The 115,343-nt window shown below is 54.8% G+C and carries 101 protein-coding genes, 1 tRNA gene, 2 pseudogenes and 2 riboswitches (1 of these 106 running past the window's edge); of the genes and pseudogenes, 61 read left to right on the top strand and 43 right to left on the bottom strand.

The window, feature by feature from the left end; translation table 11 throughout:
• The 5 genes and pseudogenes from ACILP4_RS00005 to ACILP4_RS00025 form a co-directional block, all read left to right on the top strand.
• Nucleotides 1-494, top strand: a pseudogene (locus ACILP4_RS00005) (hypothetical protein); the annotation flags it as partial.
• A 68-nt stretch (nucleotides 495-562) separates the two neighbouring features.
• Complete coding sequence (locus ACILP4_RS00010) at nucleotides 563-1,444, top strand: LysR family transcriptional regulator (RefSeq protein WP_395618709.1); 882 nt, start codon at nucleotides 563-565, stop codon at nucleotides 1,442-1,444.
• A gap of 111 nt (nucleotides 1,445-1,555) precedes the next feature.
• On the top strand, nucleotides 1,556-2,800 hold the full coding sequence (locus ACILP4_RS00015) for an FAD-dependent oxidoreductase (protein ID WP_395618710.1): 1,245 nt from the start codon (nucleotides 1,556-1,558) through the stop codon (nucleotides 2,798-2,800).
• Entirely contained in the window at nucleotides 2,800-4,551 is a 1,752-nt protein-coding gene (ggt, locus tag ACILP4_RS00020; protein ID WP_395618711.1) for a gamma-glutamyltransferase, read from the top strand. The genes ACILP4_RS00015 and ggt overlap by 1 nt, the downstream gene beginning before the upstream one ends.
• Nucleotides 4,552-4,738: 187 nt before the next feature.
• Complete coding sequence (locus tag ACILP4_RS00025) at nucleotides 4,739-5,611, top strand: response regulator (protein ID WP_395618712.1); 873 nt, start codon at nucleotides 4,739-4,741, stop codon at nucleotides 5,609-5,611.
• A 41-nt stretch (nucleotides 5,612-5,652) separates the two neighbouring features.
• Here the strand turns inward: ACILP4_RS00025 and ACILP4_RS00030 are convergent, their stop codons facing one another.
• The 6 genes from ACILP4_RS00030 to ACILP4_RS00055 all read right to left on the bottom strand — a co-directional run bounded on the left by ACILP4_RS00030 (nucleotide 5,653) and on the right by ACILP4_RS00055 (nucleotide 11,570).
• Nucleotides 5,653-7,218 carry an ATP-binding protein gene (locus tag ACILP4_RS00030; protein ID WP_395618713.1) on the bottom strand — a complete coding sequence of 522 codons (1,566 nt, stop codon included), beginning with the start codon at nucleotides 7,216-7,218 and terminating at the stop codon, nucleotides 5,653-5,655.
• A gap of 3 nt (nucleotides 7,219-7,221) precedes the next feature.
• Nucleotides 7,222-7,758: a heme NO-binding domain-containing protein gene (locus ACILP4_RS00035; RefSeq protein WP_395618714.1), complete on the bottom strand. Its 537-nt coding sequence runs from the start codon at nucleotides 7,756-7,758 to the stop codon at nucleotides 7,222-7,224.
• Nucleotides 7,759-7,779: 21 nt separating this feature from the next.
• Complete coding sequence (locus ACILP4_RS00040) at nucleotides 7,780-8,016, bottom strand: hypothetical protein (RefSeq protein WP_395618715.1); 237 nt, start codon at nucleotides 8,014-8,016, stop codon at nucleotides 7,780-7,782.
• A 20-nt stretch (nucleotides 8,017-8,036) separates the two neighbouring features.
• Nucleotides 8,037-9,155: an acyl-CoA dehydrogenase family protein gene (locus ACILP4_RS00045; RefSeq protein WP_395618716.1), complete on the bottom strand. Its 1,119-nt coding sequence runs from the start codon at nucleotides 9,153-9,155 to the stop codon at nucleotides 8,037-8,039.
• Between the two features lie 89 nt (nucleotides 9,156-9,244).
• On the bottom strand, nucleotides 9,245-10,870 hold the full coding sequence (locus ACILP4_RS00050) for an alkaline phosphatase D family protein (RefSeq protein WP_395618717.1): 1,626 nt from the start codon (nucleotides 10,868-10,870) through the stop codon (nucleotides 9,245-9,247).
• Nucleotides 10,871-10,973: 103 nt separating this feature from the next.
• The gene (locus tag ACILP4_RS00055) at nucleotides 10,974-11,570 is read right to left on the bottom strand and encodes a TetR family transcriptional regulator C-terminal domain-containing protein (RefSeq protein WP_395618718.1); all 597 of its coding nucleotides are present in this window, start codon (nucleotides 11,568-11,570) and stop codon (nucleotides 10,974-10,976) included.
• A 36-nt stretch (nucleotides 11,571-11,606) separates the two neighbouring features.
• On the opposite strand from ACILP4_RS00055, the gene ACILP4_RS00060 reads away from it, so the two are divergent.
• Entirely contained in the window at nucleotides 11,607-12,782 is a 1,176-nt protein-coding gene (locus ACILP4_RS00060) for an aromatic ring-hydroxylating dioxygenase subunit alpha (RefSeq protein ID WP_395618719.1), read from the top strand.
• Nucleotides 12,779-14,398 carry a phytoene desaturase family protein gene (locus tag ACILP4_RS00065; protein WP_395618720.1) on the top strand — a complete coding sequence of 540 codons (1,620 nt, stop codon included), beginning with the start codon at nucleotides 12,779-12,781 and terminating at the stop codon, nucleotides 14,396-14,398. The genes ACILP4_RS00060 and ACILP4_RS00065 overlap by 4 nt, the downstream gene beginning before the upstream one ends.
• Before the next feature lie 167 nt (nucleotides 14,399-14,565).
• On the opposite strand, the gene ACILP4_RS00070 is transcribed toward ACILP4_RS00065, so the two are convergent.
• The 4 genes from ACILP4_RS00070 to ACILP4_RS00085 form a co-directional block, all read right to left on the bottom strand.
• Complete coding sequence (locus ACILP4_RS00070; RefSeq protein ID WP_395618859.1) at nucleotides 14,566-16,953, bottom strand: TonB-dependent receptor; 2,388 nt, start codon at nucleotides 16,951-16,953, stop codon at nucleotides 14,566-14,568.
• A gap of 159 nt (nucleotides 16,954-17,112) precedes the next feature.
• Nucleotides 17,113-18,720, bottom strand: a complete 1,608-nt coding sequence (locus ACILP4_RS00075) for a sulfotransferase (RefSeq protein WP_395618721.1) — start codon at nucleotides 18,718-18,720, stop codon at nucleotides 17,113-17,115.
• Nucleotides 18,717-19,310 (bottom strand): nucleotidyltransferase family protein, encoded by a 594-nt coding sequence (locus ACILP4_RS00080; protein ID WP_395618722.1) that lies wholly within the window; start codon nucleotides 19,308-19,310, stop codon nucleotides 18,717-18,719. Before ACILP4_RS00080 ends, ACILP4_RS00075 begins: the two co-directional genes overlap by 4 nt.
• Nucleotides 19,310-20,248, bottom strand: coding sequence for an XdhC family protein (locus ACILP4_RS00085; protein ID WP_395618723.1), 939 nt, complete (start codon nucleotides 20,246-20,248; stop codon nucleotides 19,310-19,312). Before ACILP4_RS00085 ends, ACILP4_RS00080 begins: the two co-directional genes overlap by 1 nt.
• A 69-nt stretch (nucleotides 20,249-20,317) precedes the next feature.
• Between ACILP4_RS00085 and ACILP4_RS00090 the strand changes: the two genes are divergently transcribed.
• From ACILP4_RS00090 to ACILP4_RS00125, 8 genes are all read left to right on the top strand, one after another.
• Nucleotides 20,318-20,800, top strand: coding sequence for a (2Fe-2S)-binding protein (locus ACILP4_RS00090; protein ID WP_395618724.1), 483 nt, complete (start codon nucleotides 20,318-20,320; stop codon nucleotides 20,798-20,800).
• Entirely contained in the window at nucleotides 20,800-23,043 is a 2,244-nt protein-coding gene (locus ACILP4_RS00095) for a molybdopterin cofactor-binding domain-containing protein (protein ID WP_395618725.1), read from the top strand. Before ACILP4_RS00090 ends, ACILP4_RS00095 begins: the two co-directional genes overlap by 1 nt.
• Nucleotides 23,044-23,045: 2 nt before the next feature.
• Entirely contained in the window at nucleotides 23,046-23,642 is a 597-nt protein-coding gene (locus ACILP4_RS00100) for a GNAT family N-acetyltransferase (RefSeq protein WP_395618726.1), read from the top strand.
• 45 nt (nucleotides 23,643-23,687) lie between these two features.
• Nucleotides 23,688-23,887, top strand: a riboswitch (cobalamin riboswitch).
• A gap of 83 nt (nucleotides 23,888-23,970) precedes the next feature.
• Nucleotides 23,971-25,818, top strand: a complete 1,848-nt coding sequence (locus ACILP4_RS00105; protein ID WP_395618727.1) for a TonB-dependent receptor plug domain-containing protein — start codon at nucleotides 23,971-23,973, stop codon at nucleotides 25,816-25,818.
• Entirely contained in the window at nucleotides 25,818-26,654 is an 837-nt protein-coding gene (locus ACILP4_RS00110; RefSeq protein ID WP_395618728.1) for an ABC transporter substrate-binding protein, read from the top strand. Before ACILP4_RS00105 ends, ACILP4_RS00110 begins: the two co-directional genes overlap by 1 nt.
• Nucleotides 26,651-27,616 carry a FecCD family ABC transporter permease gene (locus tag ACILP4_RS00115; RefSeq protein WP_395618729.1) on the top strand — a complete coding sequence of 322 codons (966 nt, stop codon included), beginning with the start codon at nucleotides 26,651-26,653 and terminating at the stop codon, nucleotides 27,614-27,616. The genes ACILP4_RS00110 and ACILP4_RS00115 overlap by 4 nt, the downstream gene beginning before the upstream one ends.
• Nucleotides 27,613-28,389, top strand: coding sequence for an ABC transporter ATP-binding protein (locus tag ACILP4_RS00120; protein ID WP_395618730.1), 777 nt, complete (start codon nucleotides 27,613-27,615; stop codon nucleotides 28,387-28,389). The genes ACILP4_RS00115 and ACILP4_RS00120 overlap by 4 nt, the downstream gene beginning before the upstream one ends.
• On the top strand, nucleotides 28,386-29,543 hold the full coding sequence (locus ACILP4_RS00125) for an alkaline phosphatase D family protein (RefSeq protein ID WP_395618731.1): 1,158 nt from the start codon (nucleotides 28,386-28,388) through the stop codon (nucleotides 29,541-29,543). The genes ACILP4_RS00120 and ACILP4_RS00125 overlap by 4 nt, the downstream gene beginning before the upstream one ends.
• Here ACILP4_RS00125 and ACILP4_RS00130 read toward each other — a convergent pair.
• The 4 genes from ACILP4_RS00130 to ACILP4_RS00145 form a co-directional block, all read right to left on the bottom strand.
• Nucleotides 29,527-31,068 carry a PH domain-containing protein gene (locus ACILP4_RS00130; protein ID WP_395618732.1) on the bottom strand — a complete coding sequence of 514 codons (1,542 nt, stop codon included), beginning with the start codon at nucleotides 31,066-31,068 and terminating at the stop codon, nucleotides 29,527-29,529. The two genes, ACILP4_RS00125 and ACILP4_RS00130, sit on opposite strands and share 17 nt — an antisense overlap.
• A complete protein-coding gene (locus ACILP4_RS00135) occupies nucleotides 31,065-31,538 on the bottom strand; it encodes a PH domain-containing protein (protein WP_395618733.1) in 474 nt (157 codons plus the stop codon). The genes ACILP4_RS00130 and ACILP4_RS00135 overlap by 4 nt, the downstream gene beginning before the upstream one ends.
• A 72-nt stretch (nucleotides 31,539-31,610) precedes the next feature.
• Nucleotides 31,611-32,609, bottom strand: coding sequence for an NAD(P)H-dependent flavin oxidoreductase (locus ACILP4_RS00140; RefSeq protein WP_395618734.1), 999 nt, complete (start codon nucleotides 32,607-32,609; stop codon nucleotides 31,611-31,613).
• A gap of 20 nt (nucleotides 32,610-32,629) precedes the next feature.
• Nucleotides 32,630-33,886 (bottom strand): aspartate kinase, encoded by a 1,257-nt coding sequence (locus tag ACILP4_RS00145; protein ID WP_395618735.1) that lies wholly within the window; start codon nucleotides 33,884-33,886, stop codon nucleotides 32,630-32,632.
• A gap of 54 nt (nucleotides 33,887-33,940) precedes the next feature.
• Between ACILP4_RS00145 and ubiG the strand changes: the two genes are divergently transcribed.
• Nucleotides 33,941-34,678, top strand: a complete 738-nt coding sequence (gene ubiG / locus ACILP4_RS00150; RefSeq protein WP_395618736.1) for a bifunctional 2-polyprenyl-6-hydroxyphenol methylase/3-demethylubiquinol 3-O-methyltransferase UbiG — start codon at nucleotides 33,941-33,943, stop codon at nucleotides 34,676-34,678.
• A 174-nt stretch (nucleotides 34,679-34,852) separates the two neighbouring features.
• Here the strand turns inward: ubiG and ACILP4_RS00155 are convergent, their stop codons facing one another.
• Entirely contained in the window at nucleotides 34,853-36,337 is a 1,485-nt protein-coding gene (locus ACILP4_RS00155; protein ID WP_395618737.1) for a replicative DNA helicase, read from the bottom strand.
• Nucleotides 36,338-36,484: 147 nt separating this feature from the next.
• On the opposite strand from ACILP4_RS00155, the gene ACILP4_RS00160 reads away from it, so the two are divergent.
• From ACILP4_RS00160 to ACILP4_RS00185, 6 genes are all read left to right on the top strand, one after another.
• Nucleotides 36,485-36,967 carry a UPF0262 family protein gene (locus tag ACILP4_RS00160; protein WP_395618738.1) on the top strand — a complete coding sequence of 161 codons (483 nt, stop codon included), beginning with the start codon at nucleotides 36,485-36,487 and terminating at the stop codon, nucleotides 36,965-36,967.
• Between the two features lie 108 nt (nucleotides 36,968-37,075).
• On the top strand, nucleotides 37,076-37,741 hold the full coding sequence (locus ACILP4_RS00165) for a glycoside hydrolase family 25 protein (protein ID WP_395618739.1): 666 nt from the start codon (nucleotides 37,076-37,078) through the stop codon (nucleotides 37,739-37,741).
• Nucleotides 37,738-38,169 (top strand): cytidine deaminase, encoded by a 432-nt coding sequence (locus ACILP4_RS00170; protein ID WP_395618740.1) that lies wholly within the window; start codon nucleotides 37,738-37,740, stop codon nucleotides 38,167-38,169. Before ACILP4_RS00165 ends, ACILP4_RS00170 begins: the two co-directional genes overlap by 4 nt.
• Before the next feature lie 101 nt (nucleotides 38,170-38,270).
• Entirely contained in the window at nucleotides 38,271-38,825 is a 555-nt protein-coding gene (dcd, locus tag ACILP4_RS00175; RefSeq protein ID WP_333566736.1) for a dCTP deaminase, read from the top strand.
• A 128-nt stretch (nucleotides 38,826-38,953) separates the two neighbouring features.
• Nucleotides 38,954-40,117, top strand: a complete 1,164-nt coding sequence (locus ACILP4_RS00180; RefSeq protein ID WP_395618741.1) for a saccharopine dehydrogenase family protein — start codon at nucleotides 38,954-38,956, stop codon at nucleotides 40,115-40,117.
• A 42-nt stretch (nucleotides 40,118-40,159) separates the two neighbouring features.
• On the top strand, nucleotides 40,160-41,485 hold the full coding sequence (locus tag ACILP4_RS00185; protein WP_395618742.1) for a M20/M25/M40 family metallo-hydrolase: 1,326 nt from the start codon (nucleotides 40,160-40,162) through the stop codon (nucleotides 41,483-41,485).
• Between the two features lie 48 nt (nucleotides 41,486-41,533).
• Here ACILP4_RS00185 and ctrA read toward each other — a convergent pair whose 3' ends face one another.
• Nucleotides 41,534-42,235, bottom strand: coding sequence for a response regulator transcription factor CtrA (gene ctrA / locus ACILP4_RS00190; protein ID WP_395618743.1), 702 nt, complete (start codon nucleotides 42,233-42,235; stop codon nucleotides 41,534-41,536).
• A gap of 418 nt (nucleotides 42,236-42,653) precedes the next feature.
• On the opposite strand from ctrA, the gene ACILP4_RS00195 reads away from it, so the two are divergent.
• The 3 genes from ACILP4_RS00195 (at nucleotide 42,654) to ACILP4_RS00205 (ending at nucleotide 44,333) form a co-directional block, all read left to right on the top strand.
• On the top strand, nucleotides 42,654-43,367 hold the full coding sequence (locus tag ACILP4_RS00195) for a pirin family protein (RefSeq protein WP_395618744.1): 714 nt from the start codon (nucleotides 42,654-42,656) through the stop codon (nucleotides 43,365-43,367).
• Between the two features lie 69 nt (nucleotides 43,368-43,436).
• Nucleotides 43,437-43,838 (top strand): alternative ribosome rescue aminoacyl-tRNA hydrolase ArfB, encoded by a 402-nt coding sequence (gene arfB, locus ACILP4_RS00200; protein ID WP_395618860.1) that lies wholly within the window; start codon nucleotides 43,437-43,439, stop codon nucleotides 43,836-43,838.
• A 12-nt stretch (nucleotides 43,839-43,850) separates the two neighbouring features.
• Nucleotides 43,851-44,333: a GAF domain-containing protein gene (locus ACILP4_RS00205; protein WP_395618745.1), complete on the top strand. Its 483-nt coding sequence runs from the start codon at nucleotides 43,851-43,853 to the stop codon at nucleotides 44,331-44,333.
• 18 nt (nucleotides 44,334-44,351) lie between these two features.
• Here ACILP4_RS00205 and ACILP4_RS00210 read toward each other — a convergent pair whose 3' ends face one another.
• Both ACILP4_RS00210 and ACILP4_RS00215 read right to left on the bottom strand, forming a co-directional pair.
• Nucleotides 44,352-45,101 (bottom strand): arginyltransferase, encoded by a 750-nt coding sequence (locus tag ACILP4_RS00210; RefSeq protein ID WP_395618746.1) that lies wholly within the window; start codon nucleotides 45,099-45,101, stop codon nucleotides 44,352-44,354.
• Nucleotides 45,102-45,207: 106 nt separating this feature from the next.
• A complete protein-coding gene (locus ACILP4_RS00215) occupies nucleotides 45,208-46,428 on the bottom strand; it encodes a threonine ammonia-lyase (protein WP_395618747.1) in 1,221 nt (406 codons plus the stop codon).
• Nucleotides 46,429-46,484: 56 nt separating this feature from the next.
• Here ACILP4_RS00215 and ACILP4_RS00220 point away from each other — a divergent pair, with 56 nt between their 5' ends.
• From ACILP4_RS00220 to ACILP4_RS00235, 4 genes are all read left to right on the top strand, one after another.
• Nucleotides 46,485-47,354 carry an NAD(P)-dependent oxidoreductase gene (locus ACILP4_RS00220; RefSeq protein WP_395618748.1) on the top strand — a complete coding sequence of 290 codons (870 nt, stop codon included), beginning with the start codon at nucleotides 46,485-46,487 and terminating at the stop codon, nucleotides 47,352-47,354.
• Nucleotides 47,355-47,416: 62 nt separating this feature from the next.
• Complete coding sequence (locus tag ACILP4_RS00225) at nucleotides 47,417-49,126, top strand: amidohydrolase (protein ID WP_395618861.1); 1,710 nt, start codon at nucleotides 47,417-47,419, stop codon at nucleotides 49,124-49,126.
• Nucleotides 49,126-50,142 (top strand): NADP-dependent oxidoreductase, encoded by a 1,017-nt coding sequence (locus tag ACILP4_RS00230; protein ID WP_395618749.1) that lies wholly within the window; start codon nucleotides 49,126-49,128, stop codon nucleotides 50,140-50,142. The genes ACILP4_RS00225 and ACILP4_RS00230 overlap by 1 nt, the downstream gene beginning before the upstream one ends.
• Nucleotides 50,143-50,342: 200 nt before the next feature.
• On the top strand, nucleotides 50,343-53,087 hold the full coding sequence (locus ACILP4_RS00235) for a TonB-dependent receptor (RefSeq protein ID WP_395618750.1): 2,745 nt from the start codon (nucleotides 50,343-50,345) through the stop codon (nucleotides 53,085-53,087).
• A gap of 241 nt (nucleotides 53,088-53,328) precedes the next feature.
• Here ACILP4_RS00235 and ACILP4_RS00240 read toward each other — a convergent pair whose 3' ends face one another.
• Both ACILP4_RS00240 and ACILP4_RS00245 read right to left on the bottom strand, forming a co-directional pair.
• Entirely contained in the window at nucleotides 53,329-54,717 is a 1,389-nt protein-coding gene (locus ACILP4_RS00240; protein WP_395618751.1) for a DEAD/DEAH box helicase, read from the bottom strand.
• Between the two features lie 116 nt (nucleotides 54,718-54,833).
• Nucleotides 54,834-55,337 carry a hypothetical protein gene (locus ACILP4_RS00245; RefSeq protein WP_395618752.1) on the bottom strand — a complete coding sequence of 168 codons (504 nt, stop codon included), beginning with the start codon at nucleotides 55,335-55,337 and terminating at the stop codon, nucleotides 54,834-54,836.
• 90 nt (nucleotides 55,338-55,427) lie between these two features.
• Between ACILP4_RS00245 and ACILP4_RS00250 the strand changes: the two genes are divergently transcribed.
• Complete coding sequence (locus ACILP4_RS00250) at nucleotides 55,428-56,867, top strand: FAD-binding oxidoreductase (RefSeq protein WP_395618753.1); 1,440 nt, start codon at nucleotides 55,428-55,430, stop codon at nucleotides 56,865-56,867.
• 66 nt (nucleotides 56,868-56,933) lie between these two features.
• Nucleotides 56,934-57,713 (top strand): SapC family protein, encoded by a 780-nt coding sequence (locus tag ACILP4_RS00255; RefSeq protein ID WP_395618754.1) that lies wholly within the window; start codon nucleotides 56,934-56,936, stop codon nucleotides 57,711-57,713.
• A 294-nt stretch (nucleotides 57,714-58,007) separates the two neighbouring features.
• Here the strand turns inward: ACILP4_RS00255 and ACILP4_RS00260 are convergent, their stop codons facing one another.
• Complete coding sequence (locus tag ACILP4_RS00260) at nucleotides 58,008-58,877, bottom strand: N-formylglutamate amidohydrolase (protein WP_395618755.1); 870 nt, start codon at nucleotides 58,875-58,877, stop codon at nucleotides 58,008-58,010.
• A 303-nt stretch (nucleotides 58,878-59,180) separates the two neighbouring features.
• On the opposite strand from ACILP4_RS00260, the gene ACILP4_RS00265 reads away from it, so the two are divergent.
• Nucleotides 59,181-59,255 (top strand) — tRNA-Val (locus tag ACILP4_RS00265).
• A 99-nt stretch (nucleotides 59,256-59,354) separates the two neighbouring features.
• Entirely contained in the window at nucleotides 59,355-60,128 is a 774-nt protein-coding gene (locus ACILP4_RS00270) for a thioesterase family protein (RefSeq protein ID WP_395618756.1), read from the top strand.
• Here the strand turns inward: ACILP4_RS00270 and ACILP4_RS00275 are convergent.
• The 4 genes from ACILP4_RS00275 to ACILP4_RS00290 all read right to left on the bottom strand — a co-directional run bounded on the left by ACILP4_RS00275 (nucleotide 60,125) and on the right by ACILP4_RS00290 (nucleotide 63,873).
• Nucleotides 60,125-60,706, bottom strand: a complete 582-nt coding sequence (locus tag ACILP4_RS00275; RefSeq protein ID WP_395618757.1) for a septation protein IspZ — start codon at nucleotides 60,704-60,706, stop codon at nucleotides 60,125-60,127. The genes ACILP4_RS00270 and ACILP4_RS00275 overlap by 4 nt on opposite strands.
• A 3-nt stretch (nucleotides 60,707-60,709) precedes the next feature.
• Complete coding sequence (gene rlmN, locus ACILP4_RS00280; RefSeq protein ID WP_395618758.1) at nucleotides 60,710-61,981, bottom strand: 23S rRNA (adenine(2503)-C(2))-methyltransferase RlmN; 1,272 nt, start codon at nucleotides 61,979-61,981, stop codon at nucleotides 60,710-60,712.
• Nucleotides 61,982-62,050: 69 nt separating this feature from the next.
• Entirely contained in the window at nucleotides 62,051-62,938 is an 888-nt protein-coding gene (locus tag ACILP4_RS00285) for a sensor histidine kinase (protein WP_395618759.1), read from the bottom strand.
• A gap of 287 nt (nucleotides 62,939-63,225) precedes the next feature.
• Nucleotides 63,226-63,873 (bottom strand): histidine phosphatase family protein, encoded by a 648-nt coding sequence (locus tag ACILP4_RS00290; RefSeq protein ID WP_395618760.1) that lies wholly within the window; start codon nucleotides 63,871-63,873, stop codon nucleotides 63,226-63,228.
• A gap of 142 nt (nucleotides 63,874-64,015) precedes the next feature.
• On the opposite strand from ACILP4_RS00290, the gene dnaN reads away from it, so the two are divergent.
• Complete coding sequence (gene dnaN / locus ACILP4_RS00295; protein ID WP_395618761.1) at nucleotides 64,016-65,131, top strand: DNA polymerase III subunit beta; 1,116 nt, start codon at nucleotides 64,016-64,018, stop codon at nucleotides 65,129-65,131.
• 148 nt (nucleotides 65,132-65,279) lie between these two features.
• On the opposite strand, the gene ACILP4_RS00300 is transcribed toward dnaN, so the two are convergent.
• From ACILP4_RS00300 to ACILP4_RS00310, 3 genes are all read right to left on the bottom strand, one after another.
• Complete coding sequence (locus ACILP4_RS00300) at nucleotides 65,280-67,022, bottom strand: amidohydrolase family protein (RefSeq protein WP_395618762.1); 1,743 nt, start codon at nucleotides 67,020-67,022, stop codon at nucleotides 65,280-65,282.
• 121 nt (nucleotides 67,023-67,143) lie between these two features.
• Nucleotides 67,144-68,361: an argininosuccinate synthase gene (locus tag ACILP4_RS00305; RefSeq protein ID WP_395618763.1), complete on the bottom strand. Its 1,218-nt coding sequence runs from the start codon at nucleotides 68,359-68,361 to the stop codon at nucleotides 67,144-67,146.
• A 46-nt stretch (nucleotides 68,362-68,407) separates the two neighbouring features.
• Nucleotides 68,408-68,977 (bottom strand): TMEM165/GDT1 family protein, encoded by a 570-nt coding sequence (locus ACILP4_RS00310; RefSeq protein WP_395618764.1) that lies wholly within the window; start codon nucleotides 68,975-68,977, stop codon nucleotides 68,408-68,410.
• Between the two features lie 93 nt (nucleotides 68,978-69,070).
• A riboswitch (yybP-ykoY riboswitch) is annotated at nucleotides 69,071-69,186 on the bottom strand.
• Between the two features lie 212 nt (nucleotides 69,187-69,398).
• Between ACILP4_RS00310 and ACILP4_RS00315 the strand changes: the two genes are divergently transcribed.
• On the top strand, nucleotides 69,399-71,471 hold the full coding sequence (locus tag ACILP4_RS00315) for a malate synthase G (RefSeq protein ID WP_395618765.1): 2,073 nt from the start codon (nucleotides 69,399-69,401) through the stop codon (nucleotides 71,469-71,471).
• Nucleotides 71,472-71,477: 6 nt separating this feature from the next.
• On the opposite strand, the gene trxB is transcribed toward ACILP4_RS00315, so the two are convergent.
• The gene (gene trxB / locus ACILP4_RS00320) at nucleotides 71,478-72,431 is read right to left on the bottom strand and encodes a thioredoxin-disulfide reductase (RefSeq protein WP_395618766.1); all 954 of its coding nucleotides are present in this window, start codon (nucleotides 72,429-72,431) and stop codon (nucleotides 71,478-71,480) included.
• Between the two features lie 154 nt (nucleotides 72,432-72,585).
• Between trxB and ACILP4_RS00325 the strand changes: the two genes are divergently transcribed.
• Nucleotides 72,586-72,903: a 2Fe-2S iron-sulfur cluster-binding protein gene (locus ACILP4_RS00325; RefSeq protein ID WP_395618767.1), complete on the top strand. Its 318-nt coding sequence runs from the start codon at nucleotides 72,586-72,588 to the stop codon at nucleotides 72,901-72,903.
• 44 nt (nucleotides 72,904-72,947) lie between these two features.
• Here the strand turns inward: ACILP4_RS00325 and ACILP4_RS00330 are convergent, their stop codons facing one another.
• Entirely contained in the window at nucleotides 72,948-73,754 is an 807-nt protein-coding gene (locus ACILP4_RS00330) for an NUDIX hydrolase (protein WP_395618768.1), read from the bottom strand.
• A gap of 213 nt (nucleotides 73,755-73,967) precedes the next feature.
• Here ACILP4_RS00330 and uvrA point away from each other — a divergent pair, with 213 nt between their 5' ends.
• The 5 genes from uvrA to ACILP4_RS00355 all read left to right on the top strand — a co-directional run bounded on the left by uvrA (nucleotide 73,968) and on the right by ACILP4_RS00355 (nucleotide 82,045).
• Nucleotides 73,968-76,943, top strand: a complete 2,976-nt coding sequence (uvrA, locus tag ACILP4_RS00335) for an excinuclease ABC subunit UvrA (RefSeq protein ID WP_395618769.1) — start codon at nucleotides 73,968-73,970, stop codon at nucleotides 76,941-76,943.
• A 1,246-nt stretch (nucleotides 76,944-78,189) separates the two neighbouring features.
• Nucleotides 78,190-79,716: an alkaline phosphatase gene (locus ACILP4_RS00340; RefSeq protein ID WP_395618770.1), complete on the top strand. Its 1,527-nt coding sequence runs from the start codon at nucleotides 78,190-78,192 to the stop codon at nucleotides 79,714-79,716.
• A 69-nt stretch (nucleotides 79,717-79,785) separates the two neighbouring features.
• Nucleotides 79,786-80,103 carry a hypothetical protein gene (locus tag ACILP4_RS00345; protein WP_395618771.1) on the top strand — a complete coding sequence of 106 codons (318 nt, stop codon included), beginning with the start codon at nucleotides 79,786-79,788 and terminating at the stop codon, nucleotides 80,101-80,103.
• A 157-nt stretch (nucleotides 80,104-80,260) separates the two neighbouring features.
• Nucleotides 80,261-81,145, top strand: coding sequence for a peptide chain release factor N(5)-glutamine methyltransferase (prmC, locus tag ACILP4_RS00350; RefSeq protein WP_395618772.1), 885 nt, complete (start codon nucleotides 80,261-80,263; stop codon nucleotides 81,143-81,145).
• Nucleotides 81,146-81,325: 180 nt separating this feature from the next.
• The gene (locus ACILP4_RS00355; protein WP_395618773.1) at nucleotides 81,326-82,045 is read left to right on the top strand and encodes a DUF4167 domain-containing protein; all 720 of its coding nucleotides are present in this window, start codon (nucleotides 81,326-81,328) and stop codon (nucleotides 82,043-82,045) included.
• Nucleotides 82,046-82,076: 31 nt separating this feature from the next.
• On the opposite strand, the gene ACILP4_RS00360 is transcribed toward ACILP4_RS00355, so the two are convergent.
• The 4 genes from ACILP4_RS00360 to ACILP4_RS00375 form a co-directional block, all read right to left on the bottom strand.
• Nucleotides 82,077-82,472 (bottom strand): acyl-CoA thioesterase, encoded by a 396-nt coding sequence (locus ACILP4_RS00360; RefSeq protein ID WP_395618774.1) that lies wholly within the window; start codon nucleotides 82,470-82,472, stop codon nucleotides 82,077-82,079.
• A complete protein-coding gene (locus ACILP4_RS00365; RefSeq protein ID WP_395618775.1) occupies nucleotides 82,469-82,762 on the bottom strand; it encodes a hypothetical protein in 294 nt (97 codons plus the stop codon). Before ACILP4_RS00365 ends, ACILP4_RS00360 begins: the two co-directional genes overlap by 4 nt.
• Nucleotides 82,763-83,000: 238 nt before the next feature.
• The gene (locus ACILP4_RS00370) at nucleotides 83,001-83,705 is read right to left on the bottom strand and encodes a hypothetical protein (protein ID WP_395618776.1); all 705 of its coding nucleotides are present in this window, start codon (nucleotides 83,703-83,705) and stop codon (nucleotides 83,001-83,003) included.
• Nucleotides 83,706-83,848: 143 nt separating this feature from the next.
• Nucleotides 83,849-84,592, bottom strand: a complete 744-nt coding sequence (locus ACILP4_RS00375) for a Bax inhibitor-1 family protein (RefSeq protein ID WP_395618777.1) — start codon at nucleotides 84,590-84,592, stop codon at nucleotides 83,849-83,851.
• A gap of 276 nt (nucleotides 84,593-84,868) precedes the next feature.
• On the opposite strand from ACILP4_RS00375, the gene ACILP4_RS00380 reads away from it, so the two are divergent.
• From ACILP4_RS00380 to ACILP4_RS00390, 3 genes are all read left to right on the top strand, one after another.
• Nucleotides 84,869-86,482: a spinster family MFS transporter gene (locus ACILP4_RS00380; protein WP_395618862.1), complete on the top strand. Its 1,614-nt coding sequence runs from the start codon at nucleotides 84,869-84,871 to the stop codon at nucleotides 86,480-86,482.
• A 91-nt stretch (nucleotides 86,483-86,573) separates the two neighbouring features.
• Nucleotides 86,574-87,728: an acyl-CoA dehydrogenase family protein gene (locus tag ACILP4_RS00385; RefSeq protein ID WP_395618778.1), complete on the top strand. Its 1,155-nt coding sequence runs from the start codon at nucleotides 86,574-86,576 to the stop codon at nucleotides 87,726-87,728.
• 102 nt (nucleotides 87,729-87,830) lie between these two features.
• The gene (locus tag ACILP4_RS00390) at nucleotides 87,831-88,265 is read left to right on the top strand and encodes an acyl-CoA thioesterase (protein WP_395618779.1); all 435 of its coding nucleotides are present in this window, start codon (nucleotides 87,831-87,833) and stop codon (nucleotides 88,263-88,265) included.
• Here ACILP4_RS00390 and ACILP4_RS00395 read toward each other — a convergent pair.
• From ACILP4_RS00395 to ACILP4_RS00405, 3 genes are read right to left on the bottom strand one after another with little or no spacing between them, the layout of a single operon-like run.
• The gene (locus tag ACILP4_RS00395; protein ID WP_395618780.1) at nucleotides 88,262-89,059 is read right to left on the bottom strand and encodes a crotonase/enoyl-CoA hydratase family protein; all 798 of its coding nucleotides are present in this window, start codon (nucleotides 89,057-89,059) and stop codon (nucleotides 88,262-88,264) included. The two genes, ACILP4_RS00390 and ACILP4_RS00395, sit on opposite strands and share 4 nt — an antisense overlap.
• Nucleotides 89,056-89,526, bottom strand: coding sequence for a VOC family protein (locus ACILP4_RS00400; protein WP_395618781.1), 471 nt, complete (start codon nucleotides 89,524-89,526; stop codon nucleotides 89,056-89,058). Before ACILP4_RS00400 ends, ACILP4_RS00395 begins: the two co-directional genes overlap by 4 nt.
• Nucleotides 89,527-89,528: 2 nt before the next feature.
• On the bottom strand, nucleotides 89,529-90,146 hold the full coding sequence (locus ACILP4_RS00405; RefSeq protein WP_395618782.1) for a 2-hydroxychromene-2-carboxylate isomerase: 618 nt from the start codon (nucleotides 90,144-90,146) through the stop codon (nucleotides 89,529-89,531).
• 236 nt (nucleotides 90,147-90,382) lie between these two features.
• Between ACILP4_RS00405 and ACILP4_RS00410 the strand changes: the two genes are divergently transcribed.
• The 3 genes from ACILP4_RS00410 to ACILP4_RS00420 are packed head-to-tail and all read left to right on the top strand — an operon-like array spanning nucleotide 90,383 to nucleotide 93,638.
• Nucleotides 90,383-91,972 carry a M23 family metallopeptidase gene (locus ACILP4_RS00410; RefSeq protein ID WP_395618783.1) on the top strand — a complete coding sequence of 530 codons (1,590 nt, stop codon included), beginning with the start codon at nucleotides 90,383-90,385 and terminating at the stop codon, nucleotides 91,970-91,972.
• Between the two features lie 53 nt (nucleotides 91,973-92,025).
• Complete coding sequence (gene hemB / locus ACILP4_RS00415; protein WP_395618784.1) at nucleotides 92,026-93,027, top strand: porphobilinogen synthase; 1,002 nt, start codon at nucleotides 92,026-92,028, stop codon at nucleotides 93,025-93,027.
• Nucleotides 93,028-93,074: 47 nt separating this feature from the next.
• A complete protein-coding gene (locus tag ACILP4_RS00420; RefSeq protein WP_395618785.1) occupies nucleotides 93,075-93,638 on the top strand; it encodes a gamma carbonic anhydrase family protein in 564 nt (187 codons plus the stop codon).
• Here the strand turns inward: ACILP4_RS00420 and ACILP4_RS00425 are convergent.
• Complete coding sequence (locus ACILP4_RS00425) at nucleotides 93,635-95,737, bottom strand: TonB-dependent receptor (RefSeq protein ID WP_395618786.1); 2,103 nt, start codon at nucleotides 95,735-95,737, stop codon at nucleotides 93,635-93,637. The genes ACILP4_RS00420 and ACILP4_RS00425 overlap by 4 nt on opposite strands.
• A gap of 159 nt (nucleotides 95,738-95,896) precedes the next feature.
• Between ACILP4_RS00425 and arsC the strand changes: the two genes are divergently transcribed.
• Nucleotides 95,897-96,244, top strand: a complete 348-nt coding sequence (gene arsC / locus ACILP4_RS00430) for an arsenate reductase (glutaredoxin) (RefSeq protein WP_395618787.1) — start codon at nucleotides 95,897-95,899, stop codon at nucleotides 96,242-96,244.
• 6 nt (nucleotides 96,245-96,250) lie between these two features.
• Here the strand turns inward: arsC and ACILP4_RS00435 are convergent, their stop codons facing one another.
• Nucleotides 96,251-97,978, bottom strand: coding sequence for a fatty acyl-AMP ligase (locus tag ACILP4_RS00435; RefSeq protein ID WP_395618788.1), 1,728 nt, complete (start codon nucleotides 97,976-97,978; stop codon nucleotides 96,251-96,253).
• A gap of 110 nt (nucleotides 97,979-98,088) precedes the next feature.
• Here ACILP4_RS00435 and ACILP4_RS00440 point away from each other — a divergent pair, with 110 nt between their 5' ends.
• Nucleotides 98,089-98,622 (top strand): regulatory protein RecX, encoded by a 534-nt coding sequence (locus ACILP4_RS00440; protein WP_395618789.1) that lies wholly within the window; start codon nucleotides 98,089-98,091, stop codon nucleotides 98,620-98,622.
• 1 nt (nucleotide 98,623) lies between these two features.
• Here the strand turns inward: ACILP4_RS00440 and ACILP4_RS00445 are convergent, their stop codons facing one another.
• The gene (locus ACILP4_RS00445) at nucleotides 98,624-100,717 is read right to left on the bottom strand and encodes a RelA/SpoT family protein (protein WP_395618790.1); all 2,094 of its coding nucleotides are present in this window, start codon (nucleotides 100,715-100,717) and stop codon (nucleotides 98,624-98,626) included.
• A 213-nt stretch (nucleotides 100,718-100,930) separates the two neighbouring features.
• The gene (locus tag ACILP4_RS00450) at nucleotides 100,931-101,287 is read right to left on the bottom strand and encodes a CC_3452 family protein (protein ID WP_395618791.1); all 357 of its coding nucleotides are present in this window, start codon (nucleotides 101,285-101,287) and stop codon (nucleotides 100,931-100,933) included.
• A 194-nt stretch (nucleotides 101,288-101,481) separates the two neighbouring features.
• Here ACILP4_RS00450 and ACILP4_RS00455 point away from each other — a divergent pair, with 194 nt between their 5' ends.
• From ACILP4_RS00455 to ACILP4_RS00490, 8 genes and pseudogenes are all read left to right on the top strand, one after another.
• Complete coding sequence (locus ACILP4_RS00455; protein ID WP_395618792.1) at nucleotides 101,482-101,997, top strand: winged helix-turn-helix transcriptional regulator; 516 nt, start codon at nucleotides 101,482-101,484, stop codon at nucleotides 101,995-101,997.
• Nucleotides 101,998-102,209: 212 nt separating this feature from the next.
• Nucleotides 102,210-102,737: a CarD family transcriptional regulator gene (locus ACILP4_RS00460; protein WP_125230776.1), complete on the top strand. Its 528-nt coding sequence runs from the start codon at nucleotides 102,210-102,212 to the stop codon at nucleotides 102,735-102,737.
• Between the two features lie 115 nt (nucleotides 102,738-102,852).
• Nucleotides 102,853-103,197 carry a thiol-disulfide oxidoreductase DCC family protein gene (locus tag ACILP4_RS00465; RefSeq protein ID WP_395618793.1) on the top strand — a complete coding sequence of 115 codons (345 nt, stop codon included), beginning with the start codon at nucleotides 102,853-102,855 and terminating at the stop codon, nucleotides 103,195-103,197.
• 2 nt (nucleotides 103,198-103,199) lie between these two features.
• Nucleotides 103,200-104,399 (top strand): FAD-binding domain-containing protein, encoded by a 1,200-nt coding sequence (locus ACILP4_RS00470; protein WP_395618794.1) that lies wholly within the window; start codon nucleotides 103,200-103,202, stop codon nucleotides 104,397-104,399.
• A gap of 144 nt (nucleotides 104,400-104,543) precedes the next feature.
• Nucleotides 104,544-105,194, top strand: coding sequence for a class I SAM-dependent methyltransferase (locus tag ACILP4_RS00475; protein WP_395618795.1), 651 nt, complete (start codon nucleotides 104,544-104,546; stop codon nucleotides 105,192-105,194).
• A gap of 43 nt (nucleotides 105,195-105,237) precedes the next feature.
• Entirely contained in the window at nucleotides 105,238-105,750 is a 513-nt protein-coding gene (locus tag ACILP4_RS00480; protein WP_395618796.1) for a DUF192 domain-containing protein, read from the top strand.
• A gap of 40 nt (nucleotides 105,751-105,790) precedes the next feature.
• Entirely contained in the window at nucleotides 105,791-106,177 is a 387-nt protein-coding gene (locus ACILP4_RS00485) for an NADH:ubiquinone oxidoreductase subunit NDUFA12 (RefSeq protein ID WP_395618797.1), read from the top strand.
• Nucleotides 106,178-106,332: 155 nt separating this feature from the next.
• Nucleotides 106,333-106,584 (top strand): annotated as a pseudogene (locus ACILP4_RS00490) (DUF2155 domain-containing protein); the annotation flags it as partial.
• 35 nt (nucleotides 106,585-106,619) lie between these two features.
• On the opposite strand, the gene aat reads toward ACILP4_RS00490, so the two are convergent.
• Nucleotides 106,620-107,381, bottom strand: coding sequence for a leucyl/phenylalanyl-tRNA--protein transferase (gene aat / locus ACILP4_RS00495; protein ID WP_395618798.1), 762 nt, complete (start codon nucleotides 107,379-107,381; stop codon nucleotides 106,620-106,622).
• 154 nt (nucleotides 107,382-107,535) lie between these two features.
• On the opposite strand from aat, the gene purC reads away from it, so the two are divergent.
• Both purC and ACILP4_RS00505 read left to right on the top strand, forming a co-directional pair.
• Nucleotides 107,536-108,315, top strand: a complete 780-nt coding sequence (gene purC, locus ACILP4_RS00500; RefSeq protein WP_125230782.1) for a phosphoribosylaminoimidazolesuccinocarboxamide synthase — start codon at nucleotides 107,536-107,538, stop codon at nucleotides 108,313-108,315.
• A 62-nt stretch (nucleotides 108,316-108,377) separates the two neighbouring features.
• Nucleotides 108,378-111,242 carry a M16 family metallopeptidase gene (locus tag ACILP4_RS00505; RefSeq protein ID WP_395618799.1) on the top strand — a complete coding sequence of 955 codons (2,865 nt, stop codon included), beginning with the start codon at nucleotides 108,378-108,380 and terminating at the stop codon, nucleotides 111,240-111,242.
• Nucleotides 111,243-111,275: 33 nt separating this feature from the next.
• Here the strand turns inward: ACILP4_RS00505 and ACILP4_RS00510 are convergent, their stop codons facing one another.
• Complete coding sequence (locus ACILP4_RS00510; protein ID WP_395618800.1) at nucleotides 111,276-113,618, bottom strand: transketolase; 2,343 nt, start codon at nucleotides 113,616-113,618, stop codon at nucleotides 111,276-111,278.
• 128 nt (nucleotides 113,619-113,746) lie between these two features.
• Here ACILP4_RS00510 and ACILP4_RS00515 point away from each other — a divergent pair, with 128 nt between their 5' ends.
• Both ACILP4_RS00515 and ACILP4_RS00520 read left to right on the top strand, forming a co-directional pair.
• Nucleotides 113,747-114,229: an Lrp/AsnC family transcriptional regulator gene (locus ACILP4_RS00515; protein WP_395618801.1), complete on the top strand. Its 483-nt coding sequence runs from the start codon at nucleotides 113,747-113,749 to the stop codon at nucleotides 114,227-114,229.
• Between the two features lie 120 nt (nucleotides 114,230-114,349).
• A protein-coding gene (locus ACILP4_RS00520) for an aspartate aminotransferase family protein (RefSeq protein WP_395618802.1) crosses the window boundary here: on the top strand, nucleotides 114,350-115,343 show its 5' portion. It continues 323 nt past the right edge of the window; the window shows 994 of its 1,317 coding nt (coding positions 1-994); it begins with the start codon at nucleotides 114,350-114,352; the stop codon falls past the right edge of the window.

A 115,343-nucleotide genomic window follows, 5' to 3' on the forward strand; every position in this document is an offset into this window, starting at 1 on the left:
TGGGCAGCTTCAACATCGACCTCAATGCGTCGAAACTGCTTACCTATGAACAGTCCGCGTCGGAATTGCAGGCGCAACTGATCGCCGCAAACGCCGCGGGCACATTAGGAACAGGCGTGACGATTACCCAAGCTGGAAGCCAGATAAAAGCCAACGGCAACCCTGAGTGGCGCATGAGCGGAAACCTGACGTGGAAATCAGGCCCCATGAGTGCGGGCGTCTTGGTCAATTATGTCGGCGCTGTTTTTGACACCGGTACGAATATGGTAGCCAATCAGTTTTTCAAGTTGCCCAGCGTCACAACGGTAAACACCTATGTGCAGTATCGCGCGGGTAAAGATCAGGGTGCATTTTCGGGTACACGGTTCCGCGTAGGTGCGCGTAACTTGTTCGATAAGCAGCCACCGCTGGCATCGACGAACTATGGCTTCCTCGGTTCAATGCACGATGCCGTTGGCCGGTTTGTCTATTTCGAACTGTCGAAAGAGTTTTGATAAAGCGGTCTAACCTAAATACCGCTTTGCATGTAGCGGCGCAGCAAATGCGCCGCTAACTTGCCCCAATGAGACTGAGGCAAATCGAAGTTTTTCACGCCGTTTATGCAAACGGTTCAATCAGTGCAGCTGCGCGCGGGTTGAATGTGTCGCAGCCAGCGGTCAGCAAGGTATTGCGGCATACCGAATCGCAACTTGGTATCAGCCTGTTCAATTTGGTGCGTGGGCGCTTGGTTCCGACCGACGAAGCGCACGCGTTGTTCCGGGAAGTGGATGAGGTCTTCAGCCGCATCTCCTCGTTGCAGGTCACCGCGAACAATTTGCGCAATACCGGCACGGGTCATTTACGGATTGGCGTAGCGCCATCGCTGGGACTTGAAGTCGCACCGCGTGCCATAGCGGAATTTCGCACGAAATATCCCAACGTCACTTTCGATATTAAAACCGTACATCATAACGATATATCGCGCGCATTGTATGAACGCGAATGCGATCTTTCTATTGGCTATGATCCGCCAGAACATCCTAGGCTGAGACTTGAGAAGCTATCGGCGGCGCGCCTCTATCTGATCTGCCGACCGGGAAAGTTTCCATCCGGAAAAACGACCCTGAAAATCAGCGAATTGAGCGGCCTAGACATGATCAGCGTCAACGGCAGTGGCCCGATTGGCGATCTTGTGGAAGCCAATTTGGATAAAGCGCAAATTGATGTGCGCAAGATCATCTCGGTGAGCACATATTATATCGCCGCGGCGTTAGTGCGTTTCGGGTCGGGCATCGCGATTGTTGATCAGTTTACGGCACGATCCATGATGAGCGACGGGCTGGAAGCACTCTCAATTTCACCTGAAATGCAGTTCGGGGTTCATGCAATCTGGCTCGAAGATAGACCGCCGTCGAGATTGGGGCTGCAATTTGTTGCCGAGGTGAAAAAGGCATTACAGCCATAATGTGCGTACCTGCGCAACGGCCCTAAATACTTAACCCAAAGTTATGGTAGGGACGTATTTTTGTTCGACAATGAAGCTTGCTCTTGTCGAACGCATCTTTAGCTAGACCGGATGATTGGCGCCAAAAATTCGAGCGAAAACTTGCTGCCCCGCCGCGCGATTGTCTTAGGCGCAGGCGTAGTGGGTGTAGCCACGGCATATGCTCTGGCACGGCGTGGTGTTCAAGTCACCATCATCGATCGGGCGGACATTGCAGGAAGCGGGGCTTCTTTCGCAAATGGCGCGCAACTCAGCTACATCTATACCGATGCCTTGGCGAGTAGCGCATTGCTTAAACAACTACCTATGCTTGCCTTGGGCCGCGATTCCGCCTTTCGCCTGAGGCCGAGTTTGGACCCAGGCCAGATTGCCTGGCTCATGCGTTTCATCCGCAATTGCACGCGTCAACGGTACCTTGAAAACAGTCTCGAGGGTTTGCAATTGGGCTTGGAATCACAATTGGCAATGCGTGCCCTGCTCGAAAATCACAATATTGAATTCGGGCATCAATCTCCAGGCAAGATGTTAGTCTATGACGATGCTGCAGCATTCAAATCTGCGTGCGAGATGGTCTCCGTACGACAAAGCCATGGCGCCACACAGGAGATTTTGACACCCAAAGAAGCCATCCACAAAGAAGCCGCTCTTGCGGAACGCGCGGGCAGTTTTGTCGGCGCTGTTTATTCGCCGCAAGAGGAGCTGGGCGATCCGCACAAATTCTGTAATGCTCTGTTATCACAATTGGTCACGGGATATGGTGTGCAAGTGCGCATGGCGACGGACGTTCAAAGTTGGAAAGCCGACAAGGACATGACCGTGGTTTTGACCAAGGCCGGTGAAGCAATCGCATGCGATCAGCTGGTGATTTGCGCCGGAATGGACGCGGCCACTTTGCTGAAAAAACATGGCCTAGGCTCCTCCCTGATGCCGATGAAGGGCTATTCCTTTACCGCTGCTCCGGGTCCAGCATCACCAAAGATGAGCATTACCGATATCTCCAGAAAAACCGTCTTGTGTCCTCTGGATGGCGCTATTCGTGTTGCAGGGATCGCAGAATTGGGCGCTAGGAGCACAAAGATTGACCCACACCAACTTGCGAGTTTGGTATCCACCGCAGCTGGCGTCTTGCCGCTCGCCGCGGATTATGCGGGGTCATACCAAAGCTGGGCGGGTATACGCCCCATGACGGCAAACGCGCTTCCGATTATCAGGAAGGTTGCGCCAAGGGTTACAATCAACATAGGACATGGCATGTTGGGTTGGACATATGCGATGGGATCGGCCGAACGGGCTGCACGATTGATGGGAGAAGTTTGATGGTCAAGATTATCGGAAAATGGTCACGTGCGGGCATCCTATTACTGTCCATGGTCACGTTTGCGGCATCCCCCGTCATTGCTCAGAAAAAGCAACTGCTCGAATATCCCAGCATCCATTCGCCGGTTGTTGGCGAACAAGGCATGGTGGTGTCGCAAAATGCAATGGCGTCAGAAGTGGGCTCGGACATATTGCGGCGCGGCGGCAATGCCGTGGACGCGGCTGTCGCCATTGGCTTTGCCTTGGCTGTCACACTCCCCCGGGCGGGTAACATCGGTGGCGATGGTTTCATGCTGGTGCATGACGCCAAGAGCGGAGAGCAAGTTTTTCTCGATTTCCGTTCAGTCGCACCAAAGGCGGCGACCCTTGCCATGTTTGTCGATAATCAGGGGCAGGAATCCCAAATCGCCAGCCGCGGTTATCTCGCGCCATCGGTCCCCGGAACCGTTGCAGGCCTCCATATGGCGCATAAAAAGTTCGGCAAGCTGCGCTGGTCACAGGTCGTTGCACCCGCAATAGCGCTTGCCCGCGACGGCGTGATCCTGACCCCAGACGAAGCCTTTGTTTTTGGTTGGGGCAAAGAACGCTTGTCGACTAGCGCGGCCGCCAAAGCGGCTTATTATAAGCCCGATGGCGCGCTCTATCGTGCAGGGGAAAGGCTGAAACAGCCAGACCTTGCATGGACACTCACCCAAATCGCAAAGCACGGGGCGGATGGCTTTTACAAAGGTCCGGTAGCGGAACGTTTCGTCGCCGACATGAAAGCCAATGGCGGGTTGATTACCATGGATGATTTGGCCGCCTATCGCGCGGTTGAACGTAAGCCATTGCGCGGAACATATCGCGGCCTTGATATTGTAACGGCACCACCGGCAAGTGCGGGCGGCGCGACATTGCTCAACATGCTGAACATCGTTGAAAATTTTGATCTAAAACGGAACGGCGCTGGTTCGGCAAAGTCTCTTCACATCATGGCCGAAGCTATGAAGCTGGGATATTCTGATCGCTACGCCCTGTTGGGAGATACCGATTTCGTAACCGCACCGATCCAAGGCTTTATTTCAAAAGCTTATGCGCGCGCACGTGCTGAACGTATCGATCCAGATAAGGCCAAGCCAGTCGCACAAATGGGTGTGGGGGACCCATTTAAATTTGAAAGCCCATCTACTACCCATTTCTCGGTGGCGGACGCGCAGGGCAATGTGGTGTCAACGACCTACACTTTGGGCGCCGATTTCGGTTCAGGTGTGATGATCGCTGGAACTGGGGTGTTGCTCAACAATCAGATGAATAACTTCTCGCACGCACAAGCGGCAAAAGCCCTGCGTGACGGCTTGCCACCACCCCCCAATGCGATGGCTCCGGGGAAACGGATGCTATCGACAATGATGCCGACAATTGTGATGAAAAATGGAAAGCCTTGGGTCGTAACCGGCACGCCGGGCGGCAGCACGATCATCAATACGGTCATGCAAGTGATCGTCAACGTCGTCGATTTCAATCTCAATGTCGAAGAAGCCACTCATCAGCCCCGCATTTATCAGGACACCAGCGATAAATTGCGCGTTGAGCCAAACTTCAATCCCGATACGGTCAACATCCTTAAATCCATGGGGCACAGCATCACCTCCGACGAAACGATGGGCAGCGCGCAATCTATCATGATCGAAAACGGTCTTTTCTTAGGTGCCGCAGACCCTCGCCGGCCCGGTGCGCAGGCCATTCCGCCCGAACGGAACCAACCGCGCTGAAACCATCGGGCCATGCCCCGCATGGCGCCGCTACGGACAGTCATATTTGGTCCATAAATATGTGCTAATTTGTAAAAATGGCGTTAATCATCAATTGGTTGACGCCAGAGGCAAAATGACAGACAAAGCATAATAACAGGCGCTGTCAGCAGTAGCCTGAAATCAATTTCAGGCGTCAGGAAATGTGATGCACGTCAACAGCTCGGACCGTGAAATAGCGCGTAGCAAGGCATCCATGACCTGCACCGTCCTAGTGGTCGATGATGATCCAGCCTGTCGCGATGAATATTGCGATGCCTTAGAAAATTTGGGTTACACCGCCAAATCCGCCGCCAGCGCGCCCGACGCATTGCAACAAATCGTGGAGTCGCCAGACATCGGCATTGTGATTACGGACCTTGAAATGCCGACTATGGATGGCATGTCCTTATTGTCCGAGATTTCCCAACGCTTCTCGCCAAATAGACCTATAGTTACCTTAGTCTTAACGGGGCATTCGAGTTTGCAGGTTGCGACCAAGGCGATGCAGGCGCAAGCGTCAGATTTGCTTAGTAAGCCCGTGTCGGCGGAGCAACTGGCCGACGCATTACGCCGGGCATCCGCACATTATTTTGCGACGGCCTACCGCTTCCAGATCACGACCCTCACGACGCGGATTGATCCGCCAGCCTCGCGCGACCGCGCCTCAAATCAGGGCAGTAGGCCAACGGAAGAAGATCTTCAGGCATTCACCAGCATGCTGTTAAAATTCCAGCATAACAAATATAAATTTTTTGACCCGGCAGTGCTAATGGGGCCGTCGTGGGAAATATTGCTGGATATTACCGATGCCACTTTACGCGGCGAAGCGGTGCCGGCGTCCAGCGCATCGGCCTCCACACATGTACCACTCAGCACGGCGTTGCGTCATATCAATAATCTAGTGGAAGCGGGCCTCGTCCGGCGATGGACCGACCCCAACGACAAGCGCCGCAAATTGCTAAAGCTTGAACCCCACACCGCTATTGCGATGCAGCGTTATTTGGAAACGGCTTGGAAATTGCAGCCACAAATCGGATAAATGGCATGCTGCACATCTGCAAATCTGCAAATCTTGGCGTGTCATGCGGAAATGAGTTTAAGCAATTTGGCACTCTCCATGGGTTTGTGCAAAAATAACCACCCCGGCTGGAACGCAGCCGAATCCGGCACATAGCCGCTCATCAAAATGACCTTGATAGACGGTTGAGCGATGCAGGCATCCCGCGCAACCTCGGTGCCATTTTGCCCGGGCATAACGACATCGGTTAGCAAGACATCATATGCATCTTGCCCTAAAGCGATCAACGCCTCTTCACCCGATGCACAGGGTGTCACGGCGTAGCCCTCCGCCTCCAACATTTCGACCAGCGCCTCAAGTGCATAAGGTTCATCTTCGACTAGCAATATCCTTTGCTTGCCAAGTGCATCCGGCATGCCCGCATGCGCAGGCCCGGAATCTGCTGCAACCAACGGAGCAACTGTCCTTACAACGGGCAGATGCAGATAGGCCGTAGTTCCTTTACCCTCGACAGACTCCAACCAGACATCACCGCCCATTTCGAGGGCAAAATTGCGTACCGAGGCAAGGCCAAGGCCCGTCCCATTCGGCTTTGACGAAAATTGCGGTTCAAAGGCACGCGATAGCAAGGCATCACTCATGCCAGCACCCGTATCCGCTATGTGAATGGCGACATAGGAACCGGACTGCACCATGTCCGCATCAGTGTCGCCGTCGCCTTTGATAAGACCAACCCCGACTGAGCTAGACAATGCAATTTGTCCGCCCATAGGCATGGCTTCACGCGCATTAATCAACAGATTGATAAGGGCATTAAGAAAGTCACTGTAACTGACAACACATTTGCGGTCACCGGCATCGAGATTGAGCTTCAATGTGATATTTGGCCCCACCACACTGTCCAACACCCCCATGTTCTCCGTAATCACTTGATCTACCGATAAGGGTTGCCGCGTATCGGTACGCTGAAGCGACAGGGTCATCAGCGATTGTGTTATCTCTGACCCACGAGCGGCCATTTCCTGAATGATTTCGGCAAGCTTCCCAATTTTTTCGTTCTTGCCGAACTGACGCGACAGACGATCCGTATTCAAACGGATTACAGACAGGAGATTGTTGAAATCATGCGCCATATATCCCGCGACCCGGCTCGTGCGCTCCAACAGGTCGGTGCTGCGTTGGCGTTCATGCGCAAGCTCAATCGCGTTGGCTTGCGATTCTTCCAACATGGCCCGCTGCAGGACAATCAACATGGTGCTGAGGATAACCGGATCAGCATGACCAAAGTCGCTAAGGTCCATCGAACTATCGGCAAACATTTCCTCAGTTATGGCAAATCGAACCGCAAGCAAGCATCCCGCTTCATGGAAAATGGCGGCACCGCTTAAATGCACATCACTGTCCCGCGCAATCAAGCTAACCGGTTGGACGTTCACGCCCTCCTGAAAAAACTGCGCGGTGTCGTAGTTCACGATGTTAAAGGCTTCAGCGCAAGGCATTCCAATACGGACATGCGGCAAGTGCCGCATTATGCCTGGCCCCATGGCTGATATATTCAACTGCTGATCAATATGCAGGAACGCAGGTATCAAAGCGCCAATTTGCTTTTCGGAAAAGCTTAATAGCATGGTTCAGTCTTTATCCTGATATCGAATATCGAAAAGGATAGACTTCTCTCCCCGATGCACGACGTCAATTTCGCCGCAGGCATCAAAGCGATCCATTAACCCTTGAAGCAATCCCTTCACAAACGGCTCCATACCCACGCGATCCGAACGATATTCCATGACAAGATGGCCGGGCGCGCTCTCCAGCGTAGCAAAGGCAGGTAGCCGGGCGCCTGGCATAGCAGAGCCCACAGCAAGGTGTAGACGATCAAGATTGGCAATGAAACTTGCCAGATTTTGGCCCGTAAAATTCATGATGGAGGATAAGGATCCTTGTCCGGCAAAGCGCACCCAATATTGGCCGAATGCCTCCAGAGTTTGGTCTACCGAAAGGTTTAACCTGGCCGCCGCTTCAGCAACAATTTCCAGCGTAAGTGCATCGTCATAGACCATGCCGGTCAGTAACTCGGTGGGGCCTATTTCTAATTTTTGTTCAAGCGCAAGCCAAGCTTCCTCGCCTAACTCCTCCTGCACCATTTGCCGCATGGCGCGATGGATCATGCCGTACATGCAAATGTCCCGTTAGACGTCTTCAACTGATGTACCATCTTCATTGCGCGTCTTCAGATCCTGCAAAAGCTCAGTAGCACGGACCACTTGCTCCTCTATACGCATCAGCTTCGCGATCAGATATTCTGCATCTTCAGCCGAATAGCCAGCCATGCGGGCGCGAATATTCCCACAGGAAAGCCGGATGATATTCAAGGGCTGCATAATCTCATGCAACGCCTTGGCATCAAGCTCCTGCAGTCCGCTCATGAGAATATCCTAACGCCCATTCACCCGAGCAGCAAAGGGGCAAGCTTTGCGCGTTGCCATGCCGCATCACCAAATTGTGACGCATGAAAAATCGCGGCGCGGCGATGAAGGCCAGCGTCGCAATCATGGGTAAAGCCAAAGCCGCCATGAAATTGAATGGCCCGGTCCGCGGCAAAGCTATAGGTTGCGTCCGCCGCCGCCTTCGCCATGCGGACGGCGATTTCGCCAATGCCTTGGTCACTGAAACTGTTGGCAGCGCTATATAAATGCGACCGCGCCTTTTCATATTCGACATAAGCGTCGACCGTCGGATGCTTCAGTGCCTGATATTCGCCGATGAGCTTACCAAACTGCTTGCGCGTTTGCAGATAGCTGACGGTATAATCGATCACGCTTTGCGACCCACCGCACATTTCTGCACTTTGCAGCAGGTTGGCGACCTGTTCGATATGCGCCAAGGTGGATGTCGCACGATCGACCTCTAGCAATGCGGCGCGCGAAACGGCCAAGCCATCCAGCGACAATGCAAAACTGCGCTTGGTTTCGTCTATAATCGCTTCGCGGCGTAAGCGTCCTTTGACATCTTCGGCGGTCAACAAGACCAAGGCTGGCTTGCCATCCAACTGCACCGACGCAATGACAATATCGGCGCTCTCGGCCCATAAGGCAAAAAGCTTTTCACCAGACAGATGCACCGTGTCACCCTCGTGCTTTGCCGTCGCTGTAATATTCTGCAGATCCCAGTCGCCATGCGCTTCGGACAAAGCCAGTGTGCCGATTGCACCCTCGGCAAGCTTGGGCAACCAAGCGGACTTTTGCTGCGCATTGCCCCCCATGATCAGCGCCTGCGCCGCCAAGGTCGACGATATTAAGGGCGATGCCATCAAGTGCCGGCCCATTTGTTCTACCACCGGCACAACCTCCGCGAGCGTCAAGCCAACGCCGCCATGCGCCTCGGGTATCGATATTGCGGTCCAACCTAAAGCCGCCATTTCGGCCCAGACATCGGCGTCATAGCCCAAATCGCTGTCCATCAACTTGCGCACGCGGTCGATAGGGGATTTATCGCGGCAAAAGCTCGTGGCTACATCCAGCAGCTCGATCTGTTCTTCGCTATATCCAAGCCCGGCCATTTGCATGTCATTCTCTCCTCACGCCATTACCTTATCTATGGCGTGAGGGATGGCAAGAAATCAAGGCGATTTAACTGATCGGTTAAAAGCAAAGCTTATGCTTGCTCCAATATATTCCGACCCGGGCGCACTTTCATTTTATGGCCCGTCTTGGTGGCGAGCGACACATCCTTGACCGTTTGCATAAACACCCATTCATTGGTTGCCGCCTGCGGGGTCAGCGACAAATGCATGTAACCGCGGTTGGAGGTATCGACCCAGCGCAATTCTTGTTTGCTGGTGCCAAGCAAGCTGCGTGCGACATCGGCCGGCGCAGTGAACGGAATTGCGCTTTCAAAGCCAGGTGACGAGACGCTGTGACCGCCAAATTCCACGCCGGCCGGCTTTCCGCCTTCGGGCAAGTCATAGGCCCAGCCATTGTGGCTATCACCCGTTACAACGACCAGGTTTGCGTCCGCACGTTGCGCCGCCGCTAGCAAACGCGACCGTGCCGCTGGGTAACCGCCCCAATTGTCGAGATTATAAGGCAAGCCTGCCTTTGTCGCAGCGATGCCCTGCCGCACATAGTTTTTAGTACGTTCAGGCGCAAATTGGGGGACCCAATCCATCCCGCTCTCCGGCGTATAGTTATAGCCCATATTGGTGGCGGAACCCAGCACCGCCCATGTAGCATTGTTGCGGCCAATCGCGCGCGACAACCAAGCCTCTTGTTCGCTACCCAACATCGTCATGGACGGATCGCGCCATGCGCTATCGCGATATTCGGAAAGTACCTTTGCAGGATCGCCTGAACGCAGCAGGTCACCATAAGCATAAGGCTTGGATCGGGCGACCGCGCGCGTGTCTGTGCGGTAATATGTCGCAAGGTCGCCAATCGGATATTCCTTCCACGGCTGCTCACCGACGGGCAACCATTCGCGCCATACTTGCATCGCGGCATTGCGCCGGGAACTCCAATCACCTTCATCCACGCTATGGTTTTGTGCGCCGCCTTCCCAGCTGTCATTGGCGCTTTCATGATCGTCGGTATTGGCGATCATCGGGAAATTGGCGTGCAGCGCCTGCAACTGCTTATCCGAACGATAGCTGGCATAGCGCAAACGGTAATCCGCCAGCGTCAGGATTTCATCGGCGGGGAAAATACGCGCGGCAAATTTCGCGCCGCCATCATAGCCGCCACGGCCATATTCATAGATATAATCACCCATGTGCAGGACAAGATCAATGTCATTGCGCGCGGCAGCATGGCCATAAGCGTTGAACTCACCGAAGCCCAGATTAGAGCAGGAGAATATCGCGATGTTAAACTTGGCTGCTTTGCCCACGGGCAAGGTCTTAGTGCGGCCAATAGGCGAGATGCTGCCATCAGGCGCGATGAAACGGAACCAGTGCCATTTACCGGGCGCTAGCTTGTCCACGGTGATTTTGACCGTATGGTCGCGCCATGGTCCAGTGACCATTTCGCCGCCGCCCGCAATCTTGGTAAAGTCCTGACTTTCGGAAATCTCGACGCGCACTTTTGAAGCGCCGCCAGTCGGGTTTACATAACGTGTCCACAATAGCACCGAGTCCGGCCCCGGCTCACCGCTGGCAACATTGTGGGTAAATCCGGTGAGCCCAAGCAATGTCTGCGCCATGGCCGCGCCACCCGGAAGCATCAGCCCGCCAATACCAAATCCCGCGGTCGCCATCAGTTGACGGCGATTGACTATAAATGACATGACCGGTTTCCCCTTTTGCGTTTCCAGCAATCCCTGTGCCGCATCGTAACAACGCTGCGCAATATGCGCTAATCAAATGCTGTTGCAGCGCTGTGACAGGCGCCTAAATAAAACTATCCAGCCACTTTTCGGCCAAAGCCTCAGCCTCATCGACGCTGAAAGGTGCATTGCCCAAGCTCAATTCAAGCCACAGACCGTCGACTAAAGCGGTCAGCGCCACGGCAGCTAACCGCGCATCAACTGGCGCGTTTGGACAGGCGAGGATCAGGCGTTCCATATCCTGCCGGTTTTCCGCATAAATCTCATCATGGATTGCGCCTATGGCAGGCACGGTGCGCGACAGGCTCCAAAACGCCAGCCATGTCGCGAGCAGCTCCGGATCGGCAATCGGCGCGCGGAAACTTGCGGTGACAAAGGCGAGCAACCGACCACGCGGGTTATCGGCGGGCACGGCATCCACCGCCGCATGTAACGCGGCTGCGACCCGCGCGCCGGTTGCACGATAGGTTGCGGCCACCAGCGCATCAATGCCGTCGAAATAATGCCGCAGCAAACCCGCCGAAACCCCCGCCTCCACGCAAATGGCGCGCACTGACGTCCCCTGCGCACCGCGCGTAGATAGGCAACGCGCCGTCGCCGCAATCAACGCATCGCGGCGCGTGTCGGCGCTTTCTCGGGTGAAGACTTGTCGCAATTGCATGACCTTGTTATACACTCGTATAACAAGGGGAGCAAGATGTCCGAATCAGGCTTAGATACATCGCATGATCAATTGGAAGGTTGGAGCCTGCCGGCTTGGACCTATGATGATCCCGAATTCGCCGCGCTTGAGGTAGACCGCATCTTCCGCCCATCCTGGCAAGTGGTGTGCCATGTCAGCGATGTTCCCAATGTGGGCGACTGGCACAGCCTCGATTATATCAATGAAAGCGTCATTGTCGTGCGCGGAACAGACCAAGTGCTGCGCGCGTTCACCAATGTCTGCCGCCACCGGGGCAGCCGCTTGGTCGATGGTTCCGGCGGCTGCGCCAAGAAATTGGTCTGCCCCTATCACGCATGGACCTATGATCTCGATGGCCGTTTAACCGGCGTTCCCGACAGCGCCTCTTACCCAACGCTCGACAAGGATAAGGCTGGCCTTGTGCCCGTCGACATGGAAATCTGGCGCGGGTTTATCTTCGTCCGTCTGGAAAGCGGCGAGCCTTCGGTCGCAGAAATGATGACACCTTATGAGGCGCAAGTCGCGCCCTATCGGTTTGAAGAATTGCAGGCGCTTGGCCGCGTCACCATGCGCCCACGCGCGGTGAATTGGAAAAATGTTGGCGACAATTATTCCGATGGCTTGCACATTCCCGTCGCGCATCCCGGCCTCACGCGCTTGTTCGGCAAAAGCTATGGCGTTGAGGCGGAACCGCATGTTGACCGCATGTGGGGCGACCTTGTCGATCGGCCATCGGCCAATTGGTCTGAACGCGCCTATCAAAACCTGCTGCCACCTGTACCGCATTTGCCCGCCGCCAATCAGAAACGCTGGCTCTATTTCAAGCTATGGCCCTCGGTCGCCTTTGACATTTATCCTGACCAAGTGGATTTCATGCAATGGTTGCCCACGGGGCCCGACAGCTGCGTCATCCGGGAAATCAGCTATGTCCTGCCTGACGCACCTGATTATGAATGGCGCCGTGAAATGCGCGCCGCGCGTTACCTCAACTGGCGGATCAACCGGCAAGTCAATGCCGAGGACACCGTCCTCATCACCCGCGTGCAGCAAGGCATGGCGAGCCGCAGCTTCTCTATGGGGCCGCTGTCCGACAAGGAAGTATGCCTGAAAAGCTTCTGCCGCCAAATCCGCAACATCATTCCCGAGGCCCGCCTCGAACAACGCCCGGCATCGGGTTGGAGCAAAAAATGACACAAAAATATGACGCCCTCATCATTGGCGCTGGCCATAATGGCCTTGTCTGCGCCTTTTATCTGGCCCGCGCGGGCCTGAAGGTCCGCATCGTCGAGCGCCGCGATGTCGTCGGCGGCGCGGCGGTGACCGAAGAATTCCACCCCGGTTTCCGCAATTCGGTCGCCAGCTACACCGTCAGCCTGCTTCAGCCCAAGGTGATTGCTGATATGAAGCTGGTGGACCATGGCTACCGCGTCATTGAACGGCCCATCTCCAATTTTCTGCCGCAAGAAGATGGCGGTTATCTGAAACTCGGCGGCGGGTTAGAGCGCACGCAGGCCGAATTTGCGCGCTTTTCAAAGCATGATGCGGCGGTTTTGCCGCAATATTATGACATGTTGGAAGGTGTCGCCGACGTCTTGCGCGATCTTGCGTTGCGTTCGCCGCCCAATGTCGGCGATGGCCTAAAAACGCTCATTGATGCCGCCGTGCAGGGCCGCGGGCTGATGAAGCTCAACCTGTCGCAACAACGTGATGTGCTCGAACTGTTCACCAAATCGGCGCGCAGCTTCTTGGATAGCTGGTTCGAAAGCGAAGCGGTCAAGGCTGCCTTCGGTTTCGATGCGGTTGTGGGCAATTATGCCAGCCCCGATACGCCCGGTAGCGCTTATGTGTTGCTGCACCATGTCTTTGGCGAAGTGAATGGCAATAAGGGCGCTTGGGGCCACAGCATAGGTGGCATGGGCGCCATCACGCAGATCATGGCCAAGGTATGCCGCGATTTGGGCGTCGAAATCAGCTTGGAAGCGCCCGTATCGCGCGTGTTGGTTGATGGCGAAAAAGTTGCGGGCGTCCGCTTGGAAAGCGGCGAGGAAATCGTCGCCGACCGCGTGATTTCCAACGTCGGGCCAAAGCTCCTCTACGAACGCCTATTTGACGATGCCGACCTGAAACCCGAGTTCAAACGCCGCGTGAAGGGCTTTAAGGCGGGTAGCGGCACGTTCCGGATGAACGTGGCTTTGTCCGAACTGCCCAAATTCTCCTGTTTGCCCGAAGCTGGCGAGCACCACCAATCGGGCATCATCATCGCGCCAACATTGGATTATATGGACCGCGCCTTTTTGGATGCGAAGCGTGATGGCTGGTCGCAAAAGCCCATCGTCGAAATCCTCATCCCGTCCACCGTCGATGACAGCCTCGCGCCCACAGGGCAGCATGTCGCCAGCCTGTTCTGCCAGCAATTTGCGCCTGAACTGCCGAACAACGCCGATGGCTCGCCCCGCGATTGGGACGCCGAAGAAGACAAGGCCGCCGACGATATCATCAGCACAGTGGAGGCCTATGCCCCTGGCTTCCGCGCGTCTGTTTTGGGCCGTCAAATCCTCAGCCCCAAAGGGCTAGAGCGGAAATTCGGATTGGTCAGCGGCGACATCATGCATGGTAATATGAGCCTTGACCAATTATGGTCGGCACGGCCGATCTTGGGCCATGGCGCCTATCGCGGGCCGTTAAAGGGCCTGTATATGTGCGGCGCAGGCAGCCATCCCGGCGGCGGCGTGACTGGCGCTCCGGGGCATAATTGCGCGGCAGAAGTCCTCGCCGACCGCAGCCTGTTCAAACGGATATTCGCTTAAGGGTAACGAAAAAGCCGGACCTTTTCAGATCCGGCTTCCTCCCCCTGTCGCCTTTGGCGACAAACTGTTTCTATCGCCTTTGGCGACAAACTATGTGTCACGCGCTTCGTGACGATATTTCACTTTTCTTACTACAAATTTTCTCTGCGAAGAAAAGTGAACAATCGTTAAAAATCGCGCGAGAACTTCAGACCGATGACGCGTGGTTTGATGACCATATCATAAAACGCGCCGCCAGTTGGCGTTGACGCCGTGACACCCGTGCCGCAGACCGTTTCGACGCACTGGACACCCGTGTTCACCACACCGCGTGTATCGAACAAGTTTGTAGCAAATGCCTCAATCGCCCATATGTCGCTCTTCACGCCAATGGAGAAGTCAGCCGTGGTATATGCATCTAGATTGCCCTTGATGGCATTCTGCGCTGGTCGCAAATCGCTGCGGCGACCACCCGTGTGATTGACCGCAAACTGCACATGGCCATCCCAATCAGCGACCGGGAATTCGTAACGTGCAATTGCATTGCCCTTAAATTTGGCAATCACAGGAAGGCGAGACCCAGCCGCCGCGAACAACTCATTTCCGGCTGTCGTGCAATCAAAAGTTGCATTGGCGATCTTACAAAAATCTCGCCGAATTTCGCCATCAGTATAACTAAATCCAGCGTTCAAGGTGAAACCACCAGCGCGGTAACCAGTATCCATCTCGATACCTCGAATTCGGGCCACACCAGCATTGCGGATTTCAGTCAGGCCGTTGGCGCCAAGGAATGATAGTTGAATATTATTCCAATCCTTCTGGAAGATGGCACCATTCCAACGGAACGCACCAAATGTCGTTTTCCAGCCCAATTCATAGTTGTCGAGCTTGTCCGAACCATAAGGTGGCAAGGTACCGCGACGGTTGATCCCGCCTGGACGGAAACCGCGTGACCATGTCGCATAAACGAGCGCGTCATCGGAGAGTTTATAAGTTGCGTTCAACTTATGGATAAATCCAGTTTCCGAAGTCGATTTGTCGACATTGGTGCAAGGGCTGCCATCAACAATGATTGGCACAGGCGTTCCCGCCGGATTGGCGCGCCGCGTTGTGCCGTTGGTGTTGAGGCAGGCAGCTTCACCAGTTTTGCTAGAATAGCCGTTAGAAAATCCGAAGAATCCCTGCAATGAGTTGTCGAACTTATAATAACGCAAACCACCGGTCAGTGAGAGCTTCTCGGTCAAATCATATGTCAGTTCACCAAAGGCCGCATAATCGCGGTCAACGCGTAACTGCTTGGTCAACCAGATATTGCTGTCGGTTCCCGTCACGGTGATGGAATCGGCAATATTATCGATGATGTAATTTTGTTCGATATTGTGCGACTGGCGCTGTGCAAACAGACCACCGATGAAGCGCAAAGGTGCGTCGGCAGGGCTTGCAACCCGCAATTCACCAAAGCTTCTCTTATAGCGGTCAATGCCTTGAATATATTGGTTCGGGTTCACAAGATTGTCGGCATTATCGTAAAAATAGGCACCGTAACCGGACAGCGCATCATAGAAATACGCATAATCCGAATAATCGGACTGCGTTTCTGTCTTACGGCGCAAATGGCCACCGGTCGCAGTCACATCCCAATTACCAATCGTGCCTTCAACCGTCAGCGCCGCCTGGATCCATTTATCACGGCTGCCTTCTGGGTTGTACTGAACGGTCTGCAGATCCTTCTTGGTCTGCCCCGAACGTTCTTGCGAGTAGCTTCCTTGCGTATTCTGGACTTGCCCCATCACTGTGGACTTAATCGTCCAATTGTCATCAAGGTCAATGCCCAGCGCCAAACGCGCACCATAGGTTTCGGCGTCATTATAGTTTTCTTCGACCAACGCCGCGTTGCTTTGGCGAATGCCTGATGAGGCATATGTACGGCTACCCGCAATATTGTCGATATAACCGCCATCGTCGCGATACCAGCCAACCAGACGCGCGGCCGCACCTTCGGCGATCGGCACGTTGACAAAGCCTTCGTAAATCGATCCGAAATCACCATGCGCCACAGTGTTTAGCTCGACGCCAGCGCTACCGTAGAAACCCGAAGGATCAGGTGCGTTGGTAACCAGCTTCAATGTGCCGGCCATCGAGCTTGCACCATATAAAGTACCCTGTGGTCCAGCAAGCGCCTCAACGCGTGCAAGGTCATAGGCATGCAGATCGAGCGCACCTTGAATGGTCGTGATCGGCATTTCGTCAAGATAGGTGCCGACCGTGGGCAGCGAAGCCGAGTGGTTGGCATTCTCACCCGAGGCTACACCGCGGAAGTACACCTGCGCGAAGCCGGGTCCGCCTTGCTGAATAGTCACCGATGGCAGGAATTTTATGATATCCTGCAATTCGCTGACCTGCAATTGGTCCAGCTTTTCATTGCCGATGGCGTTGATCGCGATTGGCACGTCTTGCAAATTCTGTTCGCGCTTTTGCGCGGTCACAACGATGACGTCGCTGTCCGTGTCAGCTGCATCCTGCGCCATTGCAGGAACGGCAACGCCAAAAGCAGTTGATGTCAGCAATGCGGCCATAGCCGTGCGGACTTTGGTCCGATGATTTAGTTTACGCACAATTACCCCCTCTTGGTTAATTTGATACAAATAGGCTCCTAAACGCGCAGGCACGCAATGTCTAATCGCCCTATAGTCTGATTACGCATTATTTTAGTTCATACTGTTGCATCGCGGCAACTATGATATGGCAGGATATGTCTCCCACAACCCGCCTAATGCGCGCTTCAATGGCTCCAGATGCGCCGCATAAGGCTTCCATTGATCCACGCCATCGCGGTTGATGGGACGACGCACTTGCTCGCTAGACGCCGTCCGAACCGCGCGTGTGTTTTGATGGAAATTCAAACAATTATCTTCAAACGGAAGGCCCAAATAATCTAATAGCCCGCGAATTTCGCGTTCTGGATTCTCCAGTAATTGTTCATGAATGACGCGATAGACATGCCCCGGCGCAACGGCGTCGACATGCGCCATTAAGCGTACATAATCGGCATAATATTGCCCCATATGGAAAAGGTCATAACTAAACGCCTGCCCCTTTGCGAAATGCTGCCGATAATTGGAAAAACAGCAATCGAGCGGGTGCCGCCGCGCATCGATTATTTTGGCATTGGGCAGGATGAGCCGGATGAAAGCGACGTAATTCCAGTTGTTAGGCAATTTGTCGATGAAGAACGGCTTATCGGTTTTGCGCTGGATGCGGGTGCGTTCGATAAATTCAGCACCCAGCCGCTCGGCGTCCTGCGCGCTAAATCCGCGCAACGCGTCAACCCAGCCCGTGTCGCGGCCTTCGCGTATCGCCATTGCCGGAATATCCGGCAACTCCATGGTGCCTTCTACCATCGAATGGCTGGCAAGGATTTGTTCAATCAACGTGGAACCCGCGCGCGGCATGCCAATGATGAAAATCGGGTCGGGCGCATCATGTCCCTGCCCGGCGCGGGCGCGCCAAAATTCCGGCGTGGTTGTCGCGATGACATTATCGACCTGCGTGCGCACCGACTGCGGATCATATTCTAGCTCGGCATTGCGCAGCGCGTTCGCCTTGGCATAATGCGCGAATGCCGCATCATGGTCGGCGCGATCCTCCATCGCTTTGCCCAGTGCGAAATGAAGATGATATGCATCCTCCTTGCCAAGCCCTGGCGTCGTCAAAGCCCTGTCCATATCGGCGACGTCATCCTCAGAGAAGCTGACCGTTTTTAAATTGGCGAGGCTCCAATAGACTTCACCCAAAGTAGGCTCCACCGCCAGAGCGCGCCGATAGGCCGCAATGCACTCGTCCTGCTTGCCCACCGTCTTGAGCATATGGCCATAGCTCATCCATAATTTCGCATGCTCGGGGAAACGCGCGGTTAGCTCCTGATACAGCGCGACAGCCTCTTCATAGCCACCAATCCGACCAAGCGCTGCGGCTTTTAGATTTTGTTGGACGGGATTGTCACCGCCTTCGGCCAAAACGGCGTTGAGATGCTCCAGCGCTTCTGGAAAGCGGTTTTGTTTATAGAGCACTGTCGCCAAATTGGCCCGCGCCGCGCCGAAATCCGGCGTCAGTTCCAATGCGCGGCGCAACAAAGCCTCGCTATCTTTTAACCGGCCAACGCGCGCGGCCAGTTCGGCCATCATGCGGATCGCCGCCACATCCGTTGGCGCATCGCGCAAATGCCCGCGCAATAACGGTTCGGCATCTTCCAACCGGTTTTCCGACAACGCCACAGCGGCCGTCATCAGATTGGGGTTGCGCAAGGCGGCTTCAATCGCGGGGCGAGCGGAATGTTGGTTCATAATGCGTGGTCTATGCCAAGCGGCAGCGATTTTGAAGCGGCCAAATCATCTGGCGTGTCTATATCGCGCAAACTGCCGATGGGCGCGGCCAAATTGCGGGCCTGAGACAAGATGATCCGCGCGCCAGCATCGCCCTTTGTGTCCAAGAGCAACGGCCAAGTGGACCGCGGAAAAATCGCGGGCGGCATCGATTGGCCGCCGTCCACCGACGCAATGATGTCATAGTCGCACGCCGCGATCAGCGCGTCGATATGCGATGCGACAAGGAACGGCATATCGGCCAGCACAATCAGCAAGGCTTGCGCCTTCGTCTTCGCAGCCGCCCCGACCGCGAGATGGAGTGAAGCCGACAGGCCTAGATCGGCATTGGGATTTTCAACGATATCATAGCCCAAATCTGCATAATGCGGCGCTATCGCTGCCCCCGGCTGACACACCGCAAAATGCGCTGCCGCGTCGATGCCGGCCAAATTGCGCGCGGCGCGTATCCCGAGCGGCGCACCGTCCAAATCCGCCATCAGTTTATCCGAACCAAAACGCCGCGCATGTCCGGCGGCAAGGATGATGATTGCGACCTGCTTGGCCTCCATCAGCGCAGGCCGTGATTAAACGCGCGGATCATCCCGCCCGCAATCGAGAGCGCGATTTCCGGCGCGCTGATCGCGTTAATCGCAACGCCCGCTGGCCCCTCTATCCGCGCGCATTGTTCCGCGCTGACACCCGCCGCAGTCAACCGCGATAGCCGCGCTTGATGCGACCGGACAGAACCCAAGGCCGCCACATAGGCCGCAGGACTTGCCAACGCCGCAATCAAAGCGGGGTCATCAATCTTCGGATCATGGCTCAAGGTTACAATCGCGCTGCGGCTATCGGGCGCGAAGGACTTCACTGCTTCGTCCGGCCAGCGGTCATCCAGGCGCACGCCGGGGAAACGATCCGCGGTCAAAAACCGCCCGCGCGGGTCGCATAAGGTGACGTCTATGCCTTGCGACACCGCAATCGCCGATAATGCCGCCGCAATCTCCACCGCGCCGACAATCAACAAACGGCGGGGCGGATAATAGACATTTACAAATCCTTCCGCCGCCGCATCCTGTGATACGGCGCTGCGGCCCGTGGCAAGGTCGGTCACAACGGCCAATGTCGCCCCCTTGGCCCGCGCGCTGACGATGTCCGCAAACAGGCTTTCGGGGAAGCCTTCCGCTGAAACCGGCTGCACCAACACCACAATATCGCCGCCGCAAGGCAGGCCAACATCCCATGCGGCATCATCGGCAACGCCATACCGCCTGAGCATCGCTGGTGCGCCAGCTAACACCATTTGCGCGCGCTCCAGAACATCCGCCTCAACACAGCCGCCCGAGACCGAACCCACGAACCGCCCGTCGGCACGGACCAGCATATGGGTACCCGTCGGGCAAGGCGCAGATTTCCAAGTTTCGACCACCGTCGCAATCGCCATTGGCGCGCCCGCCCAATCAAGCGCGGCGGCAAGAATGCGATCATGATTGGCACTGCCCGTTTGCATGGCTACCCGCTAGCAAAGTGACAGGAGCGTTGCTATATGAAACGCAACTAAGGACAGGAGCTTCTTCGCATGGCAATTCAAACGTCAATCAACGGCAAAGCAGTCGCGCTGTCCGCCGAACCAGATACCCCATTATTGTGGGTCATTCGGGAAGAACTTGGCCTGACCGGCACAAAATTCGGTTGCGGCGTCGCGGCGTGCGGCGCGTGCACCGTGCATGTCGATGGCGAACCCACCCGTTCGTGCAGCGTTCCGGTGAGCGAGGTTGCAGGCAAATCCATTACCACGATTGAAGGGTTAAAATCCGCCGATGGCACGCTGCATGCGGTGCAACAGGCTTGGATAGCGGCGCAAGTGCCGCAATGCGGCTATTGTCAGTCCGGACAAATCATGGCCGCCGTCGCGCTGATCGAAAAAACCGGCCGCCCCAGCGATGCGCAAATTGACGCAGCGATGACCAACCTTTGCCGCTGCGGCACCTATCCGCGCATCCGCAAGGCCATTCGCGCCGCCACCGGACAGGCCGCGCAAGCCGTTGAAGGAGCCGTCTAATGGCCGATAACTCCGCAATCGATAGCGCACCCGAAGCGCCCCTCAAGCGCAAGGGCGTCAAGCGCCGTGCCTTTCTGATCGGCGGTATCGCCGTCGTCGGCGCTGGCCTGTTCGGCATTGCAATCGCCGATAGCAACGCAGCTAAAGACGCCAAGGCGCGCATCATTGGCGAAGGTGAGCATAGTTTTGCGACTTGGCTGAAAATCAGCGAAGACGACGTCATCACCATTTATTCGCCGCACACCGACATTGGTCAGGGGTCCAACACCGGCCTTGCGCAAATGCTGGCTGAAGAGCTGGACGCGGCATGGGAACAAGTGCGTGTCGTGTCGGCGCCTGCCGAACCCGCCTTTGCCAATGTGGGCTTGGGTCGCGGATTCCTCGCCGACATGACTGGCAAGCCAGCGATCATCAACGGCATCCCGCAATCCTTTTTGTCGTTCCTTGCGCGGCAAATGAACCTGCAGATGACCGGTGGTTCCACCGCCTTGCGGTTCACAGGCCAAGTAACCTTTCAAAAGGTTGGCGCAGCCACGCGCCTTGCGTTGATGGAAACCGCAGCCAAGCGGCTAAATGTACCCGTCGGCGAACTGACGACGCAGGACAGCCGTGTCATTCACGCAAAATCAAGCCAGTCTTTGCGTTATGGGGAGCTTGCAGCAGAAGCAGCGACCTTGTCATTGGACAACGAACCAAAGCTGAAAGACCCCACGCAATATCGCCTGATGCGGCAATCGATGCAGCGGCTTGATATTCCTTTTAAGGTCGACGGCAGCGCGCAATATGGCATGGATTTTGCGATTCCCAACATGCGCGTCGCCACCATTCAAGCAGCGCCCGTACGTGGCGGCAAGCTGACATCTGTCGACACCGCGCCTGCCTTGGCGATCAAGGGCGTGGAGAAGGTCATCAAACTCGACAATGCCGTGGCCGTTGTCGCCAAAGGATATTGGCCAGCCATTTCCGGCCTGCGCGCTTTGGCACCCAGCTTTAGCGACGGTGGCCATGCCGATGTCTCTACCGCTTCGATATTCCAGGCGCATGACGCGATTATCGCCAAGGGCGAGGCCGACGGCGAAGCGGGCGAAGGTGATGTGCAAGCAGGGCTTGGCGCAAAGCCGATAGAAGCCAAATATCAAGTGCCGTTCCTGCACCATGCGATGATGGAGCCCTTCGCGCTCACCGCGCAATATAAGGACGGCAAGCTCGACATTTGGGGCGGGATGCAGGATCCGCTGGCCACCAAAATGTTGGCCGTCGAGGTATCCGGCCTTGATGCCGATAATGTCACTTTCCACCCCATGATCATCGGCGGCAGCTTTGGCCGCCGCTTGCCCATGTATATGGAAATTGTTGAACAAGTAACGCAGCTTGCGATGCAATTGCCTTATCCGGTGAAGCTGATCTGGAGCCGGGAGGAAGAAGTCGCACAAGGCGCATATCGCCCGCAAAGCTCAGCGGTTTTGACAGCGGCACTAACCGACAAAAAACGCATCGCGGCCTATCGCAATGATTATGCCCAGCCCGAAAGCGCCGAGAGCGAGACCGTATTTCCGTACAGTCTGCCTGCCGTATCACGTCGGCATTTTGCACATGTTTCGAACCAGAATACGGGCGCATGGCGCTCCGTCAATTCGACGCAACAAGGCTTTTACAATGAAAGCTTCATGGACGAATTGGCGCATGCCGCGGGCGAAGATCCCGTCACTTTCCGTCGCAATCACCTGACCGCAGGTTCACGGCATTTGCGCGTCTTGGATGAAGCCGCCGCGCGCAGTGGATGGGGCACGCCCTTGCCGGCCGGACACGGACGCGGCGTCGCTTTGGTTGAAAGCTTCAAAACCATCGTCGCCCAAGTCATTGAGGCTTCGGTTGGCGCAGATGGCATGCCCAATGTGCATAAGGTCACCACCGTCGTCGATGCAGGCAGCATCGTAAATCCCGACGCCGCTATGGCGCAGATTGAGGGCGGCACGATCATGGGTCTGTCCGCGGCGATTGGCGAGGCGATCACGCTGGAAAAAGGCGCAGTGCAGCAAAGCAATCTCAGCGATTATCCGATGATGACCATGGCGCAATCACCGCTATTACAGGATATCCATTTCCTGAACAGCGGCGCGCCTATGGGCGGCATTGGTGAACCTGGCGTTCCGCCTGCCGCGCCCGCCTTGGCCAATGCCTTGTTCGCAGCAACGGGCAAACGCGTCCGCAACCTGCCGATCATGACGCAGGCAAAGGGATAATCTTGCCGCACGCGAAGCTACTTAAGCCCACCGACAATCTGGAAATCGCCGAGACTTTGGCGCGCGCGTTCCAGAATGAGTCCGGTTGGAGTTATGTGATACCCGATCCGGCATTGCGTGCGCGGCGGTTGGTGGGAGCATTTCATCTGTTCCTGCGTGATGAACATCGCAAAGGCGCGGTGTTTGGCACCGATGGGATTGAAGCCGTCACCTTATGGCGTGGTCCCGGCCAAGCGCGCGATTCCTTATGGGACACCGCGCGGCTGTTCATCCCCTTTGTGCAGCAACTGCGCTTCTCGATTTTGCGCGGGTTGGAGATTTCCGACCTGATTGACAAGCATCTGCCGAAAGAACCTGTCTGGTATTTGCATTTTGCCGGTTGCGATCCCGCTTTTCAGGGCAAAGGATTTGGCGGCGCGGCGATCCGCGCAGGGTTGGATCGCGCGGATCAGGATGGCCTGCCCGCCTATCTGGAAACCGCCGACGAACATAATATCCCTTTGTACCAAAGCTTTGGCTTTGCCATCAAACATAGTTGGCAAGTGCCCGAAGGCCCCCAATTTTGGGGCATGCAGCGCCCGGGCAAAACGCGGCATTAAGCGTGCCATCGCGCCGCCCCTTGACCTATATCCAAAAGCCGCCTAACCTCGCCACACGCACCAGGTCTGCGCGAGAGCGTGGATAATAGGGAAGCCGGCGGAAATCCGGCGCTGTTCCCGCAACTGTAACCGGCGAGCTTTTGCTCCATATGCCACTGGAAAAACGGGTGACCGTGAAACTGGGAAGGCGGGGCAAGAGCATTGACCCGGGAGCCAGGAGACCTGCCTGAATGCGGTTTGTCCTTTGTGCTTGCGGGACACTGGCGCAATCGGGGTTTTCCTCCGCGTGACGACATATTGTTGGACGTCATGCGAAGGAGATATATCCGTGACCCTGTTAAAAACTGCGGCAGCCGCGCTTGCGATGCTGCCGTTCACGGCCTTTGCGCAAACGGCAGAGGATGAAATTGTCGTCACTGCCAGCGGCTTTGCCCAGCCGCGCTCTGAAACCGGACAAGCCATCGACATTGTCGACCGCGACCGGCTCGACCAATTACAGAGCGCCACAATCGCAGAGGCGCTAAAGACCGTGCCAGGCGTCAGCATCGCGACGCGCGGCGGGCTGGGTAGCCAGAGCAGTGCCTTCATCCGCGGGGGGAGCAGCGCGCAGACATTGGTTCTCATCGACGGCGTCCGGATTAACGATCTTTCCAGCCCCAATGGCGCTTTCGACTTTGGCGCGTTGATGACGGGCAATATCGGCCGCGTCGAAATCTTGCGCGGGCCAAACTCCGTCATTTGGGGCAGCCAAGCGATTGGCGGCGTTGTGAATGTCCAATCCATTGCGCCGGTGGCTGGCCTTGAAGCCCGCATGGGGGCGGAATATGGAAGTTACGATACCCAAAGGGTGAACGCCAATATTGCCGGCAGCAGCGGCGTTTTGGAAGGCAGCGTCGGCGGTTCTTTCGTCACCAGCGACGGCATTTCGGCGCTGGCCGGTGGCACCGAACGCGATGGTTATGACAATCTGACGGGCAACGCGCGGCTAAAGGTGAACATCCATGATGGCTTCAGCCTTGATTTCCGCAGCTATTACAACCGCGCCACGGTTGCGTATGACACGGCCTTTGGTGTTGGCGCCAATGGCTTACCCGTATCGCGCAACCGCCAATTTGTCGGCTATGTTGGCGCGAATTTCGACTTGCTCGATGGTCGCCTACAAAACCGGATTGCTTATGCGCGCACCGATATAAAACGAATTGGCACCGATCCGGTGGTATTCAGTTTCAACAATTTCAACGTGCGCGGGGCAATTGACCGCGCCGAATATCATGCGGCGTTTGACCTGAACGATGCGCTGACCTTGGTCGCGGGCGCAGAATATGAACGCAGCTTCGCCAGCACCTCGTTCGAAGGTGCAGCGCCCGATATCGCCCGCAACCATCTGGGCAGCGGCTTTAGCCAAATGATCCTGCGTCCACTGACTGGCCTGACGCTGACGGCGGGCGTGCGACATGATATTTATGATGATTATGGCGGGCAAACGACCTTTGGCGGCAATGCGGCCTTTACCCCCAATGATGGGCGGACAATATTCCGCGCGACTTATGGTGAGGGGTTTCGCGCCCCCACCTTGACCGAAGGGCAGCCGCCTTATGGCAATACTGACCTCAAGCCAGAAACCGCGCGCAATTTCGATCTGGGCGTGGAACATCAATTTTTGGGCGACAACGTCCAAATCTTCGCGACCTATTTCAACCGCCGCAGCAACGACCTGATCGCGTTTTCATCGGTCACTGGCCAATCGGAAAATATCGATAAGGTGACGTCGAAGGGACTTGAGGCTGGCCTGAACCTGACGCCCATCGAGAACTTTCACATACAAGCAAGCTACACGCTGGTGGATGCCATCAACCGCACGGCAGGCGCAAATGTCGGCAAAAAGCAGACATTACGCCCGCAGCATAATGCCAGCCTGACCGCCGATTGGCAGACGCCCTTTGGCCTTTCTGTCGGCAGCAGCATATACTGGGTCGGCGACAGCTTCGACGATGTCGCGAACAATGTGCGCCTCAACGGCTATGCCTTATTCGGGCTTCGGGCGTCGATGCCGGTGACCGACGCGCTGGAGCTGTATAGCCGCATCGATAATTTGCTTAATGCCGACTATACGGTGGTCGCGGGCTATAACAGCTTTGGCCGGAACGCGACGATGGGCGTGCGGGCCAAATTCTGATGCGCTTGGGTTGGTGCCTTTTTGCCGCTTTTGCCTTGGCCAGCTGCGCCCGCCCGCCGGTCATCGCGCCGCATGGTGTTGTGTCCAACAATCCTTGCATTGATGCCGTTCTGGCCGAAATCGCATTGCCGGGCCAAGTCAGCGCGGTCAGCATCTATTCGCATGACGCCGATAGCGCATCCGCACCTTTGGCATGGGCACGGCAATTGCCCGCCATGGGCATGAGCGCGGAGGAATTATTATTGGCGCGGCCTAAATTGGTGTTGACGGGCAACCTTGCATCATCCGGAGCCAATGCGGTCCTCGCGCGCGCTGGCATTAAAACGATCGCGCTGGGCGTCGCGCCAACGATCGCCGACGACGTGCAACAGATCCGAACCATCGCCGCCGCACTCGACAGGACAGATGCTGGAGAAGCGCTGATTTCCGACATTCTGGAATCGCTACCCAGCACCCAATTTTCCGGACCATTTGTCTCGGCGATTATCTGGCAAAATGGCGGATTTGTGGCGGGTAAAGGCACGTTGCAGGACGAATTGCTGGCGCGCCACGGCTTTCGCAACGCCAGCGCGCAATATGGCCTATCCTCATGGGGTGTGCTGCCGTTAGAAACGCTGATGCGTAACCCGCCAATGGTGATCTTCATGCCCACCAATGCCCGCGATTCCGACGCCCGTGAAACGCGCGCACGGCAGGAATTACTCAGCCATTTGGGCGGACGCACCCGCATTGTCGACTTCCCCGACAGGCTGTTATTCTGCGGTGGTCCGACGATTATCAAAGTGTCGGCGATACTAAAGAAAACCCGCGCGTCCTTTGGTAAGGATAGGCCATGAATAACCGCGCCTTAACATCGCTCCTCTTGCTCCTCACGCTCGCTGCTTTTCTGCTGTCCTTGATGGCGGGCAAGGTTTGGATTTGGCCAATGTCTTGGGCGGCGGACAATGCCGATGGCTGGATATTCGTAGAATTGCGCCTGCCCCGCGCGGTGCTCGGGCTTTGCATTGGCGCAGTGCTTGGGCTTTCGGGCGCGGTATTACAGGGCTATCTGCGCAATCCGCTGGCGGACCCGACGGTGCTGGGCGTGTCGGCCAGCGCGGCATTGGGCGGCGTCGGTGCGATTTACCTTGGGCTCAACCTGCTGCCCTTCGGCCTTTTTGCTTGCGCAATGCTGGGTGCAGGGGCGAGTATTTTATTATTGCGCGCCATATCGCGCGGCGGTGGACCGATTGGCTTCATTCTGGGCGGCATGGTGCTGTCGACCTTGGCGGGCGCACTCACCGCCTTTGTCATCAGCATCGCGCCCAACCCGTTTGCTGCCAGTGAAATCATCAACTGGCTGATGGGCGCGCTGACTGATCGGTTGATGGCTGATGTCTGGACCGCCTTGCCGTTCATGGCGCTGGGTGTCGCTTTATTGCTCTCCACTGGCCGCGCCTTGGATGCGCTGACCTTGGGCGAAAATGGCGCAAAAAGCCTTGGCATCAATCTGTTACGCCTACAGTGGGTAATAGTGCTAGGCGTGGGTCTTGCCGTTGGCGCATCGGTCGCGGTGTCGGGTGTGGTCGGCTTTGTCGGGCTCATCGTCCCGCATCTCATCCGCGCTGTCTATGGCGAGCAGCCATCGAAAATATTGCTGCCCTCCGCCTTGGGCGGCGCAATCCTGACGCTGACTGCGGATAGCCTTGTCCGTTTGGTTCCTGGCCCGGGCGAAGTGCGGTTGGGCATTGCCATGGCGGTGCTGGGCGCGCCGTTTTTCTTGTTGCTGTTGCTGCGTTATCGCAAGGGTGCCGTATGACTTTGACCGTCCGCAACCTTGGTTTTGCTCATGTACATCAGCCCATTTTGGAAGGGATTGACGCGACGTTTGACGTCGGAAAGTTCACCGTCATTCTGGGGCCCAATGGCGCAGGCAAATCGACCTTGCTCGCATGTCTCGCTGGCCTTTTGAAACCGCAAACCGGCACCGTCAGCCTGCATGATGCAGGCATCACCGAAATGCCTCCAACCACCCGCGCCCGCCAAATCGGCCTTTTGCCGCAAGGCGCAGAAACGCATTGGGCGATACCGTCAGAGGCTTTGGTTGCCCTTGGCCGCATTCCCCATATGCGCGGCGCGGGGCTATCCGCAAACGACCGCAGGGCGATATCGGCAGCGATGTCGGCGACCGCCACCGAAGGCTTCGCCGATCGTCCAGTCACGCAGCTATCGGGTGGCGAACGCGCCCGTGTTCTTCTGGCGCGCGTGCTCGCAGGTGAACCCGAATGGATATTGGCGGATGAACCACTCGCGAACCTTGATCCCGGCTTTCAGCTCGACATTTTGAGTTTGCTGCAACGGCAGGCGGAAGCCGGAAAAGGCGTCGTCGCGGTGCTGCATGATCTGCAATATGCGGTGCGCTTTGCCGACCATCTGGTGTTGCTGCATGCCGGCCGTTTATTCGCGCAGGGCAGCGTCGATGATGTCATCACGCCTGCAAACTTGGCGCATGTTTACGGGATTGACGCGAATCTCTTCAACGACGAGGAAGGGACCGTCCAGCTATTCATCAAAGGCAAGGTCAGACCATGAAATATGCCCTCCCGATTATCCCCCTTTTGCTCTCTGGCTGCGCCATCAGCGTGACGTCGACCTCTAATATGCCCCCAGTTGCTCCACAGAGCGCCCAGGAGGCACTTCGACCTTATTACGCTACCTTGGACACCAAATTACCAAAGGCAGCCTCTAACCCCTCTCTAGCGGCCGATACGGTGATCACGCGTTTCGCCTTTGGCAGTTGCGTCAACGAAAATCGCGACATGAAGTTTTGGGACGTCATCGCCGCGCAAAATCCGCAGGCTTTTCTGCTGATTGGCGACAATGTCTATGGCGACACAAGGCCTACCAATGGCGCCGATATCCCGACGCTGGCCGCAAGCTATAAAAAGCTTAGCAGCCGCGCGGAGTTCGACCGTTTCCGCCGCAGCGTGCCGATGATGACCGCGTGGGACGATCATGATTATGGCGCCAATGACGCTGGCGGCGCATTTGCGTTCAAGGAATGGGCAGAGAAAGCCTATGAAACCTATTGGGGCTCCTCCGACGAGGTAAAATCCCGCCCCGGCGTTTATGAAAGCCGCATATTGGGGCCGAAGGGCAAACGCGTGCAGTTCATCATACTCGATGGCCGCTTTTTCCGATCAGACCTTGCCTCCATGACCTATCGCGACCCCGGCCCGACGCTGGGTTGGTACATTCCCAACATGGATCCCAACGCGACAATATTGGGCCAAGCGCAATGGAATTGGTTGGCGCAGGAACTCGAAAAACCTGCCGAATTGCGCTTCATCATTTCATCGACTCAGGTGATTACCGACGCGCATAATTTCGAAGGCTGGACCAATTTTCCCAAAGAACGCGATCGCTTATATGCGTTGCTCGGTCAAAAGGGCGTGAACAACGCCATTTTCCTGACCGGCGACCGGCATAGCGGTGGTTTTTACAAGACCAATGCCCCCGGCCTGTCCAAGCCATTATGGGATTTTACATCCAGCTCGCTCAATTTCGCCTTTGGCAAAGGAGATGGCAGCGAACGGGAACCCGACCCACGCCGGACAGGCGGATTTTGGGGCATCCCGAACTTCGGGCAAATCGACATTGATTGGGCAACAAAAAAGGTGACGATGACGCTGCGCAAGGATGATGGCAGCGTGATTGAAACGCAGGTGGCTAACGCGATTGATTGATCGCTGAATAATCGACCTCTACGACCTTTTCCATAACCGCCTCGCGGATTGCCTGTGCCGTCGACAGCGGCAAGGCAACCATTTCGAGCGTGCCACCTGCGATCCCAAATTTGAGCGAGGCCAGCCCGCAGCGCCGTGCCAATGGCCCTTGCGCAATCTCTATGCTTTGCACCTTCACTTGTGGCGCAAGCGTCAATTGCTGCTGCCACCAGCCGCGCCGCAGGTATAATTGCTGATTATCCAGCCCGAACCGATATTTGCGCCAGTCACACCAAAACAGGCATGCGGTAATGACCAACAGCAACGACAAAAACAGCGTCGGCGCCAAGGGCCTGTCTGCGAATATGAGCAGTGTCGCCATCGCAATCAATAACGGCGGTACAAGCAGGGCCAGCTGGATTAACCAGTGCAGTTTTGCTCCTTTGCGCAGCCGTTCGTCGCCATCCGGCGCGTCAATCCCCGCGGCCTGCGCAATGCGCCATACCTCACCCAACGTGGCCAATGGCGCGGCGACATAATTGCTTTCCTCCTTGCTATCCTGGGCAAGGCTCACAAATTTCAGGCTGTGCCAACCACGCCGTTTTCGGATTGGTCCAGTCTGTACAACCGCCGCCTGCACTCGGTGCGTGGGCATCACGACATCGGTTAGGGTGAAAAGACCGCGCCGCCGCCGGAAACCCTTTGACGATTGGGTCAGGCGAAACCCATGTTCGCGTAAGAAAGTGCGCCCAACACCCGTGGCCAAACCAATGAAAATCAGGCTGCTGAAAGCCCCAAAGGCCAAGATCAATTGTCCCGCCATACCTACGCCATTAATAGTGCTGACGCCCACGCCGCTGTCTTCAGCAAGACCAGCCCAGCGTTTCAAATCCCAAAAATCAAACGGCAGCAGAAAATCAAACTGCTGGGCAAAGCCGCCTAGAACCGCAAATATAACGAGTGAAAAGGAATAGAGGCCAAGGATAAAGACGCGTTTACCGTCCATCTCGAAAAGAGTTTCCGTATCCTCGGACTCGACCATCCCTGGAACCTCTTGCGCCACCGCTACGCCCGCCTTGCGTGAACGTACCAATGCGCGCAACCGGTTCGCTTCGTCCAAAGTAACGAAACTTAGCTTAGCATCATCACCATCCCCACCACCGGTTTCAAACTTAACCTCACTCAGCCCCATGATACGCGCCAGCGGCCTTTGCTGAATGCTCACATCCTGAATGCGTTCATAAGGAATGGAGCGGGCCGTGCGGTTCAATATGCCTTTTTCAATGCGGATATCATCGTCACCGACATGATAGCGAAAACGCAGCCATGTTAGCCAGCGGAAGAATAAACTGAGCGCCAGAACAGCCGCGACCATGATGGGGATCAGCGCAGGATTGTCTGATTTTCGCGCGCCAAAAACGGCAGCAAGCAATGGGAACAGCAATTGAGGCAGACCCGAAACAAAAGCGACGAACAGGCCGCTGATATGCAGCCGCTCGCCTTCCTGCAAGGTTACGTCAATTGGGCCGTCTATGGCTTGGTTCACAAAAGTTCTTGCCGAATGGCGGCGCGAATGGCCTCACGCATCGCCAGCGCATCGGCATGCGCCAAGCCCGGCAATGTCACGGTGCTGTTGTGATTACCCGCCGTGTGGACCGTCAGCTTGGCAAGGCCATAGCGCCGGTCGATCGGGCCTTGGTCCACATCAATATGCTGAATCCGCCCAAAGGGGACAAAGGTGTCGCGATAAAACATATAACCACGCACGACGCGCAACCGGCCCATGCCCATATCATAGCCCCAATGACGATATTTGCGGGCAGGCACCGTAAAGGCAACGAACGCGTAGACCAAAAGCATGGGTACGAGAAAGGTGCCGGGGGGCAGCAACTTTGCAAACTCCAACACCCCCGCCCCAAAAACAAATGGCAGCAAGCCAATTGCGGTGGCTATCCGGTTTGTCGTTATGAATGCGGGATCAAGTGGCGTCAGTTCCGGCAGGGCATCATCGGTCATGTCGCAAATATGCGCACACTGTGTTGTATTGGCAAGACGGTTTATCTGTCCTCTCGCAGGCGGGCGGGGATTTTATCGTGCCAAAGCGACGTTGGCCTCATCAACCAACTTGGCGATGATATCCACGACAGGTCGTTCAACATGGACCATGCCAACCGACTGCCCGGCCATCACGGAACCATATTCGACATCGCCGTCAATCACCGCGCGGCGAAGCGCCCCTGCCCAATATTTCTCAATCTCCAACTGCGCCGTTTCCATATCAATTTCGCCGCGATCGAGCATGGCCGCAATTTCAACTTGTTTCTTGGTGAACTCTTCTGTGCCCTTGTTCTTCAACGCCCGCACCGGGATGACGGGCAAGCGCGGGTCAATTTGCACACTGGCGATAGCATCGCGGGCATTGGCGCGCAGGAACGCCGCTTTGAAATTAGGGTGCGCTATGCTTTCATGGGCGCAGACAAAGCGTGTGCCCAGCTGCACACCCGCCGCCCCCATTTCCAGATAGCTTGCTATTGCGCCACCACGGGCAATGCCGCCCGCAACGAAAATCGGCAATTGATCTCCGAGCTCCGGCAAGATTTCCTGTGCCAACACGGATGTTGCGACTGGCCCGATATGGCCGCCCGCCTCGCTGCCCTCAATCACCAGCGCATCCACGCCGGAGCGCGCAAATTTCTTAGCAAGCGTTAAAGCGGGCGCAAAGCAAATAACCTTCGCACCAAAATCCTTAATGGCCTCAATACTGCCCTTGGGCGGCAGTCCCCCAGCCAACACCACATGGCTCACCTGATGGCGCGCGCAGATCGCAATCAGGTCCATGATCTGCGGATGCATGGTGATCAGGTTTACGCCGAATGGCTTGGCCGTAAGCGCTTTCGTCGCCGCAATTTCTGCATCCAATAACTCGGGTGTCATGGCGCCACAGGCAATCACGCCAAAGCCGCCCGCATTGGAGATTGCCGCAACAAGATTGCGCTCCGACACCCAAGACATGGCCCCGCACATAATCGCGACTTCGCAGCCCAAAAAGTCTGCGCCGCGCTGCATGAGATGTTGGAGTTTAGTCATATGTTAGCACCAATTTTTGTTTACTCTGCATCCAACCCATAAGCGGTATGCAGTACGCGAACGGCCAGTTCGGTTTCATCCTCATCGATTAGAACGCTAACCTTAATTTCGGACGTTGATATTGCCTGAATGTTGATTTTGCGGTCGGCGAGGCTGCTGAACATGGTCGAGGCAACGCCAGCATGGCTTTTCATACCCACGCCCACCACCGAGATTTTCGCGACCTTGGTGTCCGGAATAAGTCGATTATAACCAATGGCATCGCGGCGATTTTCGAGAATGTCGGTGCAACGCGCAAGGTCGGCTTGCGGGCATGTGAAGGTCACATCGGTCTCGCCCTTATCGCGGCCCACATTTTGAATGATCATATCGACGTTGATGTTGGCATCAGCCAGAGGCGTAAAAATATTGGCCACCGCGCCCGGACGGTCGGGGACGCGGGTGAGCGTAATTTTCGCTTCATTCTTGTCATGCGCGATGCCGGTGATCAGTTGGCGTTCCACTTGGCTATTCTCCAATTCTGCGTCGGTCACGATCATCGTGCCGGGAATGCTGTCGGCGTCGGGTGCACTGTCGTCAACGAAGGAGGACAGCACTTGAATCCGCACGCCTTCCTTCATCGCAAGGCCGACGGAGCGGGTTTGCAATACTTTTGAACCGACCGAAGCCAGCTCAAGCATTTCTTCATAGGTGACGGCCTTTAGCTTGCGCGCACGCGCAACTATGCGCGGGTCGGTGGTGTAGACGCCGTCAACATCGGTATAAATATCGCAGCGGTCGGCCTTTAGCGCGGCGGCCACGGCAACCGCAGATGTGTCCGATCCGCCGCGACCCAATGTTGTGATGCGGTTGTCATCGGTCAGGCCCTGAAACCCTGGAATGACGGCGATATTGCCTGCCTGCATCGACGCAAGCAAATCGTCAGTATCAATCGACCCAATGCGCGCCTTGGCATGGGCATCATCGGTATGGATCGGCATTTGCCAGCCCAACCAACTGCGCGCTTCGCAGCCAAGGGCTTGCAGGGTTATCGCCAGCAGGCCAGCCGTAATCTGTTCACCCGCTGCCACAACCACATCATATTCGGCTGGATCATAAAGCGCATTTGCTTCGCGACAGAAATTTACAAGTCGGTCCGTGTCGCCCGCCATGGCGGAAACGACGACAGCCACCTCGTCACCACGTTCAGACTGACGTTTGACCAATTGGGCAACACGGCGGATGCGTTCGGTACCGGCCATCGACGTGCCGCCAAATTTCATTACAATGCGCGCCATGAAAACCTTCAATAATCGCTATATTACAATCGCAGGCCCTGATAGGGACAGGATATGACAAACGCAAGCTTACCTAAGACAATCAACGCTGCGGAAGCCGCGCATTTTGGAGCCCTCGCCGCGGAATGGTGGGACCCGAAGGGCAGCTCCGCGATGCTGCATAAGCTGAACCCAGTGCGGTTGCGCTTCATCCGGTCTGCAATCGATGCGCATTTTGGCAGTGATGCCAAGTCGCGATATCCGCTGTCTGGCAAAGCCGCGCTAGACGTCGGTTGCGGCGCTGGTTTGCTTTGCGAACCACTCGCGCGGCTTGGCGGGGCCGTAACGGGCGTGGATGCCGCGCCTGAAAACATTGATGCGGCAAAGGCGCATGCGGCTTTGTCCGGCCTACCCATAAACTACCGCGCTGGCGAAATTGCCGCACAGGGCCTTGGTCAGTTTGACGTCGTGACCTGTATGGAGGTCATTGAACATGTCATGGACCCGGGGGGCTTTGTGGCGGAATTGGTCCGTCACCTCAGGCCCGATGGGCTGATGCTACTTTCAACGCCCAACCGCACAGCGGCGGCGCGTCTATTTCTGGTCGAGGCCGCCGAACGGCTTGGTCAGGTCCCACGCGGCACGCATGATTGGGACAAGTTCCTGACGCCTGAAGAATTGACAGATTTGCTTGCGGATGCGGGTCTCGAAGTGGTTGACATGCAGGGCATCGCCTTTTCACCGATGTCGGGCCTGCATTTAAGCGACAATTTGGCACTGAATTATATATTGAGTGCAAGGTTGCGTGGGTAGCCCCCTAGTTCGTTACCCTGAACGCATTACTTCGTCACCCTGAACTTGTTTCAGGGTCTATTTATCAGCTGCAACCGCCGGTCGTTTGGCACGATGGACCCTGAACCAAGTTCAGGGTGACGTTTTTGGCAAAGTGACGTTTTTTTCAAATGAAACGTCGTTCCAAACCCCGCCTCAATCATATCCCGCATTGGCATATTGATCGTCGGCCAAGTCGCTAAACCGCGTGATCTTCGCTTCGAACTTCATCCGCACGCGTCCGGTCGAACCATGGCGTTGTTTGGAGATGATCAATTCCGCGATACCGTGAATCCTCTCCATTTTTTCGTTCCAAGCCTCGAATGCAGGCGTGCCCTCATCGGGTTTCTTCATCAGCTCATAATAATCTTCGCGGTAGACGAACCACACCATATCGGCGTCCTGCTCGATTGAACCCGATTCACGCAAATCGGACAACATCGGTGTCTTATCTTCGCGCTGTTCGACCGCACGACTAAGCTGCGACAGTGCAACCACAGGTATGCTCAATTCTTTCGCCAGTGTCTTCAGACCTCGGCTGATTTCCGAAATTTCGTTGACGCGGTTGTCGCTAGCACGGCTTGAGCCCTGGAGTAGCTGCAGATAGTCAACAACGATAAGTCCGATCCCATGCCGGCGCTGTAACCGCCGAGCACGGGTGCGCAATGCTGCGATCGTCAGTGCAGGTGTGTCATCAATGAAAAGCGGCAATTCCTGCAACTCGCGCGACGCGCGCGAAAGCTCCCGGAAATCATCACGGGAAATTTTACCCATACGCAGCAATTCAGAACTAATCCCCGATTGCTCGGCCAAGATACGTGTCGCCAATTGGTCCGCGGACATTTCAAGGCTGAAAAACGCGACTTTCGCACCGGACCCCTTGGATTCTTCGATGCCGTCTTCACGCTCCTGAACCCAACGCCGCGCGGCGTTAAACGCGATATTGGTGGCCAGCGATGTCTTGCCCATGCCTGGACGTCCGGCCAAAATCACAAGGTCGGAATTGTGCAACCCGCCGCATTTGGAATTGATGCTGCTAAGGCCGGTCGTGATACCCGAAAGGCTACCACCCGAGTTAAGGGCCTTCTCGACATTGCGGATGGCCTCGGTAGACGCCTGCAAAAAGCTCTTCATTGAGCCGGTTTCACCCTCGCCCTCGGCAACCTTGTACAATGCGCTTTCGGCGGCTTCAATCTGTCCTTTGGGGTCTACGCTCTCACTGGTGTCGAGTGCATTGTCGACCAGAGTTCGGCCCACCGTCACCAGCTCCCGCAGCAATGCCAGATCGTAAATCTGCTGGGCAAAGTCGCGCGCGCCGATCAAACCTGCGCCATCGGCGGTGAGCTTAATGAGATACCCAGGCCCGCCAAGCTCCCGCATCGCCTCATCAGCTTCGAAAAATGGCTTCAGCGTAACCGGCGTGACCAACATGTTTCTGTCCATGAGGCGCTGGATTTGTTCAAAAATGCGCCCATGCAATGGCTCAAAAAAATGGTCCGGCTGCAAATTGATCGAGACATCCTCAATGATGCGGTTATCGATGAGGATGGCGCCCAAAAACGCAGCCTCCGCCTCAATATTGCGCGGTAAGCGTTGGGGGTCAGCTTCATTCGCTGCAGCAAGTCTGATCAATTCGGCCATAACTCCCTATCCTTTACCAAGTCCTGCGCTGCAAGGGGGCAGAAAAAGAAGTGCGGGGATATGGCTGTGGACAATTTTATGTACAACCCAGTTGCCCGTATCTCGTTAACCCCTTGCCCCAAAAATATCTCAAGCTAACACAGCATCATGGCGGACCCACGCATCATCAAAGTTGAACTGGACGAAGCAACGATCTTGCGGCGTAACGCCGATATTGAACAGGAACGCCGTGTCGCCATTTTCGACCTGATTGAAGATAATTTCTTCAAGCCGCTGCGTGACATGGGCGATGGCTATGCGGGACCGTATCATTTGTGCATCAGCGTCGCAGAGGGCCGCCTCATCCTCGATATCCGCCGTGAAGATGGGGCGCCGCACGAAACCTTGGTGCTCGGACTCGGGCGCTTTCGGCGTACGGTGAAGGATTATTTCGCTATCTGCGACAGCTATTATCAAGCCATCCGCAAGGCTAGCGCAGCGGAAATTGAGACTATCGATATGGCAAGGCGCGGAGTGCATAATGAGGCGGCTGAGCTGTTAATGGAGCGACTGGACGGTAAAGTGGAAGTGGATTTTGCCACCGCCCGCCGGCTGTTTACACTCATTTGCGTGTTGCACATTAAGGCGTAGCCGCCCGGCTTCCCATAACGCCTCTCGACTTCTTAAGGCCGGAGCGCCTATTAATAATGTCGAATCAAAGGGTTTAAACGGGGTTGCATGCTAAGGCGAAATCGCAAATTGATCCGCTGGGTCGTGCTCCTAATTGGTGTAGCTGCTATGGGCTATGCGGCGTGGAACTATATCACCGGATGGGCCCCGTCGCGCGATAGCTATCCCGTGCAGGGCATCGTTGCGAATGAAAGCAACGGGCAACCTAGATGGTCGGAATTGGGCGCAACGGGCGTCGATTTCGCGTACATCACCGCCGTCGAGGGCGCACGCGGCCGCGATCCGCAGTTTCAGGCCAATCTGTCGGCTGTGCAGGAGGCGGGCATTCGCTTTGGCGCTCTGCATCATTATGACCTGTGCCGTTCGGCATCCGAACAGGCGACGATTTTCATCACCAGCGTACCCCGTAACGACCGGGCGCTGCCGCCTGCGGTGCAAATGGATTTTTCAGAAGGCTGCAAGAGCCGCCCGAACCGCGCCTTGATTTTGGCAGAATTGGCGACTTTCTTGAACCAGATTGAGGCGCATAGCGGGACCCCAGCAATCCTGTTACTAACGCCAAACTTCGAGGAGGAGTATCAAGTGAGCAAGTCGATTGACCGCAACATCTGGCTCGAAGGCAACGGTTTTTCTCCCGATTATTCGGCGCGCCCTTGGGTGATGTGGACCGCCAATAGCCAGCGCCGCGTGCGCGGCATTGACGGTGCGGTGCGCTGGGTCGTGGTGCGCAAATGAGCGCGGTTACAAAACGCTTGGTCGAAGCCGCAATAGACGCCGCAAAGACCGCTTATGCGCCTTATTCCAATTTCCATGTGGGCGCAGCGTTGTTGCTCGACAATGGTCAGATTGTGACCGGCAGCAACTTTGAAAATGCAAGCTACGGCATGACATTATGCGCCGAAACCGTCGCCATTTCTAAAGCTAATAGTGATGGCCAATTGCAGGCGATCCGCGAGATTGCGGTCGCTGGCGGCCTGGCCGGACATGTTGGCAAAGGGGCGGAACCCATTACCCCATGCGGTCGTTGCCGTCAGATTATTAAGGAAGTGGCGGACCTTACCGAAACCGACATTCCCGTGCACTGCGCCCATGCGACGGGCTATGCTACATTCCGTTTGTCGGAATTGCTGCCGCACGGATTTGGCCCTGCAAACTTAAAATAGTTCGGGTATCTGGTCGTCAAGATACGCACAATTTTTTCATCCCCGCCACTTGCACGCGCATCGCAAATTGGCAAAAGTGGTTCGAATAACAGGGAGTGATTATGTCCATTTTGTCTGACATCTGGATCCGCGAACAAGCGCAAGCCACCGGCATGATTGAACCTTTTGTGGAGGCTCAACGCCGCGATGGCTGCATCAGCTATGGCTTGTCCTCTTATGGCTATGACGCGCGCGTGGCGGACGAGTTCAAGATTTTCACCAATGTCGATAGCTCCATCGTCGACCCCAAGGATTTTGACCCAAAAAGCTTCGTCGATCGCAAGACCGATGTCTGCATCATCCCGCCCAACAGCTTTGCCTTGGCCCGCACGGTTGAATATTTCCGCGTACCCCGCGATGTGCTGGTCATCTGCCTTGGCAAGAGCACTTATGCCCGCTGCGGCATTATCGTCAACGTCACACCACTGGAACCCGGTTGGGAAGGCCATGTGACGCTGGAGTTCAGCAACACGACGCCGCTGCCCGCCAAAATCTACGCCAATGAAGGCGCGTGCCAGTTCCTGTTCCTAAAAGGCGAACAGCCCTGCGAAACCAGCTACGCCGACCGCGCGGGCAAATATATGGGCCAGCGCGGGGTGACTTTGCCGAAGCTTTAGGCTGCCTGCCAACGGCCTTGTGGTCAATAGATTGAACTAAGGCATTTTGTATTTGCCGATTCGATTTTGGTCGACACATCGCGCGTTTTTGCGCATCGATTATTCAACCAATTTTTCGGGAGAGAAACATGCCAGCTGAAAACCGCGAATTCGATATCATTGTCTATGGCGCGACGGGCTATACTGGTCGTTTAGTCGCCGAATATCTGAAAGACAAAAATGGCCTGAAATGGGCCATGGCGGGACGCAGCGCGGATAAGCTGGCGCAAGTACGTGACCTGATTGGTGCAGCGGCAGACACGCCATTGATTGTGGCCGATGCGTCTGACCCCGATACGCTAAATGCAATGGTTAAGCGGACCAAAGTCGTTTTGACGACGGTTGGCCCTTATCAGCTATATGGCAATGAACTTGTGGCCGCCTGCGTGGCCAATGGCACCGATTATACAGATTTATGCGGTGAGCCTGCATGGATGCGCCAGAAAATCGACCAGCATGATACCGCCGCAAAGGCGTCAGGCGCGCGCATCGTATTTTCCGCTGGCTTTGATTCCATTCCCTTCGACTTGGGCGTGTTGATGCTGCAAAAGCATTGCGTTGCAACATTTGGTACGCCTGCGCCGCGGGTGAAGGGCCGTGTACGCGCGATGAAAGGCACCTTTTCAGGCGGTACCGCAGCCAGCTTAAAAGCGACCATGGCTGCAGCTGCCAAGGATCCTGCAGTCATCGGCTATTTGACCAACCCGTTCAGCCTCTCTGCCGATTTTGCTGGCCCGCCGCAGCCTGCGGGCAACAAGCCTGAATATGATGTAAGCTTAGGCAGCTGGGCGACCAATTTCGTCATGGCCCCGATCAACACCAAAAATGTCCACCGCACCAACCATTTGCTCGGCCATGCTTATGGCGCCGATTTTGTCTATGATGAAATGATGCTAACGGGCCCCGGCGAACAGGGTGAAGCCATTGCCAAGCATGTCGCATCCACCCCGATGATGGGCGGCGCGGATGATCCCAAGCCCGGCGAAGGCCCATCCAAGGAAGAACGCGAAACCGGCTTTTATGACGTGCTGTTCGTTGCAGAATATCCTGATGGCCGCACGGCGCGTTTCAGCGTGAAGGGCGACCGTGACCCTGGCTATGGCTCGACCAGCAAGATGATTAGCGAAACCGCAATTGCTTTGTGCGCGCATGACGGTTCTGGCGGCGTGACGACACCGGGTGCTGCTTTGGGCGAGCAGCTTGTGGACCGGTTGCAGAAAAATGCCGGACTGACGTTCGCTGTTGAAGGCTAAATAGGTTCATACTGCGCCGGACGGAATGGGACAGGAACGATAATGAAAAAATTACACGCACTGGCAGGCATAATCGCCATTGGTTTAGCTTCTCCGGCAATTGCGCACACCCATTCCCAAGGAAAGCCGCAGCAAGAGCGCCTGAAAGCTGACGTTGAAAAACTCGTCAGCTTTGGCACGCGCCATACTTTGTCATCGGCAACGGACCCGAAACGCGGCATCGGCGCCGCCCGCAAATGGGCGCAAAGCGAGTTTATGAAAATCGCCAAGGCCTGCAACGGATGCCTGCAAACCGAATTACTTGAACGTAACATGTCCGGTCCGCGCATTCCAAACGGGGTCAATATTGTTGATGTGCTCGCAATTAAGCCCGGCAAAATGGGCTGGGACCATGTTATCATTATCGCCGGACATATCGACAGCCGCGTTTCCGATGTGATGGATTTCTCCAAGGATGCACCGGGCGCGAATGACGACGGTTCGGGCAGCGCATTGGTGATTGAGGCTGCACGCATCATGTCGCAGCAGCCGCAGAATGAGGCGACGATTGTCTTTGCTCTACTGTCGGGCGAAGAACAGGGCCTGATGGGTGGGCGGCTGCTCGCTGAAACCGCAAAGGAACGTGGTTGGAAAGTCAGCGCCATGTTGAACAATGATATTGTCGGCGGCACGCTTGGCACCGACGGACGCAAGGTTGAAAATGTCGTACGGGTCTTTAGCGAAGGCATTCGTGCCTCCGAAGATTTGGCAGGGCAGATGGCCCGGCGCAACAGTGGCGGCGAAGACGATGGCCCAAGTCGTTCTCTGATGCGTTACGCTGACAAGGTTGCGGCTGAGGCTTATCCTGACGTGACACTGGATGTCTTTGGCGTTCGCCGTCCTGACCGCTTTGCGCGCGGCGGCGATCATTTGCCCGCGCTCGAGCTTGGCTTTCCGGCAATCCGCTACACCGTCGGCGTGGAGAATTATCATCACCAGCACCAGGATGTGCGTACCGAAAATGGCATCGAATATGGCGACACCGTCGACAAGATGGACTTCGACTATTTGACCAAGGTGACCATGTTAAATATCCTGACGGCCACGGCATTGGCCGATGCACCGCCAGCGCCTGCGTCTGCGATGTTGGGCGGCGCGGTCACATCCAACACCACTGTCAAATGGGACGCAAGCCCGGGCGCGCAACGCTATCGCATTTATCAGCGCCGCGCAGACGCGCAGGATTGGACCTTTGTCCGCGACGTGCTTGGGACCGAAACGGTACTGGAAGGCGTAATCGTTGATGATCATTTTGTGGGCGTCAGTGCGTTAAGTCCGAAAGGCGCTGAAAGCACGATCACTTTCGCTGGCCTACCGCCGCGCCGTTGAGCCACACATAGCAATGGGTGCAGCCATCGGCTGTTAAGCGAAGCCGCTTCAGGCGACGAGTGGCTGTTCCACATTATCCAGATCACGCAGTGCATAACCGCGGCCCCACACCGTTTCGATGTAGTTTTCGCCGTCACAGGCGAGCGCCAATTTCTTGCGCAGCTTGCAGATGAAGACGTCGATGATTTTCAATTCAGGCTCGTCCATGCCACCATATAAATGGTTTAGGAACATTTCCTTGGTAAGTGTCGTGCCTTTTCGTAGGCTCAACAATTCAATCATCGCATATTCCTTGCCTGTAAGATGTATGCGACTGCCATCGACTTCAACGGTTTTGCTGTCGAGGTTCACGGACAATTTGCCGGTGCGGATGACGGACTGCGAATGGCCTTTGGAGCGGCGCACAACCGCGTGGATACGCGCGACCAGTTCGGCGCGATGAAATGGCTTCGTGACATAATCATCAGCCCCAAAGCCGAAGGAGCGAATTTTACTGTCCATCTCACCAATGCCTGAAATAACAAGCACTGGCGTTTGCACTTTGGAAGCACGCAGCTTTTTCAAGACGTCATAACCGTGCATGTCGGGCAAATTCAAATCGAGCAATATGAGGTCATAATCATAGAGCATGCCCAGATCGAGCCCCTCCTCACCCAAGTCGGTCGTGTAGACGGCGAACCCGTCCGCCACGAGCATTATTTCAATGGCCTTCGCCGTGTTAGGTTCATCTTCAATCAAAAGAACACGCATGGGCAAACCCCTTTTTCAAACCCCCAAATTCGCGCGAATTAATCCAGCAGTGCTTCGAACTTTATTAACCATAAGGGGGCTCAACTTAAAAGGTAAATTTTGCATTAATACTTTGATTTTTATGAGTTATGATATTTTTGTAACAAAAAATGACTATTTTCCAAGGGTAACAGATTTTACAGAAATGTAAATTTTTATGAATGATTTGTAACATTTCTGGAAACTAGCCTCGGAAACCCAAGAAACATATTTGCGACAGCGAAAACTTAACAGAAGTTAAGATAATCACCGACACAGTTGGGCGGACAGGAAATCGGCAATAAGGCGCACAGTATGTTTCTTAACGTTTCTATTTAAATACCAATATCGTGAACTATCTTGGACACATCAAAAACATCCTGCTGATGGAGTGCGCGACATGACCGACGCAAAAACTAAAATTGAAATTCGTCCTTTTGAAACGCTGGGCGCGGCGAACCATGGCTGGCTTGAAGCACATCACCATTTTTCATTTGGCAGCTATCACGATGCTGCTCGGATGAGCTGGGGCGCTATCCGTGTCTGGAATGACGACGTGATTGCGCCGCAGTCGGGCTTTCCACCCCATCCCCATGCCGACATGGAAATTATCACCTATGTTCGCACTGGCGCCATCACGCACAAGGACAGCCTAGGCAATGAAGGCCGCACGGCAGCTGGCGATGTTCAAGTTATGAGCGCAGGCAGCGGCATTCGCCATGCGGAGTATAATCTGGAGAATGAACCAACAACCTTGTTCCAAATCTGGATCATGCCAAATCAGACCGGCGGCACCCCCAGTTGGGGCGCAAAGCCATTCCCCAAGGGCGACCGTTCCGGCGCGTGGCAAATTCTCGCCAGCGGCTTTGACGAAGATAGTGACGCCCTGCCCATCCGCACCGACGCACGCGTCCTTGGCGCGACCATTAAAGCGGGTGGAAGCCTCGAATATGCCATTGGCGCAAATCGACATGCCTATATGGTGCCAGCCAGTGGCGCGATTGAAATTGATGGTCAGCGTGCACATGCCCGCGATGGCGTGGCCATCGGCGAAGGGACGGTCACCATAAACGCAATCGAGGACGCCGAAATCGTTCTGGTGGACTCGCGGTAACCCACCTCAGCGTTAGCGGAGCGGTTGTGACATTGGCAAAATGTGACGTTGGCTGTTACAACTATCATTATGGCCTTTGACCTTCCCGAAGATTTGCTTGAAGAAACCTTCTTGGCCTCAACCGGGCCGGGTGGGCAGAATGTCAACAAGGTTGCAACCGCCTGCCAATTGCGTGTCGATGTTTATGCACTGGGTCTGCAACCTTATGCCTTTCGCCAGTTGAAAGTACTGGCGGGCAGCAAAATGACGATTTCAGGCGAGCTTATTGTCACGGCACGCAGCCATCGAACGCGGGAGGCCAATCGGCAGGACGCGCGCGCGCGGGTGATAGAGCTGATCGACCGCGCACATATCCGCCAACCCCGCCGCGTAGCCACAAAGCCAAGCAAGGCTGCCAAGGCACGGCGGGTTGATGCCAAAAAAGGCAGATCCACGGTCAAGAAAAACCGTGGCAAGGTCAGTTTCGATTGATAAGGCAGGACGATGTACACATTTAAAATTGATGCTTCAGCACCTAAAGCCGACCTATACACCGAATTGGTGCGAGCTGCCGATGCGCTCACCAGTGCTGAGCCCGATGCTGTTGCCAATATGGCGAACATCGCGGCCTTGCTTTGGGAATATCTACCGGACGTAAACTGGACGGGATTCTACCGCGTGGTCGATGGCGAACTGGTTTTAGGGCCTTTTCAAGGCAAGGCAGCCTGTATCCGCATTCCATTTGGCGAAGGTGTTTGCGGGACCGCCGCGCAATCGGGCAAGACGCAGTTGGTGGCAGATGTGCATGCCTTCCCAGGCCATATTGCCTGCGATACCAATAGCGCGTCCGAACTGGTTGTGCCTGTGCTGCGCAATGGCATGGTTATCGCGGTCATTGACCTCGATAGCCCAACACTGAACCGCTTTGATACCGAAGACGCAAAGGGCATCAAGCTACTCGCCGAGAGTATCGCTGACAGAATTTGAATGACCTAGAGGCCCATTCTAGACCGCCTCAGCGTCAGGATCGAAGCATTCCCATCCGTCAGGCCCAAGGCGCTCCAACGGCCTGTAACGTGTCTTATATTGCATCCGTGCCGCACCATTCACCCAATAGCCCAAATAGACATAAGGAAGGCCTGCAGCTTTGGCGCGCATGATGTGGTCCATGATGATAAAATTGCCGAGACCAGAACGCCCCTCAATCTCCGTATCGTAAAAGCTGTAGATCATCGACATGCCGTCGCTCTGCTGATCGGTCAGGCACGCGCCAACTAATTCCCCAATCTGGCCGAAACGCGGCGGAGTTCGGTATTCAATGACTTGGCTGCGCACAGGTGATTGTTCGACCATATCGGCATAATCCATGTCATCCATATTCACCATACCACCATCAGGATGGCGTGAGGTAAGATAACGGCTTAGCAGGTCATATTGCTCGGCCGTTGACCAAGGGCGGCAAGCGCTCACAACCAAATCAGCATTGCGCCGCAAAATTCGGCGCTGGGTGGCATTAGGACGGAATTCAGCGGTTTGCACGCGCACCGAAACACATGCCTTACAGTCCAAGCAACTTGGTCGGTAAGCCACATTCTGGCTACGGCGAAAACCAATACGACCAAGTGCTTCGTTAAGTTCATCGGCATGATCGCCGTTGAGTTCGGTAAAGACTTTCCGTTCAATTTTGCCCGGCAAGTAAGGACAAGGGCCAGGGCTGGTTACAAAAAATCGCGGAAAACGGATTGGTGCACTCATATTCTCTCCGCTGGGCTACGTAGGCCTATGATCCATTAATAACCTAATGATGCACAGCTCATCTTATGCTCAATAGCCCATTTACGATCTTGCTCGGGATGCCTGCTTATTTGTTAAGCTCAACTCGTTCCACCTTGTAGCCAGCATCATTCAAACCATCAACAAGTCCTTGTAATTGATTGGCATCACGCGCTTCGCATTCAATATCGGTGATCAATCCCTTGGCTGGCAAGGTCGTAAAAATCCGCTGATGATAAATTTCAATGATGTTGACATTATGCTCGTTGAACAAACGCATCACTTTATACAGCGCGCCGGGGCGGTCCTGCAGTGTCAAACGCAGGCGCGCCAAGCGACCCGATCGCGCAAGGTCCCGCAAAAGGACGTTCGCCAGCAACCGCGTATCGATGTTACCACCGCATAAGACGACACCGACATTCTTACCTGCGAATTTCTCAGGATGGGCCATCACCGCAGCAAGACCCGCCGCACCTGCGCCTTCGACAACCGTCTTTTCAATCTGTAGCAACAGGCTGACGGCAGTTTCCAATTGCGCTTCACTCACCAAGACAATTTCGTCGACCAGTTCGCGGATTACTTCGCTAGTGAATGTGCCGGGCATTTTGACCGCTATGCCCTCTGCCAAAGTGTCGCCTTCGCATGGCATTTGAAGATTATTCAGCAAAGCATACATTGAGGGGTAAAGCTCCGCTTGAACACCAATGAGACCGATATCAGGCTTCAACGCGCGTGCAACCGTACCCATTCCGGACAGTAAGCCGCCGCCGCCAATAGGCACGACCAACATATCTAGGGACGGGATGCTCTCGAGCATTTCAAGCGCAACCGTACCCTGCCCTGCGGCAACGTTCGGGTCGTCAAAAGGATGTACAAAGGTCAGCCCCTGCTCCGCCTCAAGCTCCCGAGCATGCTTGTAAGCATCGTCAAAAGTCTCGCCAAACAGCACGACCTTGCCGCCAACACTCTCAGTCTGCATGACCTTAACCGTTGGCGTTGTCACTGGCATGACGATTGTCACTGGAATACCAAGGCGAGTACCATGATAGCTCAGCCCCTGCGCATGGTTGCCGGCCGACGCTGCGATCACGCCTTTACTGCGTTGTTCTTCAGAAAGCAGTAGAATCGCATTCAGCGCTCCACGCTCTTTATAGGCAGCAGTGAACTGCAGGTTTTCGAACTTTAGGTAGATATTTGCGCCCGTCAGCTTTGACAAAGTCTGGCTAGGCAAAGTCGGCGTTGCCACGATGGAATCGCGAATACGCTCATGGGCGGCGCGGACATGGTCCAGGGTTAATAGGTCAGACATATAAAATGGCCCTAACGCATCTGGCGTTAACTGAAAACAGTCATTAAGGCCAAGGCATGACCAGAATAGCTTTTATTGGATTGGGCGTCATGGGCGGCCCGATAGCACGGCATCTCAAACAGGCGGGGCATGATTTGACGGTGTATAACCGTTCACGCGCTAAAGCTGAAAAATGGGTCGAAGCTTATGGCGGTACGCTGGCCACTTCTCCAGCAGAAGCGGCCAAAGACGCCGAGGTTGTGATTAGCTGCGTTGGCACGGATGATGACCTGTCAGGCGTCACGCTTGGTCGCGACGGAGCGTTCTCGGCGATGGCAAAGGGCAGCCTGTATATAGACCATACAACAGTTTCCGCACGCATTGCGCGCCAGCTCGGCGTTGAGGCGAAATCGCGCGGTTTATTGATCGTTGACGCACCCGTTACCGGTGGGCAGGCGGGAGCGGAAAATGGCACCTTGTCCATCATGTGCGGCGGAACGGAAGCCTCTGTTGCGGCAGCTTCACCCATTATTGCCGCTTATTCCAAACGTATTGTGCATGTCGGTGGTCCCGGCACGGGTCAGATAACCAAGATGTGTAATCAAATTGCCTTTGCTGGCATTATCCAGTCGTTATCAGAGGCGCTGCGCTTTGCGCAGTCTGCTGAACTAGACGTTGAGAAGGTATATGAAGCCATTTCCGGCGGCGCGGCGCAAAGCTGGCAAATGGATAATCGTTGGGCCACGATGGCTGAGGACAAGTTCGATTTTGGTTTTGCAGTCGATTGGATGCGTAAGGACCTTGGATTGGCATTCGAAGAAGCCCGCGCGGTAGGCGCTACTTTACCGATTACGTCGATCATTGATCAGTTTTACGCCGATGTGCAGCATATGGGCGGGGGCCGACTGGATACCAGTGCGATTGTGAAAAGGTTACCTAAAGGATGAAGAAAACCGCATTGGCGCTGGCGTTCCGTTTTCGCATTCTCTCTCCATTCCAAGGCCTGTTCATGTCAAAAAGGAATGGGCTGTTTTTGAAGTTATGCGCACTCGCTTTGTTCACGAGCACCGCCGCTTCGCCAGCTTTCGCCGATGGGCTGGTTGAAAATGTCAACGGCATTACACTCGACAATGATGGCAAGGTCATCCGTTTTAATGCCATGCTTGTGGCCAGAGATGGTAAGGTGACTGAATTGCTCACCAAAAAGGACCATTTGCCCAAGCAGCTTGATTTCCGCTTGGACGGACACGGCGCGACATTGTTGCCGGGTCTGATTGACGCACATGGCCATGTTATGGGCCTTGGCTTCCAACTCCTGACGCTTGACCTATCCGCCACCAATAGCCTTGCTGAGGCGCAAGCCGAGATCAAGGCTTATGCCGCGAAATATCCCGAACGTCGCTGGATTATTGGCCGCGGTTGGAACCAAGAAAAATGGGGGCTTGGACGCTTCCCCACAGCACAAGACCTGGACGCGGCTGTCAGCGACCGTCCCGTCTGGCTTGAGCGGGTCGATGGCCACGCAGGCTGGGCAAACAGCCGCGCAATGGAAATCGCTGGCGTAAATGCAGCATCAAAATCTCCCCCAGGTGGACGCATTGAACTGGCCGCGGGAAAGCCAAGCGGAATATTTGTTGACGCTGCGTCGAATTTGGTTGGCCAATTTGTGCCAGTACCCAAGCCCCTGGAACGTGACATTGCCTTGGGTGAAGCACAAAGAAAGCTGCACAGCTTAGGCATCACCACCATTGCCGACATGGGCACATCTATGGATGACTGGCAAAGCTATCGTAGGGCGGGTGACGCTGGCTGGTTGACGCTAAGGATTATCGCTTATGCGGGCGGTATCGACAATATGGTCGCAATTGCTGGTCCGCGACCAAGCCCGTGGTTGTATAATGACAAGCTCCGGCTTGGCGGGGTGAAGCTATATCTCGATGGCGCATTAGGCAGCCGCGGTGCGTGGTTGAAAAAACCTTATGCCGATGCCGCAGGGCAAACGGGTCTCCAATTTCTGGCAAGCGCAGAAATCCGCAACCTCATGGTCCGCGCGTCCATGGACGGCTTCCAAACTGCCATTCACGCTATTGGTGATGCCGCCAATGCAGAGGTCATCAGCGCGATTGAGGAATTGTCCGAAACCTATAAGGGTGATCAACGTTGGCGGATTGAGCATGTCCAGATCGTTGACCCAGCGGATCTGCAAAAGCTTGGCAAGCACGGCATTATTTCCTCTATGCAGCCTGTACATCAGACATCTGATCGCTTGATGGCTGAGGCACGGCTTGGTTCAGAGCGGCTGAACGGTGCATATGCGTGGCAGTCGATTGCACGCGCCGGGGGCAAGCTGGCCTTTGGTTCGGACGTGCCGGTAGAATCAGCGGATCCCTTTGCCGGCCTTGCCACCGCGATGACGCGCGAAGATGCCGATGGACAACCCTTTGGTGGCTGGCGACCCGAAGAACGCGTTACGCGTGAACAAGCACTTGCTGGCTTTACAACCGGCGCGGCTTATGCAGCCTTTGCAGAAGGCAAATTTGGTTCGCTAACCCCGGGACACTATGCTGACTTCATCCTGATTGATGTCGACCCTTTGCTTGCAAGCCCCCGAGAATTGCGTAATGCCGTTGTTAAGGAAACATGGGTCGGTGGACGGCCTGTTTACAAAAATGCTGCAGCAAATGCTGCGGACAAAAAAACGAATGGAGATAAACGATAATGCGCGCATGGACATTGGCTAGCCGCCCGGCCGGGCTTCCTAACGACAGCAATTTTGCGATTATTGAACATCCCGACGCCCCCTTGGGTGCGGACGAGTTTCGCGTGACCAATAGCTGGCTGTCAGTCGATCCCTATATGCGCGGACGCATGAATGATGCAAAAAGCTACGCAGATCCATTCATGTTGGGTGAGCCCATGACTGGCGGCGCCGTTGGCACCGTCACCGAAAGCAATAACGCAGAGTTCCCCGTTGGTGCAAAGGTACTGCACATGGCAGGCTGGCGCGACACGGTCGTTTTCGGAGGCGACAAAGTGCCCCCCGCCGGAATGCCACCAGTAAAACTGCCCGAGCTAGGTGTGCCCGACCAACATTGGTTGAGCATCATCGGCATGCCCGGCGGCACCGCATGGTTCGGTCTACTAAAAGTTGCTGAAGCCAAGGCCGGCGAAGTGATTTTTGTCTCTGCGGCCGCAGGTGCTGTAGGTTCAACTGTTACGCAGATTGCCAAAGCAAAGGGTATGAAAGTCATTGGCTCCGCTGGTGGCGCAGAAAAATGCGCTTGGGTCAAAGAACTCGGGGCCGACGCCGTGATTGATTATAAATCCGGTAAGGTGCTGCCTCAATTGATGGCTGCGCTGAAGGATATGGGCGAAACCGGCATTGATGTGTATTTCGACAATGTTGGCGGCGAGCATTTTGACGCCGCGCTTGCGACGTCCAAGGAATGGGCGCGCTTTGCCATTTGCGGCATGATTGACGTCTATAATGACTTCAAGGCGCAGCCTATGCAATATCTGCCTATGATCATTGGCAAAAGGATCATGATCAAAGGCTTCCTCTATCCTGATTTCTATGCACAGGTACCAGAGTTCAATGCCGACATGGCCGCACTTATCCAATCGGGAGCCGTCAAAGGCCGCGAAACTGTGAAGGATGGGCTGGAAAAAACACCTGAGGCTTTCATCGGGCTGTTCAGCGGCGAAAACACCGGCAAAATGTTAGTTAAACTCTAACACAAAATGCTGCGCAGCATTTTGACCTGAAAACGTGAATGTTTTTCACGGTGAAATGCCGCGTCCCGCGGCGTCAATGCTGACATTTTTGCAATATTGACGCACCGCCAAATTTTCAATGCTCATAGTACTTTAGGGCAATGACATTCAAACGCCCCTTCGCTAGATTGTCAGACACTGTGTCGTTTAGGAGAAAACATATGTTACGACGTGACCAATCCCTCAGCCGTTCATTGAAGTTGTCAGCTGCCTGCATCGCACTGGCGTTGCCCAGCATGGCATTCGCACAAGAAGCGCCTCAAGGCGAAGACTCTTCCGACGCAGAAATTGTTGTTACGGCGCAAGGCCGTAGCCAGGTACTTTCCGACGTTCCAGTCGCCATTTCTGCTGTTAACGCCGAAACGCTGCAAAACAGCGGCGCGAACGACATTCGTCAGCTGAACCAAGTCGCGCCATCTTTGCTCGTGTCCTCAACCGGATCAGAAGCCAATGGCTCGGCCCGTATTCGCGGTATTGGCACCGTAGGCGATAACCCCGGCCTTGAAAGCTCGGTGCCTGTATTCATCGACGGTGTTTACCGTTCACGTTCGGGTATTGGCCTGAACGAACTTGGCGAAATCGATCGCGTCGAAGTGCAGCGTGGCCCCCAAGGCACTTTGGGTGGACGCAACTCGTCAGCTGGTCTGATCAGTATCTATTCGAAAAAGCCAAGCTTCACCTTTGGTGGCAGCGGCGAGCTGACTTACGGCAATTATGACTTCATGCGCGCTGCCAGCAGCGTCACTGGCCCAATTTCAGAGCAATTGGCGTTCCGCGTTGATGGCGTATACGTGAAGCGCGATGGTTTCTACCGCGATGACCAAAATGGCCGCGATATCAACAATCGTGACCGTTATTTCTTGCGCGGACAGTTTCTGTTCGAACCCACCGACGCATTGTCCGTCCGATTGATTGCTGACTATACCTTCCGCACGGAAGAATGCTGCGCGGCAACTTATGTCGACCAATCCGTCAATCAATTTATTGGTGATCTGAACACCCCAAGCACGGTTGGCGTCGCTTCAACCGCCACGTCAAACAACATCATTAATGTGTTGCGCGACTTGGGTCAGCCATTGGCTGCGTTCAACCAAGGTTTTGGTCGCACGGTTTCGGTTAGCCCGAACCGCGAATTCAGCGGTGAAACCAAAGATTATGGTTTCTCCGGTCAGGTCGATTATGATTTTGGCGGCGCAACTTTAACCTCGATTACCGCCTATCGCCAATATCGTTCGGGTCAGGCATCCGACACCGATTATAGCGAAGTCGACATTCTTTATCGCGCGCCAAGCGACGACGCCTATCGTCAGTTCCACACCTTCACGCAGGAACTGCGCCTGCAGGGTGAAGCATTTGACGGCAAGCTTGACTGGTTGGTCGGCGGCTTCTTCGCGAATGAAAAACTAACGGTGCGCGATAATCTGCGCTTCGGTAACCAATATGGACGCTTTGCAAATTGCCGCCTGGTTTCGGGTGGAAGTCTTGCGGGCGGCTATCTACCATCTGGCCAGGCGTGCCTGAGTGCCACCGTTCGCGGCGCCATCGCTGGGGGATTGACCGCACTTGGTGCAGGTGGCCCTGCTATCCTTGCAGGGCTAGATCGTTTGGATACACTCAATAACCTCGGCACGACCAACGACCGCTATTTCCAGAACGGAACGAACTGGGCTGTGTTTACGCATAACATCGTGCACGTCACCGACACTGTCGATCTAACGCTTGGCCTTCGCTACACGAAGGACAAGAAGAAGTTCGATGCGACCTTCGGGAACGACAACACGGTCTGCACCGCAAACCAAGCAGCGCTTGGACCTTTGCTTACTGGTGCCCTTGGCAGCACTGCAGGTGGGATCATTGGTTTGTCATGTCAGGGCAACTCGACCGCAGAGCTTAACGGGGTTTCGATCCGTGATGACCGCAATGAAGATCAGATCACTGGCACGGCTATTCTCTCTTGGAAGCCGGTTGATGATCTCTTGGTCTATGGCAGCTTTGCACGCGGTTATAAGGCAGGCGGTTTCAATTTGGACCGCTCGGCGCTGAAATCGCCAGTCCCAACCTTTGCTTCGGTTGGCGGCGCGCAGGCTTTGGTCGCCAACTTACAGTTCGATCCCGAATTGGTGGACAGCTATGAATTGGGTGCGAAATTCTCAAATGGTCCATTCGGCCTAAGCGTTTCTGCATTCCGTTCGGACTTCAGCAGCTTCCAGTTGAACACCTTCAACGGCACAGTTTTCCTCGTTCAGAACATCAACGGTTGTAATAACCTTGTTGGCGGCTCAAGCGCGGATACCGACCTTAGCAATACAACCGGCAGCTGCGCTACGGGCGACATAACTCATGGTGTTCGCACGCAAGGCGTGGAGCTTGAAGCATCGCTAATGCCAGCTCGTAATTTCCGCATGGCGGCTGGTCTGACTTATGCCAAAACCTCCTATCAGGACGATCTGATTGGTACCAAGAACGGGGCGCAATTGGATCTCGCGCTGCGCAAATTGCCAGGCGACAATCTGTCCAACGCCCCTGAGCTCGTTGCCACCTCCAGTGTCACATGGACGCCAGACATTGGCAGCAACGGCATGAGCGGTTTGGTGTACATCGACGGTCGTATGACCAGCGATTACAACACAGGTTCCGACTTATTCCCGCAGAAAGAACAGGACGGATTCGCCGTGTTCAACGCGCGTATCGGTCTACGCGGCGCGGACGAAGCTTGGGGTATTGAGCTTTGGGGCCAAAATATCTTCAATCAGGATTATGCCCAGGTCGCCTTCAACTCGCCATTCCAGGCAGGTCAAAGCTCGGCACCATTTGTCGATCCGCAATATCCAGGTGGTCGCCAAATCTTCTCGCAGTTCCTTGCCGAACCGCGGACCTATGGCATCACATTGCGCGGCAAGTTCTAAGTACTTGGCTAAGCTAAACGAAAAAGGGCTCGCAGCGATGCGGGCCCTTTTTTGTTGGATAGAGAGACAGTGAAATCGGATTTAACTCGATGACTGTAAATAGCATCTGCGCAAAGCCTTCGTCATCCTGAACTTGTTTCAGAATAAAGCATCAATCTGGCCTGTTACCCTGAAACAAGTTCAGGATGACGAAGCAAAAGCAATTTTGAAATTGACCGATCAATAGTATCGCAAGCGTTTCTTAGCTGCCGAAACCCACGCTCAAGAAACCAGGCATCGGCCCGTTCCAGCCATCATCGCCTGACGTCGCAGCTCCGCTCGACTGATCTGGCTTAGCCATTTCCGCTTTAGGTGCTTGCTTTTCACGTGCTGGCTTGGCCAACGCTTTCTCACGCACTGGTTCTGGCGCTTCTGCCGCTGCCTCAGGCGTGTCAGACCGCACTTCTATGGCCTTAGCCGAGGGTGCTCGGCGACCGCGCTTTGCAGGCCCCCGCTCTTCGCCTTCTACTGGAGCTTCAATCTTACCAAGCCGCTCGATCTTATTGCCGATTAGCTTTTCAATATTTTCAATCGCTTCTTCGTCAGCCTTGGTGACAAAGGTGAAGGCCTTGCCCTTGGCGCCAGCACGGCCCGTGCGGCCAATGCGGTGAACATAGTCGTCGGGGTGCCATGGCGCATCGAAGTTAAACACATGACTGACACCCTTAACGTCAAGCCCACGCGCCGCGACGTCCGATGCCACGAGCAGGTTAATGTCGCCATTCTTGAAGGCTTCTAACTGCTTCTGGCGCGACGCTTGGTCAATATCACCGTGAATTTCGCCAGATTGAAAGCCGTGGCGTTGAAGGCTGGTGTTCAATTCGCGCACTGTCGTCTTACGATTACAGAAGACGATTGCGTTCGACACTTTTTCAGTGCGCAAAAGGTCGCGCAGAACATCTCGCTTTTTCATTTGGGTCACATTGACCAAAAACTGTTCGATGTTGACATTCGCAGTCGCAGGACGCGCCACTTCGATATATTTCGGGTTAGACAAGAATTTGTCCGCCAGCTTTTTTATCGGTGGCGGCATCGTAGCCGAAAACAATAATGTCTGGCGTGTTGTTGGCAATTTTGTGCAGATGCTTTCTATATCTGGGATAAAGCCCATGTCGAGCATCCGGTCAGCCTCGTCGATGACCAGCATCTCGCAACCGGTCAGCAAAATCTTGCCGCGCTCAAACAAGTCCATCAACCGGCCCGGAGTAGCAATCAATACATCAACGCCCTTTTCAAGCGCCTTGACCTGATCCCCCATTTGCACGCCACCAATCAGAAGCGCCATCGACAGCTTATGATATTTGCCGTATTTTTCAAAATTCTCAGCTACTTGCGCGGCCAATTCGCGCGTCGGCTCCAATATCAAGCTACGAGGCATCCGTGCGCGCGCACGACCATTGGCTAGCACATCAATCATGGGAAGAACGAAACTTGCGGTCTTGCCAGTCCCCGTTTGCGCAATGGCAATGATGTCGCGCATCATTTGGACTTGTGGGATAGCCGCAGCCTGGATCGGGGTCGGCGCGTCATAGCCAGCCTCACTCAAGGCTCTCAATAACTCGTCAGACAGGCCGATGTCGGCAAAACGCATATGGTGTTCCGGAAAAGAGATGGCGCAGCGCCACCAGCGACAAATTCACGGGGACGAGCGTGGCCATTGGTCGCTATCGCAAAAAAAGTCAAGATAGATGCCCGATGGAGCAGGTACTAGCGCGGGATCAGCAGCCTGAACTTATCAATGTCGCATTTGGCGCCCGTGCGAGCATGCAAAATATCCCGATTGACGCATAATTTGCCGTCATACGACCGTTCCATATAGGCGCCGGCGTAGAATTCGCGGGCGAGGCAGCCGTCACCTAGATACGCGCGAATGAGAATGCCGTCCCGCGTCAGCAAATCCAAACTTCGGTCAGGACCTGGACGCGAACCACCGAGCCTGTTGACCAAAAGGCATTTTCCGATCTTTTTTTCTTTATATTTAATCTTGCCAACGGACTGCCTTTGCCCAGCCACCGTTGCCGGAACTGAAACCTGGGCAGGAAATCGAACAATGACACGTTGGTCGACACGGACCTGATGGAATTCGGTCTTTAACCCAAGCAAGGGTATGTGCGGACGATCAATTGCGGCGACCTTAAAGTGTGCCAAAGCCTTATCCGACAATGTTGTCCCTGCGACAGCAAAAAGGATGATTACCAATAGTGCGCGCAAGAAACATTCCGGTATGAAGTTGAAGTTCGGATCGCTTTACCCGATAAGGTTGAACCTATCATGAATTGCAAGTCAAGGCCGTTGCGGACAATGGAAAATACTGTGCCAAATGTAAAGATTTTATCAGAATTTCAAGCCATATTGGGACCGAAGGGCTATTCAGACGAAACCGACGTTATTGCGCCTTGGCTAACCGACTGGCGTGGCCGATTTACAGGCGCAGCCCCTGCCCTGCTTTCGCCGGCCAATACGCACGAAGTTGCTGCAGTAGTGAAGCTAGCGGCTAAGCACCGGATTCCGCTCGTCCCGCAAGGCGGCAATAGCGGGATGGTCGCTGGTGCAACGCCAGACACAAGCGGTCAGCAGGTAATCCTGTCTTTGCGGCGAATGAACCACATGAGCGTTATGGACGCAGAAGATGGACTGATTTGCTGTGATGCGGGGGTAATTCTGCAAAATTTGCATGAAGCCGCAGCGGCCGTTGGGCGCCGCTTTCCGCTTACCTTAGGTGGCAAGGGATCGGCCACCATCGGCGGGTTGATTTCAACCAATGCAGGCGGAACGCAAGTTCTCCGCCACGGCACGATGCGGATGCTCGTGGCCGGCCTTGAGGCGGTCTTGCCCGATGGATCCATCTATGACGCTATGGCACCGTTGAAAAAAGACAATCGCGGTTATGATCTGAAACAACTTTTGATTGGTGCAGAAGGGACGATTGGTATCGTCACGAAGGCCGTCTTACACACGGTTCCTGCCCTCATAGATCGCTGCGTCGTGTGGGCCGGGGTCGACAGCCCCGCCCAAGCATATGACTTGTTGTTGTTTATGCAACGGCATGGCCGGGAACGCTTGGAAGGCTTCGAAATTCTACCACAGCGCGCGCTGAACGCCGTGACAACCCATATCTCCGGAACACGGCCACCGTTAGACACCGCGCATCGTTGGCACGCGCTGATGGAGTTTGTGCAGGATGATCCAGGGCAGTTACCCCCCAGCGAACTGGCCACGCGCCTGTTGGAAAAGGCCATGACTGAGAATCTGCTCGGCAACGCAACCATCGCAAGCAGCGACACGCAAGCCGAAGCGTTCTGGAAAATCCGCGATTCTATTGCAGAAGCCGAGCGCGCAGCGGGGCCTGCATTGCAACATGATATCAGCGTTCCCGTGTCTGCGATGGCCCGTTTCATTGAAGATGAATCCCCGGTGATTGAAAGAACCTATCCCGGTACTAAAACGCTTGCTTTTGGGCATTTGGGGGACGGCAATATCCATTTTCATGTCAAGGCCCCAGACGGAATAGATATAACATCTTGGTATGCCTGCGACGGCAAAGCGATTACGTCGCACGTCTACGACCGCGTACGCGCATATGGAGGGTCGCTTTCCGCCGAACATGGCATTGGACAGGCAAAAATCGCAGAGTTCGAACGTCTGACCGAACCGGCGCGGCTTGCAGCATTGCGGGCCATTAAAAATGCGCTTGATCCGATGGGAATTATGAACCCCGGCAAACTTGTTCCGCTTGCGTAAACAAGGCTATCCGCTTAAACGGCGCCTTCAAAATTTGTTTATTATAATTCAACGATGGAGTTACATATGGCCACCGCGCCCCAAGCCGCCAACCTCCCGCTTTTGTACAACGACCTGGTGCCGTTGAGCAGCAACGATCATGTGACGTGGAAGTCACGCATGCTCGAAAATGCCAAATTCCTTGAGGGCCAACATGCCATTCCGTTGACGATTGAAGAATTTGTGCCCGCGTCGCGCACCTATCCAATCATCTTTTCCGCATCGGAAAACCCTGTGCCGCTCGTCTTGATGGGCATGAATGAAGGCGTTAACACTTTCATGAATGACGAAGGTCATTTTGAACGCCCTGTTTACATCCCAGCATATGTCCGCCGCTATCCCTTCCTGTTGGCGAAACTGCGTCCGGACACAGATGAATTATCGTTGTGCTTTGATCCAACGTCAGGTGCAGTTGGCGAATTTGAAGAAGGCATGCCTTTGTTTGAAGACGGCACGCCAAGCGAGAATACGAAAGCGATTTTGAAGTTCTGCGAAGACTTTGAAAATGCTGGGGCGCAAACGCACGCTTTTGTTGAGGAAATCAAAAAATTAGACCTACTGATGGACGGTGAAGTGTCTATTCAACAAGAAGGTCAGGAGCAGCCCTTCATCTATCGCGGTTTTAAGATGATTGACGAAAACAAGTTGCGCGAGCTTCGTGGTGACACGGTTCGCAAGTTGAACCAAAACGGCATTCTTGCGCTGATCCATGCACATTTATTCTCTTTGCAATTGATGCGGGAAATCTTTGCAGTTCAGGTCGCACAAGGTAAAGTACCGCAAGTGACGGAACTGCCTTCGACCTAAGTTGAACGTTTACTTCATGCCGTTACCGACCGATTTGGGGAAGTGACGGCATGGGCAAGCCGTCCTATGCGTATAACGCCTTAGCAGGTGATGCACCATTCCTCGCAACCATCGGGCGACTGGTCGGCAAACTGCACTTGGTTTCGGCGTGAGTCTTGAAACCGTAATGCCCGCACCCCATCCTTAGCCATGGACGGAATCATCCCCTCCCGGTCTCGTCCACCGATGCTTGTGAAGGCATCAACTCCCTGAACCTAGGCCACCCCGGAACAATCCGGGGTGGTTTTTTCGCCGTCATTCCGCGGCAATCAGGGTAGCGGAACCCAATGCTTCATCGGCAAGCGCCGACACGAGGGCAGAGATCATTATATTTATGCGGTCAAAACCAGCCCCAGGATGGCGCAAATCGGGGTCGAGATACAGCGAACGGTCTACTTCCAACTGAATAGCATGGATGTTGGCATATGGCCGCGCGTGGCGGCGGAGAATATACGCGCCCGGATAGGGATGGTTCAGCGCGGCGCTAAACCCTTGGGCTTGCAACCGCGTCATTAACAACTCGGCATATCGTGACGCCGCACTTTTGCCGAAACGGTCGCCAACAACAAATTGAGGCCCTGATCCAGAAGCTGCGCTACGGATCGGCGGCATGCTGTGTAAGTCGAGCAATATAGCAACACCAAACCGCCGCCGCATCTGCTCAAGTACATCCGCAACTGCTTCGTGATAGGGTCGGTGGAACGACAATATGCGGTGCTGCACCTCATCCAAGGTAAATTGCCGTTTCCACAATTCACCCTCGCCCCACAATCTTCGGGGAATAAGGCCAAGACCGCCGCGTTGTTTGACCCCCGGCGCGGGATAATCGCTACGCCGCGCCCCTTTAACCATTTCAGTGTCAATATCCTGTTCGTCGCGGTTCAAATCGATCCACGCCCGCGCACGGTGCGCCATGATGACAGGATATCCCAACTGGACACAGCGCCGCGTGAGCACGTCAGCATATCTGTCCTCAAGTCGCAATAGAGCAGCCGGCGGCAATCTTAATGCATCGAACAGCTGGGATGGATAGTCACGCCCGGCATGCGGCACAGACAGCAGCACAGGCACAGAAGGCGTTTCCGTGCCCCATTTTGCGAATCCATCTATATCCGTCGGTGCCATGCTTCCCCTGAGTTTCTTATGTGCATGATTGGCAGATTCTCAGCAAAATAGGAAAAATAAAATATTCCAATTATGCAGCGGTCGCAGAATAGCGACTGCGCTGCCTTGGAATGTGTTATGGCTGACTACAATCCTAGCTTTGCGTGCGGAAGGCGAACAAGCCGTGCGCAAAAATCCTGTCCAAACCCGTCCATCTCAGGGATCCTGCTGTCAAAGTCGAACGCCTGTGTGCGAGGGAAAGTTTCGGTGAACTGAAATAGGCTTGAATGATAGGGAAAGCCGAGCTAGAGGCTGCCGCAGAGTGGGCGTATAGCTCAGTGGTAGAGCACTGTGTTGACATCGCAGGGGTCGCAAGTTCAATCCTTGCTACGCCCACCATATTCCTCTTTGCGATGTCTCTATTCATTATCGATCGAAGCTTAACCGGAGCAATAGCTGCGGCTTGCGGCATTGATCTTCCATCGCTAAGCCCATAGCATGAACTTAGCATCGCTTCTCGCCCAATTTACGAACGGCGCAACGCCTCACAAAATCTCCATTCCGCCGAGCTGGCATCAGGGACGCACGTCTTATGGCGGCCTGAGCTCCGTTCTGGCCTATCAGGCAGCAAGGTTGGCAGCAGATGATCTTCCTCCTCTGCAATCGGCCCAAATCGCTTTTGTCGGGCCTCTGGCAGGTGACGTAGATGTCAGCGCACATATTCTGCGGCGCGGTAAGAACACCGCCTTCATTCAGGCCGAAATATCCGGCGCAGATGGCGTGGGCCTTATATGCAATTTCATATTCATGTATCGCAGGCAGAGCCACTTGGATTATGCAAATATCCCGGCTCCGGACTTCCCGCTTATTCCAACGGACGACGTTGTGCGCAGCGGACCGCCGGAGTTTTTCACGGGTCATATGCAATATCCGGACAAAAGACTGGAGCTAGGGATGGCGACCAATAGGCTTGCAAGCTGGCATCGGTTGACCGAGTATCAAGGGTTAGACCCTATTGCCGAGCTTATTTGTATTGGTGATGCTCTGCCTCCGTCTGCAATGGGTCTCATGACCGAAAAGGGCATGGTGAGTTCCATGAACTGGCAAATCAATATGTTGACCGATTCTCCGACAACCGAAAATGGCTGGTGGTATCTATCCAGCGAAACGCACCACGCCGCTAATGGCGCAAGCAGTCAGTATATGACAGTCTGGAACAGCCGCGGCGAAGCTGTGTTGACAGGTATGCAGTCAGTGGCGATTTTCGCTTAAGCAGTTGGCTTTGTCCGAGCAAAGCGCATGGCAAGCATCACAAGGCCAATAACGATAAAATTATCGATAAAGGTTTTGTAGAACAGCCAATTGTCTGTCGTCAGCAATTTTGCAGCGCCATAATTCAACGCCGCCATGATGAGGCCGATGACGCCCATGACGATAGCAAAGCGGCCCGCATGGATATCCGAATATGGCATGTAACGCGCCAAACCTTTGCCGATATATTGGCCACCCCGCGCGCCATCGATGATGAAAAAACTGGCGGCAATCAAACCCGTTATTGTGCCGCGTAGTTTGATCCATTCATCATCATTCAACCACACCGCCAACCCAGCCGATATGCAAAGCATGAGTATGCCAAACAAAGCGAGGCCGCCTGTGACATCGATTTTTGTGATCCGCTGAAACGTAACAAGACCAAAGCCGATGGCAACACCAACCAAGGCGGCGGTTTGTAAATCTGTCATTTTAGCTATGACGTAGAACAATAAACCAGTGGCCACATCAATGGCAAAAGGCAGGCGGTTGTGGCGCGCGAATACGCCGCCATTCACTTCTGTAGCTTCCGCGACCATATCTTAACCTAACGCCGCCTGTTTTTCCTCAGCGAGGCGGTCAAGCTCAGCGCGGCTTTTCTTCTCGCTGGAGGATTTCAGCTGCCCGCATGCCGCCATGATATCACGGCCACGCGGTGTGCGCACGGGCGCACTGATACCAGCTTCAAAGATGATGCTGGAAAAACGCTTAATTCGTTCGGGGTCAGAACATTCATAGTCTGCGCCAGGCCATGGATTGAAGGGGATCAAATTGACCTTGGCGGGCAGTTTATACTGCCGGATAAGGCTTACAAGCTGGCGTGCGTCTTCGTCACTGTCATTCTTATCCTTCAACATCACATATTCAAACGTGATCCGCCGCGCATTGCTGACACCGGGATATTCTGCACAAGCACGTAGCAATTCATCAATGCCATATTTGCGGTTGAGGGGCACCAATTCGTCGCGCACATCTTTAACCACGGCATGCAGCGACACCGCCAGGTTGACGTTAATCTCCTCACCTGCGCGCGCCATCATAGGCACGACACCCGATGTTGAAAGCGTGATACGACGACGCGATAGGCCCAGACCATCGCCATGCATGACAATCTTCATCGCGTCGCGGACATTGTCAAAATTATAGAGCGGCTCACCCATGCCCATCAGCACGATATTGGTCAGCATGCGACCATCGGCAGTGTAATGGCCGACATCGTCATCCTCATCCTCGTCGGCAGATGCAAAGGCCATATTGCCCTTTGGCCATTCGCCTAACGCATCTCGTGCCAGCATGACCTGACCGACAATTTCACCGGGCGTCAGATTGCGCACCAGCCGCATCGTCCCAGTATGGCAGAAACGGCAATTGAGCGTGCAGCCAACTTGGCTTGAAATGCACAATGTCCCGCGATCCGCGTCGGGAATAAACACCATTTCATAATCTTGCGCATCATCGGTGCGCAAAAGCCATTTGCGCGTGCCATCGGATGACACTTGCGCTTCAACCACCTCTGGACGGCCAATCACAAATCGATCCGCAAGCCATGGCCGCATCGTCTTAGCAATATCGGTCATCGCCTCAAAATCGGTAACACCGCGATGATAAATCCAATGAAAAACCTGCTTGGAACGGAGTTTTGCCGCCTTTTCGTCCAATTGCGATTCTTCAAACAATGTTCGAATCTGAAGATGGCTCAGCCCTATGAGATCAATGCGGCCATCGCTGCGCGGGGTTATGACGCGCGGCGAGACTACGGGGTCGATATGGCCAGGAATCTTCATGATAGCCGCGCCTATAATTATGTTGTCCATGAAAAGCCAGCGTTGCGGCTTACGCGGTGCGGACCACCGAAACCTTTGTCCCCGGTGCCTCATCCGAGATTATGACAACTGCACCCAATTGGCTTGCCAATGCCTCGACGATACCAGTGCCCAGCCCGGGTTACGGTCATCTTCATTCTTGGGCATCCCGATACCATCATCTGCGACGACGAGCGTCCATGCCTTACCATCAGATGTGAAGCTCACGTTGATCGATCCATGCTGATTCTGGCCCGGAAAGGCATGTTTGAGCGAATTGATGACCAATTCGGTGACAATCAAGCCAAGGCTGACCGACGTGTCCGGATCAACGGTGCTGTCATCGCATTGCGTTGAGAGTTTTATCCGCCCGGGGTCAGCGATCATCGAAGCTCCGATGCTATTGCACAAATCTGCAAAGTAATTTTTCAAGCCAACATTATCGATGGCTGTTGAAGAAAGATGCTTTTGCAGCTTGGCGACGGACATCACACGATTATGGGCGTCGCGTAAATGCGCCTGCGTTTCGTTGGACTGCACCTTACGCGCGCTTTGTAAAAGGACACTTGCAATAATCTGAAGACTATTCGCGACACGGTGCTGTATTTCGTTAAGCAGCAACTGCTTTTCGCAAAAAAGACAATCGCGCACTTTATCGGCCAAGCGCTGTGATGTGACATCGGTGATGGCGAGCACGACACGAATGCTCTCAGCTTCGAAATAATCGAGCGTATGGGCGTTTATCAATAAGCGCAGCGTGTCCTTTTCAGGTCGCACCAAATCCATTTCATAAACATCAATAGCGGCTTTGCCCGACACTGTGGCTTGCAACAGCGCGCTTAGCTGCCGCACATCCCATTCACCCTGCCCTAAGTCAGCGAGCTTTTTGCCCGTTATGCCCGCGCAATCGACATCAAAAGCAGTGCAAAAGGACTTGCTAGCTGCGATAATCGTTAGATCCTCACGCAACAATATAAGTGGCGAAAAAGACGACGATAATAAAGGCGACCGACATATTGTCGGCATGCTCGGGCAAACGGGTCAGTGGTTTTTCCATGGCATATAGCCGTTGTAAACTGGAGACTCGCGGGACGAAAGCCATACCCAGGCGCAATTTGTAATCGAACAAACCGTAACTGTTATCTTTTGTAACAGACTTGCTGCGTTTCAGTGAGTCAATTCGGCTTCAACTGGTTTTTAATGTGCTTGCAGCTCAAGGCAGCCTAGCCAAACATATAACGGCCACACGGATGCTTTCACGCCCGCTCGCCTTCTCCGCTGCCATCGATGACTAACGCTTCGACGCCGTCGCGGATCATCACCATGCTACCTTGTGCTAGGCTGGACGCGATGGGTGCGCCGAACTGCGCCATCGGTTCGATCCCAAGCAGCAACCCGCGCAACACCCGTGCAGTCATCCCATGACAAATGATGAGCATATCCTGATCAAAGGGTAATTCGCCCAACCAATGCGAAAGCCGCTGCGCCACCTCTTCATAATATTCCCCGCCTTCGGGCCGGACCGAAAACAATTTATGTTCGACGTCGACGATTGGGCCGATTTCAGCGGCAATGTCAGCATAGGTCCGGCTTGACCAAAGTCCGACGTCGATTTCAAGCAAACGGTCGTCGCGGTTGGTCGCGTGCCAGTCCGCATCAATTTCTTCTGCAATTAAGGCAAGTGTTTGCAGCGCGCGGCCTGCAGTGGATGACCAAAGCTGCGGTCGGACGTCCGGACCGAGATATTCGGCCAACGCACGCCCCATCCCGCGCGCTTGCACGCAGCCTTCCCAGGTCAGCGGCGTGTGCAATTCTGCCTGGCCTTGCATCCGTGCCACCTTGTTAAACACTGTCTCCCCATGCCGCGCGATGAAAAGCCGTCGATTGTTTGTTGAAATGCTCATTTTGCCCTTATTCCACAGGATTTTATTGGAGGCAAAAGCTATCAGCTTGCCCTAATGGTCAAAGCGGTTATGGAAGATTCGGCATAGAAATAGGGTTTTTTGGCTGGTTTGAAGACCATCCGGCCCGACAAGGGGAATTTGAATGAGAGCCACGATCGAACGCGCGACCCTGCTGAAAAGCCTGAGCCACGTCCAGTCCGTAGTGGAGCGGCGCAACACCATACCGATTTTGTCCAATGTCCTTATCGAAGCAAGCGAAGGCGGGAAGATTAAGCTGACTGCAACTGACCTTGATTTACAGGTCGTTGAAACCTTTGCCGCCGATGTCGAAACTCCCGGTGCAACCACAGTTTCTGCGCACACATTGTTCGAAATCGCGCGCAAGTTGCCCGATGGTTCGCAAGTGCAACTGCACGCCGCCGATGGTCGCATGGCCGTAAATGCTGGCCGCGCCCGTTTCTCACTCGCGACACTGCCGCGCGAAGATTTCCCGACGATTGCCGAAGGTGACTTGCCAACATCGTTTGAAATCCCTGCAAGCTCGCTGATCCAGATCATCGATAAAACGCGCTTTGCGATTTCGACCGAAGAAACACGTTATTATCTCAACGGCATTTTCCTCCACGTCACCGATGATGCTGAGCCGGTTTTGAAGGCGGCAGCCACAGATGGTCACCGCTTGGCGCGCGTGACATTGCCACGCCCTGCTGGCGCAGAAAACATGCCCGACATCATCGTGCCGCGCAAATGTGTTGCGGAAATCCGCAAGCTGCTCGACGAAAGCGGCGACAATGTTATTCAGATCGACCTGTCGGCGAGCAAAATCCGCTTCACCTTTGACAGCGTCATCCTGACATCAAAGCTGATCGACGGCACGTTCCCCGATTATAGCCGCGTCATTCCAACTGCGAATGACAAATTGCTGCGCATCGACCCCAAGGCATTTTCACAAGGCGTTGACCGCGTCGCGACCATCGCGACCGAAAAAACCCGTGCCGTCAAAATGGCGCTGGATCAGGACAAGATTACCTTGTCAGTCACCAGCCCCGAAAACGGCACCGCAGCGGAAGAAGTGACTGGTCAATATAGCAGCGAAGGTTTCGAAATCGGTTTCAACGCGCGCTATTTGATGGACATTTTGGGCGAGATCGAAGGTGATATGGTCGAACTCCACTTGGCCGACGCTAGTGCACCGACCTTGATCCGTGAAAATGACAAGTCAGCGGCCTTGTACGTATTGATGCCAATGCGGGTTTGATTTTTCAGATTAGTTTTCGAAAACTAAGTTACTGAATTAAGTTCAGCGTCACGACAGGGGGGGGGCTTACACCCTCCGCTTCCCGTGCCCCCTAAGTCGAAAATGTACAGAGTAAATCTTGTCTCAGGGCTTGGATTTTAAGCTCCGCTCACTCCGCCGCTTCAGCCATCAGCGCGCTTTGTGGACCTCGTATCACAGTGCCGGGTAGTGCGCCGGTCATATGTCCATCGCGGAACGTAACCACACCGGACTTGATTGTCGCGACATAACCCGTCGCTTTTTGCAGCAAACGCTTACCACCCGCAGGCAAATCAAAAGCCAGCCAAGGTTTTTGCAATTTCAGCGTGTCAAAGTCGATCACGTTGATGTCCGCAAGATAGCCCGGCTTCAGTAGGCCACGGTCATTCAGCCCATATAGCCGCGCAGTGTCATAGCATTGCCGCTTCACTGCCAATTCAAGCGGGATCGTTCCTGCTTTGCGGTCGCGTGCCCAATAACTCAACAGGAACGTCGGCGCGGCGGCATCGCAAATGGTTCCACAATGTGCCCCACCGTCTGACAGCGACGCTAACGTATCCTCGGCCTCCAGCAGTTCCTTGGTGAACTCCAGATTGCCGTCCATATAGTTAAGGATCGGCAAATATATCATGCCATTGCCGTCATCCGACATAAGCTGGTCATAAGCAAATTCAGCGGAATCTTTTGCTGCAGCACTGGCAAAACCGAACACGCTTTCTTCGCGTGTGGGCTCATAGCTAAATTCGTCCGTCAGCGGAAATTGCATCGCCCATGCGGCCGTAACGAGCATGAAAAATGGCGCCATGTCAGGCGAAGGTGGCGGTAGATTTTCTTCCGCCAGCAACTGCGCCTTAAAGGCGGCGCCGGATAACTTCGCCTTTTGCGCGTCCCAACCAAGGTCTTTGATCGCCTGCCAGCTTGGTTTGCGCATAAATGGATGCACTGTGCCGCGCCAGTTCATGATGACACCAATGCCACGCAGCCCAATCGCCGCGACTATGTTTGCGCCATTATCATTTGCCGACCGCATCGCCGACATCTGGTCTGCCCAGTGCATCTGTTTAATAGGTGATTGCAGCATGGTAAAAACAATTGGCTGGCCCGTTTCTGCTGAAAGCCGCTGCATCCAACCGAATTCATCCCATTCGGGCAATAGATCGGACGTTAGTTCAAAAACACCATGACCGGCGCGCGCCATGGCCCGGCCAAGCGCCAGAAGTTCTGGTTCGGTCGCTGTTGTGCCGGGGACAAGTTCACCATCGATAGACTTGTGCAAAACGGTCCGCGATGTGGAAACGCCAAGCGCCCCTGCGCGCACACCTTCTTCGACCAGCCGCCCCATTTCGGCAATGTCGGCTGCCGTAGGTTCTTCATTATCGGCGCCGCGTTCCCCCATGACATAAGCGCGTAACGCGCCATGCGGAACATGCGTGCCGATATCCAATGTGCGCGGCAAGCGTTCCAGTGCGTCCAAATAATCGGGAAAGCTCTCCCAATCCCACTTCATACCTTCGGCCAGAGCCGTGCCAGGAATGTCCTCCACACCCTCCATCAGGCCGATCAGCCATTCATGCTTTTCCTTGCGCGCAGGCGCAAAGCCAACGCCGCAATTGCCCATGACCACAGTCGTGACACCATGCCAGCTGGATGGGGCCATTTCGCTGTCCCAAGTCGCTTGGCCGTCATAATGGGTGTGGATATCGACAAATCCTGGTGCGACAACCTTACCGGTCGCATCGATTTCTTCACGACCCGCTGCACTAATTTGGCCAACGGCAGTGATAAGGCCGCCATCAACCGCAACATCAGCCACAAAGCGCGCTGCACCCGTGCCATCAACTACGGTTCCGCCCCGAATAACCAGATCATGCATGTCGACTCTCCTCTTTTCCAGCAGGAGCGTATCAGCTTTAATTAGGCAATTAAACCTTCGCGTGTCCAAAGAACTTTCTTCTATTTTGTCAGCGGCGTCCTCTGTGCCTTATTCGCAGGAGTTACCCTTTACGTCCTGCCAGCAAACGCAAACGCAGCGCATTTAGCTTGATAAAGCCTGCTGCGTCCTTCTGGTCATAGGCACCCGCGTCATCTTCGAATGTCACAACCTTCTCGCTGTACAGGCTGTTGGGCGATTTGCGACCAACCACGCTTGCAAGCCCCTTATACAGCTTCAACCGAACGGTGCCGGAGACATGTACTTGGCTATGGTCTATCGCGGCTTGCAACATCTCACGCTCTGGTGAGAACCAAAAGCCATTGTAGATAAGCTCCGCATATTTGGGCATCAGCTCATCTTTCAAATGCGCTGCGCCGCGGTCCAACGTGATGCTTTCGATGCCGCGATGGGCACGCGCATAAATCTCGCCGCCGGGCGTTTCATACATGCCGCGCGATTTCATGCCGACGAAACGGTTCTCCACCAAATCAAGTCGTCCAATGCCATGCTTGCGGCCTAATTCATTCAACGCTGCCAACAAGGTCGCTGGCGACATGGCTTTACCATTGAGTGCAACGCCGTCGCCTTTTTCAAAATCGATGGTGATATATTCGGGCGTATCTGGCGCGTCTTCGGGATTGACCGTCCGCGAATAGACATAATCTGGCGTTTCATCCCACGGGTCCTCCAGCACTTTACCCTCAGATGAGGTGTGCAGCAGGTTCGCGTCGGTTGAAAACGGGCTTTCGCCCCGTTTATCTTTTGGCACAGGGATCTGATGTTGTTCAGCCCATTCAATCAGCCGCGTACGGCTGGTCAGATCCCATTCGCGCCAAGGGGCGATGACCTTGATATCGGGGTTGAGCGCATAAGCCGACAATTCGAACCTAACTTGGTCATTACCCTTGCCCGTCGCGCCGTGCGCAATGGCATCCGCGCCCGTTTCTGCCGCAATCTCAATCAACCGTTTCGAAATCAAAGGCCGCGCAATCGAGGTGCCCAATAGATAGTCACCTTCATAACGTGCATTAGCGCGCATCATTGGGAAGACAAAATCACGGACAAATTCTTCGCGCAGATCGTCAATATAAATATGATGGTCAGGCACGCCCATCAGCACAGCTTTCGCCCGCGCAGGTTCCAGCTCTTCGCCTTGACCCAAGTCAGCGGTGAAAGTGACGACTTCGCAGCCATATTCAACCTGCAACCATTTCAGGATGACGCTGGTGTCGAGGCCACCCGAATAAGCAAGAACGACTTTCTTAATGCTGTCTGTCATGTCACTTTGGTTCCGAAGCTATAATATCTGCGGCGCGCCTAACAGCTTAGGCGCGGTTCGACAACTCCCACAACTGCCAAATTCCAAGAACTAGAAACATGGTGGCGGCAATGATATGCACCGTGCGCAGGGAAATTTTCGCGACTAGCTTCTCGCCTAAATAGACCGCTGGTACATTGGCAATCATCATGCCCAATGTCGTGCCAGCAGCAACCGCCCAAACTGCATGATATTGGGCACCCAGCGCTATCGTCGCGACCTGCGTCTTATCGCCCATTTCGACCACAAAAATAGCGATTGTGGTCGCAATAAATGCCCCGCCTTGCGAGACCACTTTGATATCGTCGTCTACCTTGTCTGGAACCAACGTCCATGCGGCCATCAATATGAAACCTATCGCCACGACATAGCCGAAAGTGTCGCTCATAAAGATTGTGGCAAGCGCGCTGCCCGCCCATGCGGCGAGTGCGTGATTGGCGATGGTGGCAGTGAATATCCCTGCGATTACCGGGATCGGCTTTTTGAAACGGGTGGCAAGTAATATTGCCAAAAGCATCGTCTTGTCGCCAATTTCGGCAACAGCAACCAACAAGGTGGACGTGAAAAAGATTTCCATAAAAATATCCCGGGTCAGGCAGTTTTTTGACGCAATGCCATTGGCCACCCCGCCCGACCGGAACGGATAACCAATGCCATTAGTCTCGCCTTGAACCACATGATCTTTTCAACCTTGTGGCCCCACATGCACCATGACCTCTCGGCCAAATATGTTGATGCATGTCTCGTTCGGGTAGAACGACTAGCTACTCCCCAGATGACTGCCATGTCATTAAGCAACTGAGGTAGAGGATGCAAGCGCAACGCTCGTCAGGCTATGCTTGATCGGGCTCAGATGTAATTTGCCTCGGCCCAATGCATGGCGTGCCATTGAATTAACCGCTCGTCCCGTTTTTTCCTTTTGTCGTTGGGCAACAACCGTTAATGGGTTGCGCAAATATAAAAATCTCCCCAGGCACCATATTTACTGGAGCCAGATAATGACCAAATATGTAGCGCGTGCCGGAATTCAGGTTGCCGAACAGCTTGCCGAATTTGTCGAGAATTATGCCCTTGTCGGCACGGGCATCGCTACAGATACTCTCTGGCAGGGCCTATCTGATATTCTAGGGCGCTTTGTACCCCACAACCGGAAGCTACTGGCCAAACGCGACGATATTCAGGCCAAGCTGGACGCATGGCATCGCGCCAATCCCGGCCCAATTACCGACATGGCAGGCTATCAAGCCTTCTTGCGCGAAATTGGTTACCTGGTTCCCGAGCCTGAGGCGTTCAGCATTGGTACGCAAAATGTTGATGCGGAAATTGCGACTATGGCTGGACCGCAGCTTGTGGTGCCAAGCCTCAATGACCGCTTCGTCCTCAATGCCGCAAATGCGCGCTGGGGCAGCCTTTATGATGCGTTATATGGTACTGACGTTCTGTCGGCACCCGCAGCCCGGCCCGGTGGCTATGACACCGACCGCGGCGATGCAGTTGTAGCGTATGCGCGCAATTTTCTCAACGAAGCCATTCCCGGTTGGCAGGCAGCTCTAGCGGGCGGCGACAATCCCTATTTCGTGACAAAGGCCCAATCGGGCGACACTACGCGTTATTTATTCAAACATCACGGCCTGCACATCGAAGTCTTGGTCAATCCGCAGCATCCTGTAGGCGCCACGGACGAGCTGCACATCGCCGATGTCATCCTTGAATCGGCACTGACAACCATCATCGACTTGGAAGACTCTGTCGCTGCAGTTGATGCCGATGATAAGGTCGCAGCTTATACCAACTGGCTTGGCCTGATGCGCGGCGATCTGGTTGCAAGTTTCGACAAGGGTGGCAAGACTGTCACCCGCGCACTTGAGGCAGATCGTGTGTATGACGGCCTCACGCTCCCCGGACGCAGTCTCATGTTCGTACGGAATGTCGGGCATTTGATGACCAATCCAGCGATATTACTCGCGGACGGTAGTGAAACGCCCGAGGGCATATTAGACGCATTGTTTACGTCACTTTGCGCGCTGCATGATCTTAAGGGACTTGGCACACATCGCAATAGTCGCACAGGCAGCATCTACATCGTCAAACCCAAAATGCATGGTCCAGAAGAAGCCGCGTTCACCAACGATTTGTTCGACGCTGTAGAAGATGTGCTTGGCCTCGCACGCCACACGATCAAGGTTGGCGTCATGGACGAAGAACGCCGCACCAGCGCAAATCTTGCCGCATCTATTCATGCGGTCCGTAACCGAATTGTATTCATCAACACTGGCTTTCTGGATCGCACAGGTGACGAAATGCACACGGCGATGCACGCTGGCCCAATGATCCGCAAAGCCGAGATGAAAACATCTTCCTGGATTCAAGCTTATGAAGCCCGCAATGTCCAAATCGGCCTTGCCTGTGGCCTCAGCGGCAAGGCGCAGATCGGCAAAGGCATGTGGGCCGCGCCCGATATGATGGCCGATATGATGGTCCAGAAAATTGGTCATCCCAAGGCTGGCGCAAACACGGCTTGGGTACCGTCACCTACAGCCGCGACGTTGCATGCAATGCATTATCACCAATTCGACGTGTTCGCCCGTCAGGCGGAACTTGCCAAGGAACCGACGCCTGGCCTTGAGCCGCTGCTGACCATTCCTGTAGCCCCCGTTGGTCATAACTGGTCGGCCGAGGATGTGACACAAGAACTAGAAAACAACGCGCAAGGTATATTAGGCTATGTCGTGCGCTGGATTGACCAAGGCGTCGGCTGTTCCAAAGTCCCCGACATTCACGACATCGGTCTGATGGAGGATCGCGCCACACTGCGCATTTCGTCCCAGCATATCGCCAACTGGCTGCTTCACGGCATTGCGACAGAAGCGCAGGTGGACGCAGCACTGACCAAGATGGCAGCCAAGGTTGACACCCAAAATGCTGGCGACCCGCTCTACGAAAAGCTAGACGGAGCGAGCCTTGCGCTAAAGGCCGCCCGTGCCCTGATATTCGAAGGCGTAATGCAACCCAATGGCTATACCGAGCCGCTGCTGCACAAGTTCCGGCAGGAGAAGAAAGCGGAAGGCTGACGGGCCTCAAGCAACTGCGTCGATAAACCGCTCTGCATCCAGCGCCGCCATGCATCCCGTGCCGGCGCTTGTGCATGCCTGCCGGTAGATATGGTCCATAACATCACCGCAGGCAAAGACACCGGGAACGCTGGTTTCAGTTGCTTGCCCTTCGAACCCTCCGCGCACTTTTATATAACCGCCTGCCATATCGAGATGGCCTTCGAAAATACCGGTGTTCGGCTTGTGGCCGATGGCGATGAACACGCCATGCAGTTCGATATCTTCGGTGCCGTCACCATCAGTCGCGGCAATGCGCATGCCGGTGACGCCCATCGCGTCGCCTAAGACTTCATCCAGACGGTGGTTCCACTTGATCGTGACCTTGCCCTCTGCCTCACGCGCGAACAGGCGATCTTGCAAGATTTTCTCCGCCTTTAATTTATCGCGGCGGTGGACCAGGGTTACATGGCTCGCGATATTAGCGAGATACAAAGCCTCTTCCACAGCCGTATTGCCGCCGCCAATCACGGCAACTGGCTTGTTGCGGTAAAAGAAGCCGTCACAGGTGGCACAGGCCGATACGCCCTTGCCCATAAACGTAGTTTCGCTCGGTAGCCCGAGATATTGCGCACTTGCGCCTGTCGCGATGATGACGGAATCGGCTGTATAGTCACCCGCCCCACCCGTCAGTACAAAGGGCCGCTTCGAAAAATCGACCTTCTCGATATAGTCATTCTCAATGCGCGTGCCAAAACGTTCGGCATGCTTGCGCATCCGGTCCATCAATTCCGGACCCATAACGCCCGCATCATCGCCTGGCCAATTGTCGACTTCCGTCGTCGTCATCAATTGCCCGCCAACTTCAACGCCGGTGATCATCATCGGCGTCAGGTTCGCGCGCGCAGCGTAAACGGCGGCGGTATATCCCGCAGGGCCGGAACCAATGATGACGACAGGGGCGTGGCGATTTTCGGTCATATATTGTCTTTCTGATTCTATTGTAGGCATGCATAGGCGCTGGCGCGGTGCTGGCCAAGGGTAGCACCGGACTTATCCCCATTAAATTAGGGCTTCACATGTCCGCAGGTGCAACCTATCAGGCCGTCATCATTCAGAATACGAGGAGCAGTTCATGGCCAAAGTCACGGTAATTTCACGTAACGGCGAAGGTCGCGAAGTCGAAGCCGAAAACGGCCTGTCGCTAATGGAAGTGATCCGCGACAATGGTTTTGACGAATTGCTCGCACTATGCGGCGGCTGCTGCTCCTGCGCGACCTGCCATGTGCATATTGACCCCGCCTTTACCGACCTTTTGCCCAAAATGAGTGCGGACGAAGACGATTTGCTAGACAGCACCGATCACCGCAATGAAACCTCACGCCTGTCGTGTCAGATCCCCGTCAGCGATGCGCTCGATGGCTTGATCGTGACCATCGCGCCTGAGGATTGATAGACAGCTGACGTCACTCCCCTCCCGCTTGCGGGGGGGGGTACTCATCCCCGCAGGGCGCTGCCGAGTGGTTCCTCAATGACAGGATAACCATGACCGTCGGGGATGCATAGCCAGCTTCCATCCGCGCGTTTGTCGATATAGGTGAGCACCGTCGACACAGGATGCTCCGCCGCATGCGCAGCGGCAGCATCAAAATCACCGAACATAGCCAGCCGTTCCAGATTGCGCCGTGTGGGGAAGATGATCTTCACCTGGCCTTGATCTGCTTTTTCCAACACCTCAGCCGCCGTTGCCCAAAACAGCATCCGGTTTTCGGTCTTGTCCACCGTCGCAACGGGCGTGGTGTCGCCTGCATCCACCAAATAAAAACGCGTATCAAAAACGCGACTCGCATTTTCAAAGGCCGGTGGCCGCCAGCGTGACCAGGGCACAAGCTGTTCAAAATCCGGCACCCAACCAAAACGGTTGCAGACAGCCTGCAGGCTTTCGCCATCATGCAACGCCGCACGCGCCTCAACGCAGTCGGCGGCATCCGAAATGCCGGACAGACCCAGCGCCAGTCCGGACTCCTCAATCGTCTCACGGATCGCCGCGAGGCGGGCGGCGGCTTCATCCAAAGGCAAAGACGAACACAATAGCTGCGCATAATCGAAATCGGCAGGGTCAACTTTGCCGCCGGGAAAGACCGCAGCGCCGCCGGCAAAGGCCATGGCCTTGATACGCTCGACCATCAGCAATAAGGGGGCGCCATTATTCGGGTTGTTGCGAAAAATGACCATGGTCGCCGCAGGCGTTGCTATGGGAAGCGGTTCGCCGCTGATCGGGTGGTTGCGCAGTTCAGATTCCATCGGATTACTCAAGCATGGTTTCGAACAGGTGAGAAGCGGAAAATCAACCTAGCGCCCCAAGCGCCTAGTCTGTGATTTTACATCGACATGCCGCAAATGCGAAAGGATGCAAAATACGGCAAAAGCCTGCCTTGAAATTCGATAATTTTTGGCCCACGACCCAATCCACGCGCCCCCTTGCGATTTTAGAACAAATCTGGAACAAGCTGAACTATGTCACTCACCCACATCAAGGTGCGCGGTGCGCGCGAGCATAATCTCAAGGGCGTCGATATCGACCTGCCGCGCGACAAGCTCATCGTCATCACGGGCCTGTCCGGTTCCGGCAAGTCCAGCCTCGCTTTCGACACCATTTATGCCGAGGGGCAGCGCCGCTACGTCGAATCGCTCTCCGCTTATGCGCGCCAGTTTCTGGAGATGATGCAAAAGCCGGATGTCGAGCATATTGAGGGTCTGTCCCCCGCCATCTCCATCGAGCAAAAAACCACCAGCCGTAATCCGCGTTCCACGGTGGCCACCGTGACCGAGATTTACGATTATATGCGGCTGTTATGGGCGCGCGTTGGCGTGCCTTATTCGCCCGCAACGGGCCTGCCGATCACCGCGCAAACCGTCAGCCAGATGGTCGACCGCGTCATGGCTTTACCCGAGGGCACCCGCGCTTTCTTGCTCGCGCCCGTGGTCCAAGGCCGCAAGGGCGAATATCGCAAGGAACTCGCCGAATGGCAACGTTCGGGTTACACCCGCGTGCGCATCGACGGCGAACTCTACGCAATTGAAGAAGCCCCCGCGCTCGACAAAAAATATAAGCATGACATTGAGGTTGTCGTTGACCGGATCGTGGTCAAGGACGGCATCCAGCAACGGCTGGCCGAGAGTTTTGAGGCGGCGTTGAAGCTCGCCGATGGCTTGGCCTTTGTCGACTTGGCAGACACCACAGTGGCGGAGCTGCAGACCCAAAATGCCGATGGTGTGCCCACTGCATTTGGTGAGGCCCGCGCCACATTCTCGCCTGCGCCATCGAACGTCACCGGCGGCGCGATGAAGGGCACTGGCCTGCCTGCCAACCGCATCGTCTTCTCCGAAAAATTCGCGTGCCCCGTCAGCGGCTTCACCATTGCCGAAATCGCGCCGCGTCTGTTTTCTTTCAACGCCCCGCAAGGCGCTTGTCCGGATTGTGACGGCCTTGGCGAGCGGCAGGAATTTGACCCGCAACTGGTGGTCCCCAACGAACATCTGTCCTTGAAGAAGGGCGCGATTGTGCCTTGGGCGAAATCGAACCCGCCCAGCCCTTATTATATGCAAGTGCTGTCCAGCCTCGCCAAGGCTTATGGCTTCGATCTCGATACTGCTTGGGAGGATTTGCTTCCCGAACAGAAGCTCATAATCCTGCACGGCACGGGCGGCATGGCGGTCGCGCTTACGTTCAAGGACGGGCGCAAGGAATATACGGTCAACAAGGCGTTTGAGGGCGTCATCGGCAATCTCAACCGCCGCTTGCTGCAAACCGACAGCGCGTGGATGCGCGAAGAATTGTCGAAATATCAAACGTCGCAACCCTGCGAGACCTGCCACGGCGCGCGGTTGAAGCCAGAGGCGCTGAGTGTCAAAATCGCCGGCGTCGACATCGCCACACCCACGCGGATGAGCGTCGGTGACGCGCTGGAGTGGTTCGGCAGCGTCGACCAGACATTGACCAATCAGCAGCAGCAAATTGCCAAGGCGATCCTCAAGGAAATCAACGAACGCTTGGGCTTCCTCAACAATGTCGGGTTGGATTATCTCAACCTTGACCGGACCAGCGGCACGTTGAGCGGCGGGGAGAGCCAGCGCATCCGCTTGGCGAGCCAAATCGGCAGCGGGCTTTCGGGCGTGCTCTATGTGCTCGACGAACCCAGCATCGGCTTGCACCAAAAGGACAATGACCGCCTGCTCGCGACGCTGCGCCGCTTGCGCGACTTGGGCAACACCGTCATCGTGGTCGAGCATGACGAGGACGCCATCCGCACCGCCGACTGGGTGGTGGACTTGGGCCCCGGCGCGGGCGTGCATGGCGGCACCGTCATGGCCGAAGGCACGTTAGCCCAAATCCTGAAGTCGAAAGACAGCCTGACCGCCGCGTACCTTAACGGCACGCGCGAGATTGCGGTGCCCAAGACCCGCCGCAAGGGCAATAAGAAGAAGCTGACCGTCCACAATGCCCGCGCCAACAATCTGAAGAACGTCACCGCGAGCATTCCTTTGGGCACATTTTGCTGCATCACCGGCGTATCAGGCTCCGGCAAGTCGAGCTTCACCATCGACACGCTCTATGCCTCTGCGGCACGCTCCTTAAATGGCGCGCGCGTCATTGCGGGCGCGCATGACAAGGTGACGGGTCTGGAACATTGCGACAAGGTGATCGACATCGACCAATCCCCCATTGGCCGCACGCCAAGGTCAAACCCCGCGACCTATACCGGCGCGTTCACCAACATCCGCGACTGGTTCGCGCAACTGCCCGAAAGCGCCGCGCGCGGGTATAAGCCGGGCCGGTTTTCGTTCAACGTCAAGGGCGGCCGATGTGAAACATGCAGCGGCGATGGCCTGATCAAGATCGAAATGCACTTCCTGCCCGACGTCTATGTGACGTGCGAGGAATGTAACGGCAAACGCTACAACCGCGAAACATTGGAGGTCAAATGGAAGGGCCTCTCCATCGCCGACGTGCTCGACATGACGGTGGAGGACGCGGTGGAGGTGTTCAAGGCCGTCCCCCCGATCCGCGACAAAATGGCGATGCTGGCGGAGGTTGGCCTTGGCTATGTCAAGGTCGGGCAGCAGGCAACGACCCTATCAGGCGGCGAAGCGCAACGCGTCAAACTCGCCAAGGAACTCAGCCGCCGGTCCACCGGCCAGACGCTGTATATCCTAGACGAGCCCACCACCGGCCTGCATTTTGAGGATGTCCGCAAACTCCTCGAAGTCCTCCACCGCCTGGTGGAACAGGGCAACAGCGTGGTAGTCATCGAACATAATCTCGACGTCATTAAGACGGCGGATTGGATCATCGACTTGGGTCCAGAAGGCGGCGTTAAAGGCGGCGAGATCGTTGCGGAGGGCACGCCGGAGGATGTGGTGAAGGTCGCGGCATCTTACACGGGGCATTATTTGAAGCCGATGTTGGCGAAGGCGGGGCAAGGCTGTTAAAACACCCACCGTCATCCCGACACCCCTCTCGTCATCCTGAACTTGTTTCAGGATAACGAACAACCGTCGCATGTTATCCTGAAACAAGTTCAGGATGACGAAGAGTGGGAGAAACAGCCCAAATCCTCCCTATCGAATTGCGATGGGGAGGTGGCTGACAGAGGGGCCTGCAACGGGGAAGCCGCGTCGAGATTCCCAGCCAGCAAGCGGTGCATCCATTTTGTTTCGCACAAAGGCGCAAAGAAGGTCTTGGCTCGACCCGTCAACTTGAAAACACCCAACGTCATCCTGAAATTGTTTCACAATCTTAATTCCGACCATCTGCAGAAAGTAAGATGCTGAACTAAGTTCAGCACGACGAAGAGAGTAAAGCGATACTATTTCGGGGATGACTTATCTGTCACCGTAATTGCATCCCTCTTACACGCAGACCTCTTAGTTTCTGCCGCCGATGACCTTGATATTGGCAAAATAAAATTGAAGGGCCAAGACCAGTATAGCAAACGGCAGCGCAACAAACGCTTCTGTCAAATTCCCATCAACAGTATCGTAAATACTAAAGCATAGCAAAAGAAAGGCAATCTCTAGCCCCCATGAAAACATACCAGAAAAGCCGATTCTAACACCGCACGAAGGGCATTGATAATGAGGTCGAGGTGTGAAGAATAATCGAGGTGTGAAGAATATCAGAGGGCTAAGCTTTGCGGAGCAGTTTGGGCAGTAGCGTGACATGTTAAATTTCACCTAAATTTGTTTTTAATCAGATTCTTAATAATGCTTTTGCCTTTGCGTTGATACTGCAAAAAACACATCTGGCTGGCATAGGTTGGCAGGATTCAGGCTGCAATGATCAGCGATTTGAGCAGCATGGAGGCGCTTCGAAAAAGATTCTTACGCCGAGGAGAAAGCGTCCATTTTCTGCAATTACAATTACGGAATTACGGTGACAGGTGCGTCAGCCCCGAAATAGGCGTTCATCCATCTTCCTCACCCCATAGTTCGTCATCCTGAACTTGTTTCAGGATAACATGCGACGGTGGTTCGTTATCCTGGAGCCGTAGGCTGGCAGAGCCAAAACAAGTTCAGGATGACGGGAGGGGAAGGTTCGCAATGGCCAAAATACGCCCGCCCCACACGCCCCCTCGCCAACGCAAGCTTGGCAGTGTAAACACTGGGCATCACGGCCCTGTCACGCGCTGGTCATCTTGATCTGCGATGGGGAACCAAGCTTTTTGAGGAGTATCGCATGCGTAAACTGACATCCGCCCTTTTGGCGTCCTGCCTGATCACCGCGCCGTTGTTGGCGCATGGCACGCCTGCCCCTGCTCCCACTCCTACTTCCGCACCTGCGAAACCACCAATCACCACCACCGAAGGCTATCTCAAGGCAGGGCAAGCCGAGCTACAGCGGTTGGAGGCGGATAAGCCTAACAATAACAAGGCGCGCAACGTCATCCTTTTCATCGGCGACGGCATGGGCGTGAGCACATTGACCGCTGGCCGGATTTTTGAGGGGCAGCAGCTTGGCCTCGACGGCGAATCTTATGTCGCGCAAATGGACCGTTTGCCGCACACCGCCTTGGTCAAAACTTACTCGCATGACGCGCAAGTGCCCGACAGCGCGCCCACCGCGACCGCGATTGTCTCCGGTGTCAAAACGCTGAATGGCGTGATTGGCGTGGGGCCAGAGGCGGTTGAGAATGACTGCGCCGCTACGGCTCCGTTTAAGGTCCAATCCCTGTTCGGCATGGCGGAGGATCGCGGCCTTGCCACCGGCATCGTCTCCACCGCGACGATTACCCATGCAACGCCCGCCTCCACCTACGCGCACACCGCGCAGCGCGATTGGGAGGTGGATGCCAATATGCCCGCCGCGGCCAAGGCCGCTGGCTGCACCGACATTGCGCGGCAGATGATGGAATGGCCGCATGGTGACGGGCTTGAGGTCATGCTGGGCGGCGGGCGTCAGCACTTCATTCCGGCGACAATGGCGGACCCCGAATATGCCGACAGAAAAGGCAAGCGCGCCGATGGCAAGGACCTGGCCGCTGGCTGGGCCGCCGCCAATCCGAAGGGCGCTTATGTGTGGAACAGCGAGAGCTTTGCCGCAGTTGACCCCAAAAAGGCGACCAAGCTGCTTGGTCTGTTTGAGCCATCGCATATGCAGTTTGAGGCGGACCGGACAGCGGCAGGCAATAAGGAGCCATCGCTCGCCGAGATGACGACCAAGGCGATTGCGATGCTGTCCAAGAACCAAAAGGGCTATGTCCTGATGGTTGAGGCAGGCCGGATTGACCATGCCCATCATGGCGGCAATGCGCGCCGTGCCTTGCAGGACACCGTCGCGCTGAACGCCGCACTCAAGGCCGCGATGGAGAGCGTCGATCTGCGCGAAACGTTGATCGTCGTGACATCGGACCATAGCCATGTGTTCACAATGGCTGGCTATCCCGAGCGCGGGAACCCGATCCTCGGTGTCGTGTCTGCGCCTGTCGGCACGCCGACCTTGGCGATGGATGGCAAAGGCTACACCACCTTAGGCTATGCCAATGGTCCCGGCGCGGTAAATGCGGCCGAGCGCCCTGACCCTGCAAAGGCGGACACGGGCGCGCTCAATTACCGCCAACAATCGTTGATCCCGCTAATGTCCGAAACGCATGGCGGGGACGATGTCGTCGCCCGCGCGGCAGGGCCCAAGGCGCATTTGTTCAAAGGGACGATTGAGCAAAACACGATATTCCAGATCATGCGCGCGGCCCTCGGTTTCAAATAAGGTCGCCTTGTAATCTTGGCAGTGCCTCCCACATCTTTGGGTGCGGGGGTACTGCACAAGAGGAAGCTTATGAAACGGATGATGACGATAGCCCTAATGTCGGTGGCGCTGGCAGGATGCGGTGAAGGCGGCGCGCTGAACGATACCGTGCAGATTAGCGTACGGGAATCGCTCATCGCAACCTGCACGACCGCCGCTGGTGAGCAAATACCCGAAGGTATTGACGTCGATATCAATACGGTCTGCGGCTGTGCAGCGGACAAGGTCATGGATGGCCAAAGCGTGTCCGACCTCGTCACCAACCCGCCCAGCCCGACAGAGGCGATGTCGAAGCTGCAAGCCTGTTTAAAGGAGCTTGGCCCCGTGAAGATTGACGCCGCCGCATAAACAAGCGGGCAAACGAAACCCCGCCCGGGGGAGGGATCCGGACGGGGTTCATTGGGTCCTCATGCACCTGCTAGGGGGATAATGAGGACAACACTTATTCTCCACATGCACATTAACGCGGCAAGGCGCGGAATGGATGCACAAGGCGGAAATATAGTTGGGCTTTATCTACGGCGCGATATACGGGCGGATGATGACTGGTCTTGCCCCTGTCCTGCGCGAAGCAACCGCTGCCCTTGAAGGCATCAGCCCGACACCGCGGTTAGACGCGGAGTTGTTGTTAGCACATGCGCTGGGCATTGATCGGTCCGCGATGCTGCTGCTGCAGCATGACTTAAGCGCACCCGAAAGCTTTACCGACCTGCTCACGCGCCGATTGGCCGACGAACCCGTCGCTTATATCACTGGGGTCCAGGCGTTTTGGGATCTTGAACTATGTGTCACGCCCAACGTGCTGATCCCCCGTGCAGACAGCGAGGCGCTGCTTGAGGCGGCGATGGATTGGTTTAGCGCCAAGGACCAGCCCATGCGCATTGCAGACCTAGGGACAGGGTCAGGGGCGCTTTTGCTCGCGGCCTTGTCGATATTCCCCGACGCAGTGGGTATCGGCATCGACGCCAGCGCAGGCGCACTTACAGTGGCCAGAGATAATGCCCAGCGTTTGCGATGTGCCGACCGCGCGCGATTTGAGATGCGCGATTGGACGCAGGCGGGCTGGAGCGAAGGGCTTGGGCCGTTTGACCTCATCTTATGCAACCCGCCTTATATTGAGGACAGCTTCATTCTCGCCCCGATGGTGTCTGCGCATGAACCGCACAGCGCATTGTTTGCCGGAGCCGATGGCCTGAACGACTACCGAATCCTAATTCCGTCATTGCGCGATTTCCTTGACCCGGGCGGAGTCGCATTTTTTGAAATTGGTTACAATCAGGCTGATTCCGTGTGCGCTCTTGGTGCAGAAGCGGGGTATCTGACTGAATTGCGACATGATCTTGCCGGTAATCCGCGCGTCATTCGCTTTTCGCTTGGAATCGAAGAATAGTAAGACTAGGACAAAAAGGCATCGCAGCAAAAACTCCGATTTGATGATTTTGCAACGCGAAGCCGCCCCCCAGCGCAGATGGACAAAGTATAAGGGTCAATGTTGACCCTTGCGCAACCTAAACCGGGTTCAGGGGCTCCATGCAATTGAAGTGCAAGAAAAGAGGACGGGTCAGCCCTGATGAATACCAACAACAGGCAGCAGCAGAACAACAATCGTCGGCGCGGTCGCAACAATAACAACAACCGGCAGCAAAATAACAATCGTAGCGGTTTTGACTATCAGAACCAGATTGATAACCGTGCGCGCGGCAACGCAGCGCAGATGTTGGAAAAATATAAAAAGCTGGCACAAGATGCGCAGTTCAATGGTGACCGCGTGAACGCGGAATATCACCTTCAATTTGCTGACCATTATTTCCGCGTACTCGCCGATTTCCGTGGCCGGCAAGAAGCGCGGCAGGAACAGCAAGGCGAACGCCGCCCTCGTGACGATGCACGCGATGACAATCGCGATGATTGGCAGAATGACGACCGCACGCCGAATTATGATCGCTCGCCCAACTACGAAGATCAGCCCGCATCAGGTAATGACGATGCGGAAGACGCGTCTGATGAGGAATCGAACGACAGAGAACCGCGCGAGCAGCAACGTGATATGCGCACCCGCCGCCCTGAACGCAGCGAGCGCCCGGCAAATAATCGGAATGCAAATCGCGGCCCCCGCCGGCATCACAGTGAAGACGTGGATGACGCCCCCGCAGGTCTCGATCTTGCGGTCTTGCCGCCATCAATTGCGATATCGTCCGATGAAGATGATGGCGCTGAAAGGCCAGCGCGCCAGCCCCGTGCCCGCCGCGCCAAAGCTGCTGGTGATGAAGAGATTGCTGCCGCCGAATGATTTTAAGGTGCTGGATTAGTTTCCGGCACCTTTAGGTCTCCGGCAAGGGCCGCGGTTTATGGTTGTCGTCTAGAGCGACGAAGGTGAATAACCCTTCGGTGACCTTCACTTCTTGCTGGCCACGCTCGCGTGTGGCGATCACCTCGATCCGGATGCCCATCGACGTACGCCCGCGATGCTCAAGAGTTGCATAGACCGAGATAATGTCGCGCAACAATATCGGCGCAATAAACTCCATCTTTTCAATGGCAACCGTTGCACAGGCGCCCTGTGCAATACGGCCAGCCAGTATGCCGCCCGCATGATCCATCATGCCAAGCACCCAGCCACCAAAGATGTGACCATTGGCATTGATATCCGCTGGCCCCGGAACGACGCGCAATACCGGGTCATTCCGCTTCGGAAGATTTCGAATATTCTCGGTCACCGATCGGCTTCATCTTCAAATGGATCATCAATGGCTTCATCATGGCCCGACCCGCTGGACAAAAAAACCAATCCCATAAGCGCCGCCGTGAGCATGATTGCGCCAACAATCGCACCAGTGGTCGCGATGAAGAAGTGAATGGAAACCACACCATTCTGCCACCAGAATGTCCCCAATGCGATGGCGGTCACAAGCAACGTGACGCCAAACATCCAGCGCATGAGGCGCCAGTATCGCTGCCACGCGAAGTTAGCATATTCCGGATCATCGAGGCGCGAGGGGCGTGTCATAACTTTATATGGTCGCCTTATGCGATAAGTTCCATCAGGGGCAAGGATATAGGCACATAATAGATGACGATTTCTTCGACATTAGCCAAGTTAGCGGCCGATATCATGACCGCGCCTGCCATTACTGTTAGGCCTGAACGGCTATAATGCCCGCGCTATCGCAAAGGTCGAAACCGAAGCCGCCGCCCGTTATATGGTCGCGGTTGGGAAGGCCCCGTCCCGTTGGCGGAAGATGCGGCTACGGGCTGGTGTTTACCGGCGGGGCCATGATGTTATTGGCAGGATCATAAACAGGCTTTGGCGCATATTTCATGTTCCAATCCGCCAAATCCCGTTCATATTTTGCATAAGCATCGTAGAAATTGACAAACACATTGTCGATATCGGCGAGGCTGCCCATGGCATATTCGGGCAAGGCTTCTTTCGGCACCTGATTGGCCTCTTGCAGCTTGCGTAAAGCCATATCGCAATATTGCGCGCGCACAGGCGGTAGTGCGAAATAATTGTACAAATCCGTCATACGCGTGTCGCGAATGCGCAGGCCATTCTGCTTTGGATAGCGCGCCACATATTCGCGATCGACCGATTTACTGGTTTTCGACAGCAGCACCTTATGGATGACAATGAATTTATTATACTCAGTCGCGATCTGTCCCCAAACTGGGCCCTGACAATTGAGCGCGGCGACGTTGAGCGCAGAACGGAAATGCCAGATCTGCTCATCACGGCTTAACCCGCGATTGGGCGTTACGCGAATGCCATCGACACCGATGGGAGGCAAGGTCATCGATAATGCAGCACCGCCTGGTGGTAACGGCATAGCTGGCGTGGCCGGCGGCGGAAGCTGAACGGGGACAGGCGCGACCTTTACGGGTGGTGGCGCACATGCGGCTACAGCCGTGATAAGGATGAGTGCGGCTAGATTTTTGATGCCCGGGCGCATTATGAAGTCTCCTAAATTCTGAGCCTAATTCCAACGGGATTTTACGCGAAAAGAAAAGCCTTGTTAGACCAAATCCCTAAGAAAAATGGCCCAGTGGTTTACCACCGGGCCATTTCTATCTGTTCAAGCTGATCCGCCAAAGATTATTCGCGGTTACCCAGGAAGCTCAGCAAGAATTGGAACATGTTGATAAAGTCGAGATAGAGCGTCAGCGCAGCCATTACAGCAGCTTTACCGATCATTTCTGGACCCTGAAGGTAGAAATATTCGTTCTTGATACGCTGCGTATCATAAGATGTAAGGCCAGCGAAAATAAGCACGCCCGCGCAGCTAATTACCCAACCCAAAGTGTCAGAACCCAAGAAGATGTTCACGATGGATGCCACGATCAAACCGACCATACCCATCACAAGGAAGCTTCCCCAACCACTCATGTCCTTTTTCGTGGTGTAAGCCCAAAGGCTGAGACCAGCAAAAGCCGCCGATGTTGCAAAGAATGTTTGTGCGATGGATTCACCGGTGAACATCATGAAGATGCGCGCCAACGAAAGCCCCATCAGGACCGCAAAGCCCCAGAACATTGCCTGCAGCGTTGCCGCTGAAAACTTACCCTGTCCAAAGCTCATTACCATCACAACCACCAAAGGTGACAGAATGATAACCCAGCTCATCAAGCTTGGGTTAAGCATCAGATTTTGTGCAAGTTCGGTCTGTGCAAACAACATCGCGACGATGCCAGTCAGCAACACCCCAGACGCCATATAATTGTAAACCTTGAGCATGTGCGAACGCAGACCCGCGTCGAAAGCGACGTCGCCGGCGCGTGAGCCAACACCTGCAAGACTTGACTGGGTCCCGGTTACCCGTGGATCGGACCACTGTGCCATGACTTATTTCTCCTCATAACACGGCAATATAGCCGCATGTTGATTATATTGGATGAAATCGCTCTATTTTCAAGCAAAACACGACACATAACGTAACGTTTTTTGCAGAGGAAAAAGATTAGCAGGCCTGCAACAAGTCGCACAGCTGTTCCAAGGCGCAATACCGCCCCGCGGCTCATCACCGAACCATTTGTAAATCGGGTTGCGCCGATTGGCTGTTCTGCTAGCCATATCGGCAGAAGGCGCAATTGACAAAATAGGGAGAGTGATGTGCGTGTGACGGCCGAAGGTGAAAACAACAACGTCGTTTTACAAGAAGCCGAAGCGCCATTGCCCGAGGCGAGTAGGTACAGCTGGTATGTACTTGTGGTGCTAGTTGTCGTCTACATCCTCAATTTCATCGACCGTCAAATCCTCAGCATCTTAGCCGTTGATATCAAGGCTGATCTTGGCCTGACCGATGCAGACATGGGCTTTTTGGGCGGCGCGGCCTTTGCGGTATTTTACGCATTATTCGGCATTCCTCTGGGGCGGCTTGCGGACAATTGGAGCCGAGTGAAGCTACTTTCCATCGGCCTCGCATTATGGTCAATCATGACCGCACTGTCCGGCTTTGCGCGCAATCAAGCTGAATTGACCATCGCCCGCATGGGCGTCGGCGTCGGCGAAGCGACGGCAAGTCCGACGGCTTATTCCCTGATTTCCGATTATTTCCCGAAGCGGCAACGCGCAACCGCGCTCGCTATTTATTCCTCCGGCCTGTATATCGGCGGCGGCGTGTCGTTGTTCATTGGCGCGCTCATCGTCCAAGGCTGGAACGAAGCCTATCCGCAAGGTGGTCCACTTGGCCTTGTCGGCTGGCAAGCGGCGTTTCTCGCCGTTGGTCTCCCCGGCGTCTTGGTAGGATTATGGGTCGCAAGCCTGCGCGAGCCTGCTCGCGGTGCGATGGATGGTTTGGCGACGCCTGCCCATCCTGCTCCCTTCCGTGCGTTTGTGAGCGACCTGTCGATGATCGTTCCGCCCTTTACGCTGCTGGGCGCATGGCAGCGCGGCCCCGCTGCCCTAGCCATCAATGTCGCAACGGGCGTAGCGATTGCGGCCTTTGCTTATTGGATGATCCAACTCACCGGCAATTTGCCACAATGGTCCGCCGTCGGCTTTGGCTATTATGCCGTCTTCTCATGGGCATCAACGCTCCGCGCCAAGGACCCAGCGACCTTCCGCTTGATCTGGGGCACGCCTGCTTTTATCTGCACCACCATCGGCTATGGCCTTGTCGCTTTGGCGGCATATGCCCTTGCGTTCTGGTCTGCGCCCTATGCAGAAATTGTACTCGGCTTACCAAAGCAGGAACTAGCGTTCATTCTTGGCGCGAATGGCGCAATCAGCGGCTTTTTGGGCGTAATTCTAGGTGGCCGCGTGGCAGATGCCCTGCGCACCAAAAATCCCGCCGGCCGTATTCTTGTGGTCATTCTCGGCGTTCTCGGCCCGATTATTCCTATCGCTATTGGCTACACCACCGATAACGCGATCCTTTTCTACGTCATGAACTTCTTGGCCGGGATGCTTGGTGCAACGGCACTTGGTGCGGCAGCAGCGACGACACAGGATCTCGTCTTGCCGCGTATGCGCGGCACGGCAACCGCTGCCTTCTTCCTTGGCACTACCCTAGTTGGCTTGTCGTTCGGTCCGTATATGGTCGGACAGATTTCCGACCTTGCCGGGACAATGGTCGATGGAAAGCTGGTCGGTAATTTGCGCATCGGCATCCTGTCGCTCATTGCCGTTGCACCTGTTGCGCTGGCCTTGTTGATCGCCGCCTATCGCACCGTACCAAAAGCCGAGCAGACAATCGTCGAGCGTGCGCGCGATGCAGGTGAAACAGTTTAATCAGCCGATTAAATTCGACTTGACGTCCGCGTCAAGTTACTGTCATTGATGCACGCAGAAACCGCCGGACATTTTTGCAGGGGATTTTTCCATGTCACTCGATAGCATTCCACGCACCGCCTATAATGAAGATCATGAGGCCTTTCGTCAGTCGGTGCGCCAATTTCTGCAAAAGGAAGTCGCGCCGCACGCAAAGCAATGGCAGGAAGAGGGCATTGTCCCCAAATCCATTTGGCCCAAGGCTGGCGAAGTCGGCATGCTCTGCCCCACCGTTCCTGTGGAATATGGCGGCCTTGGCCTCGACTTCGGTTATAATGCCATTGTCGATGAAGAATCGGCTTATTATGGCGGCGTAGCTACAGGCTTTTCGCTGCAGTCCGATATCGTTGTGAACTATATCACCAGCTATGGCAGCGAAGAACAGAAGAAGCATTGGTTGCCAAAAATGATCTCTGGTGAGGTTATTACAGCCATTGCGATGACTGAACCCGGCACCGGCAGCGATCTTCAAGGGATGAAGACTACCGCCAAGAAAGACGGCAATCATTATGTCATCAATGGCAGCAAAACCTACATCACCAATGGTCAAAATGCCGACCTGATCCTCGTCTGCGTCAAGACCGACACTGAAATTCAGCCCGCCTATAAGGGCATGTCGATTGTTTTGGTTGAAGCCGACCGCGAAGGTTTCAAGCGCGGCCGCAACCTCGACAAAATCGGCATGGATGAAGCCGACACTTCCGAACTGTTCTTTGAAGATGTGCGCGTCCCCATGACCAACTGCTTGGGTGAAGAAGGCAAGGGCTTCATCTATCTAATGAGCGAACTGCCGCAGGAGCGCCTTTCGATCGCTGTGTCATCCATGGCCAGCACGCAAAAGGCGTTTGACGAAACCGTCGCTTTTTGCCGCGACCGCATTGTGTTCGGAAAGCCATTACTTGATTTTCAAAACACCCGTTTCGCCCTTGCCGATATTAAATCAAAGCTGCAGGTCGGCTGGGCGCATCTCGACTGGGCATTGAACCGCCACTATAAGAAAGAACTGACCGCCGAAGAAGGTGCTGCTGCCAAATTGTGGCACACCGAACTGCAATGGGAAGTTGTCGATGCCTGCCTGCAACTGCATGGCGGCGCAGGATATATGAATGAATATCCCATCGCGCGCATGTGGCGTGCCGCCCGCGTAACGCGGATTTTCGGCGGCACCAATGAGATCATGAAAGAACTGATCGGTCGGGGTCTTTAAGCACCGAAACAGTCGTCATGCTGAACTTGTTTCAGCATAACACACCGCCGCTCGTTATCCTGAAACAAGTTCAGGATGACGAACTAGGATATGGAAACATCTATGCCGAAACCGCAGAGCTGGCAGCTTGATCCGGCTAATTACCCGTTCAAACACCGCACCGAAACGCGCTTTGCCGATCTTGACCTTCTGGGCCACATCAACAATGTCTCCATGGCTGGATTGTTCGAGCATGGCCGCGGCATGTTCAACCACGCGATTGAGGTAGAACGCCGCGCGCCGGGCCAACGCTGGCTGATTGTCAGCGTCGCGATTGAGTATATTGCGGAGGCCCACTTTCCAGAGCATGTGGAAATTGCCAGCGGCATATTGCGGATTGGAAGCAGCAGCTGGGACATCGCCTCTGCCGCTTTTCAAGGCGGTGAATGTAAAGCTACCTGCATCACAACCATTGTCCTCACCGATACGAATGGCCCGACGCCCTTACCACAAGAGTTGCGCGCCGAATTTGAACGGTTGCACGTTACGCTGCCTTAATCGGCAAAAACCCCTGCCCGTTTTTGCATTCCGGCCATCACGGCTTCGATCTGGTTCGGCGTACGAATAACGCGGGCTTGGCGGACGCTTTCGGCCATCAATATCGCGTCTTCGTCCATATCGGCATATTCATTGAACAACGCCTTTGCCTCGCGCATCGCGTGCGGGTTACGATCGGCAATCTCGCGGGCAATTGCTATGGCGCGGGCATGTGGGTTTTCATCCACGAACGTCGCAAACCCTATACTCAGCGCCTCAGCTCCTGAAAATTCGCGGTTGGTGTAAGTCAACTCACGCAGAACATCTTCGCGCACCATCCCGCGCCACAAAGCATAGCCGCCCATATCGGGGATCAGGCCCCATTTCATTTCCATCACCGCAAGCCGCGCATCAGGTGCAACCACGCGGATGTCGGCGCCGCTGGCAATTTGCAGCCCGCCGCCGAAACATACACCATGCACCGCCGCGATCACTGGCATCGGTAACTTGCGCCAGAGCATGGCGACCTGTTGGAATGTGTTGGCATTGCCATGCGTCCGGTCGGTCAGGCTGCCCATCCCGCTGTTCGCGCTAGCGCCGCCACTCGCCATGCTTGCCATATCAAGGCCTGCGCAGAAACTGCGCCCTTCGCCAGACAACACCACAGCGCGCACGCCTTTCATGCGGGCAAGCTCTTCACCAGCGGCTATGATCCCTTGAAACATCGCCGGATCAAGCGCGTTCATCTTGTCCGCGCGTGTGAGGCGGACATCGGCGACATGATTGTCAATGGAAATGGATACGCGGTCGTTCATTCTTTATCCAATCGGGGTTGATTAAGGGCAAGCCGATTGCCCTCTGTATCCTCTATCTCTGCGACGAAGCCAGCCTCGCCAACATCCTTTACAGGGTATAATATGGGTCTACCCAATTTTTGGGCCTTTTCTACAGTCGATTTGATGTCTCGCACCTGAAAATAAATAATCGCGCCATCTTTGGAAGGCTTGTATACGTCACCCTTGGCAAGCGCTCCGGTTGCTCCCGGCGCACCATCCGCAAATGGGAAAAGCGCCATTTCATATCCGTCAACGATTTGACGATCCAATTTTAATTCCATCAGGTCTTCATAAAATGTGACTGCCCGGTTCATATTTGTCACTGGAATTTCAAAATAAAAAACCGGATGCTTATCTTGAACATTATCTCTCTGTTCTTTGACATGACAGCCGCCAAGTAGCGCCATTGCCAATAAGCACGCCGCTGCAAGTTTTTGCGCCCTCATGATTATATCTTTCCGAGAAGAGTAGCCTCAACCAGCGGCAATTGATCATTGCCAAAATACATCTTGTCCGTGTCGACAAATATCGTCGGCGAACCATAGCCGCCGCGCGCGATGACCTCGTCCGTATTCGCGCGCAACAGCGCCTTTACAGCATCGGTTTGTGCGGCTGTACGCATGGCCTCTCCGTCCAGACCGGCCTTGTTCGCCACCGCGACCAACACATCGGGGTCGTCAAGATTTTCCTGCGCGCTAAAATAGCTCTCGAAGGCGGCCTTACTGAACGTCTTTAGCGCCACCTGATCACCTGCAAGCGAACATGCCATCCGCATCGCATGGATGCTTTTTGCCGGATGATAGATGCTGGGAAAGTTGATTTCGACACCCGCCAGCTTTGCCCAATCGCGCATAACCCGCCAACTATGCTTGAACTTCGGGTTATCCGCCGCTTCTCGTGCGGCATATACCGACGGATTGACGGCATTGAATACACCGCCGACCAATATCGGACGTAAGCGGACAGACACGCCCGTACGCGCGATTAGGACATCGAGATTATGGAACGCAATATACGTCCATGGACTTGAAAGATCGTAGAAGAATTCAACCCGTTCGCCGCTCATGTCCCTCTCTCCTTGCTAACATTAACCATAGCATTGTGCCCTACTTTATGAAGCGGATAAATTTCGATCTGCGCGTAACGGCCAAAGTTCCAACGCTTGTCCGCGATTTTGCACCGTTTGCCGCAGTTCAATAAAGGCAAGGCTGCTGATTATTTGACTTTAACCACCGCACGCCACAGGAGTGCATGCGGGAACGCCCATGGGGTTGAGAAAACAGTCGTGGATTTATACGCCTTATGCTTGACGGCAAAGAGACACGGCTTGCAGGACAGGGCTGGGACATGGATGTGTCGTTATCCGATGCCATGACCAAGTCGATGCATCAAAAATCCGAACAGCATCCGTCTGGCGCAGGCTGGTCACGCCGTTTGGCCGAAGTCGATTTTGTGCCAGACCTTGGGCAAGATATTGGGTCAGTTCGCTGGTTCCGTGGGCTTGGGACCTTAATCGCATTAAGCGCCGCTGCGCTTGCACTTCTGCCAGATTACGGACCAATTTACGCTGTGCAGCCCTCCATGCCGACCAAGGCGGAGTTTGAAGAAGCGCGCGCACAAATGCTAATGCCAATTGGATATGGCAGCGACAGCGGCAAGCGCATGGCAGCCAGCGACGCGGTTGTCGCACTTGCCGATAGCCCGGAACGACCGCGCATCGAACTCACAGCATCTTTGGGACGCGGCGACAGCTTTGCCCGCTTACTGCAACGTTCCGGTGTTAGCGGCAGTGAGGCAGCTAATGTGGTGAATATGGTATCAGGCGCAACGGCACTGTCGGATATCGAGCCAGGCACCCCCATTGACATTATCCTTGGGGCGCGACCCTCGAAAAATCAGCCAAGACCACTTGAATCGGTGGTTTTTCGGGCGCGCTTCGACCTCAATCTCGAAGTCAATCGTGAAGGCGACAGTTTTAGATTGAACAAAAAGCCAATAAATGTCGACAATACGCCGCTGCGTATTCGTGGGACCGTTGGTAGTGAGGGCATTGCCCGTTCGGCGCGGGCCGCTGGCGCGCCGGCGCGGGCTATTCAGGATTATCTGAAAGTCATTTCTGGGCGCACATCCTTATCAAGCATCCGGCCAACTGACCAATTTGACATCATCGTTGATTACAAGCGCGCCGAAACTGGCGAAGTCAAAGTGGGCGACCTGCTATATGCTGGCGTTGACCGTGGTGGAAAATCCAATATTCAGATGTTGAAATGGACGTTGGGCAGCAACACCCAATGGTTTGAGGCATCGGGCGTCGGCGAATCGAAAGGCGCCCTCAGTCGTCCGGTGAATGGTCCCGTGACATCCAGTTTTGGCCCCAGACGGCACCCGATTTTGGGCTATATGCGGATGCATGCCGGCCTTGATTTCAAGGCAGGCTATGGCCAGCCTATTTTTGCGGTGACCGACGGCGTTGTGGCTTTCGCTGGGCGCAATGGCGGCTATGGCAATTTTGTGCGGCTCAACCACAGTGGCGGTCTTGCCAGTGGCTATGGCCATATGAGCAGGATAGTAGCGCGCCAAGGCAGCAGAGTCCGGCGGGGGCAAATTATTGGCTATGTCGGCTCCACGGGCCTGTCGACCGGGCCACATTTACATTACGAGCTTTATCGTAACGGACGCGCGGTCAACCCAATGTCCGTGACGTTCACGCAACGCGCGCAGCTGTCCGGGGGTGAACTCGTCCGTTTCAAGGGCAAGCTTCAAAGTCTGAAGTCCGTCACGCCAGGTGCGGCGCTTACGCCATTAAAAACCGCGACCAAAAAAGACGAAGCACCTAAGCGCGAAATTGACCGACTGACACTTCGCGATAGTCGGTTACAGACTGGTGGATAGAGACTGGCGGATAAGGCGTTGAGGAAAGAAACTATCGCCGCTAAGTGTTTTGGATGAGCGATATATCTTCTTTCCCAAACACCCGCCTGCGCCGTACCCGTGTCACCGGCTGGAGCCGCGCCATGGTGCGCGAAAATATGCTGTCTCCTGCCGATCTCATCTGGCCATTGTTCGTAACCGAAGGCGAAGGCGTTGAGGAACCGATTGCGACACTCCCCGGGGTCTCGCGCTGGTCCGTTGATCAGATTGTCCTGCGCGCTGCCGAAGCCATAGAATTGGGCATACCTTGCATTGCGCTGTTCCCGAACACACAGGCCGACCGCCGCACTGAAGATGGCGCGGAAGCGTTCAATCCCGATAACCTCATGTGCCGCGCCATTCGCGCCATCAAGCAAGCTCATGGAGACAAGATCGGCGTTTTGACCGATGTCGCGCTCGACCCTTATACCAGCCATGGGCAAGACGGGTTGATTGATGATGACGGTTATGTCGTCAATGATGACACCGTCGCTGTGCTCGTCGACCAAGCGATCAACCAGGCCAATGCGGGCGCGGACATCATCGCGCCAAGCGATATGATGGATGGCCGTGTTGGTGCTATTCGTAAAGCGCTGGAAATGAACGGGCACCATAATGTCCAGATCATGTCCTATGCCGCCAAATATGCGAGTGCCTTTTACGGCCCATTTCGCGATGCGGTTGGCTCGCGCGGCCTGCTAAAAGGTGACAAGAAATGTTACCAAATGGACCCGGCCAACACCGACGAAGCCATACGCGAAGTGGCCATGGACATTGCCGAAGGCGCAGACAGCGTCATGGTGAAGCCCGGCCTGCCCTATCTTGATATCATCCGCCGGGTGCGTGAGCGCTTTGACGTGCCTGTGTTCGCTTATCAGGTGTCGGGCGAATATGCGATGATCGAGGCGGCCGCTACGGTGGGCGCAGGCGACAGAGATGCGCTTGTTCTGGAAACGCTCATGGCCTTCAAACGCGCGGGTTGTTCCGGAATATTGACCTATCATGCTGCGGTGGCAGCGCGTTTGCTGAGGGCGTAACGCGTAAACGAATTCGTCCCCCCGCACCTTAAGCTATGGAACAGCCAATGATACACGCACGCAACGACATCAGCATCATTAGTTTGAACGGCAAAACACCGCAGATCCACGAGAGTGCTTTCATCGCGCCCGGTTGTCGGATCATTGGTGATGTGACCATCGGCGCAGACGCCAGCATTTGGTATAATTGCGTGATCCGCGCAGAGGTCAACCGCGTGGTCATTGGTGCATGCACCAATATTCAGGACGGCAGCATAATCCATTGCGATGGCCCGATGCCCGGCGTTGAGGACGGATTTCCGACCATCATTGGTGACGATGTGCTGGTAGGGCATAATGTCATGCTGCACGGTTGCATCTTGCATGATCGCGCCTTTGTGGGCCTGTCTTCCACCGTGATGAACGGCGCAGTGATCGAAAGCGACGCTATGCTTGCCGCTGGCGCGATGTTGACTCAAGGTAAGCGCATTGCCACCCGGCAATTATGGGCGGGTTCGCCGGCGCGCTTTGTTCGCGACCTTGACGATGCAGCGGTGATGGGGATGCGGCTTGGCGTTGCGCATTATGTAGAAAATGCCAAGGCTCATGCCGCCGCCGCAACTTCGGCTTAAAACTTCGCCCTGATGGTGAAGCGGCCATTCATAGGCGCACCAGTTGATATGTTATTGTTGTTATGGGCATCCGAAAAATAATCGGTGTTGAGCAGGTTTTCGACATTCAACTGCAATTGTAACGCGTCGCTCAGATCAAAATAAAATGCCGCATCGACACGCGTAAATGCAGGCAGTTTTGTTGTATTGGGAACTGTCCGGATGGCGGCAAACTGGCTAGATTGGTGAATGATGCCAAGGCCAGCGGCAAATCGATCATTAAAGTCATAGCGGTTCCACAGGCTCGCCTGATGCTTGGGAACTTGCCCTAAACGCAAGCTGTCATTGCCCGCCAGAGTTGCATCCTGATAACTGTAGCCGCCATGCACTTGCCACGATGACATTATCTTGCCCGTGACCGCCAACTCGACGCCTTGTGTTCGCGTCGTGCCGATATTGATGCTGGCGACCGGATTGCCTGGATCAGGCGTCGTTGCATTGCTGCGTTCCAACTGAAACACGGCCAATGTCAGGTTCAGATTGGGCTGCACATCCCATTTGGCGCCAAGCTCGTAATTTGTGAATTTTTCCGGGGCGAGATTCTGCTGCGTCACCGTCAGCGCCAAAAACTGATCACCCGAGCGGGGGAGGAAGGACTGGCTATAGCTGCCATATAAAGAGATATTTTCCTGCGGCTTGAAAATCAGGCCAAGGCGCGGGCTTACTTTTTCGTCCTTGCGGGCAAAGGGCCGGTCAACCGTTGGAAACAGATCCGTTCCTTCAATGTCGAAATTATCATAACGCAGGCCAGCAACAATATCGATATGGTCGCCAAAACTGATTTGATCCTGAACATAAGCCGAGAAGAATTTCACGTCGGACACGGTATCGCGGGATAATTCGCTGAAATTGACAGTTGGGAATATGGGGTTGGTGAGGCTGAGCGTTGTTGAGGAGAACACGCCATTAAAGCGCCGATTGGCAGATTTTTGGTCTCCATATTCGGTACCGACGAGGATTTTATGTGTCAGCGGTCCAGTTTCCACATCCCAGACCAAATTAGCTTGCGCGATGAAATTTTCTCGTTGGGTCGGGTCACTATAAGCGGCCAAAGCAACGGTGCCACTTGGCGCAGTCGCAGCGCCGTTGGGATAGACGTTCAGGTAAATTTTGTCATAGTCACCATATAATATGGTTCCGCTAAAGCTCAAATTTGGAGTTAACGCACCATCAAGCCGCAGCTTGGCGATTTGCGCCTCCAACTTGGTATAGTTGGCGCCAGGGACACCAAAAAATTGGTCGCGATAGCCTGCAATTGGGCGGTTAGGCTGACCAACGCCAGCGGCGATTGATGGAACTCCTCGGTCAGTTGTACGATCGTCATTTACATATTCATAGGACAGCCCAAGCTTCCACGCGTCATTCAGTTTGAAAGCTACATAGGGGTTCCAAGCATAACGCGCACCGCCAACGAAATCGCGATGGCTGTCGAGATTTTCGTAAATCGCGTTGATCCGTACAGCTGCAACATCGCTTAACGGCGTGTTTACATCTGCCGATAAATCATAAGCGCCAAAGCTGTTGATACTTGCTTGCCCTGCATAAATGACATCATCGCTCAAAGGAGATTTTTGCACGCGGTTGATGATACCCCCACCGCCGCCCCGACCGAAGATTAGGGCATAAGGCCCTTTCAAAATTTCGACCCGTTCGATGTTGTACAGTCCGCGATAATATTGGACATCGTCGCGTACGCCATCGAGGAAGAAGTCAGCGGTGGTGTTCTGCCCACGCAAGGTAATCTGGTCACGATTGCCTTCGCCTTGGCCCACAGTCGTTCCGGGAACATAGCGTAATATGTCCGCAAGCGAGTGGTGCGCCTGATCATCCAGCTGATCGCGCGTGACCACGTTGATGGTTTGGGGAATATCTATTAGCGGCGTGTCGGTTTTTGTCGCGGTAACCGAATTGGTCGCAAGATAGCCATCACTCAAGCCCGTGACGATGATCGTCCGGCTGTCATCATAAGCTTCGAAGTCAAACGCGTATTCGGCCAAGGCGGGCTGCGCAAGCGCCGAAGCTGACAACAAAGTGATAAGGGACGCGGACAGGCGGGGCATGATGAACCTTTTTTATTGCGAATGACTCGCAATTCATTTTTGCTCCACTATTGAGAATCGTTATCATATGCAATTGAAAATTGTAAAAATCGTTGGATTGCTTTTGCATCTGGTCGCGGATTTGCGGTATCGAAGCCAGACCCGAGGAGTTTTTCACTTATGCAAGCAATGATTTGGCACAATCCAGACTGCGGAACTTCGCGAAAAACCTTAGCAATCCTCCAGGAAACCGAAGGCGTTGAGATTTCGGTCATTGAATATCGCAAGCAACCCTTTACGCGGTCAAAGCTTGAACAATTGCTTCACGATGCTGGCCTGACGCCGCGCGAAGCTTTGCGCACACGTGGATCTCCTGCCGAAGAATTAGGCCTTATCGAAGGTGCATCGCCCGAGCGAATATTGGACGCGATGGTTGCGCATCCAATTTTAGTAGAACGTCCCTTTGTCGAAACGGCTAAAGGTGTCCGGCTATGTCGGCCTCAGGAAAAGGTCCACGAAATCCTTTAGTACGACTTATGCCGCGATGGCATAAGGTTGTATCTCGCCTGAAAGATAGAGATTACGCGCCTTGGCACGGCTCATCTTGCCGGAGCTTGTCCGCGGCAAAGTGCGCGGCGGGATCAATTCGACAACGCAGTTCATGCCTGTGACTGAACGAACCTTATCGCGGATCTGCTCACGCAGCTTGGCCCGTTCCACCTCATCCGTTGTACGGCATTGCACGAGCACGGCGGGCGTTTCTTCGCCACCTGGTGTCGTCACGGAAAAGGCCGCAATGTCGCCAGCCTTAAAGCCTGGCAGTTGTTCCACAGCCCATTCAATGTCCTGCGGCCAGTGGTTTTTGCCATTGATGATGATCATGTCCTTGGCGCGGCCAACGATATAGATATAGCCATTCGACAGATAGCCCATGTCGCCGGTGTCGAGCCAGCCATCGACCAAACAAGCATCAGTTGATTCCTTGTCGCGGAAATATTCCTTCATCAAGGAAGGCCCCGTGCACCATACTTTGCCAATCGTCTTGTCTGCAACTGCTGCATTGTTTTCATCGCGGATCTCGATGGTCATATCTTTGACCGCACGACCACAATTGACGATTGCACGGTACCGGACCGGGCGGTCAGGCGCCCCAGGGTGGCCTGTAAGCTCAGTCTCTTCAACCAACTCAACCTGAATACCTTCACCCGGCGGCATGATGGACACAGCAAGCGTGGTTTCGGCAAGACCGTAGCTTGGCAAAAACGCCGACGCCTTGAACCCCGCATCACCAAAGGCGTCCACAAATGCCTGCATCACGTCAGGCCGGATCATATCCGCGCCATTGCCCGCAAGCCGCCATTTGGAGAGGTCAAAGCGGTCGTTCACATGGCTCTGGCTGGAAATCCGCCGCGCGCAAATGTCATAACCGAATGTGGGTGAGTAACTGATAACCGTGCCATCAGCGGCGCTGATGACATCCAACCACGCCAGCGGGCGACGGGCAAAATCTTCCGTCTTCATGTAGTCGGTCGATACCTGGTTCGCCACAGGCGAGAGAAAACAACCCACGAGCCCCATATCATGATACCAGGGCAACCAAGACACGCAGCGGTCATTTTCGGTCACTTCCATGCCATGCGAGTGGGCTGACAGATTGTTCAACAGTGCCTTATGCGTCACCGCGACACCATGCGGGAAACGGGTCGATCCGCTCGAATATTGCAGATAACAAACCTCATTCGTGTCCGCCGATGGCAGTTCCGTTTTTGACGCGGTCCGCTCGCTGAAGCTTTCCCAATCCAAGCCTTCTACATTACAAGCGCGAGCTGCATCATTGGCCATGTCGGTCAGTTCGGCCGGGAAAAACAATATTTTGGGATCACAGCTTTTCAACTGCACCGACAGTTGATCAACATAGCTTTCTTTGCCGCCGAACGAGGTCGGTAGGGGCAGTGGGACGGGCCATGCGCCCGCATAGACGCACCCAAAAAACAACGCAGCAAAATCTGTCCCTGTTTCTGCAACCAAGGCAACGCGATCATCCTTAGTTATGCCGTGGCTGATCAACCGATACGCCATTTTCAGCGCGTCTTCGCGCAACTCACTGTAAGGATAAGGCCGCGCCAACTGACCGCGCATATCGTGGAAGTTCAATCCGCGCCGACCCAAAGCGGCGTAATCGAGCGCCTCACCAATCGTTGCAAAGTCGGAAAAGCGGCGTTGCAAGCTGTCCTGTGTTGGCGTGGATGCGAGTGCGCTCATAATGTTTCCCATGTTGTGATTGGGCGGCCGCCCGTTTCACTTTTATTCACGATAGCCTATAGCCGAGGATAGCAGTTCAAATTTCGGCCCGACTGTGGCAAGAATAGGGCGTGAACCAACCCCGCCCTGTCAAAAAGCCCGCTCCACCGTTGAATGCGGAAAGTCTGCGTCAATTGGCGCTGCATTATGTGGGCAAATATGCCACCACGCAGTCAAAATTGGCCGGCTATTTGACGCGCAAAATACGCGAACGGGGCTGGGATGATGAACGTTCCGCCGACATTGCCGGATTGACCGAGCAATTCACGTCATTGGGCTATATCAATGACGCCCAATTTGCCGAAGCGCGTAGCCGGTCCTTTGTCCGCAAGGGCTTTGGCGGGCGACGCCTGAACGAAGATTTGCGTGCCAGCGGCATTGGTGACGCCGATGCCATCAATGCCAAAGCGCATATGGAAGATAGCATTTTCACCACTGCCGAAAACTTCGCCAGACGAAAACGGCTTGGCCCCTTTGCACAGGAAGCGGCACCGCCGGAGAAGCGGCATAAGCAGCTCAACGCCTTCCTGCGCGCAGGACATAGTTTTGAACTAGCGAAACGGTTTGTATATGCCGAACCCGGCGAAGAAATCAGCGAAGATTAAATCAGTCGTAGACACGATCTGCGGTGGCCACCGCCTCTGACGCCCGAAGTGCCGAGATGATACGCATCAAGTGTTGCAAATCATGGACTTCCAAATCGACCTCAAAAGTATGAAATTCAACATCGCGCGCGGTCATCCGCAGGTGGATGATATTGGCCTTGTGATAGCCGAATATCCCTGCAATTTCGCCCAATGTGCCAGGCCTATTGTGGATAATAACACGTAACCGCGCCGAGGCGCCGTCGCTGCCCTGCCCCCAGCTCAAATCAACCCAGTCGGCGTCTGTTCCATTCGCCAACCGGTCGCATTCAATCGTATGCACCTCAACCGGCTGTCCCGCCAACCGCAGGCCGACAATCCGGTCACCGGGAATAGGGTGGCAGCATTCACCCAGATGATACCCGACGCCTGGGGTCAATCCACGGATAGAAATTGCGCTTTCTTGCCCGGGAAAATCAATATTGATGCCATCGGCATCGAAACCGGGGACCAATGCCTCCATCACCGAGCGGTCGTTGATTTTGCCCAAGCCAATGCGATGCATCAGCTCGTCCTCATCCTCCAGCTTAAGCCGCGTCACCGCCGCCGTCAGCGCCTTTTTTCCAATCTTGCCCGGCATTCGCGTGGCGATTTCTTCATACAGCTTGCGCCCAATCACGACTAGCTCATCACGTTCCCGGTGCCGGACATGCCGACGAATGGCGGCGCGCGCTTTGCCAGTGGTCACGAAATTCATCCACGTCTGCTGCGGCTCTTGTGCCTTAGACTTTAGGATTTCGACCATATCACCATTGCGCAACTGCGTTCGCAACGGCACATGACGGCCATTGACCTTGCCGCCCACCGTTTTGTCTCCAAGGTCGGTGTGCACAGCATAAGCGAAATCCACGACCGTTGAGCCCTTCGGCAACTGGTGCAGCGCGCCTTTAGGCGTAAAGGCGAAAATGCGATCCTGATACATTGCCATCCGCGTGTTTTCGAGAATGTCTTCAGCGTCTTGGCTGGTCTCGAGTATCTCAATCAGATCGCGCAGCCAGCCCGCCTGCCCATCGGGCTTATCAGACTGTTTATAAGCCCAATGTGCCGCAAAACCATGCTCTGAGTTGCGGTGCATCTCAGCGCTCCTAATCTGCACTTCTACCCGCATATTTTTGGCAAACATAATCGTCGTATGGATCGACTTATAGCCGTTGCGCTTGGGTGTAGAGATAAAATCCTTGAAACGTCCGGGCACCATCTGCCAACGCCGATGCAGGACGCCTAAGGCGCGGTAGCAATCTTCCGTAGTTTCGGTAATCACGCGAAAGGCATTGATGTCGGTTAGTTGTTCAAACGCGACATGGCGTTCCTGCATCTTTTTCCAGATCGAATATGGGTGTTTTTCACGGCCCGAAATTTTAATTTTAAGGCCAGCCTGTTCCATTTCCCAAGCGATGGTCTGGTTGATCTGATCAATTTCGACATCCGCCTTTTCGCGGATTTGTTTCAAGCGCCCAGTTATCGTCTGATAAGCCTCAGGCTCCAATTGTTCAAAGGCGAGCAACTGCATCTCGCGCATATATTCATACATGCCAATCCGTTCGGCCAGCGGGGCATAAATATCCATCGTTTCCTTGGCGATACGGCGGCGCTTTTCGGGGCTTTTGATGAAATGCAGCGTCCGCATATTATGCAGCCGGTCGGCAAGTTTGACCAATAGCACGCGGATATCGTCGGAAATTGCGAGCAAGAATTTGCGCAGATTTTCTGCCGCCCGCTCATCTTCGGTTTGCGCTTCAATCTTTGACAGCTTGGTAACGCCATCGACTAAGCGCGCAACCTCCGGACCAAAGCGCCTCTCAACATCTTCGATAGTGGTCAGCGTGTCCTCCACGGTGTCGTGGAGCAACGCGGTGATGATCGTGTCCTCATCCATTTTGAGGTCCGTCATCAACCCTGCAACCTCTACCGGGTGGCTGAAATAGGGGTCACCCGATGCCCGCTTCTGCGTGCCATGCATTTGCACCGTAAAAACATAGGCCCGGTTCAGCCGATCTTCATCAACGTCAGGTGCATACGCTCGCACCCGCTCAACCAATTCATATTGCCGCATCATCCCTCCAACTTGGTTCTTTTACGTTGCGATGCAACAGGAAAATGTTTTTGGGCTAGGGTCAGGACCAATTGGACGGACCTAAGCTTAACGCCGGCGCAATAAAAAATGCGCCGAAGGGAGGCCCCTCCGGCGCAGTATATGTTCAGCTCCTAAAGCTGCCCAAAAAAGGCAACAAGGGATAGGAGAGCGGAGCCGAAAAACTCCAGTATCGTTTTAGTTCTTTGCTGCTGCTTTGGCATTGTCGCCATTGCATGCTACAACTTCTTCAGCCGTAAACACTCGCTCACCGGCAGTGAAGGCAGTAACTGCGCCGAATTCGCGCATTATGCTGATGCACATATTCTTTGGCGCGGTCGACGCCATCGGTGCGCGGCAGCTAGAGCCTTCGCACTTTACATATACGCTGCGCAACAGCTTTGGCTTGGCAGTGGTCGTCTGCGCCAGCTCAGCTTTGTAATAGCTGCCATTGGTGGCGGCTTGGGCCTGCGGCGCTACGAACAAAAGGGTTGCGCTCAAAATAGTGGCAGCAGCAAGGGTGCCCATGCGGGCGGAATTTTGGGAGAGAGTCATCATGTATTCCTTTAGCTTTGCTAAAACATCAAAATGCCGACTGGACCTCTTGGTTCTCGTCAACATTTTGCGCTTCTGGTAAATCAGTTGCGAATCAAGACCTATTATTATAAGTTTCTTTTTGCAACTTAAATTTCCAATTTGGGTTGATTATTTGGAACAAGGGTCGCAATCTGCGGTCGAGGGGAAGTGAGATGGGTGAATTGCGGGAACCTTTGCAGCAGCTCGCAGAATGCGGCCTGCCCACGGCGTTGGAAGCGATGGGTGAACGCTGGTCCTTCATGATTTTGCGCGCGGCTTTTAATGGTGTGCGGCATTTTGAGGAGTTTCTGTCCGAAATCAGCATTGCGCGGAACATATTAGCCAACCGCCTGACCCGCTTGACCGAAAGCGGAATATTACACCGCACCCCTTGTCGCGACGATCGACGGAAAGTCGAATATCGCCTGACAGAAAAAGGGCTAGACCTGCTGCCGGCCATGATCGCTTTACGCCAATGGGGCGAAAAATGGGGCACAGGTGTTTTGTCTAATCCGGTATTGGTCGACGACCGTGACCGTCAACCTATCCTGCCCGTCACCATCCGCAGCCATGACGAACGGGTTCTTGGCCACATGGATTTAAGCTGGATGAACACCGCGGATATAACGCCGATCAGTTCCGACACAGATGAAGTGGATAATCGCGTCAGGAAATTGAGCGCGATTTAACCTGCTTCATGGGCATGATTTAAAGCTGCCATTGAATTTTTGTTGCGAATCTGTTACACTCCGTGACGAAAGACCAAAAATGGTCGATGACTGCGCGTCCAATCCAGGTAGCGACAGGTTCATGACGTAAGGGACGAACGAAAAAAGTCTGATGGGTGACAATTCTTCACCTGAACAAGCTGTTTCTCCCGAATAATCAGAAAGGTCGTAATATGACGTCCACCGCGGCGATGTTTGATGTAGGCGATTATGTGGTATATCCTAAGCATGGGGTTGGCCGCGTAATTGAGCTTCAGGATTCCGAAATCGCAGGGATGCAGCTTCAGCTTTATGTCCTGCGTTTTGAAAAAGAAAAAATGACGCTGCGCGTGCCTTTTAACAAGGCTGAAGGCGTTGGCATGCGCAAGCTTTCAAGTGACAAGACGCTGAAAGAAGCCATGCACACCTTGACCGGCAAGCCTAAGGTAAAGCGCACCATGTGGTCGCGTCGTGCGCAAGAATATGAAGCGAAGATCAACTCAGGCGACCTTGTATCGATCGCCGAAGTGACCCGCGACCTTTTCCGTCCCGACGATCAGCCAGAACAAAGCTATTCCGAGCGGCAGATTTTTGAAGCTGCATCCAGCCGTCTGGCGCGCGAGCTTGCCGCCATGGAAAAGACCGATGAAAAAGCGGCGCTCCAAAAAATTCTCGTGATCCTGAATGAGGCGGCACCGCAATATTATGAAAAAGCGGAGTAAGTTCTCCTGATCGCAACATCTGAAGGGCGCTGGAAACGGCGCCCTTTTTTATGGTGCTAAGCTACCGCGTAACGCCCAGCATGACAGTCAGATGTCCGAGATGGTAGGTGGCATTATGGCCAAAGTAACTGTCTGGTATGACGGGGCATGCCCCCTGTGCATTCGCGAGATTGCGTTGATGCGTTGGCTCGACGCGCAGCACTCGATTGAATTTCTGGATATTGCGCCTGCAGATGCGGTGTGTCCGCTCGACCGCCAATTGATGCTAGCGCGCTTCCATGCCAGCGAAGACGGAGTCATTCTTTCAGGTGCCGCCGCCTTCGCCGCGATGTGGAGGGTCATCCCTTTATTGAAACCCCTTGGTTTCATCGCCCGCAATCGGCGTGTTCTTCAACTACTCGAGCGGCTCTACAACCGTTTTCTCATCATCAGGCCGCGCCTGCAAAAGTTACTGGGCTGAATATGACCCGCAACACCTTCCCCGCGACGCGGGATGCTGGGATATCGCGCCTCAGACAATTCGCGCCGCGTGCTGGTCAGGCTTATGCGTCAGGCCGCAACACTGACCCAGGGCCAAATCAAGCGGGCGCTGTGTCGATGCTCTCACCATATCTGCGATATCGCATGATAACCGAACAAGAGGTCGTAGGTACTACGCTTGGCCACCACAGCCTGCCCGCTGCCGAAAAATATGTGCAGGAAGTGCTATGGCGCACCTATTGGAAGGGCTGGCTGGAAATGCGGCCGTCGGTATGGACGCAATATCTGCAAGAGCGCGACCGATGTCGTGACAACTTCCCCAACACCCGCGCCATCCAAAGCGCCGAGGCGGGCGAGACTGGCATCGAAGGTTTTGATGACTGGGCGCGCGAATTATTGGAAACTGGCTATTTGCACAACCACGCAAGAATGTGGTTTGCCTCAATCTGGATATTCACCCTGCGCCTCCCTTGGGCCTTGGGCGCAGATTTCTTCCTGCGGCATTTGGTGGATGCGGACCCAGCGAGCAACACATTATCGTGGCGTTGGGTGGCTGGCCTGCAAACAGTCGGCAAGACCTATCTTGCAACCAGCGATAACATCGCCCGTTTTACCAATGGCAGATTTGCACCAAAGGGGCTGGCTACCATTGCGACGATGCCAACCGAGATGCCGGTATGTGCCGCACAGCCGCTACCGCAAGTTGGGTATTTCGACACGCAAAAGCCAGCTTTTCTGTTGGTAACGCCAGAGGATTTGCACCCCGAATCCGTATTTGGCGCACCTGCGAAAATCAACGGTGCAGGCATATTGTTCGATCCTGAAACCTTAGGAGGCGACAATGCCCGTTCCTTTGTCGCAGGGGCAGTACATGACGCCGCCGAACGCATTAGTAACAAATTTAAATGCCCAACGAAATTGCTCAAAAATTTCGATGCCGCAAGCTTGATAGGCCAGGCCCGCGAAGCTGGCGCAGAGCAGATTATCACCTCTTATGCACCTGTTGGTCCGGTCGCGGATACCTTGGCCCGCATGGCGCCTTCATTGGCATCGGAGGGTATCCCCCTTGTTCAAATTCGGCGTGCTTGGGACGAACGTTTCTGGCCGCACGCAACCAAAGGTTTCTTTCCGTTCAAGGAGAGCATTCCAAAAATATTGAAAGAAATGGGTCTTTCAAGCTAAGTCGCAAAAATGGCTTGCGCGAAGCCATGTCGCCCATATTGTCGGGGCAGCATACACAAGGGGGCGCTTCATGGCTCAGACCATATGTTTTCTGGCTCAGTTTAGGCAGCATCATTTGCCCCTGAGCTACGGCTTCAAATCCGCATGAGCAATTGGTGGGATCGGAATGTCGTTCCGCGATTAATTGGCTGCGCCTGCACGCAACCCGAAGTGATGCATGACAGGGCCAAAGTTGTGCCGCATGCCTCTGGCGATGTTCTTGAACTGGGTTGCGGCGCGCCTAACCTCGATTTTTATGATTGGGACAATGTCCATTCGCTATCGGGTGTTGATCCGTCCGCAGAATTGCTTGCAAGTGCAAAGCGTGCTTTAGAAAGCAAGGGCCTGCGGGCCAATTTTATGCCAGGAGTTGCTGAGGCACTTCCCTTTGCCAATGCCAGCTTCGACACGGTCGTGACGACTTTCACGCTCTGTTCGGTGCAAGACCCGCATTTGGCATTGTCGGAGGCAAAGCGCGTGCTCCGGCCGAATGGGCGCTTGCTGTTCGTCGAACATGGCCGCGCGCCGGATCCATCGGCCGCCTTATGGCAAAAGCGTATCGAACCCGTCTGGAAGCGGATTGCGGGTGGTTGCCATTTAACCCGGCCTGTAACGCAAGCCATATCGGACGCTGGATTTGTGTGTCATGCACCGCAAGGACATTATATGAAACGGACGCCAAAATGGCTTGGCTGGGTTGAATGGGGCGAGGCACGATTGGCCGAAGCGGACGCTGTTTCACCTAACAGGCCATAAACGCCGCCATCCGTCGAGCAGGGATTAAAAAGGATTATTGTTGATGACTTTTAGCCAGTTCAGCCGCTGCAGCGCTTTCGCCATCGCCTTGTCGCTCACCGCCTGTAACATGCCAGCCAATGGCGAAAGCCCGGCAGCGGCTTGCTCGCCAGGTGCGTCAGCAGGCCAGTCACCAGCAGGGCTACAACAAGTGACCTTATGCGTGACCAGCGCTGCCAAAACGCATAGCTTCACCGTTGAGGCCGCAAGAACATCGGCCGAGCAAGCTAAGGGGCTTATGTTCCGGACGGCACTCGCCGACAATGCGGGCATGATTTTTCCCTTTCCAGAACCGCGTGTCGCAAGTTTCTGGATGAAAAACACGGTGATACCTTTGGATATCATCTTCGTACGCGCCGATGGCACGATTGAAAGTATCGCCGACAACACGGTCCCTTATTCCACCACACCCGTTGTGGCGGGCGAGCCCGTTATTGCTGTGCTGGAATTGCGTGGCGGTCTCGCGGCTGAGCTAGGCATCGTCGCCGGCGACAAGGTGCAATGGGCAACCAAATAAGGATTGCACGGAATCATGCTTGGTCCTAATCGCGTGAGCCATGGGTATTCTGAGTAAAATCTTCACTTGGTGGGACGGCGCGACGATTGGCACGGCAATCTATAGCTGGCGCAAAGGCAAAGCTGTGGGCACCGACGCCTTGGGCAACCGATATTATCAATCATCCGACGGCAAACGGCGTTGGGTGATCTATAACGGTCCCAATGATGCAAGCCGCGTATCACCCGATTGGCATGGCTGGCTGCATGGTACACATGATGGTGACCCGGAGAGTTATTTGCCGCCACATCGTGGTTATGAAACCGCGGCTGTGCCCAATCTGACCGGAACGGACGCGGCCTATCGTCCGGCGGGTTCGATTGAGCGTGGGGGCCACCGTGCACGGGCAACGGGTGATTATGAGGCGTGGAGTCCAGACGCATCATGATCTGCTTCCGCGGCTTCATATGCTTGCCTTTATTGGCTATGCTTGCCGCATGCGGTTCTTCAGAAAATGACGCGTTTGCGCCGGCGAAATCGGGCGAGGCGATCTCCACAAAAGACAAAATTGTTGCCATGTCCGGTGCAAATATTGGCACGCCAATGGCCGAACGCATTGCTGTGCTGGGTCTATTGAATAAGCGAAACGGTCAAACCCGCGACGTTGAGCTCAAACCTGGCGAAGCTATTCGCTTTGACAAAGTAGTCATCAGACTAAGGGCTTGCGAAAAAACAGCGCCGTGGGAAAACCAACCTGACGAAGGTGCATTTGTGCAGTTGTTGGTGAAGGAGCGCCCCCCCGGCACGACAGAGGCCGAAAGATGGCGTAATGTTTTTTCGGGTTGGTTGTTTAAGGAAAATCCCGCAGCCAATGTTGTTGAACACCCAATTTACGATGTGTGGGTCAAGGCTTGCAAAATGCGCTTCCCCGGCGAAGAGACACCTTTGAAGGATAAATCTTCTGAAGAGGCTGTTGTAGAGGATCCAGCGGCCATAGCGCCGTCAAGCGCGCCCCAGTCGCCCCCTGCGCCTGCACCGGCAGCAGCCGAGGAAGCCAGTAGCGACGAGGGCTGAACGGCTTTTGTCAATGCGGCGCCCAGCAACTTGAGATAAGCAGCTTGAGTCATCTCGACTGCGCCTAGGCTAGCCAAATGCTCTGTCATGAACTGGCAATCGAGCAATTCAAATCCACCAAATCGAAGCCGTGCAACCAGCCATGCCATAGCAACCTTCGACGCGTCAGTTTCGCGCGAAAACATGCTTTCCCCGAAAAATGCGCGCCCCAAGGCAAGCCCGTACAACCCGCCCACAAGTCGGTCTCCCCACCAGCATTCGATGCTGTGGGCATGTCCTAGCTGGTGCAAGCGACAAAAAGCCGCCTCAATGTCGGGGTTAATCCAAGTGTCCCGTCGGTCCACTTGCGACTCGGCGCAAGTGGCGATGACCTGCGCAAAAGCGGTATCTGCGGTGACGACAAACCGGTCCTGTCGGATAGTTTTGGCAAGCGACTTTGACACACGAAAGCCATTGAGCGGCATGATCGCCCGAAACTCCGGTTCAATCCAAAAAGTATCGGGGTCATCACGGGCGTCAGACATAGGAAATATGCCATTGGCGTAGGCCTGAAGCAGTAAATCCAGATCGATGGGCAAATGATGTCCTTTCGTGTCCGTCCTATTTGCCTATCTCGAATTGCGCCGACGCATGCAATGGATTATAGCGTCTTTCTCGCCCCGGCAGAGTTAGGCTCATACATGAGCCACCTCCACCGGGGCGCATCATTTCAAGCAAAGTCAGGGACCGCATATGACCCGCCGCCGCAAAATATACGAAGGCAAGGCCAAGATTCTTTATGAAGGTCCTGAACCCGGCACGTTAATCCAATATTTCAAGGATGACGCAACCGCCTTCAATGCCCAGAAAAAGGGTACAATTTCAGGCAAAGGCGTCATCAACAACCGCGTTTCTGAGCATGTTTTTACACGGCTGAGCCATATCGGCATCCCGACACACTTCATTCGCCGCCTCAATATGCGCGAACAGTTGATCCGTCAGGTTGAGATCGTTCCGATTGAGGTCATCGTGCGTAATGTGGCCGCGGGTACCTTGTCCAAACGCCTTGGTATCGAAGAAGGCACGCCGCTTCCGCATACCTTGTTGGAATATTGCTACAAGGACGATAGCCTTGGCGATCCATTGGTCGCAGAGGAGCATATCGCCTGCTTTGGTTGGGCAACGCAGGAGGAAATGCAGGATATTTCGTCTATGGCGATCCGCATAAATGACTTCATGTGCGGTATGTTTGCGGCCATCGGCATCCGACTTGTGGACTTTAAACTTGAGTTTGGACGCTTGTTCGATGGGGATTTTTCGCGAATCATCCTCGCCGACGAAATCAGCCCCGATGGTTGTCGCTTGTGGGATATTGAAACCGGTGAGAAACTCGACAAAGACCGGTTCCGTCGTGACCTTGGCGGCGAAGCAGAAGCCTATCAAGAAGTCGCCCGCCGCCTCGGTCTAATGCCGGACGAAAGCGAAGGAGCAGTCCTCGATATGGTCAGTCATCGATTACGCAAAGGCAAGTAAATCAATAATTTACACAAGAATAGATTACCGTTTCCAAACTTCTACGGAAGAAAGCTAAGCATATGAAAAATGCGCTTCGCTTCATTCTTGGTTTCGCAATCATCTTTGGTGGATCCGCTGACGCCCTGGCAGCGCCTTCGGGTGCAGAGCGGACGCAGCCCTGGAATGCCGAAACATCTGATCTCGAACCTGACGCCAGCATCATTTACGGGCGACTGCCAAATGGTTTGCGCTACGCCATTCGTCCCAATCACCGTCCGCAGAATCAGGTATTGGTCCGCATGACCATCGATTTCGGCTCTGCTGCCGAGGGGGAGGATGAACAGGGTTTAGCACATTTCATCGAACATATGGCCTTTAACGGCAGCACCAACGTGCCCGAGGGCGAAATGGTCAAAATGCTGGAGCGGCTCGGCCTGTCTTTTGGTGCCGATACCAATGCATCCACTGGCTATACGCAAACGCAGTACAAGCTTGATCTACCCAAGGCAGACACCCGCCTCATTGAACGCGCGCTGTTTTTGATGCGAGAGACTGCGCGAGAAATATCTTTTGATCCGGCCGCAGTTGACCGCGAGCGCGGAATAATTTTGGCGGAAAAAAGCGCGCGCGAAAATTTTGGATTTCAAAGCGCACGTGCGGCAAACAATCTGTTTTACCCGAATAGCTTTTACGCCACGCGTTACCCCATCGGCACAACCGAGGTCATACAGACAGCTTCGGCAGAAACGATGCGCGCGCTGTATCGCAGATATTACCGACCGGACCGCATCAAAATCATCGTCGTGGGCCCCGTCGACCCGATTGCCATAGAACGCGAATTGGTAACAAAATTTGCTGACTGGCAAGTAGACACACCGCCCTTAGGCGCACTCGACCAATGCACTTTAGATACTGCACGCGTTTTATCCGCACAAAGCTTCGTCCATCCAGAGATTAGCGAGAGCATCAGTGTTCAACAGTTTTTGCAGGATAAGAAGCGGCCTGACACCTTAGACCGCGCGTTGGTTGAGCTCAAAATGAGTATCGCAAACGCGATCATTTCACGCCGCATGGCACGCCGATCCCGCGAAGAAGACATGCCCTTTTTAGGGGGTAGTGTTAATTTCAACTTCGGCCTGTGCGACCAATATGCGGCCATTGGCTACGGCGTCGCGGGCAAGGACGGAAGTTGGCGTTCGTTGCTCGCCTTTACCGAACAAACGGTTCGCCAAGCAGTGGAATATGGGTTTGAAGAGTCAGAGATTGCAGAACAGATAAAGCGTCTGGAAGCACAATATGAAAATGCTGCCAAAGATGAAGGTACAGAATCGAGTGGGGCAATTGCGAACGCCTTGGTTACGCTGGACGAAGATGTCTACAACTCGGATAAATATCGCCAAACATTGTGGCGACAGATTCGTCCGTTTATGACGAAGGCGGCCATCAATGCCGAGTTTGCATTTTGGTTCCGCCAAATGGAGCGCCCGCAGATTTTCCTGACATCAAAGCAGGGTGCAAGCATTCCCGCGAATGAAATCATCGCCGCTTATGCCGTCAGTCGCGGCACACCCATCGCAGCGCCAATGGCCCGTGCGGCGGCGCGCTTTGCCTATACAGACTTCGGCCCTGCTGGAGCCGTCATTGCAGACAAAACCATTGCAGACTTGGGCATTCGTACCATCCGCTTTGCCAATGGCGTGTTGCTGAACCTCAAAAAAACCGATTTTGAGGACAATCGAATCCGTTATTCACTGCGCATTGACGGGGGCCAGCTACATTTTGGTAGAGAAAATGCGGTGTTGGCCTCGCTGATGTCGGCAACTTATGTTTCTGGCGGCCTTGAAGCACACGATTTAGAAGATTTGCGATCCATCTTGGCCGGAACTACTGTGTCCCCCGCATTCGGTGTTGCAGACAGATTTTTTGGCGCGACTGGCGCCGTCGCGCCCGCCGATTTGGAACGCCAGTTGCAAGTCATGGCCGCATACACCACAGATCCCGGCTATTCAGAAAATGCGCTTCGCCTGTTCCGCCGTCCGCTGCCTGAATTATATGCACGGTTGAAGGCTACTCCGGAGTCTGCACTTGCGGTCGCGATGTCGAAAATCATGACCGATGACGATCCGCGCTTTGCGCTCGCGTCCCTTGAAACCATTCAGGGTGCCGATTTCGCGATGCTTAAATCAACATTGGGTGACGCTTTACGACAAAATCGTTTAGAAATCGCATTGGTCGGCGACTTGGATGAGGATGCAGCCATCGCTGCCGTTGCGCGCAGTTTTGGCGCCCTCCCGACACGCACAGATGCCGGGAAGGATTATAGCGCGCAACTTCAACCGACCTGGAGTGCGCAGCGGGGGGATTTTGACATTCCTCATAATGGCGAGGCGAACCAGTTGGCGTGGCGCCGTATATGGACGACCACGGGTGACCATGACCAAAAAACCACGCAATCCATGGATCTTCTTGCGCGCGTTGCAACGCTTCGCTTGACTGATGAGTTGCGGGAAAAACTGGGCGCAACTTATGGTGTCTCCGCAAATTCCGATATGTCTAACCTATATCTTCAGCGGGGTACCTTTTCCGTATCCACCGCTGGCGACCCCAAAGATATTGCGACCATTGAAGCAACGGTCGACCAAGTCATTTCGGCGTTGGTAAAGTCACCTATTGATTCCGATTTGTTCGAGCGTGCGCGCAAGCCCGTGCTTGAAAGCTACGCCGATTGGAAAAAGCAAAACAACACTTGGCTGGGCGTCGTGTCAGAAACGCAGACAAACGCAGATAGGCTCAACCGTTTTCGAAAAAGTGAATCTAATTTTGCATCAATAACAGTTAATGACCTGTGGGAACTGGCCAAGCGATATTTGGACAAGCGTGCAGAGTTCACATTCCGCGCACTACCAAATGAAATGGTCAATGCTGGCGAGAAATCCGCCGAATAAAAATTGTCTCAATTTGGTGCGAATTTAGCTGGTTCACCTTTTTAAAAACAGCTCGGCCATGGCATCAATAATCGCGGCGGAATCGAGCCGATATTTGCTGTATAAGTCGGGCAAATCCCCCGTCTGACCGAAACGATCCGTGCCAAGCGGACTGACACGCATACCATGCACGCCGCCTAGCCATGACAAGGCCCCCGGTGAGCCGTCAATCACCGTCACCATGCCTGCGTCGGGTGCCAGAATGGATAACAAATCCTCTGCATGACTTTTTTGTGTGCTCTGCTCTGTCCAACGCGCGGCCTTACTTGCGGACCATTCACGATGCAGCACATCGGGAGAAGTTACGTTTAACACGCCTAAACCGGGGATATCATCCAACATTTGTTCATACGCTGCCAGCACCTCAGGCGCGATGGCGCCTGTAAATATAAGTGCCGCCTCAGCCCCTGCTGCTGGTCGCCGCAACCAATATCCACCTTTTAGGGCATCTGTCTCCCAATCCGAATCGGCGCGCTCCACTTGCGCGACCTGACGCGTGCTCAGCCGCAGATAGACAGAGCTTCCGTCGGGCTTTTGCAAATATTCAAACGCCCACCGCATGAACAAGGCAACTTCATCGGCATAAGCAGGCTCAAAATACGCAAGGCCCGGTTGCCCCATGCCAATCAACGGCGTGTTAATCGACTGATGCGCTCCGCCTTCAGGTCCTAAAGTCAAACCGGACGGCGTTCCAACCAACAGAAAACGCGCATCTGAATAACAACCATAATTCAGCGCATCGAGACCACGGGCGATGAACGGATCATACACGGTACCAACAGGAATAAGGCGCGTACCGAAATGCGGGGCCGCCAGACCCAGCGACGTCAGCAGCAAGAAGAAATTGTTTTCGGCAATCCCAAGTTCAATATGCTGCCCCGCCGCATGCGCCGCCCATTTCTGTGCGGATGGAATTTTGGCCTCCCGAAATATGTCGGCCACGTCGGACCGGCGGAACAGCCCGCGCTGGTTCACAAAACCGCCGAGATTGGTCGTCTGCGTCACATCAGGCGCGGTGGTTACGATACGGTCCGCCAACTCTTCGGAAGATTTGGCAAGATCGAGAAGCACGTTGCCGAATGCTGCCTGTGTTGACTGGACATCGCCCGATGGTACTGCGAACCGGGCGGGAACGGGTATCTGTGACGATACTGGCTCTGCTGGTTTGGCGGCAAGAACGCTGTCGCCAATGAAGTTTTTGAGCCGCGCCGCCATATTGCCACCTAGGCCAGCAAATGGATCCCACTCCTCACCTGCTTCAATGCCCATGGAAATACGAAGCTGATCAATCTGACCGGGGTTCATCATCCCCGAATGATTGTCCTTATGCCCCGCCAACGGCAGGCCATAGCCTTTGACCGTATAAGCAATGAACAATGTCGGCCGTTCATCATCGGCACTGTCAAAGGCATCCATCAATGATTCAATGCAATGCCCACCCAGATTGGTCATCAGCGTAGCCAGACCATCATCATCAAAACTATCCAGCAGCTTCTTCACATGCGGCTTGCTGCCAATATCTGCCATCAGGCGCGCGCGCCAGGCTGCACCACCCTGATAAGTGAGAACCGCAAATTCCGCATTGGGGCAATTTTCGATCCAATCCTCCAGCGATTTCCCTCCGGGGCGGGCGAAAGCTTCGCGTTGCAACTTGCCACTCTTCAAAGTGATGACCCGCCATCCGGTGGTCTCGAAAATATCGTCAAAGCGCCGAAACATTCGGTCTGCAGTCGTGCTGTCGAGTGACTGCCGATTATAGTCGACCACCCACCAGCAGTTCCTGATGTCGTGCTTATACCCTTCAATAAGGCATTCGTAGATATTGCCTTCATCCAGTTCGGCATCGCCCATCAGCGAAATCATCCGGCCGGCATTGCCCTCGTCTATCGATCCGTGCGCGACCAAATAGTCCTGAACCAGGCTAGAAAAGGCGGTAATCGCCACGCCCAAACCTACGGAACCGGTGGAAAAATCCACCGGAATTTTATCCTTGGTCCGGGAAGGATAGCTTTGCGCGCCGCCAAGGGCGCGAAACTGTTGTAATTGCTCCAGCGACTGATTGCCGAGGAGATAATGGATAGCTTGCAACACTGGTCCCGCATGCGGCTTGACCGAGACTTTGTCATTCGGGCGCAGCGCATGAAAATAGAGTGCCGCCATAATCGCCGTCATCGACGCGCAGCTTGCCTGATGACCACCGACCTTCAACCCGTCCCGCTTTGGCCGGATATGGTTGGCGTTGTGCACAATCCAAGAGGCCAACCAACGCAGCCGCGAGTCGAGTGTTTCGATTGCTGCTATTTTCTCTTCGCGCTTATCGGCGACAATATTGGCCATGACTGCTTTCCGCTTAAATCAAAGCAAGACTTTAGCCAGCACACTCCAGCATGTCCTTGCGTATCATGGCAGTAAATGCCATATTATTTGATAGATTATGCTTAAATTTTAGAAATTAGGTTTAAAATATGCCAAAAAATGCACTCGATGCAATCGACCGCAAGATTATCGACTGCCTTCAATCGGATGGCCGAATGTCCAATCAGGAACTCTCCGAACGGGTCGGCTTATCGCCGAGCCCCTGTCTGCGGCGGGTACGCCAGTTGGAGACAGATGGCACCATTACGCATTATGTTGCCTTGGTCGATCCTGATAAGGTCGGCCTCGCCGTCACAGCATTTGTCCGCGTGCGCCTTGACCAACAAGATGATCGTCATTTGGAAGATTTCGAGACGGCCGTTGCTAGCTTTCCCGAGGTCATGGAATGTTATCTGATGACCGGTGAGGCAGATTATCAACTACGCATTTTGGTCGGATCCTTGACGCAATTTGAAGATTTTCTGCGCCATCGACTGACCCGGGTGAAGGGCGTTGCCAATGTGACCACCAGCTTTGCGCTTCGGCCTGTCATTTACAAGACATCGGTTCCCACTTTGGAGCCACGCATATGACCGCGCGACAGTCGGCAACCGAGGCCGATATAAAATTTTCCGGACACAACAATCTTTTCAATCGAGAATGACGGTAATACGGTCGCATAAGGGATAAAGACCCGTTGGTGGAGTGACGTGATGAAACTGGAAAATGACCCCCTTGCTGCATTTTGGATGCCGTTTACGGCGAACCGGGCGTTCAAAACGACGCCGCGTCAGCTAAAATCCGCGAAGGACATGCATTATACCAGCGATGATGGACGGCAGATCCTGGATGGCACCGCCGGACTTTGGGCGGTTAATGCCGGTCACTGCCGCGCACCCATTGTCGAAGCGATCCAGAAATGTGCCGCAGAGCTTGATTATGCACCGCCATTCCAATTGGGACATCCACTGGCGTTTGAACTGGCTTCGCGGCTCGCAACGCTGATGCCCGAAGGTCTGGACCGCATATTCTTTACCAACTCGGGTTCGGAATCGGTGGATACTGCTCTCAAAATTGCCCTCGCCTATCAACGCGCGATTGGCCAAGGTACACGCACTCGCCTGATCGGAAGAGAACGCGGCTATAATGGCGTTGGCTTTGGCGGCATTTCGGTCGGCGGCATCGTCAACAACCGGCGGCAATTTGGCACCCTGCTGACGGGTGTTGACCATCTTCCGCACACCCATAATCTTGAACATAATGCTTTTACAAAGGGCCGTCCTGAATGGGGGGCGCACCTCGCCGATAATCTGGAAGCCATTATCGCTCTGCACGGTGCAGAGACCATTGCGGCAGTCATTGTCGAACCCATGGCGGGGTCAACCGGTGTCTTGGTGCCGCCCATCGGTTATCTCGAAAAATTGCGCGAGATTACTCGTAAACATGGCATCGTGCTTATCTTTGACGAAGTTATTACGGCCTTTGGACGTGTCGGCGGTACCACAGCATCCGAAACCTTAGGTGTGACGCCAGACATCATCACCATGGCCAAAGGCCTTACAAACGCTGCCGTACCGATGGGTGCCGTCGCCGTCAGCCGCCATATCCATGACGGCGTCGTCGAAGGCGGTCCCGATGGCATCGAATTGTTCCACGGCTACACTTATTCCGGCCACCCCTTGGCCGCCGCAGCAGCCTTAGCAACGC

The organism is Sphingorhabdus sp., assembly GCF_044239045.1.
GTDB lineage: Bacteria > Pseudomonadota > Alphaproteobacteria > Sphingomonadales > Sphingomonadaceae > Sphingorhabdus_B.

What these genes read in the sequence shown, in the direction of transcription:
- ACILP4_RS00010 (WP_395618709.1), top strand. Translation starts at nt 563, where the DNA reads ATGAGACTGAGGCAAATCGAAGTTTTTCACGCCGTTTATGCAAACGGT.
- ACILP4_RS00015 (WP_395618710.1), top strand. Translation starts at nt 1,556, where the DNA reads ATGATTGGCGCCAAAAATTCGAGCGAAAACTTGCTGCCCCGCCGCGCG.
- ggt (WP_395618711.1), top strand. Translation starts at nt 2,800, where the DNA reads ATGGTCAAGATTATCGGAAAATGGTCACGTGCGGGCATCCTATTACTG.
- ACILP4_RS00025 (WP_395618712.1), top strand. Translation starts at nt 4,739, where the DNA reads ATGCACGTCAACAGCTCGGACCGTGAAATAGCGCGTAGCAAGGCATCC.
- ACILP4_RS00030 (WP_395618713.1), bottom strand. Translation starts at nt 7,218, where the DNA reads ATGCTATTAAGCTTTTCCGAAAAGCAAATTGGCGCTTTGATACCTGCG.
- ACILP4_RS00035 (WP_395618714.1), bottom strand. Translation starts at nt 7,758, where the DNA reads ATGATCCATCGCGCCATGCGGCAAATGGTGCAGGAGGAGTTAGGCGAG.
- ACILP4_RS00040 (WP_395618715.1), bottom strand. Translation starts at nt 8,016, where the DNA reads ATGAGCGGACTGCAGGAGCTTGATGCCAAGGCGTTGCATGAGATTATG.
- ACILP4_RS00045 (WP_395618716.1), bottom strand. Translation starts at nt 9,155, where the DNA reads ATGCAAATGGCCGGGCTTGGATATAGCGAAGAACAGATCGAGCTGCTG.
- ACILP4_RS00050 (WP_395618717.1), bottom strand. Translation starts at nt 10,870, where the DNA reads ATGTCATTTATAGTCAATCGCCGTCAACTGATGGCGACCGCGGGATTT.
- ACILP4_RS00055 (WP_395618718.1), bottom strand. Translation starts at nt 11,570, where the DNA reads ATGCAATTGCGACAAGTCTTCACCCGAGAAAGCGCCGACACGCGCCGC.
- ACILP4_RS00060 (WP_395618719.1), top strand. Translation starts at nt 11,607, where the DNA reads ATGTCCGAATCAGGCTTAGATACATCGCATGATCAATTGGAAGGTTGG.
- ACILP4_RS00065 (WP_395618720.1), top strand. Translation starts at nt 12,779, where the DNA reads ATGACACAAAAATATGACGCCCTCATCATTGGCGCTGGCCATAATGGC.
- ACILP4_RS00070 (WP_395618859.1), bottom strand. Translation starts at nt 16,953, where the DNA reads ATGGCCGCATTGCTGACATCAACTGCTTTTGGCGTTGCCGTTCCTGCA.
- ACILP4_RS00075 (WP_395618721.1), bottom strand. Translation starts at nt 18,720, where the DNA reads ATGAACCAACATTCCGCTCGCCCCGCGATTGAAGCCGCCTTGCGCAAC.
- ACILP4_RS00080 (WP_395618722.1), bottom strand. Translation starts at nt 19,310, where the DNA reads ATGGAGGCCAAGCAGGTCGCAATCATCATCCTTGCCGCCGGACATGCG.
- ACILP4_RS00085 (WP_395618723.1), bottom strand. Translation starts at nt 20,248, where the DNA reads ATGCAAACGGGCAGTGCCAATCATGATCGCATTCTTGCCGCCGCGCTT.
- ACILP4_RS00090 (WP_395618724.1), top strand. Translation starts at nt 20,318, where the DNA reads ATGGCAATTCAAACGTCAATCAACGGCAAAGCAGTCGCGCTGTCCGCC.
- ACILP4_RS00095 (WP_395618725.1), top strand. Translation starts at nt 20,800, where the DNA reads ATGGCCGATAACTCCGCAATCGATAGCGCACCCGAAGCGCCCCTCAAG.
- ACILP4_RS00110 (WP_395618728.1), top strand. Translation starts at nt 25,818, where the DNA reads ATGCGCTTGGGTTGGTGCCTTTTTGCCGCTTTTGCCTTGGCCAGCTGC.
- ACILP4_RS00115 (WP_395618729.1), top strand. Translation starts at nt 26,651, where the DNA reads ATGAATAACCGCGCCTTAACATCGCTCCTCTTGCTCCTCACGCTCGCT.
- ACILP4_RS00120 (WP_395618730.1), top strand. Translation starts at nt 27,613, where the DNA reads ATGACTTTGACCGTCCGCAACCTTGGTTTTGCTCATGTACATCAGCCC.
- ACILP4_RS00125 (WP_395618731.1), top strand. Translation starts at nt 28,386, where the DNA reads ATGAAATATGCCCTCCCGATTATCCCCCTTTTGCTCTCTGGCTGCGCC.
- ACILP4_RS00135 (WP_395618733.1), bottom strand. Translation starts at nt 31,538, where the DNA reads ATGACCGATGATGCCCTGCCGGAACTGACGCCACTTGATCCCGCATTC.
- ACILP4_RS00140 (WP_395618734.1), bottom strand. Translation starts at nt 32,609, where the DNA reads ATGACTAAACTCCAACATCTCATGCAGCGCGGCGCAGACTTTTTGGGC.
- ACILP4_RS00145 (WP_395618735.1), bottom strand. Translation starts at nt 33,886, where the DNA reads ATGGCGCGCATTGTAATGAAATTTGGCGGCACGTCGATGGCCGGTACC.
- ubiG (WP_395618736.1), top strand. Translation starts at nt 33,941, where the DNA reads ATGACAAACGCAAGCTTACCTAAGACAATCAACGCTGCGGAAGCCGCG.
- ACILP4_RS00155 (WP_395618737.1), bottom strand. Translation starts at nt 36,337, where the DNA reads ATGGCCGAATTGATCAGACTTGCTGCAGCGAATGAAGCTGACCCCCAA.
- ACILP4_RS00160 (WP_395618738.1), top strand. Translation starts at nt 36,485, where the DNA reads ATGGCGGACCCACGCATCATCAAAGTTGAACTGGACGAAGCAACGATC.
- ACILP4_RS00170 (WP_395618740.1), top strand. Translation starts at nt 37,738, where the DNA reads ATGAGCGCGGTTACAAAACGCTTGGTCGAAGCCGCAATAGACGCCGCA.
- dcd (WP_333566736.1), top strand. Translation starts at nt 38,271, where the DNA reads ATGTCCATTTTGTCTGACATCTGGATCCGCGAACAAGCGCAAGCCACC.
- ACILP4_RS00180 (WP_395618741.1), top strand. Translation starts at nt 38,954, where the DNA reads ATGCCAGCTGAAAACCGCGAATTCGATATCATTGTCTATGGCGCGACG.
- ACILP4_RS00185 (WP_395618742.1), top strand. Translation starts at nt 40,160, where the DNA reads ATGAAAAAATTACACGCACTGGCAGGCATAATCGCCATTGGTTTAGCT.
- ctrA (WP_395618743.1), bottom strand. Translation starts at nt 42,235, where the DNA reads ATGCGTGTTCTTTTGATTGAAGATGAACCTAACACGGCGAAGGCCATT.
- ACILP4_RS00195 (WP_395618744.1), top strand. Translation starts at nt 42,654, where the DNA reads ATGACCGACGCAAAAACTAAAATTGAAATTCGTCCTTTTGAAACGCTG.
- arfB (WP_395618860.1), top strand. Translation starts at nt 43,437, where the DNA reads ATGGCCTTTGACCTTCCCGAAGATTTGCTTGAAGAAACCTTCTTGGCC.
- ACILP4_RS00205 (WP_395618745.1), top strand. Translation starts at nt 43,851, where the DNA reads ATGTACACATTTAAAATTGATGCTTCAGCACCTAAAGCCGACCTATAC.
- ACILP4_RS00210 (WP_395618746.1), bottom strand. Translation starts at nt 45,101, where the DNA reads ATGAGTGCACCAATCCGTTTTCCGCGATTTTTTGTAACCAGCCCTGGC.
- ACILP4_RS00215 (WP_395618747.1), bottom strand. Translation starts at nt 46,428, where the DNA reads ATGTCTGACCTATTAACCCTGGACCATGTCCGCGCCGCCCATGAGCGT.
- ACILP4_RS00220 (WP_395618748.1), top strand. Translation starts at nt 46,485, where the DNA reads ATGACCAGAATAGCTTTTATTGGATTGGGCGTCATGGGCGGCCCGATA.
- ACILP4_RS00225 (WP_395618861.1), top strand. Translation starts at nt 47,417, where the DNA reads ATGTCAAAAAGGAATGGGCTGTTTTTGAAGTTATGCGCACTCGCTTTG.
- ACILP4_RS00230 (WP_395618749.1), top strand. Translation starts at nt 49,126, where the DNA reads ATGCGCGCATGGACATTGGCTAGCCGCCCGGCCGGGCTTCCTAACGAC.
- ACILP4_RS00235 (WP_395618750.1), top strand. Translation starts at nt 50,343, where the DNA reads ATGTTACGACGTGACCAATCCCTCAGCCGTTCATTGAAGTTGTCAGCT.
- ACILP4_RS00240 (WP_395618751.1), bottom strand. Translation starts at nt 54,717, where the DNA reads ATGCGTTTTGCCGACATCGGCCTGTCTGACGAGTTATTGAGAGCCTTG.
- ACILP4_RS00250 (WP_395618753.1), top strand. Translation starts at nt 55,428, where the DNA reads ATGGAAAATACTGTGCCAAATGTAAAGATTTTATCAGAATTTCAAGCC.
- ACILP4_RS00255 (WP_395618754.1), top strand. Translation starts at nt 56,934, where the DNA reads ATGGCCACCGCGCCCCAAGCCGCCAACCTCCCGCTTTTGTACAACGAC.
- ACILP4_RS00260 (WP_395618755.1), bottom strand. Translation starts at nt 58,877, where the DNA reads ATGGCACCGACGGATATAGATGGATTCGCAAAATGGGGCACGGAAACG.
- ACILP4_RS00270 (WP_395618756.1), top strand. Translation starts at nt 59,355, where the DNA reads ATGAACTTAGCATCGCTTCTCGCCCAATTTACGAACGGCGCAACGCCT.
- ACILP4_RS00275 (WP_395618757.1), bottom strand. Translation starts at nt 60,706, where the DNA reads ATGGTCGCGGAAGCTACAGAAGTGAATGGCGGCGTATTCGCGCGCCAC.
- rlmN (WP_395618758.1), bottom strand. Translation starts at nt 61,981, where the DNA reads ATGGACAACATAATTATAGGCGCGGCTATCATGAAGATTCCTGGCCAT.
- ACILP4_RS00290 (WP_395618760.1), bottom strand. Translation starts at nt 63,873, where the DNA reads ATGAGCATTTCAACAAACAATCGACGGCTTTTCATCGCGCGGCATGGG.
- dnaN (WP_395618761.1), top strand. Translation starts at nt 64,016, where the DNA reads ATGAGAGCCACGATCGAACGCGCGACCCTGCTGAAAAGCCTGAGCCAC.
- ACILP4_RS00300 (WP_395618762.1), bottom strand. Translation starts at nt 67,022, where the DNA reads ATGCATGATCTGGTTATTCGGGGCGGAACCGTAGTTGATGGCACGGGT.
- ACILP4_RS00305 (WP_395618763.1), bottom strand. Translation starts at nt 68,361, where the DNA reads ATGACAGACAGCATTAAGAAAGTCGTTCTTGCTTATTCGGGTGGCCTC.
- ACILP4_RS00310 (WP_395618764.1), bottom strand. Translation starts at nt 68,977, where the DNA reads ATGGAAATCTTTTTCACGTCCACCTTGTTGGTTGCTGTTGCCGAAATT.
- ACILP4_RS00315 (WP_395618765.1), top strand. Translation starts at nt 69,399, where the DNA reads ATGACCAAATATGTAGCGCGTGCCGGAATTCAGGTTGCCGAACAGCTT.
- trxB (WP_395618766.1), bottom strand. Translation starts at nt 72,431, where the DNA reads ATGACCGAAAATCGCCACGCCCCTGTCGTCATCATTGGTTCCGGCCCT.
- ACILP4_RS00325 (WP_395618767.1), top strand. Translation starts at nt 72,586, where the DNA reads ATGGCCAAAGTCACGGTAATTTCACGTAACGGCGAAGGTCGCGAAGTC.
- ACILP4_RS00330 (WP_395618768.1), bottom strand. Translation starts at nt 73,754, where the DNA reads ATGGAATCTGAACTGCGCAACCACCCGATCAGCGGCGAACCGCTTCCC.
- uvrA (WP_395618769.1), top strand. Translation starts at nt 73,968, where the DNA reads ATGTCACTCACCCACATCAAGGTGCGCGGTGCGCGCGAGCATAATCTC.
- ACILP4_RS00340 (WP_395618770.1), top strand. Translation starts at nt 78,190, where the DNA reads ATGCGTAAACTGACATCCGCCCTTTTGGCGTCCTGCCTGATCACCGCG.
- ACILP4_RS00345 (WP_395618771.1), top strand. Translation starts at nt 79,786, where the DNA reads ATGAAACGGATGATGACGATAGCCCTAATGTCGGTGGCGCTGGCAGGA.
- ACILP4_RS00355 (WP_395618773.1), top strand. Translation starts at nt 81,326, where the DNA reads ATGAATACCAACAACAGGCAGCAGCAGAACAACAATCGTCGGCGCGGT.
- ACILP4_RS00365 (WP_395618775.1), bottom strand. Translation starts at nt 82,762, where the DNA reads ATGACACGCCCCTCGCGCCTCGATGATCCGGAATATGCTAACTTCGCG.
- ACILP4_RS00370 (WP_395618776.1), bottom strand. Translation starts at nt 83,705, where the DNA reads ATGCGCCCGGGCATCAAAAATCTAGCCGCACTCATCCTTATCACGGCT.
- ACILP4_RS00375 (WP_395618777.1), bottom strand. Translation starts at nt 84,592, where the DNA reads ATGGCACAGTGGTCCGATCCACGGGTAACCGGGACCCAGTCAAGTCTT.
- ACILP4_RS00385 (WP_395618778.1), top strand. Translation starts at nt 86,574, where the DNA reads ATGTCACTCGATAGCATTCCACGCACCGCCTATAATGAAGATCATGAG.
- ACILP4_RS00390 (WP_395618779.1), top strand. Translation starts at nt 87,831, where the DNA reads ATGCCGAAACCGCAGAGCTGGCAGCTTGATCCGGCTAATTACCCGTTC.
- ACILP4_RS00395 (WP_395618780.1), bottom strand. Translation starts at nt 89,059, where the DNA reads ATGAACGACCGCGTATCCATTTCCATTGACAATCATGTCGCCGATGTC.
- ACILP4_RS00400 (WP_395618781.1), bottom strand. Translation starts at nt 89,526, where the DNA reads ATGAGGGCGCAAAAACTTGCAGCGGCGTGCTTATTGGCAATGGCGCTA.
- ACILP4_RS00405 (WP_395618782.1), bottom strand. Translation starts at nt 90,146, where the DNA reads ATGAGCGGCGAACGGGTTGAATTCTTCTACGATCTTTCAAGTCCATGG.
- ACILP4_RS00410 (WP_395618783.1), top strand. Translation starts at nt 90,383, where the DNA reads ATGCTTGACGGCAAAGAGACACGGCTTGCAGGACAGGGCTGGGACATG.
- hemB (WP_395618784.1), top strand. Translation starts at nt 92,026, where the DNA reads ATGAGCGATATATCTTCTTTCCCAAACACCCGCCTGCGCCGTACCCGT.
- ACILP4_RS00420 (WP_395618785.1), top strand. Translation starts at nt 93,075, where the DNA reads ATGATACACGCACGCAACGACATCAGCATCATTAGTTTGAACGGCAAA.
- ACILP4_RS00425 (WP_395618786.1), bottom strand. Translation starts at nt 95,737, where the DNA reads ATGCCCCGCCTGTCCGCGTCCCTTATCACTTTGTTGTCAGCTTCGGCG.
- arsC (WP_395618787.1), top strand. Translation starts at nt 95,897, where the DNA reads ATGCAAGCAATGATTTGGCACAATCCAGACTGCGGAACTTCGCGAAAA.
- ACILP4_RS00435 (WP_395618788.1), bottom strand. Translation starts at nt 97,978, where the DNA reads ATGAGCGCACTCGCATCCACGCCAACACAGGACAGCTTGCAACGCCGC.
- ACILP4_RS00445 (WP_395618790.1), bottom strand. Translation starts at nt 100,717, where the DNA reads ATGATGCGGCAATATGAATTGGTTGAGCGGGTGCGAGCGTATGCACCT.
- ACILP4_RS00450 (WP_395618791.1), bottom strand. Translation starts at nt 101,287, where the DNA reads ATGACTCTCTCCCAAAATTCCGCCCGCATGGGCACCCTTGCTGCTGCC.
- ACILP4_RS00455 (WP_395618792.1), top strand. Translation starts at nt 101,482, where the DNA reads ATGGGTGAATTGCGGGAACCTTTGCAGCAGCTCGCAGAATGCGGCCTG.
- ACILP4_RS00460 (WP_125230776.1), top strand. Translation starts at nt 102,210, where the DNA reads ATGACGTCCACCGCGGCGATGTTTGATGTAGGCGATTATGTGGTATAT.
- ACILP4_RS00465 (WP_395618793.1), top strand. Translation starts at nt 102,853, where the DNA reads ATGGCCAAAGTAACTGTCTGGTATGACGGGGCATGCCCCCTGTGCATT.
- ACILP4_RS00470 (WP_395618794.1), top strand. Translation starts at nt 103,200, where the DNA reads ATGACCCGCAACACCTTCCCCGCGACGCGGGATGCTGGGATATCGCGC.
- ACILP4_RS00475 (WP_395618795.1), top strand. Translation starts at nt 104,544, where the DNA reads ATGAGCAATTGGTGGGATCGGAATGTCGTTCCGCGATTAATTGGCTGC.
- ACILP4_RS00480 (WP_395618796.1), top strand. Translation starts at nt 105,238, where the DNA reads ATGACTTTTAGCCAGTTCAGCCGCTGCAGCGCTTTCGCCATCGCCTTG.
- ACILP4_RS00485 (WP_395618797.1), top strand. Translation starts at nt 105,791, where the DNA reads ATGGGTATTCTGAGTAAAATCTTCACTTGGTGGGACGGCGCGACGATT.
- purC (WP_125230782.1), top strand. Translation starts at nt 107,536, where the DNA reads ATGACCCGCCGCCGCAAAATATACGAAGGCAAGGCCAAGATTCTTTAT.
- ACILP4_RS00505 (WP_395618799.1), top strand. Translation starts at nt 108,378, where the DNA reads ATGAAAAATGCGCTTCGCTTCATTCTTGGTTTCGCAATCATCTTTGGT.
- ACILP4_RS00510 (WP_395618800.1), bottom strand. Translation starts at nt 113,618, where the DNA reads ATGGCCAATATTGTCGCCGATAAGCGCGAAGAGAAAATAGCAGCAATC.
- ACILP4_RS00515 (WP_395618801.1), top strand. Translation starts at nt 113,747, where the DNA reads ATGCCAAAAAATGCACTCGATGCAATCGACCGCAAGATTATCGACTGC.